Source organism: Citrobacter sp. Marseille-Q5395, from assembly GCF_947057495.1.
In the GTDB taxonomy this organism is placed as follows: domain Bacteria; phylum Pseudomonadota; class Gammaproteobacteria; order Enterobacterales; family Enterobacteriaceae; genus Citrobacter; species Citrobacter murliniae.
Map to the genome: position 1 here is coordinate 1 of NZ_CAMSEL010000016.1, position 115,343 is coordinate 115,343.

At 52.9% G+C, this 115,343-nt stretch carries 103 protein-coding genes and 2 pseudogenes (1 of these 105 running past the window's edge); 50 read left to right on the forward strand and 55 right to left on the reverse strand.

The features are described 5' to 3' along the window. Positions 1-163: 163 nt before the first annotated feature. Positions 164-607 carry an acetyltransferase gene (locus OH663_RS17530; protein WP_048222517.1) on the reverse strand — a complete coding sequence of 148 codons (444 nt, stop codon included), beginning with the start codon at positions 605-607 and terminating at the stop codon, positions 164-166. 157 nt (positions 608-764) lie between these two features. Here OH663_RS17530 and metA point away from each other — a divergent pair, with 157 nt between their 5' ends. The 4 genes from metA (at position 765) to aceK (ending at position 6,741) form a co-directional block, all read left to right on the forward strand. Next, positions 765-1,694: a homoserine O-acetyltransferase MetA gene (metA, locus tag OH663_RS17535; RefSeq protein ID WP_045438413.1), complete on the forward strand. Its 930-nt coding sequence runs from the start codon at positions 765-767 to the stop codon at positions 1,692-1,694. A gap of 268 nt (positions 1,695-1,962) precedes the next feature. After that, positions 1,963-3,564, forward strand: a complete 1,602-nt coding sequence (aceB, locus tag OH663_RS17540; RefSeq protein ID WP_200013357.1) for a malate synthase A — start codon at positions 1,963-1,965, stop codon at positions 3,562-3,564. A 31-nt stretch (positions 3,565-3,595) separates the two neighbouring features. Beyond that, positions 3,596-4,900, forward strand: a complete 1,305-nt coding sequence (aceA, locus tag OH663_RS17545) for an isocitrate lyase (RefSeq protein ID WP_045438418.1) — start codon at positions 3,596-3,598, stop codon at positions 4,898-4,900. A gap of 107 nt (positions 4,901-5,007) precedes the next feature. After that, a complete protein-coding gene (gene aceK, locus OH663_RS17550; protein WP_045438421.1) occupies positions 5,008-6,741 on the forward strand; it encodes a bifunctional isocitrate dehydrogenase kinase/phosphatase in 1,734 nt (577 codons plus the stop codon). A 103-nt stretch (positions 6,742-6,844) separates the two neighbouring features. On the opposite strand, the gene iclR is transcribed toward aceK, so the two are convergent. Then, a complete protein-coding gene (gene iclR / locus OH663_RS17555; protein WP_048222507.1) occupies positions 6,845-7,669 on the reverse strand; it encodes a glyoxylate bypass operon transcriptional repressor IclR in 825 nt (274 codons plus the stop codon). A 195-nt stretch (positions 7,670-7,864) separates the two neighbouring features. On the opposite strand from iclR, the gene metH reads away from it, so the two are divergent. Both metH and OH663_RS17565 read left to right on the forward strand, forming a co-directional pair. Continuing rightward, a complete protein-coding gene (gene metH / locus OH663_RS17560) occupies positions 7,865-11,548 on the forward strand; it encodes a methionine synthase (RefSeq protein ID WP_200013358.1) in 3,684 nt (1,227 codons plus the stop codon). Positions 11,549-11,699: 151 nt separating this feature from the next. Next, complete coding sequence (locus OH663_RS17565) at positions 11,700-13,331, forward strand: Na/Pi cotransporter family protein (RefSeq protein ID WP_045438428.1); 1,632 nt, start codon at positions 11,700-11,702, stop codon at positions 13,329-13,331. A gap of 67 nt (positions 13,332-13,398) precedes the next feature. Here the strand turns inward: OH663_RS17565 and pepE are convergent, their stop codons facing one another. After that, positions 13,399-14,088 (reverse strand): dipeptidase PepE, encoded by a 690-nt coding sequence (pepE, locus tag OH663_RS17570; protein ID WP_200013360.1) that lies wholly within the window; start codon positions 14,086-14,088, stop codon positions 13,399-13,401. Between the two features lie 292 nt (positions 14,089-14,380). On the opposite strand from pepE, the gene leuE reads away from it, so the two are divergent. Further along, on the forward strand, positions 14,381-15,025 hold the full coding sequence (gene leuE / locus OH663_RS17575) for a leucine efflux protein LeuE (RefSeq protein ID WP_200013359.1): 645 nt from the start codon (positions 14,381-14,383) through the stop codon (positions 15,023-15,025). A gap of 105 nt (positions 15,026-15,130) precedes the next feature. Here leuE and OH663_RS17580 read toward each other — a convergent pair whose 3' ends face one another. After that, entirely contained in the window at positions 15,131-15,292 is a 162-nt protein-coding gene (locus OH663_RS17580; RefSeq protein ID WP_048222496.1) for a phage protein, read from the reverse strand. 141 nt (positions 15,293-15,433) lie between these two features. Between OH663_RS17580 and OH663_RS17585 the strand changes: the two genes are divergently transcribed. After that, positions 15,434-15,799 (forward strand): hypothetical protein, encoded by a 366-nt coding sequence (locus tag OH663_RS17585; protein WP_045438437.1) that lies wholly within the window; start codon positions 15,434-15,436, stop codon positions 15,797-15,799. A 50-nt stretch (positions 15,800-15,849) separates the two neighbouring features. Here OH663_RS17585 and OH663_RS17590 read toward each other — a convergent pair whose 3' ends face one another. The 8 genes from OH663_RS17590 to OH663_RS17625 all read right to left on the reverse strand — a co-directional run bounded on the left by OH663_RS17590 (position 15,850) and on the right by OH663_RS17625 (position 22,524). Next, positions 15,850-16,662, reverse strand: a complete 813-nt coding sequence (locus tag OH663_RS17590; protein WP_200012945.1) for a shikimate 5-dehydrogenase — start codon at positions 16,660-16,662, stop codon at positions 15,850-15,852. 1 nt (position 16,663) lies between these two features. Next, positions 16,664-17,884, reverse strand: coding sequence for an L-sorbose 1-phosphate reductase (gene sorE / locus OH663_RS17595; protein WP_045438442.1), 1,221 nt, complete (start codon positions 17,882-17,884; stop codon positions 16,664-16,666). 74 nt (positions 17,885-17,958) lie between these two features. Continuing rightward, positions 17,959-18,783 carry a PTS system mannose/fructose/sorbose family transporter subunit IID gene (locus OH663_RS17600; protein WP_045438444.1) on the reverse strand — a complete coding sequence of 275 codons (825 nt, stop codon included), beginning with the start codon at positions 18,781-18,783 and terminating at the stop codon, positions 17,959-17,961. A gap of 11 nt (positions 18,784-18,794) precedes the next feature. Then, positions 18,795-19,592: a PTS mannose/fructose/sorbose transporter subunit IIC gene (locus tag OH663_RS17605; RefSeq protein ID WP_045438446.1), complete on the reverse strand. Its 798-nt coding sequence runs from the start codon at positions 19,590-19,592 to the stop codon at positions 18,795-18,797. Positions 19,593-19,782: 190 nt separating this feature from the next. Further along, the gene (locus OH663_RS17610; RefSeq protein ID WP_048222486.1) at positions 19,783-20,277 is read right to left on the reverse strand and encodes a PTS sugar transporter subunit IIB; all 495 of its coding nucleotides are present in this window, start codon (positions 20,275-20,277) and stop codon (positions 19,783-19,785) included. Beyond that, positions 20,277-20,684, reverse strand: coding sequence for a mannose/fructose/sorbose PTS transporter subunit IIA (locus OH663_RS17615; protein WP_045438451.1), 408 nt, complete (start codon positions 20,682-20,684; stop codon positions 20,277-20,279). Before OH663_RS17615 ends, OH663_RS17610 begins: the two co-directional genes overlap by 1 nt. 9 nt (positions 20,685-20,693) lie before the next feature. After that, the gene (locus tag OH663_RS17620) at positions 20,694-21,500 is read right to left on the reverse strand and encodes an SDR family oxidoreductase (protein ID WP_200012938.1); all 807 of its coding nucleotides are present in this window, start codon (positions 21,498-21,500) and stop codon (positions 20,694-20,696) included. A gap of 70 nt (positions 21,501-21,570) precedes the next feature. Next, entirely contained in the window at positions 21,571-22,524 is a 954-nt protein-coding gene (locus tag OH663_RS17625) for a sugar-binding transcriptional regulator (RefSeq protein WP_048222483.1), read from the reverse strand. Between the two features lie 343 nt (positions 22,525-22,867). On the opposite strand from OH663_RS17625, the gene rluF reads away from it, so the two are divergent. Beyond that, positions 22,868-23,743, forward strand: coding sequence for a 23S rRNA pseudouridine(2604) synthase RluF (gene rluF / locus OH663_RS17630; protein WP_200012936.1), 876 nt, complete (start codon positions 22,868-22,870; stop codon positions 23,741-23,743). Here the strand turns inward: rluF and OH663_RS17635 are convergent. The 3 genes from OH663_RS17635 to rtcR all read right to left on the reverse strand — a co-directional run bounded on the left by OH663_RS17635 (position 23,740) and on the right by rtcR (position 26,798). Further along, positions 23,740-24,012 carry a YjbD family protein gene (locus OH663_RS17635; RefSeq protein WP_045438461.1) on the reverse strand — a complete coding sequence of 91 codons (273 nt, stop codon included), beginning with the start codon at positions 24,010-24,012 and terminating at the stop codon, positions 23,740-23,742. The genes rluF and OH663_RS17635 overlap by 4 nt on opposite strands. A 97-nt stretch (positions 24,013-24,109) precedes the next feature. After that, a complete protein-coding gene (gene panS, locus OH663_RS17640; protein WP_200012934.1) occupies positions 24,110-25,051 on the reverse strand; it encodes a ketopantoate/pantoate/pantothenate transporter PanS in 942 nt (313 codons plus the stop codon). A gap of 166 nt (positions 25,052-25,217) precedes the next feature. Beyond that, positions 25,218-26,798 carry an RNA repair transcriptional activator RtcR gene (rtcR, locus tag OH663_RS17645; protein WP_200012933.1) on the reverse strand — a complete coding sequence of 527 codons (1,581 nt, stop codon included), beginning with the start codon at positions 26,796-26,798 and terminating at the stop codon, positions 25,218-25,220. A 451-nt stretch (positions 26,799-27,249) separates the two neighbouring features. On the opposite strand from rtcR, the gene OH663_RS17650 reads away from it, so the two are divergent. Beyond that, on the forward strand, positions 27,250-28,386 hold the full coding sequence (locus tag OH663_RS17650; protein ID WP_045438464.1) for a slipin family protein: 1,137 nt from the start codon (positions 27,250-27,252) through the stop codon (positions 28,384-28,386). A 105-nt stretch (positions 28,387-28,491) separates the two neighbouring features. On the opposite strand, the gene lysC is transcribed toward OH663_RS17650, so the two are convergent. Beyond that, complete coding sequence (gene lysC, locus OH663_RS17655; protein WP_200012932.1) at positions 28,492-29,841, reverse strand: lysine-sensitive aspartokinase 3; 1,350 nt, start codon at positions 29,839-29,841, stop codon at positions 28,492-28,494. A 310-nt stretch (positions 29,842-30,151) separates the two neighbouring features. Between lysC and pgi the strand changes: the two genes are divergently transcribed. From pgi to psiE, 6 genes are all read left to right on the forward strand, one after another. Beyond that, the gene (gene pgi, locus OH663_RS17660) at positions 30,152-31,798 is read left to right on the forward strand and encodes a glucose-6-phosphate isomerase (RefSeq protein ID WP_045438468.1); all 1,647 of its coding nucleotides are present in this window, start codon (positions 30,152-30,154) and stop codon (positions 31,796-31,798) included. Between the two features lie 373 nt (positions 31,799-32,171). Further along, the gene (yjbE, locus tag OH663_RS17665) at positions 32,172-32,414 is read left to right on the forward strand and encodes an exopolysaccharide production protein YjbE (RefSeq protein WP_045438470.1); all 243 of its coding nucleotides are present in this window, start codon (positions 32,172-32,174) and stop codon (positions 32,412-32,414) included. A 122-nt stretch (positions 32,415-32,536) separates the two neighbouring features. Further along, positions 32,537-33,175 carry a YjbF family lipoprotein gene (locus OH663_RS17670; RefSeq protein WP_200012931.1) on the forward strand — a complete coding sequence of 213 codons (639 nt, stop codon included), beginning with the start codon at positions 32,537-32,539 and terminating at the stop codon, positions 33,173-33,175. Continuing rightward, a complete protein-coding gene (locus OH663_RS17675; RefSeq protein WP_048222463.1) occupies positions 33,172-33,909 on the forward strand; it encodes a capsule biosynthesis GfcC family protein in 738 nt (245 codons plus the stop codon). Before OH663_RS17670 ends, OH663_RS17675 begins: the two co-directional genes overlap by 4 nt. Beyond that, a complete protein-coding gene (locus OH663_RS17680; RefSeq protein WP_200012950.1) occupies positions 33,909-36,005 on the forward strand; it encodes a YjbH domain-containing protein in 2,097 nt (698 codons plus the stop codon). Before OH663_RS17675 ends, OH663_RS17680 begins: the two co-directional genes overlap by 1 nt. A 159-nt stretch (positions 36,006-36,164) precedes the next feature. Continuing rightward, a complete protein-coding gene (gene psiE, locus OH663_RS17685; protein WP_003031674.1) occupies positions 36,165-36,575 on the forward strand; it encodes a phosphate-starvation-inducible protein PsiE in 411 nt (136 codons plus the stop codon). A 111-nt stretch (positions 36,576-36,686) separates the two neighbouring features. On the opposite strand, the gene malG is transcribed toward psiE, so the two are convergent. The 3 genes from malG to malE form a co-directional block, all read right to left on the reverse strand. Further along, positions 36,687-37,577, reverse strand: coding sequence for a maltose ABC transporter permease MalG (gene malG / locus OH663_RS17690; protein ID WP_045438481.1), 891 nt, complete (start codon positions 37,575-37,577; stop codon positions 36,687-36,689). Between the two features lie 14 nt (positions 37,578-37,591). Further along, on the reverse strand, positions 37,592-39,136 hold the full coding sequence (malF, locus tag OH663_RS17695) for a maltose ABC transporter permease MalF (protein WP_200012930.1): 1,545 nt from the start codon (positions 39,134-39,136) through the stop codon (positions 37,592-37,594). Positions 39,137-39,265: 129 nt separating this feature from the next. Next, positions 39,266-40,456 (reverse strand): maltose/maltodextrin ABC transporter substrate-binding protein MalE, encoded by a 1,191-nt coding sequence (gene malE / locus OH663_RS17700; RefSeq protein WP_045438487.1) that lies wholly within the window; start codon positions 40,454-40,456, stop codon positions 39,266-39,268. A gap of 360 nt (positions 40,457-40,816) precedes the next feature. On the opposite strand from malE, the gene malK reads away from it, so the two are divergent. From malK to ubiA, 5 genes are all read left to right on the forward strand, one after another. Then, positions 40,817-41,926, forward strand: coding sequence for a maltose/maltodextrin ABC transporter ATP-binding protein MalK (gene malK / locus OH663_RS17705; protein WP_045438493.1), 1,110 nt, complete (start codon positions 40,817-40,819; stop codon positions 41,924-41,926). A gap of 176 nt (positions 41,927-42,102) precedes the next feature. Further along, positions 42,103-43,461, forward strand: coding sequence for a maltoporin (locus OH663_RS17710; protein ID WP_045438497.1), 1,359 nt, complete (start codon positions 42,103-42,105; stop codon positions 43,459-43,461). Between the two features lie 113 nt (positions 43,462-43,574). Continuing rightward, positions 43,575-44,525: a maltose operon protein MalM gene (gene malM / locus OH663_RS17715; protein WP_200012929.1), complete on the forward strand. Its 951-nt coding sequence runs from the start codon at positions 43,575-43,577 to the stop codon at positions 44,523-44,525. Between the two features lie 180 nt (positions 44,526-44,705). Next, positions 44,706-45,203, forward strand: coding sequence for a chorismate lyase (gene ubiC, locus OH663_RS17720; protein ID WP_045438508.1), 498 nt, complete (start codon positions 44,706-44,708; stop codon positions 45,201-45,203). A gap of 12 nt (positions 45,204-45,215) precedes the next feature. Continuing rightward, positions 45,216-46,088 (forward strand): 4-hydroxybenzoate octaprenyltransferase, encoded by an 873-nt coding sequence (gene ubiA, locus OH663_RS17725; RefSeq protein ID WP_045438512.1) that lies wholly within the window; start codon positions 45,216-45,218, stop codon positions 46,086-46,088. A gap of 57 nt (positions 46,089-46,145) precedes the next feature. Here ubiA and plsB read toward each other — a convergent pair whose 3' ends face one another. Then, positions 46,146-48,566, reverse strand: a complete 2,421-nt coding sequence (gene plsB / locus OH663_RS17730; protein ID WP_045438517.1) for a glycerol-3-phosphate 1-O-acyltransferase PlsB — start codon at positions 48,564-48,566, stop codon at positions 46,146-46,148. Between the two features lie 171 nt (positions 48,567-48,737). Here plsB and OH663_RS17735 point away from each other — a divergent pair, with 171 nt between their 5' ends. The 4 genes from OH663_RS17735 (at position 48,738) to OH663_RS17750 (ending at position 51,609) form a co-directional block, all read left to right on the forward strand. Beyond that, on the forward strand, positions 48,738-49,106 hold the full coding sequence (locus OH663_RS17735) for a diacylglycerol kinase (protein ID WP_045438520.1): 369 nt from the start codon (positions 48,738-48,740) through the stop codon (positions 49,104-49,106). A 109-nt stretch (positions 49,107-49,215) separates the two neighbouring features. Beyond that, entirely contained in the window at positions 49,216-49,824 is a 609-nt protein-coding gene (lexA, locus tag OH663_RS17740; protein WP_045438524.1) for a transcriptional repressor LexA, read from the forward strand. A gap of 119 nt (positions 49,825-49,943) precedes the next feature. After that, entirely contained in the window at positions 49,944-51,263 is a 1,320-nt protein-coding gene (gene dinF, locus OH663_RS17745; RefSeq protein ID WP_200012928.1) for an MATE family efflux transporter DinF, read from the forward strand. Between the two features lie 136 nt (positions 51,264-51,399). Further along, positions 51,400-51,609, forward strand: a complete 210-nt coding sequence (locus OH663_RS17750) for a CsbD family protein (RefSeq protein ID WP_045438529.1) — start codon at positions 51,400-51,402, stop codon at positions 51,607-51,609. Between the two features lie 40 nt (positions 51,610-51,649). Here the strand turns inward: OH663_RS17750 and zur are convergent, their stop codons facing one another. Beyond that, on the reverse strand, positions 51,650-52,168 hold the full coding sequence (gene zur / locus OH663_RS17755; RefSeq protein ID WP_045438532.1) for a zinc uptake transcriptional repressor Zur: 519 nt from the start codon (positions 52,166-52,168) through the stop codon (positions 51,650-51,652). 114 nt (positions 52,169-52,282) lie between these two features. Between zur and OH663_RS17760 the strand changes: the two genes are divergently transcribed. From OH663_RS17760 to pspG, 3 genes are all read left to right on the forward strand, one after another. After that, a complete protein-coding gene (locus OH663_RS17760; protein WP_045438534.1) occupies positions 52,283-52,771 on the forward strand; it encodes a cupin domain-containing protein in 489 nt (162 codons plus the stop codon). A gap of 105 nt (positions 52,772-52,876) precedes the next feature. Next, positions 52,877-53,875, forward strand: coding sequence for a tRNA dihydrouridine(20/20a) synthase DusA (dusA, locus tag OH663_RS17765; protein WP_200012927.1), 999 nt, complete (start codon positions 52,877-52,879; stop codon positions 53,873-53,875). Positions 53,876-54,007: 132 nt separating this feature from the next. Next, positions 54,008-54,250, forward strand: a complete 243-nt coding sequence (gene pspG, locus OH663_RS17770; protein WP_045438538.1) for an envelope stress response protein PspG — start codon at positions 54,008-54,010, stop codon at positions 54,248-54,250. Between the two features lie 284 nt (positions 54,251-54,534). Here pspG and OH663_RS17775 read toward each other — a convergent pair whose 3' ends face one another. After that, positions 54,535-55,518 (reverse strand): quinone oxidoreductase, encoded by a 984-nt coding sequence (locus OH663_RS17775; protein ID WP_045438543.1) that lies wholly within the window; start codon positions 55,516-55,518, stop codon positions 54,535-54,537. Between the two features lie 81 nt (positions 55,519-55,599). Here OH663_RS17775 and dnaB point away from each other — a divergent pair, with 81 nt between their 5' ends. The 5 genes from dnaB to OH663_RS17800 all read left to right on the forward strand — a co-directional run bounded on the left by dnaB (position 55,600) and on the right by OH663_RS17800 (position 61,009). Next, positions 55,600-57,015, forward strand: a complete 1,416-nt coding sequence (dnaB, locus tag OH663_RS17780; protein ID WP_045438554.1) for a replicative DNA helicase — start codon at positions 55,600-55,602, stop codon at positions 57,013-57,015. Between the two features lie 151 nt (positions 57,016-57,166). Further along, positions 57,167-58,246: an alanine racemase gene (gene alr, locus OH663_RS17785; RefSeq protein ID WP_048222443.1), complete on the forward strand. Its 1,080-nt coding sequence runs from the start codon at positions 57,167-57,169 to the stop codon at positions 58,244-58,246. Positions 58,247-58,377: 131 nt separating this feature from the next. After that, on the forward strand, positions 58,378-59,571 hold the full coding sequence (gene tyrB / locus OH663_RS17790; protein ID WP_200012926.1) for an aromatic amino acid transaminase: 1,194 nt from the start codon (positions 58,378-58,380) through the stop codon (positions 59,569-59,571). Between the two features lie 246 nt (positions 59,572-59,817). Then, the gene (gene aphA / locus OH663_RS17795; RefSeq protein ID WP_048222439.1) at positions 59,818-60,531 is read left to right on the forward strand and encodes an acid phosphatase AphA; all 714 of its coding nucleotides are present in this window, start codon (positions 59,818-59,820) and stop codon (positions 60,529-60,531) included. A 127-nt stretch (positions 60,532-60,658) separates the two neighbouring features. Next, complete coding sequence (locus tag OH663_RS17800) at positions 60,659-61,009, forward strand: MmcQ/YjbR family DNA-binding protein (protein WP_045438566.1); 351 nt, start codon at positions 60,659-60,661, stop codon at positions 61,007-61,009. Between the two features lie 42 nt (positions 61,010-61,051). On the opposite strand, the gene uvrA is transcribed toward OH663_RS17800, so the two are convergent. Then, the gene (gene uvrA, locus OH663_RS17805) at positions 61,052-63,874 is read right to left on the reverse strand and encodes an excinuclease ABC subunit UvrA (protein WP_045438569.1); all 2,823 of its coding nucleotides are present in this window, start codon (positions 63,872-63,874) and stop codon (positions 61,052-61,054) included. A 251-nt stretch (positions 63,875-64,125) separates the two neighbouring features. Here uvrA and ssb1 point away from each other — a divergent pair, with 251 nt between their 5' ends. Further along, entirely contained in the window at positions 64,126-64,659 is a 534-nt protein-coding gene (gene ssb1 / locus OH663_RS17810) for a single-stranded DNA-binding protein SSB1 (protein WP_045438572.1), read from the forward strand. A gap of 96 nt (positions 64,660-64,755) precedes the next feature. Here the strand turns inward: ssb1 and fecE are convergent, their stop codons facing one another. The 8 genes from fecE to OH663_RS17850 all read right to left on the reverse strand — a co-directional run bounded on the left by fecE (position 64,756) and on the right by OH663_RS17850 (position 72,915). Further along, positions 64,756-65,523 (reverse strand): Fe(3+) dicitrate ABC transporter ATP-binding protein FecE, encoded by a 768-nt coding sequence (gene fecE / locus OH663_RS17815; RefSeq protein WP_200012925.1) that lies wholly within the window; start codon positions 65,521-65,523, stop codon positions 64,756-64,758. Beyond that, positions 65,524-66,480, reverse strand: coding sequence for a Fe(3+) dicitrate ABC transporter permease subunit FecD (gene fecD, locus OH663_RS17820; protein WP_048222434.1), 957 nt, complete (start codon positions 66,478-66,480; stop codon positions 65,524-65,526). After that, positions 66,477-67,475, reverse strand: a complete 999-nt coding sequence (gene fecC / locus OH663_RS17825) for an iron-dicitrate ABC transporter permease FecC (protein WP_200012924.1) — start codon at positions 67,473-67,475, stop codon at positions 66,477-66,479. The genes fecD and fecC overlap by 4 nt, the downstream gene beginning before the upstream one ends. After that, on the reverse strand, positions 67,472-68,374 hold the full coding sequence (locus OH663_RS17830) for a Fe(3+) dicitrate ABC transporter substrate-binding protein FecB (RefSeq protein WP_200012949.1): 903 nt from the start codon (positions 68,372-68,374) through the stop codon (positions 67,472-67,474). Before OH663_RS17830 ends, fecC begins: the two co-directional genes overlap by 4 nt. A gap of 225 nt (positions 68,375-68,599) precedes the next feature. Further along, positions 68,600-70,915 (reverse strand): TonB-dependent Fe(3+) dicitrate receptor FecA, encoded by a 2,316-nt coding sequence (gene fecA, locus OH663_RS17835; RefSeq protein WP_045438582.1) that lies wholly within the window; start codon positions 70,913-70,915, stop codon positions 68,600-68,602. Between the two features lie 94 nt (positions 70,916-71,009). Beyond that, positions 71,010-71,966: a ferric citrate uptake sigma factor regulator FecR gene (gene fecR / locus OH663_RS17840; RefSeq protein ID WP_200012923.1), complete on the reverse strand. Its 957-nt coding sequence runs from the start codon at positions 71,964-71,966 to the stop codon at positions 71,010-71,012. Further along, on the reverse strand, positions 71,963-72,481 hold the full coding sequence (gene fecI, locus OH663_RS17845; protein WP_200012915.1) for a ferric citrate uptake sigma factor FecI: 519 nt from the start codon (positions 72,479-72,481) through the stop codon (positions 71,963-71,965). The genes fecR and fecI overlap by 4 nt, the downstream gene beginning before the upstream one ends. Positions 72,482-72,633: 152 nt before the next feature. Continuing rightward, positions 72,634-72,915 carry a YjcB family protein gene (locus OH663_RS17850; RefSeq protein WP_045438590.1) on the reverse strand — a complete coding sequence of 94 codons (282 nt, stop codon included), beginning with the start codon at positions 72,913-72,915 and terminating at the stop codon, positions 72,634-72,636. 549 nt (positions 72,916-73,464) lie between these two features. Here OH663_RS17850 and OH663_RS17855 point away from each other — a divergent pair. Continuing rightward, entirely contained in the window at positions 73,465-75,051 is a 1,587-nt protein-coding gene (locus OH663_RS17855; protein WP_048222417.1) for an EAL domain-containing protein, read from the forward strand. A gap of 2 nt (positions 75,052-75,053) precedes the next feature. Here OH663_RS17855 and soxS read toward each other — a convergent pair whose 3' ends face one another. Beyond that, positions 75,054-75,377 (reverse strand): superoxide response transcriptional regulator SoxS, encoded by a 324-nt coding sequence (gene soxS / locus OH663_RS17860; protein WP_045438598.1) that lies wholly within the window; start codon positions 75,375-75,377, stop codon positions 75,054-75,056. Between the two features lie 86 nt (positions 75,378-75,463). On the opposite strand from soxS, the gene soxR reads away from it, so the two are divergent. The 3 genes from soxR (at position 75,464) to OH663_RS17875 (ending at position 79,705) form a co-directional block, all read left to right on the forward strand. Then, on the forward strand, positions 75,464-75,922 hold the full coding sequence (gene soxR / locus OH663_RS17865) for a redox-sensitive transcriptional activator SoxR (protein ID WP_045438603.1): 459 nt from the start codon (positions 75,464-75,466) through the stop codon (positions 75,920-75,922). 628 nt (positions 75,923-76,550) lie between these two features. After that, complete coding sequence (gene ghxP / locus OH663_RS17870; RefSeq protein WP_048222415.1) at positions 76,551-77,900, forward strand: guanine/hypoxanthine transporter GhxP; 1,350 nt, start codon at positions 76,551-76,553, stop codon at positions 77,898-77,900. A 158-nt stretch (positions 77,901-78,058) separates the two neighbouring features. Next, positions 78,059-79,705 carry a Na+/H+ antiporter gene (locus OH663_RS17875; RefSeq protein WP_045438610.1) on the forward strand — a complete coding sequence of 549 codons (1,647 nt, stop codon included), beginning with the start codon at positions 78,059-78,061 and terminating at the stop codon, positions 79,703-79,705. A gap of 91 nt (positions 79,706-79,796) precedes the next feature. Here the strand turns inward: OH663_RS17875 and OH663_RS17880 are convergent, their stop codons facing one another. After that, entirely contained in the window at positions 79,797-80,687 is an 891-nt protein-coding gene (locus tag OH663_RS17880) for a LysR family transcriptional regulator (RefSeq protein WP_045438614.1), read from the reverse strand. A gap of 101 nt (positions 80,688-80,788) precedes the next feature. Here OH663_RS17880 and OH663_RS17885 point away from each other — a divergent pair, with 101 nt between their 5' ends. Both OH663_RS17885 and OH663_RS17890 read left to right on the forward strand, forming a co-directional pair. Next, positions 80,789-81,199 (forward strand): CidA/LrgA family protein, encoded by a 411-nt coding sequence (locus OH663_RS17885; protein ID WP_045438618.1) that lies wholly within the window; start codon positions 80,789-80,791, stop codon positions 81,197-81,199. Next, on the forward strand, positions 81,192-81,881 hold the full coding sequence (locus tag OH663_RS17890) for an LrgB family protein (protein ID WP_045438622.1): 690 nt from the start codon (positions 81,192-81,194) through the stop codon (positions 81,879-81,881). Before OH663_RS17885 ends, OH663_RS17890 begins: the two co-directional genes overlap by 8 nt. 52 nt (positions 81,882-81,933) lie before the next feature. Here the strand turns inward: OH663_RS17890 and actP are convergent, their stop codons facing one another. The 3 genes from actP to acs form a co-directional block, all read right to left on the reverse strand. Then, entirely contained in the window at positions 81,934-83,583 is a 1,650-nt protein-coding gene (gene actP / locus OH663_RS17895) for a cation/acetate symporter ActP (protein WP_045438625.1), read from the reverse strand. After that, a complete protein-coding gene (locus OH663_RS17900; protein ID WP_045438627.1) occupies positions 83,580-83,894 on the reverse strand; it encodes a DUF485 domain-containing protein in 315 nt (104 codons plus the stop codon). Before OH663_RS17900 ends, actP begins: the two co-directional genes overlap by 4 nt. Positions 83,895-84,135: 241 nt before the next feature. Next, a complete protein-coding gene (acs, locus tag OH663_RS17905) occupies positions 84,136-86,094 on the reverse strand; it encodes an acetate--CoA ligase (RefSeq protein WP_200012913.1) in 1,959 nt (652 codons plus the stop codon). 433 nt (positions 86,095-86,527) lie between these two features. Here acs and nrfA point away from each other — a divergent pair. The 7 genes and pseudogenes from nrfA to gltP all read left to right on the forward strand — a co-directional run bounded on the left by nrfA (position 86,528) and on the right by gltP (position 94,955). After that, positions 86,528-87,964, forward strand: a pseudogene (nrfA, locus tag OH663_RS17910) (ammonia-forming nitrite reductase cytochrome c552 subunit). Between the two features lie 44 nt (positions 87,965-88,008). Further along, positions 88,009-88,575: a cytochrome c nitrite reductase pentaheme subunit gene (nrfB, locus tag OH663_RS17915; protein WP_045438645.1), complete on the forward strand. Its 567-nt coding sequence runs from the start codon at positions 88,009-88,011 to the stop codon at positions 88,573-88,575. Beyond that, positions 88,572-89,243 carry a cytochrome c nitrite reductase Fe-S protein gene (gene nrfC, locus OH663_RS17920; RefSeq protein WP_200012911.1) on the forward strand — a complete coding sequence of 224 codons (672 nt, stop codon included), beginning with the start codon at positions 88,572-88,574 and terminating at the stop codon, positions 89,241-89,243. The genes nrfB and nrfC overlap by 4 nt, the downstream gene beginning before the upstream one ends. Next, positions 89,240-90,196 (forward strand): cytochrome c nitrite reductase subunit NrfD, encoded by a 957-nt coding sequence (gene nrfD, locus OH663_RS17925; protein WP_045438653.1) that lies wholly within the window; start codon positions 89,240-89,242, stop codon positions 90,194-90,196. Before nrfC ends, nrfD begins: the two co-directional genes overlap by 4 nt. A gap of 13 nt (positions 90,197-90,209) precedes the next feature. Next, positions 90,210-92,573, forward strand: coding sequence for a heme lyase NrfEFG subunit NrfF (gene nrfF / locus OH663_RS17930; RefSeq protein ID WP_200012948.1), 2,364 nt, complete (start codon positions 90,210-90,212; stop codon positions 92,571-92,573). 176 nt (positions 92,574-92,749) lie between these two features. Beyond that, the gene (nrfG, locus tag OH663_RS17935; RefSeq protein WP_231593098.1) at positions 92,750-93,301 is read left to right on the forward strand and encodes a heme lyase NrfEFG subunit NrfG; all 552 of its coding nucleotides are present in this window, start codon (positions 92,750-92,752) and stop codon (positions 93,299-93,301) included. Between the two features lie 343 nt (positions 93,302-93,644). After that, positions 93,645-94,955: a glutamate/aspartate:proton symporter GltP gene (gltP, locus tag OH663_RS17940; protein WP_045438658.1), complete on the forward strand. Its 1,311-nt coding sequence runs from the start codon at positions 93,645-93,647 to the stop codon at positions 94,953-94,955. 103 nt (positions 94,956-95,058) lie between these two features. Here gltP and yjcO read toward each other — a convergent pair whose 3' ends face one another. Beyond that, positions 95,059-95,742 carry a Sel1 family TPR-like repeat protein YjcO gene (yjcO, locus tag OH663_RS17945; protein WP_048222406.1) on the reverse strand — a complete coding sequence of 228 codons (684 nt, stop codon included), beginning with the start codon at positions 95,740-95,742 and terminating at the stop codon, positions 95,059-95,061. A 91-nt stretch (positions 95,743-95,833) separates the two neighbouring features. Then, entirely contained in the window at positions 95,834-97,981 is a 2,148-nt protein-coding gene (gene fdhF, locus OH663_RS17950; protein WP_081918179.1) for a formate dehydrogenase subunit alpha, read from the reverse strand. A 288-nt stretch (positions 97,982-98,269) separates the two neighbouring features. On the opposite strand from fdhF, the gene OH663_RS17955 reads away from it, so the two are divergent. Further along, positions 98,270-99,001, forward strand: a complete 732-nt coding sequence (locus tag OH663_RS17955; protein ID WP_048222403.1) for a response regulator — start codon at positions 98,270-98,272, stop codon at positions 98,999-99,001. 52 nt (positions 99,002-99,053) lie between these two features. Here the strand turns inward: OH663_RS17955 and OH663_RS17960 are convergent, their stop codons facing one another. The 6 genes from OH663_RS17960 to OH663_RS17985 form a co-directional block, all read right to left on the reverse strand. Further along, complete coding sequence (locus OH663_RS17960) at positions 99,054-100,058, reverse strand: carbohydrate kinase family protein (protein WP_200012947.1); 1,005 nt, start codon at positions 100,056-100,058, stop codon at positions 99,054-99,056. Further along, positions 100,055-100,915 (reverse strand): ketose 1,6-bisphosphate aldolase, encoded by an 861-nt coding sequence (locus OH663_RS17965; protein ID WP_200012907.1) that lies wholly within the window; start codon positions 100,913-100,915, stop codon positions 100,055-100,057. Before OH663_RS17965 ends, OH663_RS17960 begins: the two co-directional genes overlap by 4 nt. A gap of 14 nt (positions 100,916-100,929) precedes the next feature. After that, complete coding sequence (locus tag OH663_RS17970) at positions 100,930-101,613, reverse strand: D-lyxose/D-mannose isomerase (protein WP_045438687.1); 684 nt, start codon at positions 101,611-101,613, stop codon at positions 100,930-100,932. 69 nt (positions 101,614-101,682) lie between these two features. Further along, positions 101,683-102,624: an ABC transporter substrate-binding protein gene (locus OH663_RS17975; protein WP_045438690.1), complete on the reverse strand. Its 942-nt coding sequence runs from the start codon at positions 102,622-102,624 to the stop codon at positions 101,683-101,685. A gap of 73 nt (positions 102,625-102,697) precedes the next feature. After that, on the reverse strand, positions 102,698-103,693 hold the full coding sequence (locus tag OH663_RS17980) for an ABC transporter permease subunit (protein WP_045438694.1): 996 nt from the start codon (positions 103,691-103,693) through the stop codon (positions 102,698-102,700). Beyond that, positions 103,686-105,209, reverse strand: coding sequence for a sugar ABC transporter ATP-binding protein (locus OH663_RS17985; protein ID WP_045438697.1), 1,524 nt, complete (start codon positions 105,207-105,209; stop codon positions 103,686-103,688). The genes OH663_RS17980 and OH663_RS17985 overlap by 8 nt, the downstream gene beginning before the upstream one ends. A gap of 114 nt (positions 105,210-105,323) precedes the next feature. Here OH663_RS17985 and OH663_RS17990 point away from each other — a divergent pair, with 114 nt between their 5' ends. Further along, positions 105,324-107,588 (forward strand): hybrid sensor histidine kinase/response regulator, encoded by a 2,265-nt coding sequence (locus tag OH663_RS17990; protein WP_200012905.1) that lies wholly within the window; start codon positions 105,324-105,326, stop codon positions 107,586-107,588. 69 nt (positions 107,589-107,657) lie between these two features. Beyond that, positions 107,658-107,987 carry a DDRRRQL repeat protein YjdP gene (yjdP, locus tag OH663_RS17995; RefSeq protein WP_048222388.1) on the forward strand — a complete coding sequence of 110 codons (330 nt, stop codon included), beginning with the start codon at positions 107,658-107,660 and terminating at the stop codon, positions 107,985-107,987. 31 nt (positions 107,988-108,018) lie between these two features. On the opposite strand, the pseudogene cbrB reads toward yjdP, so the two are convergent. From cbrB to phnG, 11 genes and pseudogenes are all read right to left on the reverse strand, one after another. Then, positions 108,019-108,222, reverse strand: a pseudogene (gene cbrB / locus OH663_RS26115) (inner membrane protein CbrB); the annotation flags it as partial. 69 nt (positions 108,223-108,291) lie between these two features. After that, on the reverse strand, positions 108,292-109,050 hold the full coding sequence (phnP, locus tag OH663_RS18000; RefSeq protein WP_200012903.1) for a phosphonate metabolism protein PhnP: 759 nt from the start codon (positions 109,048-109,050) through the stop codon (positions 108,292-108,294). 8 nt (positions 109,051-109,058) lie between these two features. Next, positions 109,059-109,493: an aminoalkylphosphonate N-acetyltransferase gene (phnO, locus tag OH663_RS18005; RefSeq protein WP_200012901.1), complete on the reverse strand. Its 435-nt coding sequence runs from the start codon at positions 109,491-109,493 to the stop codon at positions 109,059-109,061. Then, the gene (phnN, locus tag OH663_RS18010; protein WP_200012895.1) at positions 109,480-110,034 is read right to left on the reverse strand and encodes a ribose 1,5-bisphosphokinase; all 555 of its coding nucleotides are present in this window, start codon (positions 110,032-110,034) and stop codon (positions 109,480-109,482) included. The genes phnO and phnN overlap by 14 nt, the downstream gene beginning before the upstream one ends. A gap of 2 nt (positions 110,035-110,036) precedes the next feature. Continuing rightward, complete coding sequence (gene phnM, locus OH663_RS18015; protein ID WP_200012894.1) at positions 110,037-111,173, reverse strand: alpha-D-ribose 1-methylphosphonate 5-triphosphate diphosphatase; 1,137 nt, start codon at positions 111,171-111,173, stop codon at positions 110,037-110,039. Further along, positions 111,170-111,850 carry a phosphonate C-P lyase system protein PhnL gene (gene phnL / locus OH663_RS18020; protein WP_045438722.1) on the reverse strand — a complete coding sequence of 227 codons (681 nt, stop codon included), beginning with the start codon at positions 111,848-111,850 and terminating at the stop codon, positions 111,170-111,172. The genes phnM and phnL overlap by 4 nt, the downstream gene beginning before the upstream one ends. A gap of 9 nt (positions 111,851-111,859) precedes the next feature. Further along, positions 111,860-112,618: a phosphonate C-P lyase system protein PhnK gene (phnK, locus tag OH663_RS18025; RefSeq protein WP_200012893.1), complete on the reverse strand. Its 759-nt coding sequence runs from the start codon at positions 112,616-112,618 to the stop codon at positions 111,860-111,862. Continuing rightward, on the reverse strand, positions 112,615-113,406 hold the full coding sequence (phnJ, locus tag OH663_RS18030) for an alpha-D-ribose 1-methylphosphonate 5-phosphate C-P-lyase PhnJ (RefSeq protein WP_231593097.1): 792 nt from the start codon (positions 113,404-113,406) through the stop codon (positions 112,615-112,617). The genes phnK and phnJ overlap by 4 nt, the downstream gene beginning before the upstream one ends. Positions 113,407-113,452: 46 nt before the next feature. Beyond that, positions 113,453-114,520 (reverse strand): carbon-phosphorus lyase complex subunit, encoded by a 1,068-nt coding sequence (locus OH663_RS18035; RefSeq protein ID WP_200012892.1) that lies wholly within the window; start codon positions 114,518-114,520, stop codon positions 113,453-113,455. Continuing rightward, positions 114,520-115,104, reverse strand: coding sequence for a phosphonate C-P lyase system protein PhnH (gene phnH, locus OH663_RS18040; RefSeq protein WP_200012890.1), 585 nt, complete (start codon positions 115,102-115,104; stop codon positions 114,520-114,522). Before phnH ends, OH663_RS18035 begins: the two co-directional genes overlap by 1 nt. Beyond that, a protein-coding gene (gene phnG, locus OH663_RS18045; RefSeq protein WP_045438737.1) for a phosphonate C-P lyase system protein PhnG crosses the window boundary here: on the reverse strand, positions 115,101-115,343 show its 3' portion. 210 nt of this gene lie beyond the right edge of the window; only the last 243 of its 453 coding nucleotides appear in the window; its start codon lies off the right edge, out of view; the stop codon is at positions 115,101-115,103. Before phnG ends, phnH begins: the two co-directional genes overlap by 4 nt.

Below are 115,343 nucleotides of genomic sequence, written 5' to 3' on the forward strand. Positions count from 1 at the left end.
GAAACGCCGTAGCGCCGATGGTAGTGTGGGGTCTCCCCATGCGAGAGTAGGGAACTGCCAGGCATCAAACCAGTGAAGAAGCCCATCCTGCCGGATGGGCTTTTTTGCGTCTGCGGACTGCAGGAAACACTGTCGTCCGGCAATACAAACCGTACTGAATCCCTTATTCTCCGGTATACGCGAGATGCAATAACGGATACGGCTTTCCAAGGTCATCAACCTCTGAACGTCCCGTCACCTTAAATCCCATCTTCTTATAGAATCCAACGGCTTGTTCATTTTGCTCATTAACGTTGGTCGTTAACCTGGGGGCCAGCATCAGTGCATGCTCAACCAGCCATTTCCCCACACCACATCCGCGAACATCAGGATCGACGAATAAGGCATCCATATGTTCATCTGTGAGCAGCATAAAGGCGATGGGTTCATCCTGTTCCGTTACCGCAACCCATAGTGGAGCTTCTGGCAAAAACGAACGGACCAGTTCTTCCAGCTCAATACGGTAATCAGATGAGAGAAAATGGTGAGTGGCATCGACTGAACGACACCAGATAGAAACTAACTTATCGCTTTCGTCCGTGCGTGAACGACGAATGGTCAGAGCCATAGCATTCTCCTTTTATCTTTACTGCACTATTCTACAGCAAGGGGATGTGAAACTTTCTCACCTTGGGCATACAGACTCGACATTCGTATGATTCCTGGGTATCTTCAGCTATCTGGATGTCTAAACGTTTAAGCGTATGTAGTGAGGTTATCAGGTTATGCCAATTCGCGTGCTGGACGAGCTACCCGCCGTCAATTTCTTGCGTGAGGAAAATGTCTTTGTCATGACGACATCTCGCGCTTCCGGTCAGGAAATTCGTCCACTAAAGGTACTTATCCTCAACCTGATGCCGAAGAAGATTGAAACGGAAAACCAGTTTCTGCGTTTACTGTCGAACTCACCGCTACAGGTGGATGTTCAACTATTACGCATTGATGCACGTGAGTCACGTAACACTCCTACCGAGCATCTAAATAACTTTTACTGTAATTTCGAGGATATCTGCGACCAGAACTTCGACGGACTGATCGTGACCGGCGCGCCGCTGGGTCTGGTTGAATTTAACGATGTGGCTTACTGGCCGCAGATAAAACAGGTTCTGGAATGGGCAAAAGACCACGTCACGTCGACACTGTTTGTCTGTTGGGCGGTACAGGCTGCACTTAATATTTTGTATGGCATTCCCAAACAAACCCGCACGGACAAACTCTCGGGCGTCTATGAACACCATATTCTGCATCCTCATGCCTTGCTGACGCGTGGTTTTGATGACGCATTTCTGGCACCGCATTCACGCTATGCTGATTTTCCAGCAGCACTTATCAGGGATTACACCGATCTTGAGATCTTTGCGGAGACGGAAGAGGGTGATGCCTATCTGTTTGCCAGCAAAGATAAGCGTATTGCATTCGTGACGGGCCATCCAGAATATGATGCCCATACTCTGGCCAGTGAATATTTTCGTGACGTCGAAGCGGGTTTAACTCCGGATGTTCCATACAACTATTTCCCGAAAGACGACCCGCAAAACAAACCGCGGGCAACCTGGCGCAGCCATGGTAATTTGCTGTTTACCAACTGGCTCAACTATTACGTCTACCAGATAACGCCATACGATCTGCGTCACATGAATCCAACGCTGGATTAATCTTCTGTAGCCAGCGATCCTTAAGCGTTTCAGCATATTGAATCAGGCACCTTCGGGTGCCTTTTTTATTTCCGAAACGCACCTCATCATGTAATTAATTTTTATTTTTAATGTTATCAATAAGTTAATTGATAATTAAATTAAAAATGGAAATTGTTTTTGATTTTGAAATTTAATTGAGTAGTCTTAGTTGTGCTGAACGAAAACCGCACAACGATCCTTCGTTCGCATTGGGGATGGTTTTGGATCAATGACGAGGAACTACGCAATGAATCAACAGGCAACAACAACCAATGAGCTGGTGTTTACCAGACCGCATGGCGAGCAAGAACAGCAAGTTCTGACTGAAGAAGCGGTGGAGTTTCTGACTGAACTGGTGACACGATTTACACCAAAACGGAATAAGCTTCTCGCTGCACGTATTCAACAGCAGCAGGATATTGATGACGGTAAGTTGCCTGATTTTATTTCGGAAACAGCTTCCATTCGTGAAGGTAACTGGAAAATTCGTGGTATTCCTGATGACTTGCAGGATCGTCGTGTAGAGATCACCGGGCCTGTTGAACGCAAGATGGTGATCAACGCGCTGAATGCGAACGTCAAAGTCTTCATGGCTGATTTTGAGGATTCACTGGCCCCCGAATGGAGCAAAGTCATCGACGGGCAAATTAACCTGCGTGATGCGGTAAACGGTACCATCAGCTACACCAATGAAGCCGGTAAGATTTACCAGTTGAAACCCAATCCGGCGTTATTGATTTGCCGTGTGCGTGGCCTGCACTTGCCGGAAAAACATGTGACCTGGCGCGAAGAAGCGATTCCCGGCAGCCTGTTCGACTTTGCTCTCTATTTCTTCCACAACTATAAAGCGTTGCTGGCAAAAGGCAGCGGTCCCTATTTCTATCTGCCGAAGACTCAGTCCTGGCAAGAAGCTGCCTGGTGGAGTGAAGTCTTCAGCTATGCCGAAGACAGATTTAACCTGCCGCGCGGAACTATCAAAGCTACGTTGCTGATTGAAACGCTGCCAGCTGTCTTCCAGATGGATGAGATCCTGCACGCACTGCGTGACCATATTGTGGGCCTGAACTGCGGCCGCTGGGATTACATTTTCAGCTATATCAAAACGCTGAAAAATCACCCGGATCGTGTTCTGCCGGATCGTCAGGTCGTGACGATGGATAAACCTTTCCTCAGCGCGTACTCGCGTCTGCTGATTAAAACCTGTCACAAACGCGGCGCATTTGCGATGGGCGGTATGGCGGCATTCATCCCCAGCAAAGACGCCGAACGTAACAACCAGGTACTGAACAAAGTTAAAGCGGATAAAGCGCTGGAAGCCAATAACGGTCATGACGGGACCTGGGTTGCTCACCCGGGGCTTGCAGATACCGCAATGGCGATTTTCAACGATGTGCTGGGGGAAAACAAAAACCAGTTATTCGTGACCCGTGATGAAGATGCGCCGATCACCGCAGAACAGCTTCTCGCTCCATGTGAGGGTGAGCGCACTGAAGAAGGGATGCGCGCCAATATCCGCGTTGCTGTGCAGTACATCGAAGCATGGATCTCCGGCAATGGCTGTGTGCCGATTTATGGTCTGATGGAAGACGCGGCGACCGCCGAAATCTCCCGAACCTCTATCTGGCAGTGGATCCACCATGAAAAAACGCTGAGCAACGGCAAACCTGTCACTAAATCCCTGTTCCGTCAGATGCTGGCAGAAGAAATGCTGGTTATTCAGGACGAACTGGGCGAACACCGCTACAGCAGCGGGCGTTTTGACGATGCCGCGCGCCTGATGGAGCAAATCACCACTTCTGACGAACTGATCGACTTCCTGACCCTGCCGGGTTACCGCCTGCTGGCTTAACTCACCACATCATAATATGGAGCATCTGCACATGAAAACCCGTACTCAACAAATCGAAGAATTACAAAAAGAATGGACACAACCGCGCTGGGAAGGCATTACCCGCCCATATAGCGCGGAGGAAGTGGTGAAATTACGTGGCTCAGTCAACCCGGAATGTACGCTGGCGCAGCTTGGAGCGGCGAAAATGTGGCGTCTGTTGCACGGCGAATCGAAGAAAGGCTACATCAACAGTCTCGGTGCGCTGACCGGTGGTCAGGCGCTGCAGCAAGCGAAAGCCGGTATTGAAGCGGTCTATCTTTCTGGCTGGCAGGTCGCGGCAGATGCTAACCTGGCTTCCAGCATGTACCCGGATCAATCGCTGTACCCGGCGAACTCGGTGCCGGCAGTGGTGGATCGGATCAACAACACCTTCCGCCGCGCGGATCAGATCCAGTGGTCTACCGGTATTGAACCGAACGATCCGCGCTATGTGGACTACTTCCTGCCGATCGTCGCTGATGCTGAAGCCGGTTTTGGCGGCGTACTCAACGCTTTCGAACTGATGAAATCGATGATTGAGGCTGGTGCAGCGGCTGTTCACTTCGAAGATCAGCTCGCCTCCGTGAAAAAATGTGGTCATATGGGCGGCAAAGTGCTGGTACCGACTCAGGAAGCTATCCAGAAACTGGTGGCGGCACGTCTGGCGGCTGACGTGATGGGCGTACCGACGCTGGTTATTGCCCGTACCGATGCTGACGCGGCAGATTTGATCACCTCTGACTGCGATCCATACGACAGCGAGTTCATTACCGGCGAGCGTACCAGTGAAGGGTTCTACCGTACCCATGCGGGCATTGAACAGGCAATCAGTCGCGGTCTGGCCTATGCACCGTATGCTGATCTGGTGTGGTGTGAAACTTCCACCCCGGATCTCGAGCTGGCTCGCCGCTTTGCCGATGCGATCCACGCTAAATATCCGGGTAAACTGTTGGCCTACAACTGTTCACCATCGTTTAACTGGCAGAAGAACCTGGACGACAAAACCATTGCCAGCTTCCAGCAGCAGCTGTCGGACATGGGCTATAAATATCAGTTCATTACTCTGGCGGGTATCCACAGCATGTGGTTCAACATGTTCGATCTTGCACATTCCTATGCGCAGGGCGAAGGCATGCGCCACTACGTCGAGAAAGTCCAGCAGCCAGAATTTGCGGCGGCGAAAGACGGTTACACTTTCGTATCCCATCAGCAAGAAGTGGGTACCGGTTACTTCGACAAAGTGACGACCATTATTCAGGGCGGCGCGTCATCCGTTACTGCGCTGACGGGGTCGACGGAAGAATCACAGTTCTGATTGTCCTGATGCCCGGTGGCACTGTGCTTACCGGGCCTACGGATCTTCGTAGGCCGGATAAGTGAATGCGCTATCCGGCAATCTCCGGTTCTGGATGAGGGCAAAAGATGTCGCGTGGCCTGGAATTACTGATTGCTCAAACCATCCTGCAAGGCTTTGATGCGCAGTATGGCCGATTTCTGGAAGTGACGTCCGGTGCGCAGCAGCGTTTTGAACAGGCCGACTGGCATGCGGTTCAGCAGGCGATGAAAAGCCGTATCCACCTCTACGATCATCATGTGGGCCTGGTGGTGGAACAGTTACGCTGTATTACCGACGGCAAAAGTACCAATGCGGAGTTTTTACTTCGCGTCAAAGAGCATTACACCCGGCTATTGCCGGACTATCCGCGCTTCGAGATTGCGGAGAGCTTTTTTAACTCTGTTTACTGTCGGTTATTTGACCATCGTTCGCTGACTCCCGAGCGTCTGTTTATTTTTAGCTCCCAGCCAGAACGCCGCTTTCGAACCATCCCACGTCCGCTGGCGAAAGACTTTTTCCCTGATTCAGGATGGGAATCGATGCTCGCGAGGGTACTCAGCGATCTGCCTCTGCGTCTGCCGTGGCAGAACAAAATTCGTGATATCCATTACATCATCGGACACCTGACGGAAACTTTTGGTGCGGATGTGTTGCAGCGCTGCCATTTGCAGGTGGCGAATGAACTTTTTTACCGCAATAAAGCCGCCTGGCTGGTTGGGAAACTCATAACGCCTTCCGGTACTTTGCCATTTTTACTGCCGATACACCGCACCGACGAAGGTGAGTTATTTGTTGATACCTGTCTGACAACTGCTGCGGAAGCCAGTATCGTGTTTGGCTTTGCCCGCTCTTATTTTATGGTTTATGCCCCGTTGCCTGCGGCGTTAGTGGAGTGGCTGCGCGAGATCCTGCCCGGTAAAACCACCGCCGAGTTGTATATGGCGATTGGCTGTCAGAAGCATGCGAAAACAGAAAGCTATCGCGAATATCTGCTCTATCTTGCCGGGAGCGACGAGCAGTTTATTGAGGCGCCGGGAATACGCGGCATGGTCATGCTGGTTTTTACGCTGCCGGGATTCGATCGGGTATTCAAAATTATTAAAGATAAATTTGCGCCGCAGAAAGAGATGTCTGCTGCCCATGTCCGTGCCTGTTATCAACTGGTGAAAGAGCACGATCGTGTCGGACGCATGGCGGACACCCAGGAGTTCGAGAACTTTGTATTGGATAAGCGGCAAATCGCCCCGGCGCTGATGGCACTGCTGCTACAGGAAGTCCCTGAAAAGATAACCGATCTTGGCGAGCAGATCGTTATTCGACATCTGTATATCGAACGCCGGATGGTACCGTTGAATATCTGGCTGGAGCAGGTGGAAGGGCAGCAACTGCGGGATGCAATTGAAGAGTATGGCAACGCTATTCGTCAGTTAGCCGCTGCCAATATTTTCCCTGGTGACATGTTATTTAAAAATTTTGGTGTCACCCGCCACGGGCGTGTGGTGTTCTACGACTATGATGAAATTTGTTACATGACGGAAGTGAATTTTCGCCATATCCCACCGCCGCGTTACCCGGAGGATGAGCTGGCAAGTGAGCCATGGTACAGCGTTTCTCCAGGTGACGTTTTCCCGGAGGAGTTCCGTCACTGGCTGTGTGCCGATCCGCGTATTGGACCGTTGTTTGAAGAGATGCACGCTGATCTGTTTCGTGCCGACTACTGGCGGGCGTTGCAGACCCGAATTCGGGAAGGACATGTGGAAGATGTCTACGCTTACCGCCGCAAGCAACGATTTAGTGTGCGTTACAATCAGCAGGACTAGCGTAATTTTGCGTTAATTGCCTGACGTCGCTGTGCCTATCAGGCTCCGGCGATCTCCGGTTTGTAGGCCGGGTAAGGCGTAGCCGTTACCCGACAAAAATGCCTTAACGAATCCCGCCGTATGCCAGCGTTACCTCTTTCGCCGCTTTAATCGCCATCGCGCCAAACTCAGTAACGCGATCGTCGGTGATACGGGAAATCGGTCCGGAGATAGAGATGGCGGCAAATGGCTCACGATGCTCATCGTAAATGCACGATGCCACGCAGCGCAGGCCAAGTGCATGCTCCTCGTCATCAAACGAATAGCCACGTTTACGCGTCTGGGCGAGGTCTTCTTTCAGATGTACTGGCGAGACTAGTGTGGCGTGAGTATAAGCATGCAGGCCTTTACGGTGCAGCAGACCAGTAACCTGTTCTTCGCTTAATTGTGCCAGGAATGCTTTTCCCGCGCCGGAAGCGTGCATTGGCAGCTTGCCGCCAATGGGGGCAGACATACGCATCAGCTGTGTGCACTGCACCTGGTCGATAATAATGGCCTGATGGTCGCTCTGATCCAGCACCGCCAGGTTCACTGTTTCGCCGGAGTCTTCCATCAGCTTACGCAGAATCGGATGGACAATCGCCAGCAGGTTGCGGCTTTGCAAAAAGCTGCTGCCGACGATAAACGCATGTGCGCCCACGGCCCAGTGTCCCAGCTCGCCAACCTGGCGGACAAAACCCTGTTGCTGCATCGTGGTCAGCAAACGGTGCGTGGTGGAATTGGGCAGACCAGCTTGTTGCGCCAGTTCGGTCAGCGCTACGCTGCCGTTGGACTCAGCAATCCACTCCAGTAATTTCAGGCCTCGGGTCAGAGACTGAACCTGCCCGGTTGCAGGCGTAGTAGTGGCGGCAGGTTTTCTACCGCGTTTCGCGGGGACAGTGGCAACCATGGCAGACTCCTTTTCTGTATCGTGGAAATCATTTTCGTTTTATTCAATTATAATGCAAGAATTCCTGTACTGATCGGATGAGTGAAGCTGAACATGTCTCATGTTGGCTGTTGTTTGCTTTTCCGTCATTAATCTTTGTGCGAGTATGGTTCGTTGAGCTTTTTTCGGTCTGGTTGAGCGTTGTCGGGAGTCAGTGTGAGTAGCAAAGTTGAACAATTACGTCAGCAGTTAAAAGAACGTATTCTGGTGCTGGACGGCGGTATGGGCACCATGATCCAGAGTTATCGTCTGAGTGAAGAGGATTTCCGCGGCGAGCGCTTTGCCGACTGGCCGAGCGATCTGAAAGGCAACAATGACCTGTTGGTGCTCAGTAAGCCGGAGGTGATAACCGCGATCCATAACGCCTACTTTGAAGCGGGCGCAGATATCATCGAAACCAACACCTTCAACTCCACGACCATCGCCATGGCGGATTACCAGATGGAATCCCTGTCGGCGGAAATCAACTTTGAAGCGGCAAAACTGGCACGTGCCTGTGCGGACGAATGGACGGCACGCACGCCGAACAAACCGCGCTATGTCGCGGGTGTCCTCGGCCCGACTAACCGCACCGCGTCTATCTCACCGGATGTTAACGATCCCGCCTACCGTAATATCACCTTTGACGGACTGGTGGCGGCTTACCGTGAATCTACCAAAGCGCTGGTGGAAGGTGGTAGCGATCTGATCCTGATTGAAACCGTTTTTGACACGCTTAACGCGAAAGCGGCCATATTTGCAGTGAAAACAGAGTTTGAAGCACTGGGCGTTGAGTTGCCGATCATGATCTCCGGCACCATCACTGACGCCTCAGGACGTACGCTTTCTGGTCAGACGACTGAAGCATTTTATAATTCACTGCGCCACGCCGACGCGCTCACCTTCGGCCTTAACTGTGCTTTAGGTCCGGATGAGTTGCGCCAGTATGTGCAGGAACTGTCACGTATTGCTGAATGCTACGTAACCGCGCACCCGAATGCTGGTCTGCCGAACGCCTTCGGTGAGTACGATCTTGACGCTGATACCATGGCGAAGCAAATCCGCGAATGGGCACAAGCGGGTTTCCTGAACGTGGTTGGTGGTTGCTGCGGCACCACGCCGGAACACATCGCAGCAATGAGCCGCGCGGTTGATGGCCTGGCCCCGCGCCAGTTGCCGGAAATCCCGGTTGCCTGCCGTTTAGCCGGGCTTGAACCTCTGAATATTGGCGACGACAGTCTGTTCGTCAACGTTGGTGAGCGTACCAACGTCACCGGCTCGGCCAAATTTAAGCGCCTGATCAAAGAAGAAAAATACAGCGAAGCGCTGGACGTTGCCCGCCAGCAGGTGGAAAGTGGCGCGCAAATTATCGATATCAACATGGATGAAGGGATGCTCGACGCCGAAGCGGCGATGGTGCGTTTCCTCAACCTGATCGCCGGTGAGCCGGACATCGCCCGCGTGCCGATTATGATTGACTCCTCGAAATGGGATGTCATCGAAAAAGGTCTGAAGTGCATTCAGGGTAAAGGCATCGTTAACTCTATTTCGATGAAAGAGGGTGTAGAAACCTTTATCCATCACGCGAAGTTGCTGCGACGTTACGGTGCGGCGGTGGTGGTTATGGCCTTTGATGAACAGGGTCAGGCCGATACCCGTGCCCGTAAAATTGAGATTTGTCGCCGGGCGTACAAAATTCTTACCGAAGAGGTAGGCTTCCCGCCGGAAGACATTATCTTCGACCCAAACATCTTTGCGGTTGCGACCGGTATTGACGAACATAATAACTACGCGCAGGACTTTATCGGCGCGTGTGAAGATATCAAACGCGAACTGCCGCATGCGCTAATCTCTGGCGGCGTCTCTAACGTCTCGTTCTCGTTCCGTGGCAACGATCCAGTGCGCGAAGCCATTCACGCGGTGTTCCTGTACTACGCCATTCGTAACGGTATGGACATGGGGATCGTCAATGCCGGACAACTGGCGATCTATGACGACCTGCCGGCCGAGTTACGCGATGCGGTGGAAGATGTGATCCTCAACCGCCGCGATGACGGCACCGAGCGTCTGCTGGATCTGGCCGAAAAATACCGTGGCAGCAAAACCGATGATACCGCCAACGCCCAGCAGGCGGAGTGGCGTAGTTGGGATGTGAAAAAACGTCTCGAATATTCGCTGGTGAAAGGCATTACTGAGTTTATCGAACTGGACACCGAAGAGGCTCGCCAGCAGGCAGCACGCCCGATTGAGGTCATCGAAGGGCCGCTGATGGACGGTATGAACGTCGTTGGTGACCTGTTCGGTGAGGGTAAAATGTTCCTGCCGCAGGTGGTGAAATCTGCCCGAGTGATGAAACAGGCGGTGGCATACCTCGAACCCTACATTGAAGCCAGCAAAGAAAAAGGCTCCAGCAACGGCAAGATGGTTATCGCTACCGTGAAGGGCGATGTGCACGATATTGGCAAGAACATTGTCGGCGTGGTGTTGCAATGCAACAACTACGAAATCGTCGACCTTGGCGTGATGGTGCCAGCGGAGAAAATCCTCAGAACCGCGCGTGAAGTGAATGCCGATCTGATTGGCCTCTCCGGGCTGATTACCCCGTCGCTGGACGAAATGGTCAATGTGGCGAAAGAGATGGAACGTCAGGGCTTTACTATCCCGCTGCTGATTGGTGGTGCAACGACGTCAAAAGCGCACACAGCGGTGAAGATCGAGCAAAACTACAGTGGGCCAACGGTCTATGTACAGAACGCCTCTCGCACCGTTGGCGTGGTTGCCGCTTTGCTGTCCGATACACAGCGCGATGATTTTGTCGCCCGTACGCGTAAAGAGTATGAAACGGTGCGTATCCAGCATGCGCGTAAGAAACCGCGTACTCCGCCAGTGACACTGGCTGCCGCGCGTGAGAACGATCTGGCGTTCGACTGGGCAAGCTACACACCGCCGGTGGCTCATCGTCTCGGTGTGCAGAGCGTTGAAGCCAGCATCGAAACGCTGCGTAATTACATCGACTGGACGCCGTTTTTTATGACCTGGTCGCTAGCCGGGAAATATCCACGCATTCTGGAAGATGAAGTGGTGGGTGAAGAGGCGAAACGTCTGTTTAAAGACGCCAACGATATGCTGGATAAACTCAGCGCCGAGAAAACGTTGAATCCGCGCGGTGTGGTTGGCCTGTTCCCGGCTAACCGTGTCGGCGATGACATTGAGATCTATCGTGATGAAACGCGCACACATGTGCTGAATGTGAGTCATCATCTGCGTCAGCAAACGGAAAAAGTCGGCTTTGCCAACTACTGCCTGTCTGACTTTGTGGCACCCAAACTGAGCGGCAAGGCGGATTACATCGGTGCCTTTGCGGTCACTGGTGGTCTGGAAGAGGACGCGCTGGCTGAAGCTTTCGAGGCGCAGCACGATGACTACAACAAGATCATGGTGAAAGCGATTGCCGACCGTCTGGCAGAAGCCTTTGCAGAATATCTGCATGAGCGTGTCCGTAAAGTTTACTGGGGCTACGCGGCGAACGAGAATCTCAGCAATGACGAACTGATCCGTGAGAACTATCAGGGTATTCGTCCGGCACCAGGTTATCCGGCGTGTCCGGAACATACCGAGAAAGCCACTATCTGGGAGCTATTGGATGTGGAAACGCATACCGGTATGAAACTCACGGAGTCTTTCGCCATGTGGCCTGGCGCATCGGTCTCCGGCTGGTATTTCAGTCATCCGGACAGTAAGTACTACGCGGTGGCACAAATTCAGCGCGACCAGGTTGAAGATTACGCCTTCCGTAAAGGGATGAGTGTGGCGGAAGTCGAGCGTTGGTTAGCGCCTAATCTGGGCTATGACGCCGACTGATTCACAAAACTGTCATCTTTCTTTACAACAAACAGGGCACTCAATGAGTGCCCTGTCTCTTTATTACATTTAAACCCTTATACTGAAGGGAACTTGTGCGCATTGTAGGCATGAGTTCAGGAACATATAAATATAAGGAGAACCTGATTCCGTGTTAACTCTGCTACACCTGCTTTCTGCTGTCGCTATGCTGGTTTGGGGCACTCACATTGTGCGTACTGGTGTGATGCGTGTCTTTGGTGCCCGTTTACGCACTGTGCTTAGCCGAAGTGTTGAAAAGAAGCCGCTCGCCTTTTGCGCGGGGATTGGCGTCACTGCACTGGTGCAAAGCAGTAACGCGACCACTATGCTGGTGACGTCGTTTGTCGCCCAGGATCTGGTGGCGCTCACGCCTGCGCTGGTCATTGTGCTTGGTGCCGATGTGGGGACCGCGCTGATGGCGCGTATCCTGACTTTTGATCTCTCCTGGCTGTCGCCACTGCTGATTTTTATTGGTGTGATCTTCTTTCTGGGGCGTAAGCAGTCCCGCGTCGGACAGTTGGGGCGCGTAGGCATCGGGCTGGGGCTGATCTTACTGGCGCTGGAGCTGATTGTGCAGGCGGTGACACCGATCACTCAGGCAAATGGAGTGCAGGTTATTTTCGCCTCGCTAACCGGCGATATCATGCTTGATGCGCTGATTGGCGCAATGTTCGCGATTATCAGCTACTCCAGCCTGGCGGCGGTTCTGCTGACGGCAACGTTGACCGCAGCGGGTATTATCTCGTTCCCGGTCGCCTTGTGTCTGGTGATTGGCGCGAACCTGGGCTCCGGTTTACTGGCGATGCTGAACAATAGCGCAGCCAATGCAGCAGCACGCCGTGTGGCGCTTGGCAGTCTGCTGTTTAAGCTGGTGGGCAGCCTGATTATTCTGCCGTTCGTTCATCCGCTGGCCAATCTGATGGATGAACTGCCACTGCCGAAATCTGAATTAGTGATCTATTTTCACGTCTTCTACAACCTGGTGCGCTGCGTAGCGATGGTACCGTTTGCCGAGCCGATGGCGCGCTTTTGCAAACGTATTATCCGTGATGAACCCGAATTAGATGCCCATCTGAAACCCAAGCATCTGGATGTCAGCGCGCTGGATACGCCGACGCTGGCGTTGGCCAATGCTGCCCGTGAAGCCCTGCGTATTGGTGATGCAATGGAGCAGATGATGGAGGGTCTGAAAAAGGTAATGCACGGCGAGCCGCGCGAAGAAAAAGAGCTGCGCAAGATGGCCGACGACATCAACGTGTTGTACACGGCGATCAAACTCTATCTGGCGCGGATGCCAAAAGATGAGCTGGCGGAAGAGGAGTCCCGACGCTGGGCGGAGATTATCGAAATGTCGCTCAACCTGGAACAGGCTTCCGATATTGTTGAACGAATGGGCAGTGAAATTGCCGATAAGTCGCTGGCCGCGCGTCGGGCATTTTCTCTGGAAGGGTTGAAAGAACTGGATGCGCTCTACGATCAGTTACTAAGCAACCTGCAACTGGCTATGTCAGTGTTCTTCTCCGGTGATGTGACCAGTGCCCGTCGTCTGCGTCGCAGCAAACACCGTTTTCGCATTCTTAACCGTCGTTACTCGCATGCGCACGTCGATCGACTGCATCAGCAGAACGTCCAGAGTATCGAGACCAGTTCACTGCATCTTGCATTACTTGGCGACATGCAGCGTCTGAACTCATTGTTCTGTTCTGTTGCCTACAGCGTGCTGGAACAGCCGGATGAAGACGATGAGCGGGATGATCATTAACTGACGGTGATACCTGATGACGCTGCGCTTCCAGCCTACCGGACTGCGTAGCGCCATCAGGCGCTAATTAAAAGCAGTGACCTGCTTCAAGGGCTACCGCTTCTTCACCCGCTTTGAATACGTAAGTGGTGTTCGGGCCGCCAAGAATGGCTTTATCGTTACTTACTTTGATCCAGTTCCCCTCCGGCAAACCAATCACTGTCAGTTCCGGTGCGACAACCAGCAGCTCGCGAATACGCTGTTCACGCGTTTCGCCTTTGTGGCCTTCCGGCAGCGCGTTGGTGAAGTGCGGGTTGATTTGTAGTGGGAACAGACCCAGGGCGTCAAAACCTTTTGGATCGACAATTGGCATGTCATTCGTGGTACGGATAGTCTGGCAGGCGAGGTTCGCACCCGCACTCCAGCCGATGTACAGCGCGCCGCGTTTGACCACGTCAACAATTGGTGCCAGCAAGCCACGCTCACGGCTCTCTTTCAGCAACTGGAAAGTGTTACCTCCGCCGACAATCACCACTTCAGCGTTCTCAATGGCTGCGACCGGATCGGCAACGGTATGAATGCCTGTGACATCGACGCCCATTGGCGCAAAGATGGCTGCCGTTTTCGCTGTATAGTCGTCCCAGGTTTGCGTGACACCAGCAAACGGAATAAACACCGCAGAGCGGCGACCGTTCAACTGCTCAGCGATCAGTGGCAGCGCGTGTTCCATCCAGCCTTTGCCTGGTAGTGTCGAGTTACTCAATAAAAGCAGTTCCATCATTTCTCCAGATAATCAGTAAATTACAAACCACAGTAATGCTACCACCGTCAGTGTAACACCTTACTGATATGGCTCACGATGTTGGAGATGAGGTTGTGGAAAGCGCCTCGCAATAATGCGTAATTTTTCAGGATGCTGCGATTGATACGAGAAACGATAACGGTGGAGAGGGGAGGCAGCTGTGTGCCAGGAGCAGACATTGGCTGAATTGAAAGTAGCCATGATGTGTTTTCATTATGGCCGGTTACGTTAGAATAGCCTCGTTGAAAACGATAGAGTTGGAGTAATAATGTTTGCTGATTTTGGTATCGTGAATTTCTGGACGTATCTGCTTGGTGCGACACTGATAGTCCTTGCTCCTGGCCCTGAAACCATGTTCGTGATAAAAACAAGCATTACGAGCGGTATCAAACGAGGCTTTGCTGCAATATTTTCCATTCTCATGAGTGACGTACTTCTGGTTCTGCTGGCATGGTGTGGGCTGGCCGCGGTCATAAGCTCAACTCCAGCCTTGTTTAACGCCATCAAATACGCAGGTGCTGCCTATCTTTTCTATCTCGGTGTCCAGACGATACGCTCTATTTTTAAGCCAGCTGTCGAAATGACTCAGGAAAAGAAATCTTCAGCGGATGCTAAAGGGATCATCGGGCGCGGAATGCTGGTTACATTACTGAATCCAAAGACGCTGCTGTTCTATATCTCTTTCTTCGCCCAGTTCATCAATGTTCAGGCTGAACATTCCTGGATGGCATTTATCATTCTTGCTGCGGTAATGTTCGCGATTACTCTAGTTTATTTCGGCTTTCTCGTTTTCTGCGGCTCTTATCTGCTAAGCCGTCTGAAAGGCAACCGTAGATTATCAACCATTGGGAACGCACTGGTAGGTATGTTCTTCATTGGATTTGCAGCACGACTCGCAAGTGCAACTTCCTAACTAGACAGCTAAACCGCCTCACAGCGGTTTTTTTACGCTCTTACGCTGGATGTGACGACCGCTTTTCGCTCTCAGCGGACTTTCAGCCAACCGACATAAATCCCCTTAAACCTCAATCCCTTTTTGCTTCAGTTCTTTCCTGATAATACGTTTAATCCAGGCAGCAAGCGATTCATCGCCGTCCTGTTTTTGTGCTTCTTCCATTGCTTTTCGCAGTTCTGGATCCAGACGGAATTGAAACGGGGGATTGCCTCTTCTTTCATTCATGTGTGTTGACACCTTAATTACACAAGAGTGGTGTGAGCATGTGTGATGACACATTACTCTCACACATTAAAAATGACAACGCCCCGAAAGTGCAGCAACACGATCAGGGCGTTTAACCACAACATTATACGAGGTAATGCTATGGCTGATGCTAATCGTACCACTAACGCCCGTTCGGCGTCTTTTTCTCTCCTGCCTGAAGCTGATCTATTCCACTTTCCACTCGCTGAGGCCTTTCGCCATCTCGACTGTAGTCAACTCTCCACTGAAGAAAACCTGGCACTGTCATTTGGCTGCGAAGAGATGCTGGCCGGTCTGTATCACACGCTGAATGTTATGGGTGAAAGCCTGCTGACAATGGCGGGTGAAAAACAGGAACGTATGTCCAATGAGAGCGTTTGCCAGTTGGGGCACAGCCTGATGAACATCAGCCAATTGATTCCTGCACTGGCTGAGTTAGAAGCGAAAGCGGATCAGCAACTGTTCGCTATGCCTCGAATTGCGTAGTGGCAAAGACAAATAAGAGCGCCCATCCCCGGCGCTCTACTCCTGCTCTCTTACCCCGCTCGCGCAAATTCAGCAGCTTCGGCAATCAGTGCGTCGTCCGGGCGCATGCCGGTGTACATGGCGAACTGCTCCACGGCCTGTAAGGCAATCACTTCTGCACCGCTGATAGTCTTTTTACCCAACTGCTGCGCCAGTTTTATCACCGGCGTTTCTGGTGGCAGGGCGACGACATCAAACACCACGTGGGCGTTAGCGACCATCACTTTGCTGTACGCCAGTTCATCGCTTTCTTTACCTCCGGCCATACCGACGGGGGTGACGTTGACCAGAATGTCACAGGCAATCCCTTCCGGCTGTGGCTGCCATTGAAAACCGTACTGTCTTGCAAGCACCGGGCCGCTTTTCCGGTTGCGGGCAGCAACGATCACATCGTGAAAACCGGCATCGCGAAACGCGGCGATGACCGCCTTGCCCATCCCACCGCTGCCGCGAATCATGACGCGAGCGCCGTTATCAAGCTGGTGGCTGGCAATCAGGCTTTTTACTGCAATATAGTCGGTGTTAAAACCCGTTAGCGTACCGTTGTCGTTGACGATAGTGTTCACGGAATCAATAGCTTGCGCAGAGGGATCGATGACATCCAGAAACGGCATGCAGCTCTCTTTAAACGGCATCGATATCGCGCAGCCGCGAATACCTAACGCTCGCACGCCTTTCACCGCAGCCTCGATATCCTGAGTGCTGAAGGCTTTGTAGATAAAGTTTAACCCCAACTTTTCATACAGATAGTTGTGAAATCGCGTGCCGAAGTTGCCGGGCCGACCGGCAAGCGACATACACAGCTGGGTGTTGCGATTAATCATGTTAAATCTCCCTGGCGTGCGCCAATACGTATTGCTCGGCTTCCTGTGACCAGATCCCATGATGGCGTTCCAGGATATCGCGCAAAGCCGGATCGTCTATCTGCGTCAGCGCGGTTAATGGCAACGCTTTGCCGGTGTACACCAGTTTTTTTCCGCCGCCTACAGCCGGAAGCTCCAGCGTTGTTTCACCTGCCGCATTCAGCCCGAGAATGTGCGTCACCACTTTTGCAGCCTGTACTTTTTTCTCTTCAATCAGTTTTACTGCCGCGCGCATATCGTCAGTATTACCGCCAGACGTCCCGACGTAATGGGTGAAAGCGTAGTGGACATCGTAGAAGTTAATCGGCGCGGTGAACTGCTTATCCTGCGGACCGGCAAAGAAGTTCATACAGCCATCGGCTGCCAGCAGGGAAGAGGCCAGCGTGACCAGTTGCTCGTTCGGCACAAACACAAAGATGTCGTCAAATCCGTGACCGCCGCTCAGCGCCATCAGCGTGTCATAAGACGCTTCCTGGGCGTGAAGATAGTGGATCTGTGTTTGTGGCTCCGACGGATAGTGTTTGCGGGCGTAGCTTAGTTTGTCTTTGTTGGTATCGGTTACCACCAGCAGTGCCGGATTAACCGGGCCGTGCAACGCATAATCAATCGCCAGCAGCCCCATTGGACCGGTGCCGCCGAGGATTAGCGTGCGCCCCTGCGGACGAATGCCCATCTTGTGGTTATAGGTGCCTTCCTGCAGGTGATAGTTGGCGTTGAATGCGCCAATCACGCAGGACAGTGGTTCAACCAGGGAGCCTTCAAAATAGGTCTCTCCTTCGTAGGCGAGCAGGCAGTCCTGCTCCATTACTTCATTGGGAATGACAACGCGCGTCGCCTCACCGCCAACCCAGGGAAAGGAGTAGCCGGGGCAGTCCGGGCGATCCGGGAGTTGCAGGTTAGCCTGAATCACATAGCGCTGGCCGGGTTGAAACTTATGCTGCCATTTTTTCCCCACGGCGAGAATATCGCCGCAAAACTCGTGGCCGATGATGATCGGGTTGATGGCCACATCGTCCGGTACTTTTTTGTGGTTCTCGCCCTGATTCGCTTCTTTCCAGGAAGAGAGGCACAGGCTGTCGGTGACGACCGAAGCCAGAATTTCATCGTCCTGCATTTCCGGAAGATCGAAAGTTTCCAGGCGCAGATCGCGTTTGCCATAAAGGCGTAAAGCTGTCGTTAACATATATACCACCTCTTTCCCTGTATCTTCTGGGAATAGTTATTTGAAGGTGCCCCGGTAGAGACCGGGGCGAATAATCAGGACAGGAAGCCCAGCGCATGACCGATAATCCCCAAACCAAACAGGGCAAAGATCAGCCATACCGGATTAATTTTCTTGTTAAGCAGCCGTACCATCAGCAGTGTCAGCGCCAGCGCCAGCAGGCCAGGGCAAAGCTGATCGAGAATGTTTTGTACGGTCATGGTGACAGTGGTGCCGTCTGCGCCAGGCGTTTGCGATACCACCAGCGGTACGTTGATGCTGGTCCATTTGGTGACCAGAACCCCCATCACAAACAGGCCGAGAATCGATGCGCCTTCGGTTAGTTTTTGCAGCAGATTGCCGCCCATATCGCTGACGATGTTGACTCCTTTACGAAAGCCAAGCTGTAAGCCGTACCACTTCATCGCCAGACGCACCGCGTTGAAAATAAAGAAGAACAATAACGGACCGAGAATGTTGCCGGAGAGCGCTAAAGATGCACCGAGCGCGGCGGTAATCGGCCGTAACGTGCCCCAGACCAGCGGGTCGCCGACGCCGGCAAGCGGACCCATCAGGCCGACTTTGATGCCATTGATCGCACCATCGTCAATTTCCGCACCGTTGGCGCGTGCTTCTTCCATTGCGGCGGTGACGCCGATCACCGGTCCGCACACCGCCGGAGTGGTGTTGAAGAACACCAGATGACGCTTAAGCGCCGCGACCTGATCCTCCTTCAGTGGATACAGGCGTTTAATGGCGGGGATCATGTCGTAGCAAAAACCCAGCCCATGAATACGTTCAAAGTTGAATGATGCCTGTTGCAGGTTGGAGCGAACAAACATGCTAAACAGGTCCGATTTGGTCAGTTTTTTCTGTTCCATGATGGGCTCCGTTAGTCGTCAAGTTGGTCAAGGGCGGTAGATGTGGTGGCTTGCGCCTGCGGTTCGGCTTTACGCCATTGCGGGTTCAACTGGATATAAACCAGCGCGATAATTACGCCCACACCGCCAAAGGCCAGCAGGCTCAGGTCGAGATAGCCCCCGGCGATAAAGCCGAGGAAGAAGAACGGCATCAAATACTTCACGCCCATCATTCGCAGCACCATGGCGTAACCGACCACCACGATAAAGCCACCAGCAATCTGCAGGCCGCGAGTGACGAATTCCGGGATAGCATTCAGCATATTGCTGACCATGTCGGCGCTAACAAACAGCGAAACAATCAACGCCGGAATAGCGACGCGTAGCGCCTGCACACCCAGCGCGGAGACGTGAAGGATATCGATGGTACGAAAGCGCGCGTCTTCCGCTGCTTTATCTGCCGCGTGCTGGAACACCACGGTGATAGTACGGGCAAAGACGGTGAGCACCTGGCCTGCGGCAGCTACGGGAAGCGCAATCGCGATACCGGTTGCGATGCTCTGCTGGCCGACGATCACCAGAATGGCGGAAATAATACTGGCGAGTGCCGAATCGGGGGACTGCGCTGCACCAACGTTCATCCAGCCGAGCGCGATCAGCTCCAGCGTGCCGCCGAGCATAATCCCGGTTTTTAAATCACCAAGAATTAAGCCAATAACGGTACAGGCGATGAGCGGGCGGTGGGTCTGGAATTCATCCAGCACGCTGCCCATTCCGGCAATACAGGAAAATAGAAATATGGCGATAATTTGTAGGGTACTTATTTCCATAATATGGCACCTTCAGAGTGTGATCATCCCTGCCTGTTACAGCCTTAATACACAGGCGCTTTTATACATGGCATCCTTCAGGCTGCCTCGGCGTTGGCTACGTTCGTTCACCCGAATCACTTGCCAGAGTGAGCTCATCGGGATTCACTCATTTTCAGCCTTGATGCAACTTGAATGATTTTGTGTATATTTATTCAGCGAAAGATTGTTCTTTTATTTTTTCGAGAATACTAATCGATGGGTCGGAAGCCACGACGCGTAAATCCAGAGTGACGCCTAATTGATCCAACTCACGGAACGCATTAATATCATCGTCATCTAGCGAGACCGCTTTGGTTAATTGTTTTTTACCCGGTCGCCAGGCCATTCCACCAATATTTAAGGTGGCGATTTGCACGCCTTGTTTTACCATTGCCAAGGCATCCTGTGGGCGGGTAAATAAATAAAATACGGTTTCGTCTTTATATTGCGGATTGTGATATACCGCGACCGCCTTTTCGATATTGACTACGTTAACTTTCATCCCTGGCGGGGCAGCCTGGCGCAATAATGTCCGGCGTACTTCATCGTTATAGACGTCATCGTTACAGATAATAATCCGTTGGGCATTCGCCACCTTCGACCAGACGGTGGTGACCTGACCGTGGATCAGGCGGTCATCAATACGAGCAAGGGTAATGTTCATCAGAAATCCTCATCGATCGTTTCCAGTGGCTTCCAGACGACGCAAGTTTGTAGCGCAATGCTCGTCAGGTGTTCACACAGTTCATCCACGTTCATACTGCTCTGGTTGTCCACCAGTTCCAGCGCCAACGGCAGTGACAACCCACTAATGACCCGTATTGCCGGGTTACGCATCGCCAGTGTGGCGGCGGCATTCCAGGGGCTGCCACACTGTAAATCGACGGCTATCAGCCACTCATCGCTAGTGTGGGCGCTCACTAACTTTTCCAGTTTTACCACGATGTCACTGGCGTTTTCACCGGGGACAAATTCCACCGCTTCCACGTTGGCATCGCCGTAGACCATCTGCACCGATTCCAGCATGGCGCAGGCCAGTTTGCCGTGGGCGCAGAAGATTGCATTGACCATAAAATCTCCTTAGCCGCGCGTTTTTCCGCCCGCAATGTTAGTGGTTACTCCGGTAATATAGCTGGCGCGTTCTGACAGAAGATAACAAACAAAATCAGCAACTTCGCTCAGGCGTCCCGAACGGCCAATAGGAATTGAGTTTTTGGTATAGCCCTCGCGCAACTGCTCGACGGTGATGTTGCGGGTCCAGGCCAGCGCTTCTTCATACTCGGGGGTGCGCAGTCCAGTTTTTTCCAGAATGCCAGGTGCAATTCCGACTACACGAATACCGTGTTTGCCCAATTCCTTTGACCAGGAACGGGTAAAGCTATTCAGTGCGGCTTTGGTGGCGGCATAGCAACTTTGACCCTCTGAGCCTTCCAGTCCGCTTTCGGAAGAGACATTCACAATTACGCCGTCATGCTGTTTCACCATCTGGCGTGCCACTGCTTGCGACATTAAGAACACACCTTTCTGGTTGATGTTGACCATTTTTTCAAAAGCAGCTTCGTTGAGTTCATATTGTCCGGCGGGTGCTTTTTCATCGACAAGCAGGCGTGGGAAATTAACCCCTGCATTATTCACCAGTCCGTCAATACGTCCGTAGCGTTGAATAATTTCAGCAACAGTATGATTAACTTCTTTGGCGCTGGAAATATCCGTTGGCCAGAAGTGATATCCGCTATGGCTTTCATATTTACCTTCTCCGCCATGAATATCTGCCATTTGCACATTAGCGCCTTGTGCTAATAATTCTTCGACAATGGCCAGGCCAATTCCGGATGCGCCACCGGTAACAATAATAACTTTATCTTGCAGATTTAACCACGTTTGCATAATAGACTCCCAATTTCAGATAAGGTGATCCCTCATAAAATTAATTACGTCAGGATCAATTTGAATATATTTATTTCAACAATAATTCAGCAGTATGGCTGTTAGTGACTAAACCGTTAATATAATTTCCGCGTAAAGCACCGAGAATACCGCTCAGTTTTTCTTCCCCCATGGCGATGCCGATGGAGTAACGCGCCTGCTTTAATTTATTGGTTTCGATGGAGAGCGTCTTTTCACTCATATTGGTCTCTACCGTCACACCGTTGATATCATAAAAGCGTGAACAAATGTCCCCGGCAACCTGACGGGCATGCAGGTCATCACTCTCTTCGCTGCCGTAAAATGCATGCCAGTTAGCACCATCTCGTATCGCCGGGGAACCAATTCCCACCAGCGCGACATCCAGATTATCCCAGTAGGCGGAAATCGATTTAAAATGTTGTGACTGCATAATCCCGTTACGGATCAGCGGATTTTCCAGAAGCGCCGGGAAATCTGCCAGGTGCGATTCGCCCTTGAGCTTTGCCGCTGCGCTGTAAGTCAGCGTGTTGACGTGGTAGCGACTTTCAAGTTTGCCGGACGGCCCGCCGATGATAGGCACGCAGATAAGCTGACGTGACTGGCTGGCGGGGGATAATCCTTCAACCAGTCCCCTTACCGCGCGCCCCCATGAGAAACCGATAATATCGCCAGGTTCCAGCAAGCGTTCCAGTAACTGCGCGCCGTGCACGCCCATCATCTTGAGCTGTTCATCTTCCTGTTCGCTATCGCAGGAGACCACGACCGCTTCTTTCAGGCCAAATTTCTGTTTTAGCTGCTGTTCCAGCCACAGGTTCTCGTTGTAGTCGTAATTAATGGCGATGGTGACGATGCCTTGCTCGCGACCACGCTTTAGCAACCGGCTAATCGTGGTGCGATAGATTCCCAGCTCCCGGGCGATTTGCGCTTGTGTCATATCCTGTTCGTAATAAAGCTGCGCTATTTTTACGATCAGGCGGATATCATCGCTGTTTTCCGTCGCCATCTTTGGGCTCCTGCACATTTGTGCAAATCACGAAATTGACTTCTTGATCTGATATAACCCCATCCGTTCCACATCTCAAAGCTATTTTCACTTATTTCATCGCCATGAACTGGCTGATTATGTTGCACATTTGATGTGCTGATAGCGCGTTGCTGGCACAAATGTGCTTGTTGCTGTAATGCGTTGATTCTGTTTATTTTCGCCCAACAAAATTGCAGGCGCGGATTGCTGACACTTTTGTGTAGAAAGGTGTGATTGATCACATATAGCGCTTGGGCATTCGAACACGATTATTTTTTATCGCCCGCAAGGTAGGGTATATTTCTCTGCCAAAGGAGAACTTATGCTGCCCGACTCATCCATCCGATTAAATAAATACATCAGTGAAAGCGGAATCTGCTCGCGTCGCGAGGCGGATCGCTTTATCGAACAAGGGAATGTCTTCATTAATGGCAAACGCGCCACCATTGGCGATCAGGTGATGCCTGGCGACGTCGTCAAAGTGAATGGTCGGTTGATTGAGCCGCGTGAAGCGGAAGATCTGGTTTTTATCGCGCTGAATAAGCCGGTGGGGATCGTGAGCACTACCGAAGACAGCGAACGCGACAACATTGTTGATTTTGTGAACCACAGTAAGCGCGTGTTCCCGATTGGCCGCCTGGATAAAGACTCTCAGGGGCTGATTTTTCTGACCAACCATGGCGACCTGGTCAATAAGATCCTGCGTGCCGGTAACGATCACGAAAAAGAGTATCTGGTGACGGTTGATAAGCCGGTCACGGACGAGTTCATTCGTGGAATGGGGGCTGGTGTGCCTATTCTTGGCACTGTCACCAAAAAATGTAAGGTCCGGAAAGAGGCGCCGTTTGTTTTTCGCATCACGCTTGTTCAGGGGCTAAATCGCCAGATCCGTCGTATGTGCGAACACTTTGGCTATGAAGTCACGAAGCTTGAACGTACGCGTATCATGAACGTCGGTCTGTCCGGCTTACCGCTGGGGGAATGGCGTGATCTGACGGATAATGAGCTGATCGAACTGTTCAAATTGATTGAAAACTCTTCTTCAGAAGCGAAACCGAAGGCGAAAGCGAAGCCAAAAACGGCAGGTATTAAGCGCCCGGTCGTGAAGATCGAAAAATCCGCTGAGAAAGAGAAAGCGCGCCCGGCTGCAAACGGTAAACGTTTTACCTCGCCGGGGCGTAAGAAGAAAGGACGTTAACGTCTGCCGCGCGTTGGCGTATTCGCTGACCAGGAAAACGATGCTTCCGCATCTGGTTTATAAGCCTGCTTTTTCTTCAACTGGCGGGCTTTTTTTGCCTCTGCTTCGCGCTGAACCATCAGCTTATCGATGTATTCCTTCTTAATACTGTTGGTCTCTGCGTTGGTCAGCAGGCGGCCATGTGCAATGCGGGCGCGGTCAAGCAGCGTTTTCAGCTCACGCTGTTCGCGCTCGGTCATCTCTTTTTGGGTAATGCGGGGGAGTGCCATACGGTTGCCCTCAGTTAGCCTGTTAGCTGAGTGTACGGTAATCTCGGGCTGTCTGATAGCATATAGGCCGGGTAAGCTTGCGCCTCCCGGCACTTTTTTAGTTTTCCTTCACCGCCTGATGGTGTTTCTCATCAATTGGTTTACCGGACCAGTAGCCTGCCAGCAGTGAGCCGGAAAGGTTATGCCAGACAGAGAACAGTGCGCCTGGAAGCGCGGCCAGCGGGCCGAAGTAGATTTTTCCCAGCGCGGCAGCAAGTCCTGAGTTCTGCATTCCCACCTCGATCGCCAGCGTGCGGCAGGTGGATTCATCGAAGCCAAATAGTTTTCCGCCCCAGTAACCACCGAGCAGACCGATAGTGTTGTGCAAAACCACGGCGATAATCACCACAAAGCCGACGGATGCGATGTGTGACGCGGAACCCGCCACGACTGCGCTGATGATCGCCAGAATGCACACCATTGAGAAAGCAGGTAGATACGGCTCCACGGCTTTGACTACCCGTGGGAACAGATGGTGAATGACCAGACCCAGAGCGATTGGGATTACGACAATTTGTAGAATGCTGAGCAGCATTCCCATCACATCCACCTGAATATGCGCATCGACATACAGTCGTGTCAGCAGCGGGGTGGCGACAACGCCTACCAGCGTTGAAACAGATGAAATAGTGACAGACAGCGCCACGTCACCCTTTGCCAGGTAGATCATTACATTGGATGCAGTGCCGCTGGCGACACTACCGACCAGTACCATGCCAGCGGACAGTTCCGGTGGCATATGGAAAGCCAGTGCCAGAATCCAGGCCGCGAGCGGCATCACCAGATAGTGCAGGAAAATACCTGCGGCGACCGGTGCAGGACGTGAGAGTACGCGCTTAAAGTCATCAACTTTAAGATGTACGCCCATCCCGAGCATAATCAGCATTAACAGCGTGGTGACCCATGGGCCAACAGGGGTAAAGGTGGATGGCGTGTAATACGCGATAACAGAGAGTAGCAGCGCCCATAACGGGAACAGCCGGGTGAGAGTGGCGAGCATGTTGTTTTCCTTGCACTTTACTCGTCATATTTCAGGCAACAGCGATGTCGCTGTCACCAGAATTATTAAGAGTCGGTTGTGTTTGCTTGTTATAAACAGGCCGGGATCGAGCCCGACCATAGCTATTGTTTATCGCGTGCAGGAATTTTATTCAAACAAATTATGTTCATGTTCCGCTGCGGACACTCTCCCAGTTCAACCCAAAACGGGCCAGATATTTTCGCAGGCGGTCTGCATCGTTAGGATTGGTTTTCTTCTGGCGGGATACGGCAAACAGCTCGCGTCCAGCTTCGGACAATGATGCGCTGCGGCGGCAAACGTCGAGGACCGTTTCTAACTGACGCTTATCAAACAGGTCGATCTCCATATTGATTTCAGGCTGCGAGGTCGTTAGCTGCCAGCTCTCCTGTAACAGCACAATCTCTTCTTCGACAAGAGATAACGTGATGCGCCCCTGTTCGGCCAGTGTCGCCATTCGGGCAACGGATGAACTCAGTTCGCGAAAATTGCTGCGCCATTCCGCCTGTGATGAACAGGCAAACGCCAGATAACGTTCTCGTGCCTCTTTGTCGAAACGGATCTGCATCTGTTTCTTATCGGAAAAACGCTGTAGTTCATACTCTACATTCGGTGCAATATCTTCCCGTCGCTGTGCCAGACCCGGCAGGGCAAAGCGCCACATATTAATACGCGCATAGAGATCCTCGCGGAAACGTCCCTCGGCTACCCATTGCTGCATATCACGATGTGTCCCCGCAATCAGCTGGAAATCACTGTAAACCTCTTTATCCGAGCCAAACGGGAAAAAGGTTTTTTCTTCAATGGCTTTTAACAGCATGGCCTGCTCATCCAGCCCCAGTTCGGCTATTTCATCAAGAAACAACACGCCGCCATCGGCTTCCCGTAATAGCCCTGTACGTGGAGTGAGTGCGCCCGTAAATGCCCCTTTTACATGACCAAACAGCGTGGACATCGCGTTGTCGCCGCGCAGGGTGGCGCAGTTTACCGCCACCAGTTTGCCTGCCACCAGATGGCGCGACTGCCGTAACTGAAAAATACGTTTTGCCAGGAAGGATTTACCCGCGCCGGTAGGACCCGTGAGCAAAATTGGATCGGTAGATCGCAACGCAACGCGCTCAATGCGGTCAATCAGTTTATTAAACGTAGCGTTGCGCGTATCTATCCCTGCTTTCAGAAAGGAGACGGACTGCTGTTGCTCGCGCAGGAAACGGCTGGTCAGCGTGGCATAACGGCTTAAATCCAGATCGATAACCGAGCAGACGCCGGCGGTGACAGCGTCTTCTGATGAGCCTTTGGGGGCTGGACTGGTTTGCAGCAGGCTGGCGGGCAGGTAGCGGGCTTCCGTCAGCAGGAACCAGCAGATCTGCGCCACATGTGTCCCGGTAGTGATGTGTACCAGATACTCTTCGTTTTCAGTATCAAAGGGGTAATGGGTCGCGAAGTCGAGAAATGCGGCATAGACCTCCTCAAAATCCCACGGATCGTTAATCGTCACTACATGTGCGCGCACCTCGGTGTGCGGGGAAAGTTGCGTAACGTCTTTGATTAGCCTTTGCGCCACGCTCTCATCGCGCGGCTGGTGGAGCAGTTCCAGTCTGTCGATGGGAAAATCAGTCTGCAGACAGAGGCCCACTGTGGGTCGCCATCTCTTAAAGCGGCTCGCCCGCTTGCCGCGATCGTCCAGCACCGTTCCAAGAACACCAATCACCACCCGACGTTTTTTCATGGTTTATCCATATAGATAAGTTTAGATATTAAAAGATAAGAAATATCGATGAGCGCGGCAACCACCTGTATGAAGATTGAAAATTAAAATCATATAAATCAATAAAATAAAAAATAATCATGGCAATTTATCTTTCTGGCATGCTTCTGGCAATAACCCCTTCGTCAATAACGCTGAAAGCGCAGGGGGTTAAACCCCGCCGGCACGTCAGGAACGGCTGATGCTGTTTTCCGGGAGTGTTCCGTCAGTCGATGACTCAAAACGGGTTCGATTCCCAATTTCATCCTCCAAATGAAAACTGGTTGTTAATCATATAAATAAAAACGGGTTTCGCGTAGTAAGCGGACCCAAAACAGGCTGCCGGTAACGATGCCGTGTGGCAGGCAAAAGGGAATTCCCCTGTCGCTTCGCCTCTGCACCCGCGCCTGGTTCACTCATTAAGGAATAAAAAATGGCTAAGAAAATCACAATTAAAAAAGGTCAGTTAGGTCTTTTATCCCGTAAGGGGGATTACTATCAGGTGCTGGAAACAGGCGAACACCGTTTGCCGTGGCTTAACCCACCGGAAGTGCTGATCGTTAACATGGATGGTAGTGAAGTGCCCGAAGCGTTGGCGGAGTATCTGCGCCGCTTCCAGTCATCATGGGTTGATCAGTATTGCCTTGCGGCTGATTTAACCGATACCGAAGCGGCAGCGCTGTATGCCAACGGTATTCTGCAAGAAATTTTGCCGCCCTCGACACGCCGTTTGTACTGGCGGGCTGACGACGCGCTGCAGCTGGTACGCATGGATACGCGTCAGGTTCTGGTGCCAACAGAGGTTATGAATGCGGTGTTACAACCGCGACGCAATGGTGCGGTAAAGGGACGCGAAGCGATCTTAACGGTACAGATTCCGGCGTGGCACGTTGGTGTGCTGAAAATTGACGGTGAAACGCAGGCATTGTTATCGCCAGGTCTGACCGCGTACTGGAAAGTGAATCATCTGGTTGAAGCCGAAGTGGTTGATACCCGCTTGCAGGTACTGGAAGTTGGCGGGCAGGAGATCCTGACCAAAGATAAGGTCAACCTGCGTCTGAATATGGCCGCTAACTGGCGCTATAGCGACGTATTACAGGCTTTTGGTCAGCTCACCAAACCGGTGGATCATCTCTATCGCGAACTGCAGTTTGCGCTGCGTGAAGCGGTGGGTACTCGAACTCTGGATGAACTGCTGGAAGATAAGCAGATTATCGACGAAATCGTGAGTACGCAGGTGAAGAGCCGTATGACGCCGTTTGGTATCGAGGTCGCTTCGTTGGGCGTAAAAGATATTGTGCTGCCGGGAGATATGAAGGCCATATTGTCCCAACTGGTTGAAGCTGAGAAATCGGCGCAGGCTAACGTGATTCGTCGTCGGGAAGAGACTGCTGCGACGCGTTCGCTGTTGAATACGGCGAAAGTTATGGAAAACAACCCGGTTGCATTGCGTTTAAAAGAGCTGGAAACCCTCGAAAGAGTGGCTGAGCGTATCGATAAAATCTCGGTATTCGGTGGACTGGACCAGGTTCTGCACGGTCTGGTGAATATAAAAGGACAGGAACTATAAACGTTAACGGAGTGTACAGCCCGATGATGTTTACACCTGTCGGGCCGTGCACCCATACCGTAAGCCGGATAAGACGATTCACCGCCATCCGGTCTACGGACGTTGTCACTCAAACAGATTATGGTGCAGCTTCTGTACAACCTGCTCAGCTTCAGTACCGGGAACGAGGAAGCACAGGTTATGGCTGGATGCACCATAGCAAATCATGCGAATGTTGAACGGCTCCAGCACGCCAAACACCTCTTTACCCACGCCACAGGCTTTAGACAGGTCGTTACCAATCAGCGCCACCAGCGCGAGACCTTCTTCTACTTCTACCCGGCACAGTGCAGACAGTTCCATGAGCAGAGTCTGTGTCAGCAACGTATCTCCGGTGGAAGTGGAACCTGTGGTGTCCAGGGTTAGCGCCACGCTGACTTCTGAGGTGGTAATCAAATCCACCGAGATATTATGACGTGCCAGAATGCCGAACACTTCCGCTAAAAATCCACGAGAGTGCAGCATATTCAGGCTATGCAGCGTGAGCAGCGTTTGCTTACGACGCAGCGCCAGTGCGCGAAATAGCGGTGGATTCTGGGTTTTATTACACACCAGCGTGCCGCCCGCTTTTGGATCTTTGCTGGAGCCAACAAACACCGGAATATCGCTACGTACGGCGGGTAACAGGGTCGCCGGATGCAACACTTTCGCGCCGAAGGTTGCCATCTCAGCAGCCTCTTCAAAGGCGATTTCATCAATACGTTTAGCGGCTGGAACTACGCGTGGATCGGTTGTGTAGATGCCGGGAACATCGGTCCAGATATCAACGCGCGTTGCGTGCAACGCTTCTGCCAGCAAGGCTGCCGTATAGTCGCTGCCGCCACGTCCCAGCGTGGTGGTGCGGCCTTTGCTTTCGCTACCGATAAAACCCTGGGTAATAACCAGACCTTCATCCAGACGCGGGGCCAGCTGTAGCGTCGCCAGTTCAGCCAGCGCCGCAACATCCGGCTCTGCGCGGCCAAAACGATCGTTGGTTCGCATCACTTTGCGCACATCAAACCACTGCGCCTGCACGTTACGCTCACGCAGGATCTCGACAAACAGCAGGGTAGACATCAGTTCACCGTGGCTGACCAGTTCGTCAGTCAGTGCGGTTGAGGTGGCCAGTGAAGCGGCTTCTGCCAGCGTGGTGATGTTTTCCAGCAGGCGTTCTATCTCTTCGCGGATCACGTTCGGATAGCGCAGGCGTTCCAGGATATCGAACTGAATTTGACGAATGGAATCGAGCTTCTCGAAGCGTTCGGTTGGCTCCAGTCCTTCTGCCAGTGCGACCAGCAGATTGGTAATGCCTGCCGAAGCGGAAAGTACCACTAAACGGACGTTAGCATCGGAAAGTACCACATCCGCGCTGCGATTCATGGCGTCAAAATCCGCCACGCTGGTACCGCCAAACTTGGAGACAACTAGATTTGTCATAACGACCTCGTGTCAGGGAATGAAAAAAGCGACCATGGCACAAAGGCAGAACGGAAACCGGTGCAGGCGCAAATGCAAATACCGTATTTATAAATAAAATGTGTAGCCTGTACTGTCAACGCTGGGATTATGCGGATTTTTCATGCTGCGTTAGCGATGAGTAACAGCGCTTATAACAGCTATACTTTTGCTGCTTTTCATCCTCGATTCATACAGGCCAGTGCAATGGCATTAAAACAATCACACTTTTCTGTGACTGGCGTTACAATCGATCTCAGTCACAATTCTCAAAATCAGAAGAGTATTGCTAATGAAAAACATCAATCCAACGCAGACCTCAGCCTGGCAGGCACTACAAAAACACTTTGAAGAGATGAAAGACGTTACAATCGCGGACCTGTTCGCGAAAGATAGCGATCGCTTCACTAAATTTTCCGCGACGTTTGACGATCTGATGCTGGTGGATTTCTCCAAAAACCGCATCACTGAAGAGACGTTGGCCAAACTGCAGGATCTGGCGAAAGAGACCGATCTCGCAGGTGCTATCAAATCCATGTTCTCCGGTGAAAAGATCAACCGCACCGAGGACCGTGCGGTGCTGCACGTAGCGCTGCGCAACCGTAGCAATACGCCAATCATTGTTGACGGCAAAGATGTGATGCCGGAAGTGAACGCGGTGCTGGAGAAGATGAAATCCTTTTCTGAAGCGATTATCTCCGGCAGTTGGAAAGGCTACACTGGTAAGGCAATCACTGATGTGGTGAACATTGGTATCGGCGGCTCTGACCTTGGCCCGTTCATGGTGACCGAAGCGCTGCGTCCGTACAAAAATCACCTGAATATGCACTTTGTGTCTAACGTTGACGGCACGCATATTGCCGAAGTGCTGAAGAAAGTGAACCCGGAAACCACGCTGTTCCTGGTCGCGTCTAAAACCTTCACTACTCAGGAAACCATGACCAACGCCCACAGCGCGCGCGACTGGTTCCTGGCGACCGCAGGCGACAACAAGCACGTTGCCAAACACTTCGCGGCACTGTCCACCAACGGCAAAGCGGTTGGCGAGTTCGGTATTGATACCGCCAACATGTTCGAGTTCTGGGACTGGGTCGGTGGACGCTATTCCCTGTGGTCAGCAATCGGCCTGTCTATCATCCTGTCCGTGGGCTACGACAATTTCGTTGAGCTGCTGTCCGGTGCGCACGCAATGGATAAGCATTTCTCCACCACGCCTGCAGAGAAAAACCTGCCGGTGCTGTTGGCGCTGATCGGTATCTGGTACAACAATTTCTTTGGTGCTGAAACCGAAGCGATCCTTCCGTATGACCAGTATATGCACCGTTTCGCGGCCTACTTCCAGCAGGGAAATATGGAATCCAACGGTAAATACGTTGACCGTAACGGCAACGCGGTGGATTACCAGACTGGCCCAATCATCTGGGGTGAGCCGGGCACTAACGGTCAGCACGCGTTCTATCAGTTGATTCATCAGGGCACCAAAATGGTTCCTTGTGACTTTATCGCTCCGGCGATTACCCACAACCCGCTGTCGGATCACCATCCGAAGCTGCTGTCCAACTTCTTCGCTCAGACTGAAGCGCTGGCGTTTGGTAAATCTCGCGAAGTGGTTGAGCAGGAATATCGTGACCAGGGTAAAGATCCGGCTCAGCTCGAGCACGTTGTGCCGTTTAAAGTGTTTGAAGGCAACCGTCCGACTAACTCCATTCTGCTGCGTGAAATTACCCCGTTCAGTCTGGGTGCGCTGATTGCACTGTATGAGCATAAAATCTTTACTCAGGGCGCAATCCTCAACATCTTCACCTTCGACCAGTGGGGCGTGGAGCTGGGCAAACAACTGGCAAACCGCATTCTGCCAGAGCTGAACGATGATAAAGAAATCAACAGCCACGACTGCTCGACTAACGGTTTGATTAACCGTTATAAGTCCTGGCGTTAATCTGCGTCTTCCTTTGAACCGCAGCAATAATGAAATTAAAAAGCCGATATTATTATCGGCTTTTTTTATAAGATAATTCCCTTTCTCTTGAACCTTATGTGAAAATTTAATTGAGCTTAATCCTAAAATAATTTTATTACTTTAATTTTTGCTCGATTATTTTCAGAGTTTACGGATATTGTATTTTTATATAATTATTTTAACCAACTGATTTATATTTGTTTTCATATTAAAAGTTATTATTAGTACGTTCTTTTTTCTAATTATCCTAAATTCCCGCGTGCCGTAATTCGCATACTTCGGTTGTGTATACTCGATCTCGCCCGAAATTCTTTTGGGTAAATCTCCATTCATACAATGAAGGGAATTTGTGATGAAAAAAGTTCTGTATGGCCTTTTGGCTATATCTGCGCTTGCGGCGACTTCTGTCCATGCCGCCCCCGTCCAGGTGGGGGAGGCTGCAGGGTCAGCTGCCGCGTCGGTTTCGGCAGGAAGTTCCTCCGCAACCAGCGTGAGCACCGTAAGTTCTGCGGTGGGGGTCGCCCTGGCGGCAACCGGTGGTGGAGATGGCTCTAATACCGGAACCACAACCACCACGACCACCAGTACCCAGTAATCGCGGTACGTTTAACCATAACCACACTTCGGTGTGGTTATTTTGGATTGCCGTAAGCCTGCGGGACTTATCGGCCTGCCGGGTAAGCATAGCGCCACCCGGCAATAATGCGGAGAAGCGTCGTGAAGCGACCAGCGCTCATATTGGTTTGCCTGTTACTGCAGGCGTGTTCTGCCTCAACTGAGGGGCTGGGACATTCGCTGTGGAATAGCGTGTTCGGTACACCTGGCGTACAGATGACGGACGATGATATCCAAAACATGCCCTATGCCAGCCAGTATATGCAGCTCAATGACGGCCCTCAGCTGTTTGTGGTGCTCGCTTTCGCAGAAAACGACCAGCAGAAATGGGTGACGCAGGATCAGGCCGTTCTCGTGACACAGCACGGACGTCTGGTGAAAACATGGCTCGGCGGAGACAACCTGATCGAGGTGAATAATCTGGCGGCAGACCCGCTTATCAAGCCAAACCAGATCGTCGACGGTGTCACCTGGAGCCGTACGATGGGCTGGACCGAGCATAAGCAGGTGCGCTACGCCACCGCCCGCTCGGTCTTCAAATGGGATGGCACTGACAGTATCAGGGTTGCCAGCGATGAAACCTCGGTTCGCGTGCTGGATGAAGAGGTGACGACCGATCAGGCCCGTTGGCATAACCGCTACTGGATCGATAGCGACGGGCTGATTCGTCAGTCGAAACAGTACCTGGGCGCAAATTACTTCCCGGTGAAAACCACGCTGATTAAGGCGGCAAAATCATGATGAAACGGACTATTACAGCGCTCCTCGTCAGCCTGAGCGTGTCATCTGTTTTTGCAGCAGGCACTGTCAAAGTGATGACGACAGGCAACACGGAGGCGAAAACGCTGGCCGATGTGGAGCACCTGATCGATCTGGTGGGACAACCGAAACTGGCAAATAGCTGGTGGCCAGCGGCGATCATCAGCGAAGAACAGGCGACCATTACAGCGCAGCGCCAACAACAGGTGCTGTTAGGACGTTTAGCGGCGCTGAGTTCAGAGGAAAGTGGTGACGCCGCTGCCGCCATCAACACGTTACATCAGCAAGTGCAGGTGCTGAAGGTTACCGGCAGACAGCGGATTAATCTCGATCCGGACGTTGTGCGGGTAAGTGACGGCGGTAACCCGCCATTACAGGGCAACTACACGCTTTGGGTCGGGCCAGAGCCAACAGAAATTACGTTGTTTGGGCTGGTAAGTCGCCCGGGGAAGCAACCGTTTGTGGCCGGGCGTGATGTTGCCAGCTATCTCGATGGGCAAAGTTTGCTCAGTGGTGCCGATCGCAGTTATGCGTGGGTGGTCTATCCCGACGGACGTACACAGAAAGCGCCAGTCGCTTACTGGAACAAACGCCACGTAGAGCTGATGCCCGGCAGCACCCTTTTTGTCGGACTCGCCGATGCCGTCTGGAGTACAGCCCCGGATGAAATCAATGCCGACATCCTTCGCACTCTGACCCAGCGGATACCCGAATGATGAGAAAAACTTATCTGCTCAGCTTATTGGCGCTGGGTGTAAGCGTGGCGTGCCACGGTGAAACTTTCCCGGCGCCTGTTGGCCCTTCTCAGTCAGACTTTGGCGGCGTGGGGCTGCTGCAAACCCCGACCGCACGGATGGCGCGTGAAGGGGAAATGAGCCTCAACTATCGTGATAACGATCAGTACCGCTACTACTCCGCGTCTGTGCAGCTTTTTCCCTGGCTGGAAACCACGCTGCGCTACACCGATGTGCGTACTAAAAAATACAGCAGTGTTGAGTCGTTTTCTGGCGATCAAACATACAAGGATAAGGCTTTCGACCTCAAATTACGGCTGTGGGAAGAGAGTTACTGGATGCCGCAGGTGGCGGTTGGTGCGCGGGATATCGGCGGGACTGGCCTGTTTGATGCGGAATACATTGTGGCGAATAAGGCCTGGGGGCCTTTTGATTTCTCGCTCGGCCTTGGCTGGGGATATCTGGGAACCAGCGGCAATGTGAGTAATCCGCTGTGTTCGTACAGCGATAAATTCTGTTATCGCGATAACAGCTATAAACAGGCCGGATCTATCGATGGCAGCCAGATGTTCCACGGTCCGGCATCGTTGTTTGGCGGCGTGGAATACCAGACACCCTGGCAGCCATTGCGTCTGAAGCTGGAGTATGAAGGGAACAATTACCAGCAGGATTTTGCGGGTAAGCTGGAGCAGAAGAGTAAGTTTAACGTCGGTGCCATTTACCGCGTCACCGATTGGGCCGACGTTAACCTCAGCTACGAACGCGGCAATACCTTTATGTTTGGGGTCACGTTGCGTACCAACTTCAACGATCTGCGGCCCAGCTATAACGACAATGCCCGACCGAAATATCAGCCGCAGCCGCAGGATGCCATCCTGCAACATTCGGTAGTGGCGAATCAGTTAACGTTGCTGAAATACAACGCCGGGCTGGCGGATCCGAAGATTCAGGTGAAGGGCGAGACACTTTACGTCACCGGCGAACAGGTGAAGTACCGTGACTCTCGTGAAGGGATCGAACGAGCGAATCGGATCGTGATGAACGATCTTCCGGAAGGGATCCGCACGATCCGCGTAACAGAAAATCGCCTGAATTTACCGCAGGTGACGACCGAAACGGATGTATCAAGCCTGAAGAACCATCTGCAAGGGGAACCGTTGGGACATGAAACTTCGCTGGTGCAAAACCGCGTCGAACCCGTTGTTCCACAAACTGTCGAGCAGGGCTGGTATATCGATAAGTCACGCTTCGATTTTCATATCGATCCGGTGCTTAATCAGTCGGTTGGCGGCCCGGAAAACTTCTATATGTATCAGTTGGGTGTTATGGGAACGGCGGATCTGTGGGTCACGGATCACCTGCTCACTACCGGCAGTCTGTTTGCCAATCTTGCCAATAACTACGACAAGTTTAATTACACTAATCCGCCGCAGGATTCGCATTTGCCGCGGGTTCGTACCCACGTACGTGACTATGTGCAGAACGACGTGTATGTGAATAATCTCCAGGCTAACTACTTCCAGTCTCTTGGTCATGGGTTTTACGGACAGGTTTACGGCGGCTATCTGGAGACCATGTACGGCGGCGCGGGGGCTGAAGTGCTGTACCGCCCGCTGGATGGTAATTGGGCGTTTGGTATTGACGCCAACTACGTGAAACAACGTGACTGGCGCAGTGCGCAGGAGATGATGAAATTCACCGACTACAGCGTGAAGACCGGGCATCTGACGGCCTACTGGAATCCTTCGTTCGCCCAGGATGTGCTGGTGAAAGCCAGTGTCGGGCAGTATCTGGCTGGAGATAAAGGTGGGACGCTGGAGATTGCTAAACGCTTCGACAGCGGTGTCGTGGTGGGCGGCTATGCGACCATCACCGATGCATCACCAGATGAGTACGGGGAAGGGGATTTTACCAAAGGCGTGTATGTTTCTGTGCCGCTGGATCTCTTCTCCACCGGCCCAACCCGCAGTCGTGCGGCGATCGGCTGGACACCGTTGACGCGTGACGGAGGCCAGCAGCTTGGACGTAAGTTTGGTCTGTACGATATGACCAGCGACAGGAGTGAGAAATTTCGCTGATGTGAGCGTTGTTTGCCCGGTGGCGCTACGCGCATCGGGCAAGAAGCAGGCCAGATAAGGTGCTTACGATCCCTGAATAAAAGAATAAACAAAAAATATAGATCTCTGTCACATTTTTGCGTTATACAGGAACTTCGCCACAGAGTAAGAGGTGCTGTTATGACGTCACTATCTCGTCCACGTGTTGAGTTTATCTCCACGATTTTACAGACCGTCCTGAATCTAGGACTGCTCAGTCTGGGCCTGATTCTGGTCGTATTTCTTGGGAAAGAGACGCTGCATCTGGCAGACGTTCTGTTCGCGCCGGAACAAACCAGCAAGTATGAGCTGGTGGAAGGGCTGGTGGTGTATTTTCTCTACTTTGAATTTATCGCACTGATTGTGAAGTACTTTCAGTCAGGTTTTCACTTTCCACTACGCTACTTTGTCTATATCGGGATCACTGCGATTGTGCGCCTGATCATTGTCGATCATAAAGCGCCAATGGATGTATTGATCTATTCTGCGGCGATCTTGTTGTTGGTGATTACGCTGTGGCTGTGTAATTCCAAGCGGCTGAAGCGAGAGTAAAAAAATGGCGCTCCGTAGAGCGCCGAAAAACAGTCACAGGTTGGGATAACATAAGTTGAGGGTTGCAGTGGCATTGCACTGCCCGTTGCCGGGCAGGTACTTCGATGAAACTTAGCCTTTCACACCACCCGCCGTCAGACCGTTGACCAGCCAGCGCTGTGCCAGCAGGAAAACCAGGGTGATCGGAATGGCGGAAAGAACGGCGGCGGCGGCAAAGTCGCCCCACAAATAGTTCTGTGGATTGAGGTACTGCTGCATACCTACCGCCAGGGTGTAGCTGTTCACATCACGCAGTAGCAGTGAAGCGACCGGAACTTCAGTAATTGCGGCGATAAACGACAGAATAAACACCACCGCCAGAATCGGTACCGAAAGTGGTAATAGCACCAGACGGAACGCCTGCCATGGTGTTGCGCCATCCAGCGCCGCCGCTTCTTCCAGCGAACCATCAATCGTTTCAAAGTAGCCTTTAATCGTCCATACATGCAGGGCGATACCGCCGAGGTAAGCGAAGATCACGCCACCGTGAGTGTTCAGACCGATAAAAGGAATGTACTGTCCGAGGCGGTCAAACAAGGCATACAACGCCACCAGTGACAGAACCGCCGGGAACATCTGGAAAATTAGCATCCCTTTCAGCAACGTGGCTTTACCCGGAAAGCGCATACGGGCAAAGGCGTAGGCGCAGGTAGTGGAGAGTGCCACGATGCCGATGGCGGTAATTCCGGCGATTTTCACTGAGTTCCACAGCCACAACAGAACCGGGAAGGGAGGCGGTGTGACACGGCCGTCAGCATGTTCAACGCTGAAACCCAATGCCAGCCGCCAGTGTTCCCAGGATATATTTTCCGGGATCAGGCTCCCGGTAGCAAAGTTACCTTCGCGCAATGAAATCGCGATAACCATCAGCAGCGGGAACATAATTGCCGCGATGAAAATCAGCAAGCCTAAGTGCGTCGCGAAGAGGCGCATTTTTTGAGATTTGGGTTGGACCATAGCCATGTTCAATGCCCTCCTTAGTCAAACTTCATTCGTGTGGCTTTCAGGTTCACTATCGCCAGTACACCTACCAGCAGGAAAATCAGCGTCGCAATCGCTGCTGCCAGACCGAAGTCCTGACCGCCGCCGCCTTCAAAGGCGATACGATAGGTGTAACTTACGAGCAGGTCGGTATAGCCTGCTGGCGTGGTGGTACCAAGACGGTCCGGGCCACCGTTAGTCAACAGTTGGATCAGCACGAAGTTGTTAAAGTTAAAGGCAAAACTGGCGATCATCAGCGGCGTCAGCGGCTTAATCAGCAGCGGCAACGTAATCTTAAAGAAGTTCTGGAACGGGCCCGCGCCATCCATCGCAGAAGCCTCATACAGATCGTCAGGAATCGCCTTCAGCAGACCCATGCACAGGATCATCATGTACGGATAGCCCAGCCAGGTGTTGACGATAATAATCATCGAACGCGCGGTGGTTGGGTCACTGAACCAGGCCGGTTTGATGCCAAACAGTGCGCTTAGCATCATGTTGATTTCACCGAAGCTCTGGTTGAACAGCCCTTTGAAAATCAGAATCGAGATAAACGACGGTACGGCATAAGGCAGAATCAACAGTACGCGGTAAATCGCTTTACCTTTTAGTGATTCCCATTGCACCAGGCAAGCCAGAACCATACCCACGGCAACGGTCAGGATCACGGTCAGGACCGAGAAAACGACTGTCCAGACAAAGATAGCGAAGAACGGTTTCTGGATCCCTTCATCGGTAAATACGCGGGTGAAGTTCTCCCAGCCGATGGTGACGGTATAGCCGGGACTGAGTTTTTCAGTGCCCCAGTTCCCGTCAGCCGTGACCGACTGGTAATAACCGATATCGTTGTTTGCACGGTATGTTACGCCGCTCTGGTTGTTGGTGAGCGTCCCGTCATCCGCCAGGGAGTAGAGTGGCTGCGTGCCAGAGAACTGACGCAGCGAGCTCATAATCACTTTGCTTTCATCGGGCAGTATAGCCGTCAGTTGAGTCAGCGCCTGGCGATTTTGCGTGATGATGCGCAGCGTCGCGCGTTCACCTGTTGGCAGCGTATCGGTTTCTTTCAGTTGCAGTTTTTGCTCGCCGCCAAATTTAAAGGCATCGGAGACATAGTTCTTACCCGTCTCTCCATCGGTGAGGGCCAGTTGCCACTCCGTGCCCGCTGGATACAGACCAAAGTTGTAGGTTTTACCCGCCTGATAAGAACGGTCCATCAGGACTTGCTGGGCGCGTTCAAAGGTCAGTTGGTTGGTACTGCTGTAGTTGGTAAAGGCAATGGCAATGGTGCAAATGAGCGGAAACAGAACAAACAGCCCCATGCCAGCAACACCAGGATAAACATAGCGCCAGGCATAAGTTTTACGGTTAGCAAAAATATACAGACCAGCAGAGCTTAAAATCAGCGTCATGATGGCAAAAAGGTACTCCCCCTGGGCGTACATCAAAACAACAAGGTAACCCACCAGCAGACCAAGCAGACCTATCACTGACCATTTCAGCGTGTCGCTTTGCCACCAGTATTTCTTTTTAATGACATCCATGGGGATCTTCCTCAACAACGGTGAAACTTCCTCGCCGGAGATGTGCCGGATAGCGGCATAAATGCCTTATCAGGCCTACAATCCTCCGTAGGCCTGATAAGCGAAGCGCCATCAGGTACATCGACAGCACTACTTGGTGATACGACCTTGCGCGTCTTTCAGTGCTGCATCGACAGTCTGACGGCCACTAGCGGCGTTGATTACAGCGGTACGAACGGCATACCAGAATGCAGACATCTGCGGAATGTTCGGCATGATTTCGCCTTTCTGGGCGTTATCCATGGTGGCAGCAATACGCGGATCTTTCGCTAATTGCTCCTGGAAGGATTTCAGCGCAACGGCGCCCAGCGGTTTGTCCTTGTTCACTTCATCCAGACCCTGATCGGTCAGCAAGTAGTTTTCGAGGAACTCTTTTGCCAGTTCTTTGTTCGGACTGGCGGCGTTAATACCAGCACTGAGTACACCAACAAATGGTTTAGAGGCTTTGCCTTTGAAGGTTGGCAGCAGCGTTACGCCGTAGTTAATTTTGCTCTTGTCGATGTTCGACCATGCCCACGGACCGTTAATCGTCATTGCCGTTTCACCTTTGTTAAAGGCCGCTTCGGCGATGGAGTAGTCGGTATCCGCGTTCATGTGTTTGTTCTTGATGAGGTCAACCAGGAAGGTCAGACCCGCTTTCGCGCCAGCGCTGTCTACGCCAACGTCTTTGACGTCGTATTTGCCGTTTTCAAATTTGAATGCGTAACCGCCGTCGGCAGCAATCAGCGGCCAGGTGAAGTACGGCTCTTGCAGGTTGAACATCAGGGCGGATTTACCTTTCGCCTTCAGCTCTTTATCCAGCGCAGGGATCTCTTCCCAGGTTTTCGGCGCTTGAGGAACGAGGTCTTTGTTGTAAATCAGAGACAGCGCTTCAACGGCGATTGGGTAGGCGATCAGTTTGCCGTTATAACGCACTGCATCCCAGGTGAACGGATAGAGCTTGTCCTGGAACGCTTTGTCTGGGGTGATCTCAGCCAGCAGACCAGATTGTGCGTAGCCACCAAAGCGGTCATGCGCCCAGAAGATAATGTCCGGGCCGTCGCCGGTCGCTGCAACCTGCGGGAATTTTTCTTCCAGTTTGTCCGGATGCTCAATAGTGACTTTGATGCCGGTGTCTTTCTCGAATTTTTTACCCACTTCAGCGAGGCCGTTATAGCCTTTATCGCCGTTGATCCAGATAACCAGCTTACCTTCTTCAATCTTGGCGAGAGCCGAGGCGGAAAACATCATCGTCGTCAGTGCGGACAATGCGAGGATGCGTGCGCCAGTTTTGATTTTCATAGTTCCCATCCTGTTTGGTGATTTTTCAGAGGTGGCTTAACGGTTACTAGTTTCTTTATACGACAACCTCTTTCCATCCTCCTTACCCCTACGCCCCACCCATTCTTTATGTGATCTGTGTTGCATAAATGTGAGTAATGCGTGCTGGCGCACATAAAAACCCACTGATTTTTGCAGGCGCCATCACGAAATTCCTCCACGGAGTACAGCCAGGGTCTCAGACACTGCTCTCTCATCCTCCCGCCTCCTCCCCCATAAAAAAGCTGGGGGGTGGAGGATTCCCGCCATTAATGAATAACGCATAGTCAGTCCATCATGAATGTTGCTGTCGATGACAGGTTGTAACGAAGGGAGAAGGGCATGGCGAGCGTACAGTTGCGAAATGTAACGAAAGCCTGGGGTGACGTGGTGGTATCGAAAGATATCAATCTCGACATTCACGAAGGGGAGTTCGTGGTGTTTGTCGGACCGTCAGGCTGCGGTAAGTCGACTTTGCTGCGTATGATCGCCGGGCTTGAGACTATCACCAGTGGAGATCTGTATATCGGGGAAACCCGGATGAACGATATCCCGCCCGCCGAACGCGGTGTGGGAATGGTCTTCCAGTCCTATGCGCTCTATCCCCATTTATCCGTCGCAGAAAACATGTCGTTTGGTCTCAAGCTGGCGGGTGCCAAAAAAGAGGTAATGAATCAGCGCGTTAATCAGGTGGCTGAAGTTCTGCAACTGGCACACCTGCTGGAGCGTAAACCAAAAGCGCTTTCTGGTGGACAGCGTCAGCGTGTGGCGATTGGTCGTACGCTGGTGGCAGAGCCGCGCGTATTCCTGCTTGATGAACCGCTTTCCAACCTTGATGCCGCGCTGCGCGTGCAGATGCGTATAGAAATCTCCCGCCTGCATAAACGTCTTGGCCGCACGATGATTTACGTCACCCACGACCAGGTCGAAGCGATGACCCTGGCAGACAAAATTGTGGTGCTGGATGCTGGTCGCGTTGCTCAGGTGGGTAAACCACTGGAGCTGTATCACTACCCGGCTGACCGCTTTGTCGCGGGCTTTATTGGCTCGCCGAAGATGAACTTTCTGCCGGTGAAAGTCACGGGGACGGCAATCGATCAGGTCCAGGTAGAGTTGCCTAACCGCCAGCAAATCTGGCTACCGGTCGATAGCGCACACGTTCAGGTTGGCGCCAACATGTCTTTAGGTATTCGCCCGGAACATCTGCTGCCCAGCGAAATTGCTGATGTCACTCTCGAGGGTGAAGTACAGGTCGTCGAGCAGCTTGGTCACGAAACACAAATTCATATCCAGATCCCCGCCATCCGTCAAAACCTGGTTTACCGCCAGAACGACGTGGTGTTGGTAGAAGAGGGTGCCACATTCGCTATCGGTCTGCCGCCAGAGCGTTGCCATCTGTTCCGTGAGGATGGCACTGCATGTCGTCGGTTGCACCAAGAGCCGGGCGTTTAAGGTCCCCATAAAAAAAACGAAACGCAAAACCATTCGAGGCTGTATCGAGGCTGCAAGTGAATGAGTCCCGGGAGCGTACAAAAAGTACGTGACCGGGGTGAAAGAACGCAGCCAACAAAGAGGCAGCCCGAAGGGGACGCGTTTAAAGAAAAGCAATGATCTCAGGAGATAGAACGATGATTACTCTGCGCAAACTCCCTCTGGCGGTTGCTGTAGCAGCAGGCATTATGTCTGTTCAGGCAATGGCTGTAGATTTTCATGGTTATGCTCGTTCCGGTATCGGCTGGACGGGTAGTGGCGGCGAACAACAATGTTTCCAGGCTACTGGTGCTCAAAGTAAATACCGTCTCGGTAACGAATGTGAAACCTATGCGGAACTGAAACTGGGCCAGGAAGTATGGAAAGAAGGTGATAAGAGCTTCTATTTCGACACTAACGTCGCCTACTCCGTAGCACAGCAGAATGACTGGGAAGGAACAGATCCGGCATTCCGTGAAGCAAACGTGCAGGGTAAAAACCTGATTGAATGGCTGCCAGGTTCTACGATCTGGGCCGGTAAGCGCTTCTATCAGCGTCATGATGTTCACATGATCGACTTCTACTACTGGGATATCTCGGGTCCTGGTGCCGGTATTGAAAACATCGATCTGGGCTTCGGTAAACTGGCTCTGGCAGCAACCCGTTCTCAGGAAGCGGGCGGCTCTTACGCGTTCAGCAGCCAGAATATTTATGATCGTACCAAAGATACCGCCAACGACGTGTTCGACGTGCGTTTAGCGCAGATGGCCATTAACCCGGACGGTATGCTGGAACTGGGCGTTGACTATGGTCGCGCAAATACAACAGATGACTACAGCCTGGCAGACGGTGCATCAAAAGATGGCTGGATGTTCACCGCTGAACATACCCAGAGCATGTTGAAAGGCTATAACAAGTTTGTCGTTCAGTATGCGACAGACTCCATGACCACTCAGGGTAAAGGCCTAAACCAGGGCTCTTACGGTTCTTCTACCACTACTATTGAAGACCCTGTTACTGGCGTTAAGACAAACTTCGCTAACAACGTCGTCAATAACAACGGTAGCCTGGTGCGCGTCCTGGATCACGGTGCGATTTCCCTGGGCGACAAGTGGGACCTGATGTACGTCGGTATGTACCAGAATCTCGATATGGATAACGACCTGGGTACCGAATGGTACACCGTCGGTATTCGTCCGATGTACAAATGGACGCCAATCATGAGCACCCTGATGGAAGTCGGTTACGACAACGTCAAATCCCAACAGACCGGCGATCGTAACAGCCAGTACAAAATCACCCTGGCGCAACAGTGGCAGGCAGGCGACAGCATCTGGTCTCGTCCGGCAATCCGCGTCTTCGCAACCTACGCAAAATGGGATGAAGAGTGGGGCTACGTCAAAAATGGTAACGACGTAACCAAATTCGCTGCGGCGACTAATTCCGGTATCAGCACCACCAGCCGTGGCGACAGCGACGAGTGGTCCTTCGGTGCCCAGATGGAAATCTGGTGGTAATCCAGCATTAATCTGACGTCATGACCGAAAGAGGGGCGTAAGCCCCTCTTGATTACGGTTTAGCGCGCTATTGCCTGGCCACCGCTGAACCCATGCTATCTGAGGTGATAACAATGAAAATGAAGAAAAGTCTCGTTGCCCTTTGTTTATCTGCAGGTTTATTTGCAAGTGCTCCTGGCATCAGCCTGGCCGATGTGAATTTTGTGCCGCAAAATACCACCGCTGCGCCTGCTATCCCCACTGCTGCACTGCAACAGTTAACCTGGACACCAGTTGATCAATCGAATACGCAGTCTACTCAGCTCTCTACTGGCGGTCAGCGTCTGGACGTTGCCGGGATTACCGGCCCGGTCGCTGCCTATAGCGTCCCGGCAAATATTGGTGAATTGACCCTGACGCTGTCCAGTGAAGTGAACAAACAAACCAGTGTATTTGCACCAAACGTATTGATTCTTGATCAGAACATGACGCCATCTGCGTTCTTCCCCAGCAGCTATTTCACCTATCAGGAGCCCGGCGTGATGAGTGCCGATCGTCTGGAAGGGGTCATGCGTCTGACGCCTGCGCTGGGCCAGCAGAAGCTCTATGTGCTGGTATTTACAACAGAAAAAGATCTCCAGCAGACCACAACTCTGCTTGACCCGGCAAAAGCCTATGCCAAGGGCGTGGGTAATGCTGTACCGGATATTCCGGACCCAATCGCCCGTCATACCACCGATGGCTTGCTGAAACTGAAAGTCAAAACCAGCTCTTCTTCCAGCGTATTGGTCGGGCCGCTGTTTGGCTCCTCCGGTCCGGGGCCGGTGACGGTTGGGAATACTGCCGCGCCAGCAGCGGCTTATGCAGCTCCAGCTCCGGCTGCTGTGGCGACCGCCGCTCCAGCGCCTGCGAAGAAAAGTGAACCGATGTTGAATGACACGGAAAGCTACTTTAATAAAGCGATTAAAGATGCGGTAGCGAAAGGTGATGTTGATAAAGCGCTGAAGCTGCTTGATGAAGCTGAACGTTTGGGGTCCACATCTGCCCGTTCCACCTTTATCAGTAGTGTAAAAGGCAAGGGGTAACCATCTCCCCACATTGCTGATTTTGCAACAACTGGTGCGTCTCCTGGCGCACCTTTTTTTATCGTGCAATGCGATTTGTTACACTAATGTTGATTAGCCGATCACTTAATCACGTTTGCTCACCCTGTAATGCCTTTTCTGCGATACAATGCCATCACGTTATAAATCGGAGAGTAAGGCATGCCACACCCTGCGTTAACGCAACTGCGTGCGCTGCGTTATTTTGATGCGATCCCCGCGCTTGACCCTCAACTGCTTGACTGGTTGTTACTGGAAGACTCCATGACCAAACGCTTTGAGCAGGAGGGAAAACAGGTCACCGTAACGTTGATACGAGAAGGATTTGTTGGGCAAAATGAGGTGGCTGAAGAACTGACGCTGCTGCCGAGCGAATCCCGTTATTGGTTGCGTGAAATTCTGTTATGTGCGGATGGTGAACCCTGGCTTGCCGGGCGCACCGTGGTGCCTGAATCAACTCTGTGTGGTCCTGAGCTGGCCTTACAAAATCTGGGGAAAACCCCGCTCGGGCGCTACCTGTTTACATCATCGACATTGACCCGAGATTTTATTGAGATAGGTCGCGATGCAGCGCTGTGGGGGCGTCGTTCCCGCCTGCGGCTGAGCGGTAAGCCGCTGATGCTTACCGAGCTTTTTTTACCTGCATCGCCGTTGTACTGAGAGGAAGAAAAAATGGAGTGGAGTCTGACGCAGAATAAGCTACTGGCGTTTCACCGCTTGATGCGTACGGATAAGCCAATCGGCGCCTTACTGCTGCTCTGGCCGACCCTGTGGGCGCTGTGGGTGGCGACCCCTGGGGTACCGCAATTATGGATCCTGGCGGTTTTTGTCGCTGGCGTTTGGTTAATGCGCGCCGCCGGATGCGTGGTGAATGATTATGCTGACCGCAAATTTGACGGGCATGTCAAACGCACCGCGAACCGGCCGCTGCCAAGTGGTGCGGTGACAGAGAAAGAAGCCCGAACGTTGTTTGTGGTACTGGTGTTGCTTGCGTTCCTGCTGGTACTGACGCTAAACACGATGACAATTTTGTTGTCTGTCGCTGCGTTAGCACTGGCGTGGGTATATCCCTTCATGAAGCGCTATACGCATTTGCCACAGGTGGTTCTGGGCGCTGCATTTGGCTGGTCTATCCCAATGGCGTTCGCTGCCGTGAGCGAATCTGTTCCGCTGAGTTGCTGGCTGATGTTCCTTGCCAATATTCTCTGGGCGGTAGCGTATGATACACAGTACGCGATGGTTGACCGGGATGATGACCTGAAGATTGGTATTAAATCGACCGCGATCCTGTTCGGCCAAAACGATAAGCTGATTATTGGTATTCTGCAGGTTGGCGTACTGGTATTGATGGCGTTGATTGGCTGGCTGAACGGGCTGGGTCTGGGCTATTACTGGTCTCTGCTGGTGGCGGGCGCGCTGTTTGTGTATCAGCAGAAATTGATCGTCAATCGCGAACGGGATGCCTGTTTTAAAGCGTTTATGAATAACAACTATGTCGGTCTGGTGCTGTTTTTGGGGCTGGCAATGAGTTACTGGCACCTTTGATTTTAGGTGAGGCGACAAAAGAAAAACCGGTCATTTTTTCGACCGGTTTTTTTATGCTTACTCGCCCTGCGTTGCGCTCTCGATGGTCAGACGTACATCGGACGTGACCAGTTCGGCCAGCATCTGATAGATCTTCATCGTTTCTTCCGGCTCGGCATCACCGGTATCGCTGATGTATCCCTCGTCACGCAGAGTCAGCACCAGAGAGCTGAACACCGCCTTATCGAAGAATTCAGGGGCGTTAATACCGTGCAGTACGGAAAGACGCTGAGCCACGGTACGGCTCTCTTTCTCCAGTGTGCTGCGGTTGATGGATGGGTTTGCACTCAGCAGCCAGAAGGTAATGGCATAGCGTTGCAGGGTTTCACGAGCACCTGCCGCCAGCAACTGTAGCGTGCGGGAGTGTGCCGGATTGATATGCAGCTCATCGTTCTGCATGGTGATTAAACCCTGACGCTGCATTTCGCTGGCCAGTGCGTCGATCACTCCTGCAAGCTCGTCACGTTCCCAGCGCAGGAACAGCTCAGCTTTCAGCATCGGGTACAGTGCTTCAATATGCTGCTGTAGTGCCGCACGTGAAATACGACGATGCTGAGTCACAATCGCCGCCATCAATGAAGGCAGAACCAGCATGTGCGCAATGTTGTTGCGGTAGTAAGTCATCAGTACTGCCTGCTCGCGCGGCAGAATGATGATGTCGCCGATGGTATCTTTCTCGACCTCAAACTTGTTCATCTGCAAAGCGTGGTCGATCAGTTCACTGGCGCTTTGCGCGGGAACCGTCGAATCCGCAGCATACGGCACGTTGCGCAGCAAGCTCAGGTAGCAATCAAGTTGTTCGGTTAACTGCTCACGGGTCAGAGATCGCTGGCGGGATGCCAGTAGCGCGGTACAACACAGGTTCATGGCGTTGGCCGCGCCTGCGTTGTTAATACGAACCATCAGATCGGCGGCGATGTTATTCACTGTCGGCGTCAGCCAGGCCGGGCGAATAGACTCGATAGGATCGATAGATTCGCGCCATTCCGGAACATGTTGGTTCAGGTAAGTCATCAATGGCATCGGTTCGCCAAAGTTAACGTAGCCCTGGCCCAGGTTACGCAGCTTGCTTAAGCCGCGCAGCATTTGTGGCAGGCTCTCTTTCTCTTTCGTCGCACCACGCAGCTCTTTTGCGTATGTTCCCACTTCCATCACATGCTCGTAGCCAATGTAGATAGGCACCAGCGTGATCGGACGCGTACCGCCGCGCAGCATCGCCTGAATGGTCATGGACAGTGTGCCGGTTTTCGGGTCGAGCAGACGGCCTGTACGTGAGCGCCCACCTTCGACAAAGTACTCAACCGAGTAGCCACGGCTGAACAGTTCGCCCAGATATTCGCGGAATACGGTGGAGTAAAGTTTATTGCCCTTAAAGGTGCGGCGAATAAAGAATGCACCCAGACGGCGGAAGATCGGGCCTGCCGGCCAGAAGTTCAGGTTGATTCCAGCGGCAATGTGTGGAGGAACCAGGCCCTGGTGATACAGAACGTACGACAGCAGCATGTAGTCCATATGGCTGCGATGACATGGCACATAGACGATTTCATGTCCGTCGTGCGCCAACTGGCGCACACGTTCTGCATTATGAACGTTAATCCCCTGGTACAGCCGGTTCCATGTGAACCCCAGAATACGGTCCGTCAGGCGGATCATCTCATAGGAGAAGTTTGCGGCAATTTCTTCCATCAGCGCGATGGCATTTTGCTGCGCTTTTTCGTGGGAGATTTTTTTACTGCGTGCTTCATCTTCTACCGCGCGGGCGATAGCTTTTGAGGCCAACAGCTTATTAAACAGATCCTGGCGGGCAGGAAGACGCGGACCAACTGCAGCTAAACGTTGGCGGGCAAAGTGCATACGCGCCACGCGCGCCAGTTTCTGTGCAATGGTTTTATCTGTGCCGTGTTCGTCAGCCATGCGACGCAGGGACACCGACGGAGAGAAGCGAACAAAACTGTCGCGACCCAGCCACGAAACGGCAAAGAATTTCTGTACGCCATTCAGCATGCGCAGAGGCGGATTCACTTCGCCTTTTTCGCGTCCGGGAGCGCGGCCAAACATCACCGATACCGGCACCATCTGCACATCCAGGTCAGGATTGCTGCGATGAAGGTCGAGATAGTTATGGAACAGCTTGATAGACTCTTCTTTAGGCGTGTAATAAGTGAAGACACGCGGGCCGCCGTGAATAAACACGTAGCGCGGCAGGAGAGTCCCGTCGATTTCCAACGGCTCCAGGGGGTCGGGGAGATCGTGAACCAGGCATTGAGCGCGCAGCGTTAGCAAGTCCGCTTTTGAGTTGTACGGCAAGACGTACATAATGGGACGCGAAGTGTCGAGCCCCAATTCCGGAGCAGGATCCGCCGGAATAGACTTGCTTTTTACCAGCACACTTAATGGTAAATTCAGTAATTTGTAGTAAATTCTTGGCCAGCCGGACATAAACGATGTAAAGCCTCTGGTTAATAATGCAAATGCGCTGCAAGGATATCAGAAAGTTTAGTGAATTTCTGGTGTATCCCGTCATACTTCGCGCTGCTTTGCATCAGCCCTGAAGTAAATAGGGTAACGGTACAATGACATTGACGCTAATAATGTAAAAAGGTTCTTTTGATGGCTAATAATACCACTGGGTTCACTCGAATTATCAAGGCAGCAGGCTATTCGTGGAAAGGTTTTCGTGCCGCATGGATTAATGAAGCGGCGTTTCGCCAGGAAAGTGTTGCCGTACTGCTGGGCGTCGCGATTGCTTGCTGGCTGGATGTTGATGCGATTACCCGTGTGCTGCTGATTGGCTCGGTGATGCTGGTGATGATTGTTGAAATTCTTAATAGCGCTATTGAGGCGGTGGTCGACCGTATCGGCTCTGAGTATCACGAACTCTCTGGCCGGGCGAAAGATATGGGATCGGCGGCGGTACTACTTTCTATTTTTGTTGCCTTGATCACCTGGGGCATCCTGTTGTGGTCGCATTTTCGATAAGCATTCCACAACTTCATAAATCTCCTGTTTTTTGTGCAGTTTGCGGTTCCAAAATCGCCTTTAGCTGTATATACTCACAGCATAACTGTATATACACCCAGGGGGCGGAATGAAAGCGTTAACGGCCAGGCAGCAAGAGGTGTTTGATCTCATTCGGGATCACATCAGCCAGACAGGTATGCCACCGACGCGTGCGGAGATCGCGCAGCGTTTGGGGTTCCGTTCCCCAAACGCAGCTGAAGAACACCTTAAAGCGCTGGCACGTAAAGGTGTGCTGGAAATTGTTTCTGGCGCATCGCGTGGAATTCGTCTGTTGCAGGAAGAAGAAGAGGGATTACCACTTGTCGGCCGTGTTGCGGCGGGTGAGCCTCTTCTGGCACAGCAGCATATTGAAGGCCATTATCAGGTTGATCCTTCACTGTTTAAACCCAGTGCCGATTTTTTACTGCGCGTCAGCGGAATGTCGATGAAAGATATCGGGATTATGGACGGTGATTTACTGGCCGTACATAAAACTCAGGACGTGCGTAATGGCCAGGTGGTTGTTGCACGCATTGACGATGAAGTTACGGTTAAGCGCCTGAAAAAACAGGGCAACAAGGTCGAACTTCTGCCAGAAAACAGCGAATTCAAGCCTATCGTAGTTGACCTGCGCGAGCAAAACTTCACTATTGAAGGGCTGGCGGTCGGCGTCATTCGTAACGGTGAGTGGCTGTAATTAAGTAGGCCGGATAAGGCGTTTACGCCGTCATCCGGCATCACTCTGGTCCGGTAGTGCCACGCTTACCGGGTACGAAAAACAATATTATCCGTTTAACTCCTTCTCAGGCTTTCTGCATGCCTTTCTTTACCTCTTCCGACAAAGCACTTTGGCTCCTTGCCCTACCGATGATCTTCTCCAACATCACTGTCCCCCTGCTGGGGCTGGTGGACACCGCAGTGATTGGTCATCTGGAGAGTCCGGTCTATCTTGGCGGCGTAGCCGTTGGCGCAACGGCGACCAGTTTTCTCTTTATGCTGTTGCTCTTTTTACGCATGAGCACCACTGGGCTGACGGCCCAGGCATTTGGCGCGAAAGATCCGCAGGCACTGGCTCGCGCGCTGGTGCAACCGCTGATCCTGGCGCTGGGAGCAGGGGCTGCGATTGCCCTGTTCAGGACGCCAATTATCGATCTGGCGCTGCATATAGTTGGTGGCAGTGAGGCGGTACTGGAGCAAGCCCGGCGCTTCCTTGAAATTCGTTGGCTCAGCGCGCCAGCCTCTCTGGCAAACCTGGTGCTGCTGGGCTGGTTGCTGGGCGTCCAGTATGCCCGTGCGCCGGTTATCCTGCTCATTGTTGGTAATATTCTCAACATTGTGCTCGATTTATGGCTGGTGATGGGCTTGCATATGAACGTGCAAGGCGCTGCACTGGCAACTGTGATTGCCGAATATGCCACATTGCTGATTGGTCTTCTGATGGTGCGCAAGGTTCTCCATTTGCGTGGTGTCTCGCTTGCGATGCTGAAGCTTGCATGGCGCGGCAATTTTCGCCGTCTGCTGGCGCTTAACCGCGACATTATGCTGCGTTCGTTGTTGCTACAACTCTGTTTTGGCGCCATTACGGTACTGGGCGCGCGCCTTGGTGGTGACATCATTGCGGTAAATGCCGTCCTGATGACTCTGCTGACGTTTACAGCTTATGCGCTGGACGGGTTTGCCTACGCCGTCGAAGCTCATTCTGGTCAGGCTTATGGCGCGCGCGATGGCGGTCAGTTACTGGATGTCTGGAGGGCGGCATGTAGGCAGTCGGGTATTGTGGCAATTCTGTTTTCCCTGATATACGCCCTGTTCGGTGAACAGATTATTGCGCTGCTAACCTCTCTGCCCCAGATTCAGCTACTGGCCGATCGTTATCTTATCTGGCAGGTGATTTTGCCGCTGGTGGGCGTCTGGTGTTACCTGCTGGACGGCATGTTTATTGGTGCGACGCGAGCGGCAGAAATGCGTAACAGTATGGCCGTCGCTGCCGCGGGATTTGCATTAACGTTATTTGCTTTACCACTGTTGGGAAACCACGGTTTATGGCTGGCGTTAACCGTTTTCCTCGCGCTGCGCGGGCTCTCACTGGCCTTCATCTGGCGGCGTCACTGGCGTAATGGTACCTGGTTCGCCTGACCCAGATGGTTAAAAATTCTGAATAGTTAATAATTCCTGGAATCACTGACTACACTTAATCTCACGTCCAGCGAAAACATAACATGTCTGGATATAGCACTCTCGCTATTCACAACCTAACGATGAGGACTTGATGATGAATAAAGACGAAGTCGGCGGTAACTGGAAGCAGTTCAAAGGTAAAGTGAAAGAGCAATGGGGCAAACTGACCGATGATGATATGACGGTCATTGAAGGTAAACGCGACCAACTGGTGGGTAAAGTCCAGGAACGTTACGGTTACGCGAAAGATCAGGCGGAGAAAGAAGTTAAAGATTGGGAAAAACGCAACGATTACCGCTGGTAATTAATCCCTCCCTCCTGAGAGTACAAGGATGTACGCTCTTTTATCGCCCAACTTTCTTCTTCACCTGAATCGTATGATCATGCTGACAGTCGCCTGGATGGCGGCACGATTCAACTTCCACACATGCCGGACAGAGGCCGTGGGCTTCAATCACGTTATGACGTAGTGCAAAGCCCATCCTGGCGGCCAATGTATGCATGATGTCTTCCACGCCTTCAGCACACTCTTCTTTAACCACACCACAGCGGTCACAAATGAACATTGCTGAGCTGTGGGTCGGCTGATCGAACAGATGACAAAGCACGTAGCTGTTGGTGGATTCCACCTTGTGCACGAAACCTTGTTCAAGCAGAAAATCGAGAGCGCGATAAACGGTAGGCGGTTTGGCCTGTGGTTCGGTTTCCCGTAACAGATCAAGCAGATCATAAGCGCTAATCGCGCCTTGTTGCAGGCTCATCAGGCGCAGCACTTCGAGGCGTTGTGGTGTCAGCCGCACGTTACGTTGCGCACAGAGTTTTTCAGCCTGGGCCAATAACTCCTGCGTGGTGGTTTTTTCCATTTGACGCCTCGATTTGCATGGAAGGTTAATCCCTTACTTTATCATATTCTGCTCAAAACACCGAGATCCCCACCGTGTGCTATACCTGACGCATCGCAATACTGGAAAATAAAAATGAAAAGACCTGATTGTATTCGCCACTGGCGTGAAGTAGAGGGAGCTGATGACTCCACTTATCCTGGCAGCAATGAATTTTTTTCTATTGGCGCACCGCTTGCCCGCAAGCTGGGATTAGGGCGGCTCGGTATTCATCATGAACGACTGCCACCAGGACGACGTACTTCATATCCTCATGCAGAAAGTGATGAAGAAGAATTTATCTATGTGCTGGAAGGTTACCCTGAGGCCTGGATTAATGGCTATTTATGGAAACTGGAGCCCGGCGACAGCGTGGGCTTTCCAGCAGGAACCGGCGTGTGTCACACCTTTATCAATAACACCAGTGAAGAGGTGCGTCTGTTAGTGGTGGGTGAAGCAAACAAAAAGTTTAATCGTATCTATTACCCCCTCAATCCGGTCTATGCTGCAACGCGCGAGGATCGCTGGGTTGATCATCCCCCGCAATTTTTTGGCCCGCATGACGGGAAACCGGGACGGAAATAGCCTTGTCTCGGCAGGGGCGTGAGTTCCCGCGACGATGTGGCTCACTATCGTAACGGTCTATGCTATAGTAGCGCCCCTTTTTAACCGGATGCTTAATTATTCGCCATGCTGCCTGAATCTCAGCCTACTGCTTTTCCTGCTCATCGTTTTTCTATCGCGCCGATGCTCGACTGGACGGACAGACACTGCCGCTACTTTTTGCGCTTACTGTCCAGCCAAACGTTGCTCTATACGGAGATGGTGACCACCGGGGCAATTATTCATGGGAAAGGCGACTATCTGGCGTATAGCGAAGAGGAGCATCCGGTCGCGCTCCAGTTAGGGGGGAGCGACCCGGCAGCGCTGGCGCAATGCGCGAAGCTGGCTGAAGAACGTGGCTACAACGAAATTAACCTCAATGTGGGTTGCCCTTCCGATCGTGTCCAGAATGGCATGTTCGGTGCCTGTTTGATGGGGAACGCACAGCTGGTTGCCGATTGCGTCAAAGCGATGCGTGATGTGGTGTCAATTCCGGTAACGGTCAAAACTCGTATCGGCATTGATGACCAGGATAGCTACGAATTCCTGTGTGATTTCATCAATACGGTCTCCGGTAAAGGCGAGTGTGAGATGTTTATCATCCACGCGCGTAAGGCCTGGCTTTCCGGGCTAAGCCCGAAAGAAAACCGTGAGATCCCACCGTTGGATTATGAACGTGTCTATCAGTTGAAGCGTGACTTTCCACACCTGACCATGTCGATCAACGGTGGTATTAAATCGCTGCTTGATGCAAAAACGCATCTTCAACATATGGATGGTGTGATGGTAGGGCGTGAAGCCTATCAAAATCCTGGTATGCTGGCCTCTGTGGACCGCGAAATTTTTGCTGCAACTACCACCGATGCCGATCCTGTTGCCGTAGTGCGCGCAATGTATCCGTATATTGAGCGTGAACTGAGCAAGGGAACCTATCTTGGTCATGTTACCCGCCATATGCTCGGCTTGTTTCAGGGGATCCCTGGGGCACGTCAGTGGCGCCGTTACCTGAGTGAAAATGCGCATAAAGCAGGTGCTGATATTAACATCCTGGAACATGCGTTAAAGCTGGTGGCCGACAAGCGTTAATTTCTCGCCAAAAGTTAGTCAATTTCACCATGCCCTGCACTATGTCGCGGGGCGTTTTCTTTATAAATCAATAAAATAATTTTGGCATGCTTTTTGTAAGACTCTGGAGAGTTTTCATTTCGGGAGAGCACCATGCTGGAACTACTTTTTGTCGTTGGTTTTTTTATCATGCTGATGGTCACCGGTGTATCACTGCTGGGTGTGCTGGCTGCATTGATGGTGGCTACCGCAGTGATGTTTTTGGGTGGCTTGTTTGCGTTAATGATTAAATTGTTGCCCTGGTTGTTACTGGCCATTGCTGTGGTATGGGTTATCAAGGCGATAAAAGCGCCAAAAGTCCCACAGTATCAGCGCAATAACCGTCGGTTTTACTAAGGTATTGAGTGGTTCGTCACAACATGCAACTTTGCCTTTAGAACCAAATAGGAATTGATAATCAAATCTGTCACTATTACGCCGTTAACGAATTCATCGAGCTGTACCCTACATACAGCCGAACTAAAAAAAGAAAGGGCTTCCTGCGGGAAGCCCAATTTCTTTGTATTCCCGCCATCATTCAAACCGCTGGTGTGCTGGCTGTTTTCACTGACCCCGGACACAAGCTTCAGTAACGTATCGGTTTTTTTCCTGCTACTGAAATGAATTAGGAACGGTAGAAATTAAGGGATCAGAAGACTTGAACCCTGCGTCGCCCGGCTTTCCAGGACTTCATGCGCGCGTTGCGCATCTTTCAGGGCATACTTCTGACTCTCTGCCACATCAACCTTGATAACCCCGCTGGCAATCAGCGAAAAAAGCTCATTGCTGGCTTCGGCTAACTCATTGTGGTTGGTGATGTAACCCTGAAGAGAAGGGCGCGTCACATATAACGAGCCTTTCTGATTCAGAATACCTAAGTTTACGCCAGTCACTGGTCCGGAAGCGTTACCGAAACTTACCATCAGTCCCCGGCGCTGCAGACAATCCAGCGAAGCTTCCCAGGTATCTTTCCCTACCGAATCGTAAACCACCCGAACTTTTTTACCGCCAGTTATCTCTTTAACGCGCTCGACAATGCTTTCTTCACGGTAGTTAATCACCTGCCATGCTCCGGCCTGCAAGGCAATTTGCGCTTTTTGCGCGTTGCCGACGGTACCAATCAGTTTTGCACCCAATGCTTTTGCCCACTGACAGGCAATCAGACCGACCCCCCCTGCCGCAGCATGGAACAAAAACGGTTCGCCAGGCTGGATTTCATAGGTTTTGCGTAACAGATAAAAAACGGTAAGCCCTTTCAGGAAGGAGGCGGCAGCCTGCTCAAACGAAATGGCATTGGGCAGAATGGCGACTTTATCAGCTGGAACGTTATGCACTGAACTGTAAGCGCCGAGTACGGACTGAGCATAGACGACCCGATCGCCGGTTTTAATGTGCTTCACACCGCTGCCGACTTTGCTGACTACGCCAGCAGCCTCGGTGCCCAGACCACTGGGTAATGATGGCGGCGGATAAAGCCCGCTACGGATGTAAGTATCAATATAATTGATGCCAATCGCTTTGTTTTCGACCTGGATTTCATGTTCCGCCGGGTCAACGGGCGCAAACTCCACAGCCTTCAGAACATCAGGCCCGCCGTGCTTATGAAATTCAATACGTGTTGCCATGTATCCTCCAGAACGTATCGTAAGGGTCTACTTATATGGTAATCTTTCGACCCATTCTTTATCTCGGTAACTCCATTCACTATGGCAGGAAATAAACCCTTCAACAAACAACAGACTGATGCTCGTGACCGCGATCCGCAGGTTGCGGGACTGAAAGTGCCGCCGCACTCGATTGAAGCGGAACAGTCGGTGTTGGGCGGTTTAATGCTGGATAACGAACGCTGGGACGATGTGGCCGAGCGCGTGGTTGCGGAGGATTTTTACACCCGACCACATCGGCATATCTTCACAGAAATGCACCGCCTGCAGGAGATGGGAAAACCCATCGATCTGATTACACTGGCAGAGTCGCTGGAAGTTCAGGGACAACTGGACAGCGTCGGCGGTTTTGCTTACCTGGCTGAGTTATCTAAAAATACGCCAAGTGCGGCGAACATTAGCGCGTATGCCGATATTGTCCGCGAACGTGCCGTTGTTCGCGATATGATTTCTGTCGCCCATGAAATAGCCGACGCGGGTTTCGATCCGCAGGGGCGCTCCAGTGAAGACCTGCTCGATCTGGCGGAATCTCGCGTCTTTAAAATCGCTGAAAGCCGCGCCAATAAAGACGAAGGTCCGAAAAACATCGCCGATGTGCTGGATGCGACCGTCGCGCGTATAGAACAGTTGTTCCAGCAACCGCATGATGGCGTCACCGGGGTGAATACCGGTTATGACGATCTCAATAAAAAGACTGCAGGTTTGCAGCCGTCAGATCTGATCATCGTCGCGGCGCGTCCATCGATGGGTAAAACAACATTTGCGATGAACCTCGTCGAAAACGCAGCGATGTTACAGGATAAGCCCGTACTCATCTTTTCTCTTGAGATGCCCTCTGAGCAGATTATGATGCGTTCCCTGGCCTCGCTTTCGCGCGTGGATCAGACCAAAATTCGTACTGGTCAACTGGATGATGAAGACTGGGCGCGAATTTCCGGAACAATGGGTATTTTGCTGGAGAAACGAAACATCTATATTGATGATTCCTCCGGTCTGACGCCGACGGAAGTGCGTTCGCGCGCGCGCCGTATCGCTCGTGAGCACGGCGGTATCGGGCTTATCATGATCGACTACCTTCAGCTTATGCGCGTGCCGTCGCTTTCCGACAACCGTACGCTGGAAATTGCTGAAATTTCTCGCTCACTGAAAGCGTTAGCAAAAGAACTACATGTGCCGGTGGTGGCACTGTCGCAGCTTAACCGTTCTCTGGAACAACGCGCCGACAAACGCCCGGTCAACTCGGATTTGCGTGAATCAGGCTCCATCGAGCAGGACGCCGACTTAATCATGTTTATCTATCGTGATGAGGTTTATCACGAGAACAGCGATCTGAAAGGGATCGCAGAAATTATTATTGGTAAGCAGCGTAACGGTCCTATCGGCACGGTACGTCTGACGTTTAACGGCCAGTGGTCACGCTTTGATAACTATGCCGGACCACAATACGATGATGAGTAAATAATTTGGCCATTTTGTTTGCGATTTAAGGATTGGGGAGTGCTAGTCATCCCCACGTACTTTAGTACGCTCTGGTGGCTGAGCGTTTGCCGCACCCAAACTCGCTGCACCAATAACACCAAATTCCAGACACATAATTCAAGGAACACAAATGCAAGCGGCAACTGTAGTCATTAACCGCCGCGCTCTGCGACACAACCTGCAACGTCTGCGTGAACTGGCGCCTGCCAGCAAACTGGTTGCGGTCGTGAAAGCGAACGCTTACGGACACGGTCTGTTAGAGACCGCGCGAACGCTCCCCGATGCGGACGCTTTTGGTGTCGCTCGTCTTGAAGAAGCCCTGCGGCTGCGCGCGGGAGGGATCACGCAACCCATCCTGCTGCTGGAGGGGTTTTTCGATGCAGCCGATCTGCCGACTATCTCCGCACAGCGTCTGCATACCGCCGTGCACAACCAGGAACAACTTGATGCCCTGGAAGCGGCAGAACTGGCTGAACCGGTCACCGTATGGATGAAGCTCGACACCGGAATGCACCGTCTGGGCGTACGCCCTGAGCAGGCCGAGGCCTTTTATCAGCGTTTAACTCAGTGTGAAAACGTGCGTCAGCCGGTCAATATTGTTAGCCACTTTGCTCGTGCAGATGAACCCGAGTGTGGTGCAACCGAAAAACAGCTCGATATATTTAATAGCTTCTGTGAAGGCAAGCCGGGCCAGCGTTCTATCGCCGCTTCTGGCGGCATCCTGTTGTGGCCACAGTCGCACTTCGACTGGGCGCGTCCGGGGTTAATTCTGTATGGCGTATCACCGCTGGAAAATCACTCCACAGGTGCAGATTTCGGCTGCAAGCCGGTGATGTCACTCACCTCTAGCCTGATTGCGGTACGCGAACATAAAGCAGGAGAACCTGTTGGTTACGGCGGAACGTGGCTCAGTGAGCGCGACACGCGTCTGGGCGTCGTGGCGATGGGGTATGGAGACGGTTATCCGCGTGCGGCTCCCTCTGGTACGCCAGTACTGGTTAATGGCCGGGAAGTGCCGATAGTCGGGCGCGTTGCCATGGATATGATTTGCGTTGATTTAGGCCCTGATGCGCAGGATAAAGCTGGCGACCCGGTGATCCTGTGGGGTGATGGCCTGCCGGTTGAGCGTATTGCTGAAATGACAAAAGTAAGTGCTTACGAACTTATCACGCGCCTGACGTCAAGAGTAGCTATGAAGTACGTGGACTAAATTTGGTTATAAGCCGGATAAGGCGGTTCCGCCGCCATCCGGCAATATTCCCCTCAACATCCTCTCGATCTTCTCTCACTTCCGGTTTATTGTGTCTTTATTCCCTGCCTGTAAACCTGGAGAACCATCGCGTGTTCCAAAAAGTTGACGCCTACGCTGGCGACCCGATTTTATCGCTCATGGAGCGTTTCCAAGAAGATTCACGTAGCGACAAAGTGAACCTCAGTATCGGCCTGTATTACAACGAAGACGGGATTATTCCTGAGCTTAAAGCCGTAGTTGAAGCGGAAGCGCGGCTTAATGCTAAGCCACATGGTGCTTCCCTGTACCTGCCAATGGAAGGGTTGAATAGCTATCGCCATACTATCGGAAAACTGCTGTTTGGCGCAGAACACCCGATTCTCCAGCAACAGCGTGTAGCGACGATTCAGACGATGGGGGGATCGGGCGCGCTAAAAGTGGGCGCTGATTTCCTGAAACGCTATTTTCCTGATTCTGGCGTGTGGGTCAGCGATCCGACGTGGGAAAACCATATCGCAATTTTTGAAGGCGCCGGGTTCGAAGTCAGTACTTACCCTTGGTATGACAATACAACCAATGGTGTGCGTTTCAACGATCTGCTAGCAACGCTCAATACCTTACCGGTGCGCAGCATTGTGCTGCTGCATCCGTGCTGTCATAACCCAACCGGTGCAGATCTGACTCATGCTCAGTGGGATACGGTCATCGAGATACTGAAAGCACGCGACCTGATCCCGTTTCTGGATATTGCCTATCAAGGTTTTGGCGCCGGAATGGATGATGATGCCTATGCGATCCGCGCTATTGCCAGTGCCGGATTGCCTGCTCTGGTCGGCAATTCGTTCTCAAAAATTTTCTCACTGTATGGCGAGCGTGTCGGCGGGCTTTCCGTTGTCTGTGAAGATGCTGAGACGGCAAGTCGCGTACTGGGACAGTTAAAAGCCACCGTTCGTCGTAACTATTCCAGTCCGCCGAACTTTGGTGCTCAGGTTGTTGCTGCCGTACTGGGGGATGATGAGCTCAGAGCCAGTTGGCTGGCTGAAGTAGAGGGTATGCGTACCCGTATCCAGGCGATGCGTCAGGAACTGGTCAACGTTCTTAATACTGAGATCCCTGGTCGCGATTTTGATTATCTGCTGCAACAGCGCGGTATGTTCAGCTATACCGGACTGAGCGCAGCCCAGGTTGATCGTCTGCGTGATGAGTTTGGTGTTTACCTGATTGCCAGCGGTCGTATGTGTGTGGCCGGTCTGAACCACAGTAACGTTCAGCGCGTGGCGAAGGCGTTTGCTGCGGTAATGTAATATTTTTTTCCCGAAACACGTAGGTCAGATAATGGCAACACCATCAGGTTTTGTGTGCCAGATGGTAGCGTAAATACCTTATCTGGCCTACGTGACATGCCTCTATTCATATGTGATCGTTCTCTTTTTCTGTAACAAAACCAGATAAAGCCCTTCCTTTCCCCCCCCTCAGGGGGTAAGGTCAGATAGCTTTTTGACCAGTTGTTAATAAAAAAATCATAACTAACTGACTAATTAGGGAAAAATATGCGCAAGATTTCTTTGGCACTGAGTGCCGTTTGTTTATTGTTCACGTTAAACCATTCCGCCCAGGCTTTAGTTTCTTCTCCCTCTCAGCTTAATCCAGGCACTAACGTTGCAAAACTTGCTGAGCAGGCTCCTATTCATTGGGTTTCTGTCGCACAAATTGAAAATAGTCTGACTGGTCGTCCGCCGATGGCTGTCGGATTTGATATTGATGATACGGTTCTCTTTTCCAGCCCGGGATTCTGGCGTGGCAAAAAAACGTACTCCCCGGACAGCGAGGATTACCTGAAGAATCCGGCCTTCTGGGAGAAAATGAATAATGGCTGGGATGAGTTCAGTATCCCGAAAGAAGTGGCGCGACAGCTTATTGATATGCACGTGCGTCGCGGCGACAGCATCTTTTTTGTGACCGGGCGTAGCCAGACCAAAACCGAAACGGTTTCTAAAACGCTGTCCGACAACTTCCATATTCCACCCGCCAATATGAATCCGGTTATCTTCGCGGGTGACAAACCCGGACAGAACACCAAAACGCAGTGGTTGCAGGATAAAAACATCCGTATGTATTACGGCGATTCCGACAATGACATCACTGCGGCCCGTGAGGTCGGTATTCGCGGTATTCGCATTTTACGTGCTTCTAACTCCACCTATAAACCGTTGCCACAGGCTGGAGGGTTTGGTGAAGAGGTGATCGTGAACTCCGAGTACTAAGGCGTCGCTTTTTCGATTGCTGTTTTTTTAAACAAATTTGCGTTACTGGCTTTTACCTTTCGCTGACTTGCTGCACACTGAGTAAAAGATGTTCTCATCAGGCGATATGCTGGTAAGGGGAATAAAAATGACGAATTCGGAGTTGCTGCAATACTGCATGGCAAAAACAGGTGCGGAGCAGAGCGTCCACAGTGACTGGAAAGCCACACAAATTAAAGTCGAAGATGTGCTTTTTGCCATGGTAAAAGAGGTGGAAGGTCGCCCGGCGGTGTCTCTGAAAACCAGCCCTGAACTGGCAGAGTTATTACGTCAGCAGCATAGTGACGTAAGGCCAAGCAGACATCTGAATAAAGCGCACTGGAGCACGGTATATCTGGATGGCTCGTTACCGGATTCTCAGATTTACTATCTGGTCGATGCCTCCTGGCAACAGGCCGTAAACACGCTGCCGGAAGATAAGCGCAAACTGCTGGCGTAAATTTGCCGCTCCCTGATGATTCAGGAAGCGGCATTCGCGCAATTACAGCATGGGTTTGAGGAATCGGGCCGTGTGCGAAGCTTCACACTCGGCAACCGTTTCTGGCGTACCGGAGACGAGGATTTCGCCGCCGCCGCTCCCGCCTTCCGGTCCGAGGTCCACAATCCAGTCCGCGGTTTTAATCACGTCCAGGTTATGCTCAATGACTACGATGGTGTTGCCCTGATCTCTGAGCTGGTGCAGTACGTCCAGTAACTGCTGAATATCTGCAAAATGCAGACCTGTGGTCGGCTCATCCAGAATATACAACGTCTGGCCGGTTCCGCGTTTTGACAGCTCGCGTGCCAGTTTCACGCGCTGCGCCTCACCACCGGAGAGCGTTGTCGCGGACTGACCCAGACGAATGTAGGTCAAACCAACGTCCATCAATGTTTGCAGCTTACGCGCCAGCGCCGGAACGGCATCAAAGAACTCGCGGGCTTCTTCGATAGTCATATCCAGCACTTCGTGGATGGTCTTGCCCTTGTACTTAATCTCCAGCGTTTCACGGTTATAGCGCTTGCCTTTGCACTGGTCGCACGGCACGTAGATATCCGGCAGGAAGTGCATTTCGACTTTGATTACGCCGTCGCCCTGGCAGGCTTCGCAGCGTCCACCGCGCACGTTAAAGCTAAAGCGACCCGGCGTATAGCCGCGTGCGCGTGATTCCGGTACGCCAGCAAACAGTTCGCGCACGGGCGTAAACACGCCAGTATAGGTCGCCGGGTTAGAACGCGGCGTACGACCAATCGGGCTTTGGTCAATATCGATAACTTTGTCGAAATGTTCCAGTCCCTGAATATCGCGATACGGCGCGGGTTCCGCCAGTGTTGCGCCATTAAGCTGGGTCTGGGCAATCGGGAACAGCGTGTCGTTAATCAGCGTCGATTTACCCGAACCGGAAACGCCGGTAATACACGTGAACAGGCCAACTGGCAGCGTCAGGGTGACATCTTTCAGGTTGTTGCCGCGTGCGCCGGTTAACTTCAGCACTTTTTCTGGATCGGCCGCAACGCGCTGTTTCGGCACTTCAATCTTGCGCTTGCCACTCATGTACTGGCCGGTCAGTGACTCAGGTACTGCCATGATGTCGTCCAGCGTTCCTTCCGCGACCACCTGTCCACCGTGGACACCGGCGCCAGGACCGATATCAATAACGTGATCGGCGGCGCGAATAGCGTCTTCATCGTGTTCCACCACTATCACGGTATTACCCAGATTGCGCAGATGGATAAGCGTACCTAACAGGCGTTCGTTATCGCGCTGGTGCAGACCGATGGACGGTTCATCCAGCACGTACATTACGCCCACCAGGCCTGCGCCGATCTGGCTTGCCAGACGGATGCGCTGGGCTTCGCCACCGGAGAGCGTTTCGGCTGAACGGGACAGCGTCAGGTAGTTCAGACCGACGTTAACCAGGAACTTGAGACGGTCGCCAATCTCTTTGAGGATTTTCTCTGCGATCTTCGCCCGCTGGCCCGCGAGCTTGAGATTGTTGAAAAAGTCCATCGCATGGCCGATGCTCATGTCGGAAATGGCGGGCAGCGGTGTGTTCTCAACGAATACATGGCGTGCTTCACGACGTAAACGTGTTCCTTCACAGCTGGCACAAGGCCGGTTGCTGATGAATTTTGCGAGTTCTTCACGTACCGCACTGGATTCCGTCTCTTTATAGCGACGTTCCATATTGTGCAATACGCCTTCGAACGGATGGCGGCGTACCGATGTATCACCGCGATCGTTCATATATTTGAATTCAATGTTTTCTTTGCCGGAACCGTATAAGACCACTTTGTGAACGGCAGGATTCAGGCTGGCCCATGGCGCTTCCACATCAAACTTGTAGTGTTCCGCCAGCGACTTGAGCATCTGAAAGTAGTAGAAGTTACGGCGGTCCCATCCGCGAATAGCCCCGCCTGCCAGCGACAGTTCAGGGTTCTGAATCACCCGATCGGGATCGAAATACTGCTGTACGCCGAGACCGTCACAGGTTGGACACGCACCAGCCGGGTTGTTGAACGAGAACAGGCGCGGTTCCAGTTCGCGCATGCTGTAGCCGCAAATCGGACAGGCAAAGTTGGCGGAGAAGAGCAACTCTTCCGCTTTTGGGTTGTCCATATCGGCAACTATCGCTGTGCCGCCGGAAAGCTCCAGCGCGGTCTCAAAAGATTCCGCCAGACGCTGAGAGAGGTCGTCGCGCACTTTGAAACGATCAATCACCACTTCGATGGTGTGTTTCTTCTGCAACTCCAGCTTAGGTGGATCGGAAAGGTCGCACACCTCACCGTCAATTCGCGCACGGATATAACCCTGGCCTGCCAGGTTTTCCAGCGTTTTGGTGTGCTCACCTTTACGCTCTTTAATTACTGGTGCCAGCAGCATCAGACGCTTGCCTTCCGGCTGCGACAGGACATTATCAACCATCTGGCTAACGGTTTGTGCTGCCAGTGGGACGTCGTGGTCCGGGCAGCGCGGTTCACCGACGCGGGCAAACAGCAGGCGCAGATAGTCGTGAATTTCGGTAATGGTGCCTACCGTGGATCGCGGGTTGTGGGATGTCGATTTTTGTTCAATTGAGATGGCAGGAGACAGCCCCTCAATGTGGTCGACATCCGGTTTTTCCATCAGCGACAGAAACTGACGCGCGTACGCGGAAAGGGATTCAACGTAACGACGCTGCCCTTCGGCATATAACGTGTCGAAAGCAAGCGAGGATTTGCCTGAGCCCGAAAGCCCGGTGACGACAATCAGCTTGTCGCGCGGGATGACGAGGTTGATGTTTTTGAGATTATGGGTGCGGGCGCCCCGAACTTCGATCTTATCCATTCATCTTTCCCGGATTAAACGCTTTTTTGCCTGGCTGCATGGTGCTACCGGCGATCACAAACGGTTAATTATGACACAACCTAACCTGAATGGATATACAGTATTGGAATGCAAAACGCAGGTGTCTGTGCAACAATGTCTGGCTGAGGTTGTTTACTGGAATCGACCTCCCAACGTAGTAAAAGCGCTATTGGAAATGCTACAATCCCGCGCTTACACTTATTAAGAAACGTTTTTCAGGAGACACGATCATGGCCAGCAGAGGCGTAAACAAGGTGATTCTCGTCGGTAATCTGGGCCAGGACCCGGAAGTACGCTATATGCCGAATGGTGGCGCAGTTGCCAACATTACGCTGGCTACTTCCGAATCCTGGCGTGATAAAGCGACCGGTGAGATGAAAGAGCAGACTGAATGGCACCGCGTTGTGCTGTTTGGCAAACTGGCAGAAGTTGCCAGCGAATATCTGCGTAAAGGTTCTCAGGTCTACATCGAAGGTCAGCTGCGTACCCGCAAATGGACCGATCAGTCTGGCGTAGAAAAGTACACCACTGAAGTGGTTGTAAACGTAGGCGGCACCATGCAAATGCTGGGTGGCCGTCAGGGTGGTGGCGCTCCTGCTGGTGGTAACGCGGGTGGTGGTCAGCAGGGTGGTTGGGGTCAGCCTCAACAGCCGCAGGGTGGCAATCAGTTTAGCGGCGGTGCTCAGTCTCGTCCGCAGCAGTCAGCTCCGGCAGCACCGTCTAACGAACCGCCGATGGACTTTGACGACGACATCCCGTTCTAAGCATTCTGCTAAAAAGGCCCGTAAAGGGCCTTTTTTGTTTCGGGAAACGTAAAATGTCCGGCTCGATTGCATCCCAAATCTCTGCCCTTGAAAGTATTACACCACCACGCACATCGGCCTTCCTGATATTGGCTCCGGGTGGATCTCTGCTTCCACGCTAAACACTCTTTTTAGCATTTCCGGCTGCATTACCGCTTCTGGTGTTCCCTGCGCCGTCACGCGACCATTTGCCAGCACGACGAGGTGATCGCAATAGCGGCTCGCCTGATTCAGATCGTGCAGTACCGTTACTACCGTTTTTCCCTGCGCCTTGAGCTCGTCCATCAACCGCATTAGTTCGACCTGATGATTAATATCCAGCCAGGTCGTCGGCTCATCAAGCAACACGACAGGAGTGTCCTGCGCCAGCATCATGGCCAGAAATGCTCGCTGGCGCTGACCGCCAGACAGCTCGGTTAAACGTCTGTCTGCCAGAGCATGCATCTGCGTTTTCTCCATTGCAACGTTGACCCGGGAATGATCTCCCATAGAAAGTCGTCCCCATAAGGAAAGCCAGGGGCTGCGACCGTAACTCACCAACTCCCGGACGGTGATCCCCTCAGGAGTAAGGTGATGTTGGGGTAGCAGCGCCAGACGTTGGGCTAACTGGCGTGATGACAGGCTATCAATCGGCTGGTCGTCGAGCATCACGGTACCCGATGTTGGGATGAGCAGACGCGAAAAACAGTTCAACAGTGTTGATTTTCCGCAGCCGTTTGGTCCCAGTAGTGCGGTAATTTTCCCTGACGGCAGTGCGAGCGTAAGTCCGTCCAGAACCTGGCGAGTACCATAGTTGACGGTCAGATTTTCGGTATGTAATTTCATTTAACGCATTCTCACAAGCAGCCAGACAAAACATGGTGCGCCGATGATGGCTGTCAGTATCCCTGCCGGAAGCTCCAGCGGGGGATGGATAATTCGCGCCAGCAGATCGGCGACCAGCAACAGCAAAGCGCCAGTTAGCGCGGAAACTGGCAGCAGCCAGCGATGGCGACCGCCGGTCATTTTGCGCACCATGTGTGGCACCACCAGACCAATAAAACTGATTGGTCCACAAACGGCTACTCCGGTTGCGGCCATCGCCACCGCCAGCATTAGCCCGCAAAATTTTACGCGCGGAACGGCCACGCCAAGCGTCGCCGCGCGCGCATCGCCCAGTGCCAGCAGGTCGAGGTCGCGGCAAAAACGCAGGCTAAGGGGAAGAAATACCGCCAGCAATGGCACCGCGATTTTTACAAACGTCCAGTCGCGCCCCCACAAACTTCCGGTGAGCCACAACAAAGCACTGTTTACATCTTGCGGATGTGAAAGCATCAGGTAATCCGTCATGCTCGCCCAGCAGGCGGAAAGCGCTACGCCTGTTAACGCCAGCCGCATTGGCTGCGTGGTATCGGCCAGTATGCGTAGCAGCAACAACGCTGCAATGCCGCCGCCAAATGCCAGTAGCGGCAGAAAAATTGCTGGCAGCGAGGGCAGTAGCAGCAATCCACTCACTGCCGCAAGACTGGCCGCATGGTTGACGCCGAGAATGTCCGGTGAGGCCAGCGGGTTGCGTACAATGCCTTGTACCAGCACGCCAGAAACCGCTAACGCGGCACCAACGAATATCGCCAGAATCAGTCTTGGTAGACGGTATTCCATCAACACGTAATAGTGTGTGCTGTCGGGACGCCAGTCAGTCAGCAGTGCTCGCCAGGGAACAGGGATCATCCCCATCTGTAGCGACAGCGAGGCGAATACCAGCAGAGCCAGCGCAATCAACATCACCAGGGAGGTTCTCATCCGCGCCTCCTGACCAGCCAGACAAAACACGGTGCGCCGATGAGCGCCAGCACTGCACCGGCAGGTAAATCACCAGGAAAGGCCAGGGTGCGGGCCAAAACGTCAGCCAGCAGCATGAACGTTGCACCCAACAACATGCTCATAGGCAGAACCTTGCGCTGATCGTACCCAATCCAGAATCGTGCCAGATGTGGCATCAGCAGACCGACAAATGCCACGGGGCCCGCCACGCTGACGCAGGCACCGACTAACGCCAGTACCAGAATATTGATGGTTAATCGCAATTTCGGCAGATTTACTCCCAACGTGTGGGCGGTACTGTCCCCTATATTCAGCAAGTTAAGCTGGGTTGCCAGCAGCAGGATCGCCGGCGCTGCTATCGCCACAATCGGGAACAGATGCCAGAAATCCTGCCAGCGAACATGTGACACACCGCCAGCCAGCCAGTAAAAAATGCCCCAGGTATGATCTTCAGCCAGCAGTAGCGTGATCCGGGTGAATGCCATACAAAAGGCGGAAAGCGCGATCCCGGCGAGGATCAGCCGGTTTCGCTCCTGTGTATGACGAAAACCGCCTCCGGCGATCATGACCAGCATCCAACTTATACCACCACCACAGGTTGCGACGATGGCAAGTGGATATCCTGCCACTGGCGTGGGATTGAGGGCGCTGGTGAGCGCCATTGCCAGTGCGGCACCGCTGTTGATACTGAGCAGGGAAGGCGAGGCCAGTGGGTTATGGGTCAGGGTTTGCAGTAGAGATCCGGCTAGCGCCAGGCTTGCTCCCACCAGAATCGCGACCAGGCTTCTGGGTAAGCGGAGATTGTGGACCAGCATTTGCGGGAGCGTCAGCGTATGGCCGGGGATCAACGCGCCTAAAGCATCCATACCGGAAACAGGGATGGCTGAGTAGCAAAACAGACTCAGCCAGAAAATAGCGATAAGCGCCGCAGCGGGAATACCCCACAACAGTGCTGGATGTTTAGGGTAAGTCATTTCATGTCGTCAACTGACTGGTGCTGAAAGACCTTTACCGTATCGCTTGCAATGCGCTCGGCAGCAAAAATGCCGCGCATTCTGGCCCAGGCATTACTGTCAACGGCGACAATTTGCTGTTTTTTCACTGCATCAAGCATTTGCCACAATGAGTCCTGTTGCCAGCGTTTAACAATACTTTCCTCGCGATAGTGTGCCACCAGCAGCCATGACGGATTGATCGCCAGGAGTTGTTCAAGGCCTATCGAGGGGATGGGCGCACCTGCGATTGCTGGGGGGACGTTCAGGCCAAGAGTCGTTAATACGCCCCCGGTATAGGTCTCGCTGGAGTGCAGATTGAACTGCTGTTCGCGAGAGGTTCCAAATACCACGCTGGCCCCTTGCGGGAGAAGTTCGGCCCATTGAGCCATCTTCTGGCGATGTTGTTCCAGTCGTGCGGTCATCTGCTCTTTCTTACCGACAATATTCCCGATAATTGCGGCTGATTGCAGATTTTCTGCGTAGGTTTCGTTGCGGGATTTAAGCAACAGAACCGGGGCGATCTGCTGTAATGCACTATAGATGCCCGCGTGGCGGTGGCTGTCGGCAATAATCAGGTCTGGCTTCAGGGCGCTGATAGCCTCCAGACTTGGCTGGGCGCGCGTACCGATAGATTGCCAGGGTTTTAGATGCGCGCGAACCTCCGGAAGAATGCGGCCCGCATCACCATCATCGGCAATCCCCACCGGACTTATCTCCACCGCGGCCAGCGCATCGGCAAACGACAGTTCCAGCACCACAATCCGCTGTGGTGTTTTGTCGAGTGTAAAAGAGCCATGTTCATCCTGAACCGTGGCGGCAAAGGTGTGGCTGGCTACCAGCATCAGACCTGCAAATAGAAAACGAAAACATGCCAACATATGTACTCCCGGTGCCGGATAGCGCGGTGTTTTCTGGCCTGCATTGGTGTACCTGCAGGCCAGATAAGTGTTTATACCCGTCATTCTTCAAGCTGCTTGGGTGTTGGCTGCCCTTACTCACCCCAGTCACTTACTTGTGTAAGCTCCAGGGGCTTCGCTCTGTTGCCGCCTACAAGCAACTCGAATTATTTGGGGTATACGTCGCTCTCGGAAAAAGAACCCTTATCAGAACTTCAGCGAGCCTTGCAGGTACAGCGTGCGGGGCTGTCCGGTGTAGATACCTTTGTTGTTATCGTCATACGAGCGGGTGTAGTACTCATGGTCGAAAATGTTCTTCACACCGAATGCCAGATTCAGGTCTGCCATTTGTGGGCCGAAGTCATACGCCACGCGAGCTCCCCACAGCATATAGCCGGGGATCCGTCCGGTGCTGCCGTCTGCGCTCTCTTTCTCAGTGTTTGCATTATCTGCAAACTGGCTGGACTGGAAATCGCTGTTCAGGTTGAAGGTCCAGCTACCCGGCTTGTAATCCACACCGAGCGTGCCTTTATGTTTCGGCGAGAAAGGAACCTGGTTGCCGTAGGTATCGCCTTTTTCACGAATTTCGGCGTTTACATAGGCGTAGTTTGCATAGATGGATACGTTATCGAACGTGGGCGTCAGGCTGCCGAGATCGTAACGAGCCTGAGTTTCCAGGCCGGTATGGCGCGTTTTGCCGCGTGCGGTAACGGTGTCATTGGTTTGGTTAGAGTCGTACTGATTATTAAAGTTAATCAGGAACAACCCCATTTCCGCCGTTAACGCTCCGCCGTCGTATCGGGTTCCGAGCTCCCAGGTTCGCGCTTTTTCCGGTTCCACGTTGCCGCTTTCCACAGCCTTGCCAATTTGGCTGTACTGTACGGTGCCGAATGAGCCTTCTGTGTTGGCATAGAGATTCCAGCTGTCTGTAAGATGATAGAGAACGTTCAATGCCGGAAGCGGAGCGTTATAGCTCACTTCCTGATGTGTTTTTTTGATGTTGTTGTTCTGATACGACTCGATATGCTCAAAACGCATACCTGGCGTAATGGTCCAGTTGCCGATATCAATTCTGTCATCCAGATACCAGGCATGCGCTTCAGTACCGGAGCGGGTATCACGATCGTGTGGGCTGGATGTTGAAGGTAACTGCCCGCTCGCTGCTGCGCTGAAATAGCGCATCTCATGCGTTGATTCGTTGACGTAGCGATAACCTACACCAACTTCATGCGCGGAAGAGCCGATCATAAAACTCTGACTGTAGCGTGGTTCAATGCCGCGAACCCAGTAGTAACGTGGCGAAAGCGTGAGGTTTTTTCCCTGATCCAGAAAACCGCTACGCAGGGTTTGTGTATAAAAGCCCTGGATATTGAATTTATGTTGGCTGTCCGGCTGGAACTGGTACCCGAGGCTGGCCAGTTTTCTGCGGCCCCAGAAGCGATCATATGGACGGGTGGATTGCCAGCGGTCGGCGTCATAGTCGGCGCGAGACAGTCCACCAGGCATGTCGGCTTCACCATCGTAGTATTGCAAAAGGCTATTGAATGAGTGGACTTCGTTCGGCGAATATTTGCTTTTTAGCATGATATCGTCGATACGGGTGGCGCTGTGTTCACGCCAGTCACTACCACGGGTGCCGGAATAGAGCAGAGCGGAGCCGAAGCCGTTATCTGCCGTGCCGCCAATCATCAGATTGTGCGTTTCTTTCGGATTATTTTGTGATGAGGTTGGACTCAGTTGCCCCTCCGTCCCGGCTTCAATACCGAAGTCTTGTGGGATCGCGCGGGTGACGAAGTTCACTACGCCGCCGACACTTTGCGGTCCATAGCGCACCGCGCCGCCGCCGCGAACCACATCAATGGCATCCATATTGCCCAGAGAGACCGGTGCTAGCGAGAGTTGTGGTTGACCGTAGGGGGCAAACGGAACGGGGATGCCGTCCATAAGCACCGTTGAACGGCTTGCCAGGCGTGGGTTGAGGCCGCGAATGCCGAAGTTCATTGCCAGATCGTGGCTGCCGGTACCGTTATTTTCTGGGGCGTTGACGCCAGGAATACGGTTAAGCGCTTCGCGCATTGTCGTTGCACCGGTTTTGATAAAATCATCGCGGCGGATAACGTCACGTGCTCCGGCATGTTCAAAGACGTCGTTTTCACGGGCATCGCCCAGCCAGTCGCCGACCACAGTCAATGAGTCTTCAGTCGCAACGGGGGCGGGTTCCAGCGTCCAGGTGTTATCTCCGAGCGATTTCTCCTGCAGGCCACTGCCTTTTAATAGCGCATGCAGACCCTCGTCGAGATTAAAGTCCCCTTGCAGACCATCGCTGTGTTTGCCGCGCGTCAGCGAGGCATCAACCGACAGAATAATACCGCTGCGCGTAGCGTACTGGTTCAGCGCTTTGTCTAAATCCCCTGCGGCAATATTAAATTGTGTCGCGATTGCAGGGAGCGAAGCCAGCCCGGCGAGCGGGAGCAGGCTTAAACGAATCCACATCCCCAGAGATGCTGTGTTATGAAAGGCCATCACGTCTCCATCATATTATTTTGTATTTTCATTAATGAAGTCGAACGACCAGAGGAAAAGGGACAATAGAAATGATAATTTTTTTCGTTATCGTTTAACTGATGGGGCTGAGAGTGACCCAATAGCGGGTAACAAACTGAATTTTAACGGGGAGTGTTTTGGCTATCGCATTCAGCACTGCATCAGTATTTTCTAATGGAAAAGTTCCTGTCAGACGTAATCCGGCGATGGCAGGATCGCAGCGCAGAATGCCGGGGCGATAGCGAGAGAGGGTGGTAATAACGTCTTCCAGTGGTTTGTCGCTGAAGCTGAGCACGCCTTGCGTCCAACTCGCTGATTCGTTATTAAGCGGCTGTACATGACCAAATTGTGATGCGCTGAAAACCAGCATTTCACCCTGCTGGATCACCCGTATTTGGTGGGGCTCGCTGGCAAGACGCACTTCAACCGCATGCTGATGGACGCTAAGGTGCGTTTCATCGCTCAGTTGGGTAACAGTAAATTCTGTACCCAGTGCGGTGAGTTGCCCCTGACGCGTCTGTACACGGAAGGGGCGCTGTAGATCATCTTTCCCGGTGGTAATTGCAATTTCACCGTACCACAGGCGTACCAGGCGTTGCTGATCGTCAAATTTTACGTTTACTGCGCTGTCGGTATTCAGTGAAAGTAGAGTGCCATCTTGCAGTTTTTGTCGCTGGATTTGCCCTTTCGCGGTCCGGTAATCCGCGCGTAACCCTTCCCCTGTTTCTGAGTGCCAGAGCGACCAGCCGCTTCCTGCACAGGCGAGGATCAGCAAGCCTTTCAGTACATGGAGACGAGTCAGGCGGGTATCATTCAACGTCCGACTGGCAAGGTTTCCTGGTACGCTGTTCATCTGGCAACGCAGATTTTCAACCTGCTGCCATGCCCACTGGTGATCTCTGTCCTGTTCATACCATTGTTGCCAGCGGGCTTCCTGCTGAGGGCTGACACGTTCACCGGTCAGTACAGCGTACCAGTGAGAGGCTGAACGTAATGCCTGGCGACGGGAATCGGTAAGTGTTGTTTTCACAGGTCGTGCTCCAGACGGAACAGCAGGCAGTGCTCAGTGGCTTTAGCGACGTACTTTTTCACCGAGCTTACCGATACGCTCAGTCGCTGCGCGATATCGCTATAAGTAAGACCATCGAGTTGAGAAAGCAGGAAGGCATATCTGGCTTTGGTGCTCAGTCCGTCCAGCATCTGGTCAACAAGTTGTAACGTTTCAAGATGAGACTGCTTTTCTTCTGCAGAAGGTGCCAGCGCTTCGGGTAACTGTGCGAGCATCTCCAGATACGCTCTTTCCAGTGCATTACGGCGGAACAGGTCGATCATTACCCGCTTAGCGATGGTGCATAAAAATGATTTTGGATCGCGAATGTCGGCGAGTGACTCACCATTGATAACACGTAGAAAAGTATCCTGAGCGACATCATCGGCATCGAATGCTGATTGTAATTTTCGCGTCAGCCAGTGGGTTAACCAACCGTGATGCGCACGGTACAACGATTCAAACGAGAGAGGGGCGCACTGAGCAGGATTAGACATGGCCGATAGTTTCAACAGTTAATCATCACGGCGGCATGTTAATATGAGAATGGTTATCATTTCAATGTTGGCGGAGGAATTTGTACAAGAGAGAGAATAATTGACTGATTTTGTGGGTAATAAAAAGCCTCCATGCAGGAGGCTCATTGGGGTCAGGTCAGTACCATCGGCCAGTCAGGCGGTGTATGGCTCATTACTTCCACCATTACAGATTCGATGTTCTTCCAGATAGCAGAGACATCCACCAGAGTGATACCAAGTAATCCGGTCGCAAACCAGCAGGCAAAAACAACCCCTAAACCGCTGCTGATGACAGCCAGGCCAATATAATCTGATTTACGAAACCGAATATTGAGCATACTGGCTAAAAACATGAGCACCGCGCTGAGCAGTTGCCACCGCAGAAGAACCACGCCAGTTGTTATTGTTGCCATGAAAAATGTCCTCAGAAAATCTGATGCCCAGGACAGCGCGGGGGGATTCACAGGGGGTGTGGCTCTCTGGCTATCGACGGGCATTTACATGAATGAAACGTTGTTTCTGTTACATGATTTTTGTGAACTATATCACATATGCTCGTTTGTTCACCAGTGTTGAACGCTATTTTTGTCGGCTTATAGCCATGCTAAAGTTGTGGTTATATTGAGAGCGAGCAGATAATAAAGTATTCACAATATAAGATGCATTCATACTGCCTGTTATCTTTATCCTAAATTAATCTTTAAATTTTTTAATGTGTTTTTTTTATGCAGCCAGTATTACGCCCATAAAACATTACGACTTCTGGATAATGTTGTTCCTGAATAAGCTAAACTCTAAGTTTGGCTTACGGAAAAATAATATCATCATCAACTAATATCAGACTTTTACATAGAGAAGTCTGTTGCTAATACTGATAGATTCATGCAACTTAGCTAGCTGGTGTTTATAGCATCCTGCCTTGATGGGTACTGGCATATACGATACAGGGAAATAGGGCTGACATGACTCACAGTGCGCGACGCAAGACGCTGAGGCTCCTCGGAACGTTCATGGTGGTAATGCTCCCCGTGGTACTGGCGTTATGGTTTGCTCACTTGAGGGCAATGTCGGAAACCCGCAATCAACTCCGCTCTTTTGCTCAACTGGTGTTAAATAAAACGGAACTGGTGATCCAGCAGGCTGATTTAGCTCGCGATATGGCCCAACTGTATCAAGGGAAGATGTGTACCCCTGAACATCAGAAAAGCATGCTGAATATTATTCGCGGTCGCTTATATATCAGTGAGCTAATTTATGCGCAGGCTGATCGTTTTTTGTGCTCTACATCGTTAGTACCCCCTGCCTCGTATATTATGCCGACCGCTGACTATAAGCGTACACCGGACATCTCCATCTATTACTATCGCGATACGCCTTTTTTCTCCGGCTACAGAATGACGTATATGCAAAGGGGAAACTACGTTGTCGTTATCAATCCATTATCTTACAGCGAGGTAATGTCAGACGATCCAGGTCTGGCCTGGGGAGTATATGATACGGTTACGGATTCCTTCTTCTCTGCAAGTGAAGGGGTAAACGTTGCGCAATTATTGCCGTTGGTGCGCGGCGCAGCCTCTACGTTCCAGCAAGGTAATCGCTTCTATACCATCGTTCGTTCTGAAAAGCGGCCAATTGCGATTATTGTGTCGACGACAGGCGATCGCGTAATTCAAAATTTCTATCATGAAGCTGCGTTAACACTTCCCTTCGGGGCAATTAGCAGCATTCTGATACTGTTAATGTGGTGGCGTACGCGTCAGCAATACTACTCTCCCCGCCGCCTGTTAAAACGCGCGATCAAAAAACGTCAGCTTTGTCTGCATTACCAGCCAATCATTGATATCAAAAATGGTAAATGCGTCGGGGCCGAAGCTTTGCTGCGCTGGCCTGGCGGAAAAGGTGAAGTAATGAGTCCGACAGAATTTATTCCGCTGGCAGAAAAAGAGGGAATGATAGAGAAGATCACGGATTACGTGGTGGAAGAAGTGTTCAACGATCTGGGCTATTTTTTATCGGCGCACCCTCAGCTTTATATCTCAATAAACCTTTCCGCTTCTGATTTTCATTCATCCCGACTGATTGCCTTAATTGCCGATAAAACACGCGAGTATTCGGTGCAAGCGCAGCAGATTAAAGTTGAGGTGACTGAACGCGGATTTATTGATGTGCATAAAATGACCCCGGTCATCCAGGCATTTCGTCAGGCGGGTTATGAAGTCGCGTTTGATGATTTTGGTACGGGGTATTCCAACCTGCATAACCTGTCTTCATTGAATGTTGATATTCTGAAGATCGATAAATCTTTTATCAGTACGCTAGCCACCAATAGCACCAGCCACCTGATTGCGGAACATATCATCGAGATGGCACAAAGTTTACATCTGAAAACTATTGCAGAAGGTGTAGAAACGTCGGAGCAGATCAAGTGGCTGCTGGAGCGCGGCGTACAGTACTGTCAGGGATGGTACTTCGCGAAGGCGTTGCCGCCACAGGAATTCATGCACTGGCTCCAGCGATCGCCCGCCATACTGTCGCAAAGCGGGCAATAATCTTACAGGCGATGACGGTAGTCGCTGGGAGTACGATCAAACTCGCGGCGGAACACGCGTGAGAACGTTTGTTGCGATACATAACCCAGATCCATCGCGATATCAAAAATAGGCCGCTCGGTGTTACGCAACTCGACAGCGGCCAGCAGAAGTCGACGCTGACGGATATAGTCGCCCAGCGTCTGACGCATCACCGTGCGGAACATCCGCTGTAAATACCACTTCGAATAGCCTGATTTTTTCGCGACCACCTCAATATTCAGCGGTTGGTCGATATGTTCATCAATCCATTCAATAAGGGTCTGAATAATTTGCTGATGGGACATATAGTTGCCTCTTGCTCAGTGTTCGATTCGTCGTTTTGTCTGTGGGCGAGTATAATTCCTCAAGTTAACTTGAGGTAAAGCGATTTATGGAAAAGAAATTACCCCGCATAAAAGCTCTGCTAACGCCTGGCGAAGTCGCAAAACGTAGCGGTGTGGCGGTATCAACTTTGCATTTCTATGAAAGCAAAGGCTTAATCAGTAGCATGCGCAATAGCGGCAATCAGCGTCGATATAAACGTGATGTGCTGCGCTATGTCGCGATTATCAAGATTGCTCAGCGCATAGGTATTCCGCTGGCGACGATTGGCGACGCGTTCGGTGTCTTGCCAGAAGGGCACTCGCTTAGTGCGAAAGAGTGGAAGCAACTCTCGTCGCAATGGCGTGAGGAACTGGATCGACGCATTCATACCCTGGTGGCGTTACGAGATGAGCTGGACGGCTGCATTGGTTGTGGTTGTTTGTCGCGCAGCGATTGTCCGTTGCGTAACCCAGGCGATCAGCTTGGTGAGCAGGGGACAGGGGCGCGATTGCTGGAAGATGATTGATGTGAAATATTCGATGGGCATATCCCCTAAACAACATGAAGTATGACGGGGATAAAACTAAAGCGCCACAGAGGGCGCTTTAGTTTGGTTCCGGTCTTTGTCTTTCACTCTATCCCGCTGGTTCACGGGAGGGTTTCCCCCGACATCAACACCCCTCAGTCGAGCACATTAGGGGAGGTTCCGGCTTGTGTTGATAAGTTAATTGTAAGCCAGCTCAGGGTATTTGCCAGTGTATTGACGGTTTTTTCGCCTAAAAATTTCCCACAACTCCACCAATTTTTCTGCGTAACTTTGCGTCCAAAACAAAACGATTGTTGCGACAACTCAGCGAAATTTGTTGCCAGATTGCGCATTGACGATAACGTTTGCGCATCGACTGTCTATTTCTTGTACGTTATAAGAAGAAATGAGTAAAAACTGGCAAAGTTCAGTTGAAAACCGTCGTATGATCGCTGGATAATCGTTTGCTTTTTTTTACCACCCGTCTTTTTATGCGCGGAGCTAAACGTTTGCTTTTTTGCGACACCCCTATTGACGCAAACCTGGCACATGGAGAAAACGTTTAGCAGGCAGTGGATTGTCCATCACGCATAAGGACGAAAAAATAAACTCTCAGGGGATGTTTTCTATGTCTACGCCTTCAGCGCGTACCGGCGGTTCACTCGACGCCTGGTTTAAAATTTCACACCGTGGCAGTACCGTCCGTCAGGAAGTCGTTGCCGGATTAACGACGTTCCTGGCGATGGTCTACTCTGTTATCGTGGTTCCAGGAATGCTGGGTAAAGCCGGGTTCCCGCCTGCTGCTGTATTTGTGGCGACCTGTCTGGTGGCAGGGGTTGGTTCGATTGTGATGGGCCTGTGGGCAAACCTGCCGCTGGCTATTGGCTGCGCCATTTCGTTAACGGCATTTACTGCATTCAGCCTGGTTCTGGGACAGCATATCAGCGTGCCTGTCGCGCTGGGTGCGGTGTTCCTGATGGGTGTCCTGTTTACCATCATTTCTGCAACCGGTATTCGTAGCTGGATCCTGCGCAACCTGCCACAAGGTGTTGCGCACGGCACCGGTATTGGTATCGGCCTGTTCCTGCTGCTGATTGCGGCAAACGGTGTTGGTCTGGTCATTAAGAATCCGCTGGATGGTCTGCCGGTTGCCCTGGGTGACTTCGATACCTTCCCGGTCATTATGTCGCTGATTGGTCTGGCGGTGATTATTGGCCTTGAAAAACTGAAAGTACCAGGCGGCATTTTACTGACCATTATTGGTATTTCCGTGGTCGGCCTGATTTTCGACCCCACCGTACACTTTTCCGGTATTTTCGCTATGCCTTCTCTGAGCGATGCTGAAGGTAATTCGCTGATTGGTAGCCTGGATATTATGGGCGCACTGAACCCTGTCGTCCTGCCGAGCGTGCTGGCGCTGGTGATGACTGCAGTCTTCGATGCGACGGGTACTATCCGTGCCGTGGCCGGGCAGGCGAATCTGCTGGACAAAGACGGGCAGATTATTGATGGTGGCAAAGCGTTAACCACCGACTCCCTGAGCAGCGTGTTCTCCGGTTTGGTGGGCGCAGCACCGGCGGCGGTGTACATTGAATCCGCAGCAGGTACGGCGGCTGGCGGTAAAACTGGTCTGACGGCGATCACCGTCGGCGTTTTATTCCTGCTGATCCTGTTCCTCTCTCCGCTCTCTTATCTTGTTCCTGCTTATGCAACGGCTCCAGCACTGATGTACGTCGGTCTGTTGATGCTGAGCAATGTGGCGAAAATCGACTTCGCTGATTTTGTTGATGCGATGGCGGGTCTGGTGACAGCCGTGTTCATCGTGCTGACCTGTAACATCGTTACCGGCATTATGATTGGCTTTGCCACGCTGGTTATTGGTCGTATCGTTTCTGGTGAATGGCGCAAGCTAAACATTGGGACCGTGGTGATTGCTGTAGCGCTGGTAGTCTTCTACGCAGGCGGTTGGGCTATCTGATCCTGATACGCTGATGATCCTTAAAACGGGTGGCTTTTGCCGCCCGTTTTTATTTTCAGAACACATCTCGTTGTCTTTTGCGTTACTCTGAAGTAGATAGAATTGAGGCACGACGCTTCTCGTCACATATCATAAGAAACATCGCAAACAGGGAACGCATGGAAATCTTCTTCACCATACTTATCATGACCCTTGTGGTCTCGTTGTCGGGGGTATTAACTCGCGTATTGCCCTTTCAGGTCCCTTTACCTCTCATGCAGATCGCCATTGGCGCCTCGCTGGCATGGCCGACGTTTGGTTTGCATGTGGAGTTCGACCCCGAACTGTTTCTGGTTCTGTTCATCCCTCCTTTGCTGTTTGCCGACGGCTGGAAAACGCCAACGCGTGAGTTTCTCGAGCACGGTCGGGAGATCTTCGGCCTGGCTCTGGCGCTCGTTCTGGTCACGGTTATCGGGATTGGTTTTATGATTTACTGGCTGGTGCCGGGGATTCCGCTGATCCCCGCTTTCGCACTGGCTGCCGTGTTGTCGCCAACCGATGCCGTCGCGCTTTCCGGCATTGTCGGTGAAGGGCGTATACCGAAGAAAATCATGGGTATCCTGCAGGGTGAAGCGTTAATGAACGACGCTTCTGGCCTGGTATCGCTGAAATTTGCCGTCGCCGTGGCGATGGGTACGATGGTGTTTACCGTCGGCGGTGCGACGGTTGAGTTCTTCAAGGTAGCGATTGGCGGTATCCTGGCCGGTTTTGTTGTCAGTTGGTTGTACGGCCGCTCCCTGCGTTTTCTCAGCCGCTGGGGCGGTGATGAGCCAGCAACGCAAATCGTCCTGCTGTTCCTGCTGCCGTTTGCTTCTTACCTGATTGCTGAACACATTGGCGTATCCGGGATCCTTGCCGCGGTCGCTGCCGGGATGACGATTACCCGTTCTGGCGTAATGCGGCGCGCGCCTCTGGCGATGCGTTTACGTGCTAACAGCACCTGGGCAATGCTGGAGTTCGTCTTTAACGGCATGGTATTCCTGCTGTTAGGGCTGCAGTTGCCAGGAATCCTGGAATCGTCGCTGGTGGCGGCAGAAGCCGATCCAAACGTCGAAACCTGGATGTTGTTTACTGATATCGTCCTGATTTATGTCGCGCTGATGCTGGTGCGTTTTGGCTGGCTGTGGACGATGAAAAAATTCAGCATGCGCTTCCTGAAGAAGAAGCCGATGGAGTTTGGCTCCTGGACGACGCGTGAAATCCTGATCGCGTCCTTTGCCGGCGTGCGTGGTGCAATCACACTGGCTGGTGTGCTCTCTATTCCGTTACTGCTGCCGGATGGTAGCGGCTTCCCGGCGCGTTATGAATTAGTATTTCTTGCTGCTGGCGTCATTCTGTTCTCGCTGTTTGTTGGCGTGGTGATGTTGCCAATTCTGCTGCAACATCTCGAAGTGGCCGATCACTCTCAGCAACTGAAAGAAGAGCGCATTGCCCGTGCGGCGACGGCCGAAGTGGCGATTGTCGCCATCCAGAAAATGGAAGAGCGTTTGGCTGCGGATACCGAAGAGAATATCGATAATCAGTTGCTGACTGAGGTGAGCTCCCGCGTTATTGGTAATTTGCGTAGACGTGCCGATGGGCGAAACGATGTAGAAAGCTCCATGCAGGAAGAGAACCTGGAACGGCGCTTCCGTCTGGCGGCACTGCGTTCAGAGCGGGCGGAGCTGTACCATCTGCGTGCTACGCGTGAGATCAGCAATGAAACGTTGCAGAAGCTACTGCACGATCTGGATTTGTTGGAAGCGCTGTTAATCGAGAACCAATAAACGGTTGTGCCTGATGGCGCTACGCTTATCAGGCCTACAAACCGGCAATACCGATGTAGGCCGGATAAGGCGTTAAGCCGCATCCGGCAATTTATGACTCTTGCGTTAACCAAAACCCTTCACAACATTTCAGCCACGCCTGGGCGCTGTGCGACAGATACACGCCTTCACGCCAAATCATGCCCAACTGCCAGCGTAAATTACTTTCCAGCGGGATCCAGCGCAGCGTCTGCTTATCCAGCCGCTGGCAGATCGGCTCTGGCAAAATAGCGATCCCGACCCCGGCTTGCACCATCGCCGCCAGAAAGTCCCACTGCCCGCTACGCACCGCGATTCGCGGCTTAACGTTGTGCTGATTAAACAGTTCAAGTAGCTGACGGCTGAGAGCAAAATCTTCGTTGTAGATCAGTAACGGATGCTCAGCCAGTGCTTCGGGTGAAATGGAATCGCAGGTTGTCCACTGGCCGGATCGTGGCACAAGTACGCAGAGTGGGTGGCTGAAAAGAGGTAAAGTTGCCAGTCCGCTCTCTTCTTCGACCGGTAGCGCCGTCATTGCCACGTCCAGATCGCCATTCATCACTGCCTGCTGGACGGTTAAGCCGCCAAATTCAGATACCTTCAGTTCCACGCCGGGATAGCGCTGGCGAAACAGGCTGATTGGCCCCGCCATAAGCATGCCGACCATCGGGGGGATCCCGAGTCGCAGGATCCCTTTATTGAGATGGTTAATGTCGCTGAGTTCTGCTTCGAGTTGCCGAAATTCGGCCAGGATCGCCAGACCACGCTCAAACACCACCTGTCCGGTGTCGGTCAACAACAGCCGACGTCCGTCACGAATTAACAGCGTGCAATTAAGCTCGTCTTCAAGGTTCTTCAACATTTTGCTGATGGTGGGTTGGGTGACAAAGAGCTTCTCCGCTGCGCGGGTGAAACTCTGCTGACGTACTACCTCAACAAAATATCGCAGCGTTCTGATATCCATGATTATTCCTTAAGACTATGCCTGCAATGAGTTTAATTCATTTCAGTCCTGGGGGGAGGCTCTCTATACTGGCGCTCTCTATTTTTTAAGGACATTCCCTCATGGCTGTGGCGATAAGCCGCGTGACGCCTGCCGTTATTCACCGACTCCAGATACCCGTTCAGGTACTGTTGTACGCAGGTTTATTTGTTTTTGCCCAATATCTTGTCTCCTGGCTACACCTGCCGCTTCCTGCCAATCTGGTAGGGATGATTTTGATGTTGGCGTTGATTGTCTGCCGGGTTATCCCACTTAACTGGATACGTGCAGGCGCCCGCTGGTTACTGGCTGAAATGCTGCTGTTTTTTGTTCCGGCTGTTGTGGCTGTCGTGAACTATACGCAACTGTTGCTGGTCGATGGTTGGCGCATTTTTGCTGTTATTGCGATCAGTACGCTGATGGTACTTGGTGCAACCGCATGGGTAGTAGATAAAGTGTATCGCTATGAAATGAGCAGGTTAAACCGTGAGTAACTTCCAGTTAAGCGTGCTTTGTCTGGTGATAACGCTGGGTATCTATTTTGCCAACAAGCGTCTGTATCGCCGCTTTCGTAAATTACCGCTGATGCCGCTGGTTCTTACACCGGCCCTGTTGGTACTGATGCTGGTTTTTGGCCACATTTCCTGGCAAAACTATATTGGTGAATCTCACTGGCTGCTGTGGCTGTTAGGCCCGGCGACCATCGCTTTTGCCGTTCCGGTTTACGATAATCTCGCGGTGATTAAGCGCCACTGGATGTCTCTGACAGCAGGTGTTGTCACAGCAACGCTGGTGGCTGTGACCAGCTCCGTCTGGCTGGCACGTTTGTTCATGTTACCCGATGAGATCCAACGCAGTCTGGCAGTACGCTCTGTCACCACACCGTTTGCGCTGGCGGCGGCGGAGCCGTTAGGCGGTCAACCGGATCTGGTGGCGTTGTTCGTAGTGGTTACTGGCGTGTTCGGTATGGCGGTCGGCGATGTGCTGTTTCTGCGGCTCTCTATTCGCGAAGGTATGGCGAAAGGGGCGGGATTTGGTGCGGCGTCCCACGGTGCGGGTACGGCGCGCTCTTATGAACTTGGTCAGCAGGAGGGAGTTGTCGCCAGTCTGGTGATGATGCTCTCCGGTGTGGTGATGGTTCTGGTCGCACCGCTGGTGGCTACATTGATGTTTTGAGAGAAAATGAACTCCTCCGACCCGCAGGCCGGAGGAGGAGAGAGACTATTAGTTAGTGCGCGCGACCCTGCTCTACACCGTACCCGGTCTGGGAACGGATGAACTGAGCACGGAACTGCTCCCGCTCACGGTTACCTTCTGCTGAGTTATCCGTAGCGGAGAAGAACCAAATCCCGAGGAACGCAACGCTGATAGAGAACAGCGCCGGGTATTCATACGGGAAAATAGCTTTTTCGTGGCCGAGAATTTGCACCCAAATAGTCGGGCCAAGAATCATCAGCACTACTGCCGTCAACAGACCTAACCAGCCACCCAACATAGCGCCTCGCGTGGTCAGTTTTGACCAGTACATAGAAAGCAGAATGATTGGGAAGTTACAGCTGGCAGCGATAGCGAAGGCCAGACCCACCATGAAGGCGATGTTCTGATTTTCAAACAATACGCCGAGCACGATAGCGATCACGCCCAGTACCAGCACAGTAATTTTTGAAACACGCAGTTCGTCACGTTCGGTTGCGCCTTTGCGGAACACGTTAGCATACAGGTCGTGAGAAACTGCTGATGCGCCTGCCAGCGTCAGACCGGCAACCACCGCCAGAATGGTGGCAAATGCCACGGCTGAGATAAAGCCGAGGAACAGGTTGCCGCCTACCGCATTCGCCAGGTGCACCGCCGCCATGTTATTACCGCCAATCAGCGCGCCAGCCGCGTCTTTGTACACCGGATTAGCACCGACCAGCATGATGGCGCCAAAGCCGATGATAAAGGTCAGAATGTAGAAATAACCCATAAAACCGGTGGCATAGAACACGCTCTTACGCGCTTCTCGGGCATCGCTGACCGTGAAGAAGCGCATCAGAATATGTGGCAATCCTGCAGTACCGAACATTAACCCGAGTCCCAACGACAACGCGGAGATCGGATCTTTTACCAGCCCGCCAGGACTCATAATGGCCGACCCTTTCGGGTGTACCGCCATGGCTTCGGTGAACAGGTTGTTGAAGCTGAAGCCGACGTGTTTCATCACCATGAATGCCATAAAGCTGGCGCCGAACAACAGCAGTACGGCTTTGATGATTTGCACCCACGTAGTTGCCAGCATGCCGCCGAACAACACGTACATCATCATCAGTACGCCAACCAGCACCACGGCAATGTGATAGTTCAGACCGAACAGCAACTGGATAAGTTTACCGGCGCCTACCATCTGGGCAATCAGGTACAGCGCCACCACCACCAGTGAACCGCAGGCAGACAGAATACGAATTGGCCCTTGTTTCAGGCGATAAGAGGCGACGTCAGCAAAGGTGTAACGACCAAGGTTACGCAGACGTTCAGCAATCAGGAACAGAATGATTGGCCAGCCGACCAGGAAGCCCAGCGAGTAAATCAGACCGTCATAGCCAGAGGTAAAGACCAGCGCGGAAATCCCGAGAAACGAGGCTGCTGACATATAGTCGCCAGCAATCGCCAGTCCGTTCTGGAAGCCGGTGATATTGCCGCCAGCGGTGTAATAGTCGTTACGCGACCGTACGCGTTTAGAGGCCCAGTAGGTAATACCGAGCGTAAAGACGACGAAGATCAGGAACATAACAATCGCCTGCCAGTTGGTTGGCTGGCGTTGGACTGCACCGCTAATAGCATCCGCCGCATTTGCGGCGAAGGGCAGCGTGGCGGCAAGCGCCGTCAGGACTCTCTTCATGATGCTTTAACCTCGTGCAGAACCGCATTGTTAAGACGATCGAATTCACCGTTTGCCCGCCAGATATAGATCCCGGTCAGAATGAAGGAGATAAGGATCACGCCCACCCCAATCGGAATACCCCGGGTAACGCTGGTTCCCGCATGCAGCGGCGTTCCCAGCCAGCCAGGCGCAAAGGCAATCAGTAAAATAAAGCTGATATAAACCACCAGCATGATGATGGACAGAACAGCGGCAAACCGTTGCCTTTTTTCAACTAATTCCCTGAAACGCGCACTGTCTTCTATCCGCTGATAAATATTGTCATTCATCACAGAGCTCTCCAGAGGTCCCCCTGCGTCTTTCGCGTTACAGACTCGTTGGCCGCACTCACCCACCCCAGTCACATAGTGAACTCTGTTCTTGGGGATGTGCTCGTTTGTCGCCTTCCTGTAACGCGAAATCCTTTGGGGGAGGTTTTTATATTTCCCTCCCGGTGAAGAGAGGGTAGGGTCAGATTTGTAGGCCGGATAAGACGCTTTGGCGTCGCCATCCGGCATTTTCAGGACTTTGTTAGGATGGCATCGCGATAGCCTGCTTCTCTTCGAGCAGTTTCTCTACCACACCTGGATCGGCGAGGGTCGAGGTATCGCCCAGATTGCTGGTATCGCCCGCCGCAATTTTGCGCAGAATACGGCGCATGATTTTGCCGGAGCGGGTTTTCGGTAGTGAGTCAGTCCAGTGCAGCACATCTGGCGTTGCCAGCGGGCCAATTTCTTTACGCACCCAGTTGCGAACTTCAGCGTACAACTCAGGTGACGGCTCTTCGCCGTGGTTGAGTGTGACGTAAGCGTAGATCGCCTGGCCTTTGATGTTATGTGGAATACCGACTACCGCGGCTTCGGCGATTTTCGGATGCGACACCAGCGCCGACTCGATTTCCGCCGTACCCAGACGGTGACCGGAGACGTTCAGCACGTCATCAACGCGTCCGGTGATCCAGTAATACCCATCTTCGTCACGACGCGCGCCGTCGCCGCTGAAGTACATATTCTTGAAGGTGGAGAAGTAGGTCTGCTCGAAGCGCTCGTGATCGCCAAACAGGGTTCTCGCCTGACCCGGCCAGGAGTCGGTAATAACCAGATTGCCTTCGGTAGCACCTTCCAGCGGATTACCCTCGTTATCAACGATGGCGGGTTGCACACCAAAGAACGGGCGCGTCGCGGATCCGGCTTTCAGCTCGGTTGCACCCGGCAGTGGGGTGATCATGAAGCCACCGGTTTCGGTCTGCCACCAGGTATCGACGACCGGGCATTTTTCGTTACCAATCTTCTTCCAGTACCACTCCCACGCTTCCGGGTTGATAGGTTCGCCCACCGATCCCAGAATACGCAGCGATGAACGGTCAGTACCTTCAATCGCTTTATCACCTTCTGCCATCAGGGCGCGAATTGCGGTTGGTGCGGTATAGAGAATATTCACCTGGTGCTTGTCCACAACCTGCGACATACGTGCAGGCGTTGGCCAGTTGGGGACGCCTTCAAACATCAGTGTCGTTGCACCGCAGGCCAGCGGGCCGTACAGCAGATAGCTGTGTCCGGTAACCCAGCCCACATCAGCGGTACACCAGTAGATATCCCCCTGATGATAATCAAAGACATACTTAAAGGTCGTCGCCGCGTAAACCAGATAACCGCCAGTGGTGTGTAGCACGCCTTTCGGTTTACCGGTGGAGCCGGAGGTATACAGGATAAACAGCGGATCTTCCGCGTTCACTTCTGCCGGCTGATGCTCAGGACTCGCTTTTTCAATAAGATCGGACCACCACAGGTCACGACCTTCCTGCCAGTCTGTCTTCCCACCGGTACGTTTGAGGACCACTACATGTTCAACGGTTTTCACGTTCGGGTTTTTCAGCGCATCATCCACATTCTTTTTCAGTGGGATGCCGCGTCCGGCGCGCACACCTTCATCAGCGGTGATTACCAGGCGTGAATTTGAGTCAATGATACGTCCGGCAACGGCTTCCGGTGAGAAACCGCCGAAGATAACCGAATGCACAGCGCCAATGCGGGCGCAGGCCAGCATGGCAACCGCAGCTTCCGGAACCATTGGCATATAAATAGCCACGACGTCGCCTTTTTTAATCCCCAAATCCAGAAGGGTATTGGCAAAACGGCAGACATCGCGATGCAGTTCGCGATAAGTAATATGTTTGCTTTGGGTGGCATCATCGCCTTCCCAAATAATGGCGGTGCGATCGCCATTTTCCAGCAGATGACGGTCAAGGCAGTTCGCCGCCAGATTCAGCGTGCCGTCTTCGTACCATCTTATGGATACGTTGCCAGGTGCAAAAGAGGTGTTCTTAACCTTGCTGTACGGTTTGATCCAATCAAGAATTTTTCCCTGCTCGCCCCAAAATGTGTCGGGATCGGTAATGGACTGCTGGTATTTCGCTTCGTACTGCTCCGGGTTTATCAGGCAACGGTCCGCAATATTTGCGGGAATAGCGTGTTTGTGTATTTGGCTCATGGCTTTTGTTCTCCTTGTAGGATGTTAATAATATGTCGCACAAACGTTAAATGTAGGGGCTTTGGCGTTTTTGTTTAGTATTTGCGCGGCAGATCACGCAATAAAGGAATTGTGCAAATTAGCGGCAAACTGATTTTTGAAGGGAACTAGCAAAAATTGATTAAATCTCGTAATAACATGCAGTTATCAATAAATTGTTGAAAAGGTGATCCGTATCGAAAATAGACAAAAGAGTGAGGCTCGGAAGGGGGTGAATAACTCTAAAGTGGTATTTTACATACACTTACAATTGATTAAAAACAACATTTCTTGTGGGGTTTCTTGTTACAAATAGGGTGGAGCAATGTCATGACAGTATTCGTGTGGTTGCTGTTATGGAAAACAATAAAAGAACCGCCATTGAAAGTAATGGCGTCATCTGGATGAGACCCCTATGGCAAGGACAAAATCACGCGTACGCCGTTTCTTCAGCCTGATATTACCGTTTTTATTTATATCTGTTGTTAACGCTGAACAAACCCCTGTACCCGCAAAGACCGTCACCGTTGAAGCGAAGAATGAAACCTTCGCCCCTCAGCATCCCGATCAATATCTCTCCTGGAAAGCCACGTCGGAGCAGTCAGCTCGTGAAGATGCGCTGGCAGAAGATCCTCGACTGGTGATCCTGTGGGCGGGATATCCTTTCTCCCGCGATTACAACAAACCGCGTGGGCACGCGTACGCGGTTACCGATGTGCGTGAAACCTGACGTACCGGCGCGCCAAAAACGGCAGAAGATGGTCCGCTGCCGATGGCCTGCTGGAGCTGTAAAAGCCCGGATGTGGCACGTCTGATCCAGAAAGACGGGGAAGACGGTTACTTTCACGGCAAATGGGCGCGTGGCGGCCCTGAAATTGTTAACAACTTAGGCTGCGGCGATTGCCATAACACCGCATCGCCAGATTTCGCCAAAGGGAAGCCTGAATTGACGCTGTCTCGCCCTTACGCGGAACGCGCTATGGAAACGATTGGCAAACCGTTTGATAAAGCCGGTCGCTTTGACCAGCAGTCAATGGTTTGCGGTCAGTGCCACGTGGAGTACTACTTTGACGGTAAAAACAAAGCCGTTAAGTTCCCGTGGGATGAGGGCATGAAAGTTGAGAACATGGAGAAATACTACGACGCCATCGCGTTCTCCGACTGGACCAACTCTCTGTCTAAAACGCCAATGCTGAAAGCGCAGCACCCGGAATATGAAACCTGGAGCGTGGGCATTCATGGCAAGAACAATGTGACCTGTATTGACTGTCACATGCCGAAAGTACAGAACGCCGAAGGCAAGATCTATACCGACCATAAGATTGGTAACCCGTTCGATAACTTCCCTCAGACCTGCGCTAACTGCCACACCCAGGATAAAGCCTCACTGCAAAAAGTGGTTGCTGAGCGTAAACAAGCGATTCATGACCTGAAAATCAAAGTTGAGGATCAACTGGTTCATGCGCACTTTGAAGCAAAAGCTGCATGGGATGCGGGCGCGACGGAAGCTGAAATGAAGCCGATTCTGGAAGATATTCGCCATGCACAATGGCGCTGGGATCTGTCGATTGCTTCACACGGTATTCACATGCACGCGCCGGAAGAAGGTCTGCGTATGTTGGGTAGCGCGATGGATAAAGCCGCTGATGCACGCACCAAACTGGTACGTCTGCTGGCGACCAAAGGCATCACTCATGAAATCCCTCTGCCGGATATCTCCACCAAGGAGAAAGCCCAGCAGGCGATTGGTCTGAATATGCAGCAAATCAATGCTGAGAAGCAGGACTTCATCAAAACGGTGATTCCGCAATGGGAAGACCAGGCACGTAAAAACGGTCTGTTAAGCCAATAACCCCATTCCGCCTCGCAAGGGGCGGATAACTCAACGGAGTGAATATGAGCGTATTACGTTCGTTATTAACTGCTGGGGTGCTGGCGTCAGGCCTGTTCTGGAGCCTGTGCGGGATAACCGCCACGCCAACGCCACAGGAATCGGAGCAACGCTGGACGGTAACCCAACAGCGTAACCCGGATGCCGCCTGTCTGGATTGTCATAAGCCAGACACTGAAGGCATGCATGGTAAACATGCACAAGTCATCAACCCGAATAATAAACTGCCGGTTACCTGTACCAACTGTCACGGCCAGCCATCCCCGAATCACCGTGAAGGAGTGAAGGATGTGATGCGCTTTAATGAGCCGATGTACAACGTGGAGCAGCAGAACAGCGTCTGTATGTCCTGCCACCTACCTGAGCAGTTGCAAAAAGCGTTCTGGCCGCATGATGTCCACGTGACTAAAGTGGCCTGTGCCAGCTGTCACTCATTGCATCCGAAGCAAGACACGATGCAGACGCTAAGCGATAAAGGACGGATTAAGATTTGCGTCGATTGCCACAGCGATCAGCGTAACAATCCAAACTTTAACCCGGCGTCTATTCCCTTGCTTAAGGAGCATCCATGAGTTGCTCTCGTCGCCAGTTTATCACCGGCGTCAGCGCGCTGGTGGCTGTGAGCGGGACGGCGGGACGCGTTGTGGCGAAGACGTTGAATATCAACGGCGTCCGTTACGGCATGATACATGATGAGTCATTATGCATCGGCTGCACTGCCTGTATGGATGCCTGTCGGGAAGTCAACAACGTGCCAGAAGGCGTCTCGCGTCTGACGATTATTCGTAGTGAGCCGCTGGGGACGTTTCCCGATGTGAAGTACCGCTTCTTCCGTCACTCTTGCCAGCACTGCGATCATGCTCCCTGTGTTGACGTCTGCCCGACGGGGGCGTCGTATCGCGATGCCACCACCGGGATTGTGGATGTAAACCCGGATCTTTGCGTCGGCTGCCAGTATTGCATTGCCGCTTGTCCTTACCGTGTGCGATTTATCCACCCGGTCAATAAGACGGCGGATAAATGCGATTTCTGTCGGAAAACCAACCTGAAAGCGGGCAAACTGCCTGCCTGCGTTGAGTCGTGTCCGACGAAAGCGTTGACGTTCGGTAATCTGGACGATCCCAACAGCGACATCTCTCGTTTGTTGCACCAGAAAAACACCTACCGTTACAAGCTGGCGCTGGGCACAAAACCGAAGGTCTACCGCGTTCCCTTTAAATATGGGGAGGTGAGCCAATGACACCCGCTTCTGCTTTTCATTTTGAATCACTGGTGTGGGATTGGCCCATTGCCATCTATCTGTTTCTGATTGGCATATCCGCTGGACTGGTGACGTTGTCGGTATTGCTGCGACGGCTGCACCCGGAAGCGGGCGGTGCCGACAGTACGCTGCTGCGCACCACGCTGGTACTCGGGCCGGGAGCGATTATTCTTGGTCTGTTGATTCTGGTATTCCACCTGACGCGACCGTGGACCTTCTGGAAACTGATGTTCCACTACAGCTTCACTTCGGTGATGTCGATGGGGGTCATGCTGTTTCAGTTGTACATGGTGGTGCTGGTGTTGTGGCTGGCAAAAATCTTCGAAAAAGATGTTATTGCCCTGCAACAGCGCTTCATCCCGCGTCTGAGTATCGTGCAGAAACTGCTGGCGCTGATAACGCCGTTCCATCGTCTGCTGGAAACAGTAATGCTGGTGCTGGCGGTACTGCTCGGGGCATATACCGGGTTCCTGCTGTCGGCGCTGAAATCCTATCCATTCCTGAATAACCCGATCCTGCCGGTCCTGTTCCTGTTCTCCGGGATCTCCTCCGGGGCGGCGGTTGCGTTAATTGCCATGGCATTACGCCATCGCAGCAACCCGCACAGTACTGAGGCGCACTTTGTTCACCGTATGGAAACCCCGGTTGTCTGGCTGGAGATCTTCCTGCTGGCAGCGTTCTTTGTGGGGCTGGCATTAGGCGATGACGGCAAAATGCGTGCACTGGCAGCAGCGCTGGGTGGTGGTTTCTGGACCTGGTGGTTCTGGCTTGGCGTTGCCGGGCTTGGGCTGATACTACCGATGCTGCTGAAACCCTGGGCTAATCGTAGCTCGACGTTTCACGGCGTTCTGGCGGTGTGTGGCGCCAGTCTGACAGGAGTGCTGTTACTGCGCTTTTTTATTCTGTACGCAGGCCAGCTTACAGTTGCATAAGGTAGGGTGATTTCTGGAAATATTCCTTCCTGAAGCCGGTTTTCTGGCACTCCTGTTAAGTCTCGGGGTCAACGTGTTGACCCCGCTTGCCGCGCTGGTGGGTGTTCGCCTGCGCTGGCAGGGCGTGATGCGTCTGGCAAGCGTTGGCGTATGGACGCAATTTACACTGCTGCTGCTGGCTTTTGCCATTCTGGCTTTCTGTTTTCTGACCAGCGATTTCTCCGTTGTTTACGTTGCCCAGCATAGTTACAGCCTGCTGCCGTGGGGGTTAAAACTTGCGGCGGTATGGGGCGGTCATGAAGGATCGCTCCTGTTGTGGGTACTGTTTCTTTCCGGCTGGAGTGCGCTGTTCGCCTGGCGCTATCGGCGGGAACCGGACACGCTGTTTCCGCTGACTCTCAGCGTTCTGTCAATCATGACAGCTCTGCTCCTGCTGTTTGTGGTGGTGTGGTCTGATCCGTTTGTGCGTATCTTCCCGCCAGCGATTGAAGGGCGCGACCTTAATCCGATGCTGCAACACCCTGGACTTATCTTCCACCCGCCGCTGCTCTATCTTGGCTACGGTGGCCTGATGGTGGCGGCTGGCGTAGCGCTGGCTTCGCTGCTACGCGGGAGCTTTAGCGCGGCGACCGCCTGGGTATGCTGGCGCTGGGCGCTGCCTGGCTGGTGCGCTCTGACGTTGGGTATCATCCTCGGTTCCTGGTGGGCGTATTGCGAGCTGGGTTGGGGCGGTTGGTGGTTCTGGGACCCGGTTGAAAACGCTTCTTTATTACCCTGGCTTTCTGCCAGCGCGTTGCTGCATAGCCTGTATGTCACTTGCCAGCGGGGAATCTTCCGCCACTGGTCGCTGCTGCTGGCGATTGTGACGCTGATATTATCGCTGCTGGGTACGCTGATTGTACGTTCCGGTATTTTGGTTTCTGTCCACGCCTTCGCGCTGGATAACGTCCGCGCCGCGCCGCTGTTCGCGCTGTTTACCGTGCTAAGCCTGGCATCACTTGGTCTGTATGCCTGGCGGGCGCGGGATGTCCACCAGGCTGCGCGTTTTGGCGGCTGGTCGCGCGAGATGTCGATTCTGGCGGCGTTGCTGCTCTTTTGCGCAGTGCTGCTAATCGTGCTGATCGGTACGCTCTATCCGATGATTTATGGCCTGTTTGGTTGGGGACGACTCTCCGTTGGCGCACCTTATTTTAATCGTGCCACGCTGCCGTTCGGCCTGCTCATGCTGGTGGTGCTTGGTCTGTCGGCGGGCGGGTTCTGGAAACGCTCTGCACGCATTTCCTTGCGCCGACGGGTCTGGCCATTTGCCATTGGTTTGTTGGTGGCTGCGCTGTGCTGGTCGCTGGGTACGCTGGACGCAATGGCTGGTGGGCTGGTCGCTGCGGTAATGGTGCGACTCTGGTTTCAGCCTCTGGAGGCACTACGCCGCCAGCTTCCGGCATTGCTGGCGCACACCGGTGTGCTGGTATTTGCTGCGGGGATCATCTTCTCCAGCGGCAGTCGGCACGAGATAAGCCTTAATTTAAGCCCCGGGGAACAGGTTGAACTGGCAGGTTATACGTTTCGTTTTGATCGCCTCGATCTTGCCGCACACGGGAACTACACCACCGAAAAAGCGCGAATCGTTATCTCAGAAGATGGGCAGCACATCGGCAGCGTTGTGCCAGAGCGACGTTTTTATGCGGCACGGCGTCAACAGATGATGGAGCCGGGTATTCGCTGGGATCTGCTTCATGACTGGTATGCGGTGATGGGCGAAAAAACCGGGGAAGAGAGATATGCGATGCGCTTTTACATTCAGACCGGCGTGCGTTGGGTATGGGGCGGCGGGTTGTTGATGGTACTCGGTGCGCTGCTCAGCGGATGGCGAGGGAGGAAGCGTCCTGGATTGTTGCCTGATGATGCTGCGCTTATCGCTCCTGTCTGTGATGAATCAGAAAAGCTGAATAAGGCTTCGACGCCATCATCCGGCAAAACGATGTTACTGCTGGCAGTGCTGATTTTTCTGCCCTTTAGCGGCCATGCTCAGATTGTGGATACCTGGCGCTTTGGAAACCCGCAACAGCAGGAAAAAGCGCTATTTATTGCCAGCCAACTACGCTGCCCCCAGTGCCAGAACCAAAACTTACTGGAATCCAATGCGCCAGTGGCGGTCAGTATGCGTCATCAGGTTTACAGCATGGTGGAAGAGGGGAAAAGCGAGGAGGAAATCACCACCTGGATGACTGAGCGCTACGGCGATTTTGTGCGCTATAACCCCCCGTTGACTGGACAAACGCTGCTGCTGTGGGCATTGCCGTGCGTCCTGTTGTTGCTGGGAGGGATTATCCTGTGGCGGGTGAGAGTCAGCCAACGCAACCGCGGAGAACGTAAATGAGTCTGCATCAGGTCAGTGTAATATTACTGCGTCACAGCCAGCAGCAGGCTCAGCGGCTACTGGCACAACCCGAGGCGGAGCAGTTACAACAGGAGCTGAACCATGATCTGGCAGAACCATCGCGGCTTGTTACCTCATCACGTCGGCTTCCGCTGAAGTGGCTGAGTGTCTCGGTCATGCTGGTGGCAGCAGCCTGCGTGGGGGCTTATTTTCTGATGCCAAAATGGCAGGCGATCCGCGTGGAACAGGCGCGTCTGGCGGACCCTTTACACGCCTTTTCTGCTGAAAATGTGCAGGAAAAACAGCTACTATCCCTGCAGGAGAAAATCCGCGCTAACCCGCAGGACAGCGCGCAGTGGGCGCTGCTTGGTGAGTATTATCTCTGGCAAAATGCGTATCATAATGCGCTGCTGGCCTATGAACAGGCGCTGCGTTTACGCGGCGAAAACGCTGAAATCTACTCGGCTCTGGCGACGGTGTTGTACTATCAGGCCGGGCAGCACATGACACCAAAAACCCGTGAAATGATAGATAAAGCCCTGGCGCTGGACGCCAGTGAAGTCACCGCGTTGATGCTTCTGGCTTCCGATGCATTTATGCAGGCTGATTACGATCAGGCTATTTCGCAGTGGCAAAAAGTACTGGATTTAAACTCACCAAGGGTGAATCGTGTGCAGTTGATTGACTCTATCAATATGGCGAAGTTGTTGCAGAATCGGCAGAAATAAAATTGTTTTTTTGTGATTTGCATCGTTTTTGCTGTTTAAAAAACAGGCGAACGAACAAATGAGCAAAAAAAACTCACGCCATGACTTCTTCATTTTTGAACATATTAAAATTCTTTTATAACAAAAAGTTATTCATCGTTATCCCGATAAAATTGCATTTTTATGCATAAATTCAGCTGAAGGCTCTGTTCCTGGAGGGTTGCGCGAGATAGCACGCAAATGATAATGATAATAAGCGTTAAAAAACTCCATAAACGAACGCAACACAATTCATACCCTTTCAGTATGTACTATTACCACACACTGCATGTGGAATAGCGCTCCACCGAGGAAGTCCGTTGTTATGAAAAATTTGAAAGTCAGCCTGGCCTGGCAGATTTTGATCGCCATGGTGCTGGGCATTTTGCTAGGGAGTTACCTGCATTACCATAGTGACAGCCGAGAATGGCTGGTGTTAAACCTGCTGTCCCCGGCAGGCGATATCTTTATCCACCTGATCAAAATGATCGTAGTTCCGATTGTTATCTCAACGCTGATTGTAGGTATCGCCGGGGTCGGTGATGCAAAACAACTGGGTCGTATTGGCGCAAAAACCATTATCTATTTCGAAGTGATCACCACCGTTGCGATCATCCTCGGTATCACGCTGGCGAACGTATTCCAGCCCGGTACCGGCGTTGATATGTCGCAACTGGCGACCGTGGATATTTCGAAATATCAAAGCACAACCGCAGAAGTGCAGAGCCACGCGCATGGCCTGATGGGCACTATTTTGTCACTGGTGCCGACCAACATTGTTGCATCAATGGCAAAAGGCGAAATGCTGCCGATTATCTTCTTCTCGGTGCTGTTTGGCTTAGGGTTGTCTTCTCTGCCAGCGACCCACCGCGAACCGCTGGTTACCGTGTTTCGCTCCATCTCTGAAACCATGTTTAAAGTGACGCACATGGTGATGCGTTATGCGCCGGTCGGTGTTTTTGCGTTGATTGCCGTTACCGTTGCAAACTTCGGTTTTGCATCCCTGTGGCCGCTGGCGAAGCTGGTACTGCTGGTGCATTTCGCCATCCTGTTCTTCGCGTTGGTCGTACTGGGTATCGTGGCACGCGTGTGTGGGCTGAGCATCTGGATCCTGATTCGTATTCTGAAAGACGAGTTGATTCTGGCCTATTCCACCGCCAGTTCCGAGAGCGTGCTGCCGCGTATTATTGAGAAGATGGAAGCCTATGGCGCTCCGGCGTCGATCACCAGCTTCGTGGTGCCGACCGGTTATTCATTCAACCTTGATGGTTCGACGCTGTACCAGAGTATCGCCGCTATCTTTATCGCTCAGTTGTACGGTATTGATCTGTCATTGTGGCAGGAAATCGTGCTGGTGCTGACGTTGATGGTGACGTCGAAAGGGATCGCAGGCGTGCCGGGCGTATCTTTTGTCGTGCTGCTGGCTACGCTTGGCAGCGTGGGGATTCCACTTGAAGGCCTGGCGTTCATTGCCGGTGTCGACCGTATCCTTGATATGGCGCGTACCGCACTGAATGTGGTGGGTAACGCGCTGGCAGTACTGGTTATTGCGAAATGGGAACACAAATTTGACCGCAAAAAAGCGCTGGCCTATGAGCGTGAGGTGCTGGGGAAATTTGAGAAGACCGCCTTGTAGGGCCGGATAAGGCAACGCCGCCATCCGGCAACCTGCTCTGGGTTGCCTGATGGCGCTACGTTTATCAGGCCTACAACGACTACGTTCATCCGGCAACTCAAAACTAGCCGTTCGTTAACTTATCAAACTCCTCGCAGCCGGTATCAAATCCTTCCGTACAGCTCAGATTCAGCCAGTGCAGAGCCTTCTGTTTATTCTTCTCGATAAAGCCCTGCTCGCCGTTTAAGAACATCATCCCCGCCCAGTACTCGGAATAACCGGTACGCGAAATGGCAGAACTGCGTTTGAAATACCATGTCGCTTTCTCATCATCTGCGGGTATGCCCACACCGTTGGCATAAATCAGCCCTAGCAGCATTTGTGCATCAACAGCTGAATCGCTTTCCAGATTCTCGGATGCATTTTGTAGCAACGTAATGGCTTTGGGATAATCTGGTCGCCCCGCCTGAGTGTTCACCAGAATTCGCGCCAGCGTGATTTCCCCGGCCTTACTGCCAGCCTGAGTGGCTTTTTCGGCCAGCGTTTTGGCTTCCGGGTAATCCAGACTGACCGGATTGGTTATCTTAATTTGCGCCAGTAAGGCCCAGGCATCTGCATCACCGTTGTCGGCGGCTTTTTGCGCCCAGTATTCGGCTTTGCTCAAATCGCCGGAACTAAACCAGGTATCAGCGAGGAAGTATTGCGCACGTCGGTCTCCGGATTCGGCAGCCTGCAGAAACTGGCTACCAGGCTCTTCGGCATGGACAAAGCATGTGATTAACACCATTAAGGCGAAAAGTCGTTTCATCTTATTTTTAGATTTAGTGTAGGGAATGAACAGTATAGAGAGAATATTTGCATAAAAAAACGGCCTCCGAATGGAGGCCGTAGAGACAAGCTTAACCCATTGCGCTTTCGCGCAGGCTGGCTTTCAGCTTGGTGTACTCATCAATAACGTATTGTTCGGCAGCACGCTGATCGGCAATGCGTTCAACGTTGACGGCACAGTACTTATACTCCGGCGTTTTGGTAATCGGGCTTAAGTTCTCGGTTACCAGTTCATTACATGCCCCAATCCACCACTGGTAGGTCATGTAAATCGCACCTTTGTTCGGACGGTCACTCACTGCCGCGCGGGTGATAACTCTACCCTTGCGAGAGTTAACCCACACCAGATCTTCATCCTGAATACCCAGACGTTCAGCGTCGGCGGTGTTGATCTGGGCATAGCCCGGTTCATCCGCCAGTGCAGCCAGCGCTGCACAGTTGCCGGTCATGGAGCGGCAAGAGTAGTGGCCAACTTCACGCACCGTAGACAGTACCATTGGGTACTCTTCGGTGAGTTTATCGATTGGCGCTACCCAGTCGCAGGTGAAGAACTGCGCCAGGCCGTTCGGGGTGTCGAACTTCTCTTTGAAGAGGTAAGACGTACCCTGGTCGGCATCTGAGGTGTCGCGACACGGCCACTGGATATAACCCAGCTCGCCCATTTTCTCGTAAGTGGCACCGTAGAAATCAGGGCACAGATGACGCAACTCATCCCAGATTTCCTGGGTGTTGTTGTAGTGCATCGGATAGCCCATACGGGTAGCGATTTCACTGATAATCTGCCAGTCCGTTTTCAGGTCCCACTTCGGCTCAACGGCTTTAAAGAAGCGCTGGAAGCCACGGTCAGCTGCGGAGAAAACGCCTTCATGCTCACCCCATGACGTAGACGGTAAAATAACGTCTGCGGCAGCGGCTGTTTTGGTCATGAAGATATCCTGCACAATGACCAGTTCCAGATCCTCAAAGCCTTTGCGCACCGCGGAGAGTTCAGCATCGGTCTGTAATGGATCTTCACCCATAATGTACGCCGCGCGAACTTCGCCATGTGCCGCACGGTGCGGCAGTTCGCTGATGCGATAGCCGGTATGTGCAGGCAGGCTTTCAACGCCCCAGGCTTTGGCGAATTTCTCGCGGTTAGCCGGATCTTTCACATACTGATAGCCCGGATAGGTATCCGGCAGTGCACCCATGTCGCATGCGCCCTGAACGTTGTTCTGGCCACGGACCGGGTTAACACCCACGCTTGGCTTACCGAGGTTACCGGTCAGCATGGCGAGGCTGGTCAGTGAACGCACGGTTTCCACACCCTGATAGAACTGGGTAACACCCATGCCCCAGAGGATGGCCGCGCTTTTTGCCGATGCGTACATACGCGCAGCCTGACGAATTTCCTGAGCGCTAACGCCAGTAATATCTTCGACGGACTCCGGCGTGTAGCCTTCGACAATCTTGCTGTACTCTTCGAAGCCTTCCGTACGCGAGGCCACGAACGCCTGGTCATACAGTTTTTCTTCGATAATGACATGTCCCATGGCGTTGAGCAGCGCGATATTCGAGCCGTTTTTCAACGCGATGTGCATGTCGGCAATGCGCGCAGTTTCAATTTTGCGCGGATCGCAGACGATAATTTTCGCCCCGTTACGTTTAGCGTTAATCACGTGATTCGCCACGATAGGGTGGGAATCCGCCGGGTTGTACCCGAAGATGAACACTAAATCTGTGTTATCAATTTCATTGATAGCATTACTCATTGCGCCGTTACCGACCGATTGGTGCAGACCTGCAACCGAAGGGCCGTGTCAGACGCGAGCGCAGCAGTCAACGTTATTGGTACCAATAACGGCGCGCGCGAATTTTTGCATTACATAGTTGGTTTCGTTACCTGTGCCGCGAGATGAACCGGTCGTCTGAATGGCGTCCGGGCCATACTTCGCTTTGATGGCGCTCAGGCGATCGGCGACGTAATTAAGCGCTTCATCCCAGGATACAGATTCCAGCTTGCCGCCACGCTGGCGACGGATCATTGGGGTTTTCAGACGAGGGGTCAGGATCTGGGTATCGTTAATAAAATCCCAGCCATAGTAGCCCTTCAGACACAGGGTACCCTGGTTGGTTTTCCCCTGCGCCGCCTCAGCCCGGACGATTTTGCCGTTATCGACCACCAGGTTGATTTTGCAACCTGATGCGCAATATGGGCAAACCGTGACGACTTTTTTCATCGGTCTCGCTCCAGTTAATCAAATCGCGCATACGCGCTTGTCGCTTTAGTTATGCATCTTTTATGCCATGTTTTTATTAGGGGCATTTACTGATATTACGGGTGAATTTTGAACAAAACCCTGACGAAAAACAGGCTGTCGTCATATTTGACGTGACGAATTCCAAATGTGTGACGGCCTGGCAGTGTGACCAAGGTTATGTTTCCCGCACGTCCTTGTGCCTTATCGCTGTCACTCTGTGCAGAATCATTCACACTCATTTGAGTTGGCATAAAATGGGGAAGAATAATGAAGCCAGCCATACTGGTTGTGGATGATGACGTGGCGATCTGCGCATTGTTACAGGATGTGCTGAGTGAGCATGTCTTTGCTGTGACGGCCTGTCATACCGGGCAGGAGGCGTTGCGCTGTATTGATACCCAGCCGGATATTGCTCTGGTATTGCTGGATATGATGCTGCCCGATACCAACGGGTTGATGGTGCTGCAACAGGTGCAAAAGATGAGGCCAGGGTTGCCGGTCGTGATGTTGACCGGGCTGGGCAGTGAGTCGGATGTGGTTGTGGGACTGGAAATGGGCGCTGATGACTACATTGGCAAACCGTTCAACGCCCGCGTGCTGGTGGCGCGGGTGAAGGCGGTGCTCAGGCGTGTCGGAGTGCTCAGTGCAGAAAGCACTGGCCCGCAAACGACGGGGCTCTCCTTTAATGGCTGGCATCTTGATACCGCAGGCTGCCAGTTGCATAACCCCCAACAGTTGAAAGTGGATCTGACGCAAGGCGAGTACAGTCTGCTACTGGCGCTGGCGCAAAACGCCCGTCGGGTACTGAGCCGTGAACAGTTACTGGAGCTAACGCGTAGCGACAACGTCGAAGTCTTTGACCGTACTATCGATGTATTAATTATGCGTTTGCGGCGAAAAATAGAGAACAATCCGCATCAGCCGACGTTGATCAAAACTCTGCGCGGCCTGGGTTATGTGTTCGCCGCTGACGTGCAGCATCACGATAAAGCAGCGTAATTTTATCACCCAGGCCTACACGTTTCCCGTAGGCCTGATAAGCGTCGCGCCATCAGGCCTCAGCCATTCCGGCTTTTAACTCTTCCAGCGTTTTTGCACCGTCAATCGCGTTGGCGCACAGCAAGCTTGCCCGTGCGCAGGCGTGCGCCAGTCTGACGCTATCCGTCAGCGACCAGCGTTCGTGGCAGCCGTACAGAAAACCCGCGCAAAACGCATCCCCCGCGCCGACGCTGCCCACGATCTCCTCCTGTGCCAGATACTGTGACGGTATCCAGACGCCATCCTGATCCGGCGTTTCTCCCCAGGCGCCTTCCGGGCAGTGGATCACCACTCGCTGGCGCACGCCTGCGTCCAGGAGTTCACGCGCGGCGCTGGCGATATGGGGGATATGTAACTCACCGTTGGGCTGGCGGATCTCCAGACCGCTGAATTCTCCGGCCTCCAGCTCGTTGATGACCAGATAATCCAGATGACGCAGCGCGGGCATTACCAGTGGTTGATAGCGTGGATCACCCTTGCGAGACACCAGATCCAGCGATGTTTCAAATCCATTCTCACGCATTTGTGCCAACAATCGTGCGCTGCGCGTACCGAACTCTTCGTCTGGCATGTCCAGACTGTCGAGCAGCAGCAGATAACCCAGATGGAAAATTTTCATCGACGTATCAAGTGCGCCAAATGCGGGCAAATCCAGTAGCCTGTTCGCGCCGGGAGAGTGGAAAAAAGTACGCTGGCCGCCTGGGTCGGTCATCACCTGAGACATCGAGGTAGGGGCTGAGGTGGTGCGCTGTACGTGCTGGCGATTAACGTGATACTGCTCGAGCATCGCCATGATGTAGTCCCCGTCGCTGTCCTGGCCGATCAATCCCACCGCCTGCAGCGGCAAACCCGTGTGCATTTTCGCCAGCGTGAGCAGCACGTTTAACGGCGCACCGCCCGTTGCGCGTTCGCTACGGGTTATTTCAGCCAGCCAGCCGCGCTCCGGCCATTGCACGATCTGATGTACATGATCGACCAGCATGTTGCCCGCGGCGATAATGCCCCTGCGTTCCATCAGACCTGCCCCGCGCTGCCAAAGATGCGCATCTGTTCGGAAACGGTATCGGTGATGGCCTCTTCAATACCTAATAACAGCTCGGCAAATTCATCGTACAGCGACTGACGATTGGCCATGCGCGACTCTACTGCAGCCAGTGCCGCCTGTGACATGCCGGTATAAAAGTTGATTTTATGAATCCCCAGTTCGATCGCACGGCGGAAGTCATCATCACTGATGCCTGAACCCCCATGTAGTACCAACGGGATCGCTGCCTGCTGGCGAATGGCGTCCAGACGCGGGAAGTCGAGTTTTGGCTCGCCTTTATACTTGCCGTGCGCATTGCCAATAGCAACTGCCAGCGCGTCAATACCGGTTCTGTCGACGAAATCGCGTGCCAGCATGGGATCGGTAAATAATGATTCGTCGGCATGACCGTACAGCGCACCGCCTTCATCACCGCCCACCGCACCCAGTTCCGCTTCCACCGAAACGCCGACGGCGTGACACATCTTCACCACTTCGCGGGTCTGACGGATGTTTTCTTCGTAATCCAGCGTTGAACCATCGAACATTACTGAACTGAATCCTAATCGCAGTGCCCGGACGACTGACTCAAAGTGCAGACCGTGGTCAAGGTTAAGCACCACCGGGATATCATGCCGTGCGGCTTCAAATTTCACCGCTTCGACCAGCGAATCCAGCGAGACATATTTAAAGTGGACTTCGGCAATGTTGATAATAAACGGTGAACGTTCCTGTTTGGCTGCGGCAAACAGCGCGCGCAGAAAGTGTGAATCGAGGACGTTAAAAGCCCCTAAGGCATAGCGGTGCTCGCGAGCATGGGCGAGGCCATCGGCAAGAGAAATCAACGGCATAATACGCTCCTTGGTTAACGGAACAGGCGATACTCGTTACACAGCACCAACTGCGCCGGTTCATCTTCTTCAATGTCGTTATAACGGGCGATCGGCAGCAGAAAGTGATTGTCATGGTCGTCGTCATTAACAGAAGACACTTCGCCAACCAGTACGTCGCCGAAACCTTCCTCAGCCCAAAAGCTGTGATACAGACCGGGTGTCAGGCAGATGCTTTCCCCTGGAGTCAGGCGTAACTGGCTGCCAGCGGAGTGGATTTGCCGACAACCGTCAATGACCACGCTGACGTTGCTCGCTTCTGTTTGCTCGCGAATATCGGCGTTCCACAGTTCAACAATCAAATTGCCGCCGCCGCGATTGATAATGTCTTCGCGCTTGCGCCAGTGAAAGTGCATTGGGGTGACCTGTGCATCACGGACATGCATGATTTTTTCGGCGTAGCATTTCTCATAAGGCATGCCTTTCGGCGAGCCATTACGTAGGGTGAACAGCGTTAATCCCAGTGCGGCGAAGTTGTTGCCACCGAATGCAGTGACATCCCAGCCGAGTTTGAGGTCAAAGACTTCGCTCCATGCGGAGGCATCGAGTTTGCGCCATTGGGTTGGCGGAAAGCTGGCAAAAGGCGGGAGATGCACATCGTGCAGGGAAAAAAACTGGCGTGTGTGGCCGAGAATTTCGTTTATTGCGGAGCGTTTCATGGGCAGCATTCTCCTTATAACGCCGGACAGGGCATTGATGCCGCCATCCGGCAGTGTCGTGGTGGGGGGTTATTTCACCGTCCAACCCTTATAGCTACCGACGTTGTTTTTATCGATCATCGTCACCGGGATCAGCACAGGCTCTTTCGGCGCGGGTTTCCCCTGTAATATGTCATAGCCGATTTCTACCGCCTTGGCAGCCATCACTTGCGGATCTTGTGCCGGGGTCGCCACAAACAGTGAATTCTCACGCTTCAGTGCTTCTTCTCCGTCCGGAGATCCGTCAACACCAACAATAAAGAATTCACTGCGTTGCGCCTGTTTTGCTGCCAGATCGGCGCCGATCGCCGTGGGATCGTTAATCGCGAATACGCCGTCGATCTTCGGATTGGCCGCCAGCAATGCAGTCATGATCTCCAGTCCACCTTCACGGCTGCCTTTGGCGTTCTGGTTATGTGAAAGCACCTTGATGTCCGGGTGGCGTTTGAATTCGGTCTGGCAGCCTTCCACGCGGTTCTGTACTGCGGAAACCGGAGGCCCGTTGATGATCACGACGTTGCCTTTGCCTTTCAGGCGATCGGTGATGTACTTACAGGCCATTTCACCTGCCTGGGTGTTATCGGAGGTGATGGTCGCATCTGCACCTTCAGCCGCCACGTCAACAGCGACCACGACGATCCCCGCATCTTTTGCCCGCTTGACCGCCGGTCCGATGCCTTTGGAATCGGCAGCGTTAAGAATAATCATGTCAACTTTGGCGGCAATAAAGTTGTCGATCTGAGACACCTGCTGCCCCAGATCGTAGCCGCTGGAAACCAGCGTTACTTTGACACCATCACCCGCCAGTTTGCGTGCTTCCAGCTCCGCACCTTTGGTTATCTGTACGAAGAACGGGTTGGCAAGATCGCCCACCGTTACGCCGATTGATTTCAGTTCTTTTGCCTGCACATAAGGCGTAGCAGCAAGCAGTGCGCCAGCACAGAGCGCAGTCACTAATGGCTTCAAACGCATACTCGTTTCCTCACGTAGGGTATTGTTGTTATAAGCCGGATAAGGCAATTGCGCCGCCATCCGGCAAGTTGGCTTATGCACTTTGATGGTGTCGGGTACGGTATTTGTCGATTAGCACCGCTATGATGATCACCGCCCCTTTGATCACCAGTTGCCAGAAATAGGAAACGCCCATCAGCGTCATTCCGTTATTGAGCGTCGCGATAATAAGCGCCCCAACCAGCGTGCCGGTGATGGTGCCAATTCCGCCGACAAAACTGGTGCCGCCGAGGATCACCGCCGCGATGGCGTCCAGCTCATAGCCCATGCCTAAGTTGCCGTTGGCGCTGTACAGTCGTGAGGCGCTCATCACCCCGCCAAGACCCGAAAGCAGACCGCTCATGCCGTAGACGAACAGCAGCACCAGCCACACTTTGATGCCGGTTAACCGTGCCGCCTGCATGTTGCCGCCGACTGCGTAGATATGAACGCCCAGTGTGGTGCGGCGCAGAATAAACCAACACACGACAATCACCGCCAGGGCAATGACCACCAGCCACGGAATCGGCCCGAGATAGTTGTTGCCGATCCACTCAAAGCTAATGTTGGAGTTAATTACTGTCGTCCCGTCTGCCAGCAGATAGGCCGCACCGCGTAGTGCCGTGTAGGTCCCAAGCGTAACGATAAACGGTGGCAATCCGGCAAAGGCGACCAGCGCGCCGTTAAACAACCCCAGAACCAGACCGAGCATCAGCGCAGCCGGAATCGACAGCATGGACAGTTCAGGAATAAGAGAAACGACCATCGCCGCGACTGCGGTAGTACCAAGAATGGAGCCCACGGAGAGATCGATCCCGCCGGTCAGAATGATGAAGGTCATTCCGGCAGCCAGTACGATGTTAATCGATGCCTGACGGGTAATATTGAGCAGGTTGCTCTCAGTAAAAAAGTTTGGGGCGATAAAACCAAATACCGCCACAATCAGGATCAAAATGGGTAAAATGCCGACCGTTTGCATCAGATCGCTCATCAGCATTTTTTTTGCGGAGGCCGATTTTGCCACCTGCTGGGGAGTGGTTGGATTAGTCATGGTGCACCGCCTGATGATGGGAGTCGTTCACGCCGGTCGCCAGCGTCATAATGTTTTCCTGAGTAATGCTTTGTCCGTTCAGCTCTCCGGCAATACTGCCTTCGCGCATCACATACACCCGATCGCTCATGCCGACGACTTCCGGCAGTTCGCTGGAGATCATCAGGATCGCCACGCCTTTGCGCGCCATATCGTTCATGATCCGGTAGATCTCGCTTTTTGCTCCGACGTCCACACCACGGGTCGGTTCATCAAGGATCAAAATGCGTGGGCCAATCGCTACCCAGCGTGAGATCAGTAATTTTTGCTGGTTACCGCCAGACAGACCGCCTGCGCGAACCTGAGCATGTGGGACGCGGATATTGAGCAACTGGATGGCGTCATCAGAAATGGTCTGTGCCTTTTTGCGGTTGAGCATGCCCCAGTTTGCATCACGTTCCAGGGTTGCCATGGTGATGTTCTCTGCCGCCGCCAGCTCTAAAAACAGCCCCTGTTCTTTGCGATTTTCGGTAAGAAAACCGATACCGTGGTCAATGGCTTCGCGCGGGGAGTGGATCACCACCGGCTCACCGTCCACTTCAATCATGCCGCTGATCGCTTTACGTACGCCAAATATGAGTTGCGCCAGTTCGGAACGCCCGGCTCCGACCAGCCCAGCCAGGCCAACGATCTCCCCGGAACGCACCAGTAAACTGCATGGCTGGACTTTGTTGCCATCAGTCAGGTGATGGACATTCAGACGCGCTTTGCCTAATGGGATATCGCGTTCTTTGTTGAACAGATCGCTTAAAGGGCGGCCCACCATCATACGTACCAGTTCGGAGGCGTTGAGCTTGTCGCGGGTCAAACTGCCGACGTACTGCCCGTCGCGTAATACGCTGACGCGATCCGACAGTTCGTAGACTTCTGCCATACGGTGGCTGATGTAGATAATCGCCATGCCTTCATCACGCAGACGCATGATCAGCTCAAACAGGCGGTGGGTTTCACGGGAGGAGAGTGCGGCGGTGGGTTCATCCATTACCAGGATGCGGCTGTTACGGTGCAGAGCGCGGGCGATTTCCACCTGCTGCTGTTCGGCGATAGTGAGTGTCATCACGCGATCGCTGGCCTTAAACTGCGCGCCAAGCCGGTCGATGACCTTTTGCGCCTGCATCACCATCTCTTTACGCTGGACCAGACCACCACGCGACAGCTCGCTGCCGAGGAAGATATTTTCCGCTACTGTAAGATTCGGTGCGAGCTGCATCTCCTGATAAATCAACGTAATGCCTGCACTAAGCGCATCCTTTGGCCCACGAATATGAAAAGGCTGACCGTCAATCAGGATCTCACCACTGGTGGCGGTATAGGCGCCAGCAAGGATCTTCATCAGGGTGCTTTTTCCCGCGCCGTTTTCGCCCATCAGCGCGTGGATCTCACCGGTCCAGACCGTCAAATCGACCCCTTTCAGCGCATAAAATTTGCCAAATGCTTTGGCAATATTGCGCATTTCCAGAACCGGTGTCTTGCTCATAACGGATCTCCTGCGGGGTGGCCGATATCAGCAGTCCATCACAGGAATGTAAATGCAAAATGTCAGAAGTCGTTCATATTTGTCATATTGCGATTTTTCTTCATGGAGCGTGATATGCCGCAACCCGGACGTCACTTTTTCGCCAGTGCGCGTGGGCGACTGCTGTTCTTTAACCTGCTGGTGGTCGCGGTCACGCTGATGGTGAGTGGCGTTGCGGTGCTGGGTTTTCAGCATGCCAGTCAGATTCAGGAACAGGTGCAACAGCAAACCGTAGACGATATGACCGGTAGCATGAATCTGGCGCGCGATACAGCAAACGTGGCAACGGCGGCGGTGCGGCTCTCGCAAGTGGTGGGGGCGCTGGAATACAAAGGTGAAGCGGAGCGGTTACAGGAGACCCAGCGGGCGCTAAAACATTCGCTGGAACAACTGGCCAGCGCACCGCTGGCACAGCAGGAACCGGAGTTGGTTGGACGAATTATTCAACGCAGCAATGAGTTGCAAAGCAGTGTGGAAGGCATGTTACAGCGCGGTCAGTTACGACATCTGGAACGTAACGCATTGCTCAGTTCGCTGTACCAGAATCAAAGTTACTTACGCCATCTGCAAAAACTCACCGATGGGCAGGATGACGTGCTGCTGGGGCAAATGGATCGCTTGATCGTCGCCGCTATCGAAACGCCAACGCCGCGATCGGTGATCAAACAGCTGGACGATGTAATGCCTGCGTTGCCACTGCACAATGCCAGCCTGTTGATTAACCGTATTCTCAACGACTTCAATCAGGAGCTACATAAGCTTGAACCGCTTTCGTCAGCGCTGGAACAGAGCGATCTGGCGATCAACTGGTATATGTTTCATATCAAAGCGCTGGTAGCGATCCTCAACAGTGATATCAACCAGTATGTCTCACAGGTGGCGATTATCTCTGAACAGCGGGTGGCACAGAGCCATCATGAATTGCAGTCCGGCGTGCTGTTTATCATGATCTTTGCGCTGCTGGCGGTGGTGATCACCGGTTTTGCCGGCTGGTATATCTACCGTAATCTTGGCTCCAACCTGACGGCTATCTCGCGTGCGATGACCCGGCTGGCGCATGGTGAATCAGACGTTAGTGTTCCTGCCCTGCAACGTCGCGATGAGCTGGGAGAGCTGGCGCGTGCTTTTAGCGTTTTTGCGCGTAACACGGCTTCGCTTGAGCACACCACCCGGTTGCTGAAAGAAAAAACCACGCAGATGGAAATCGACCGCACCGAACGTCAGGAGCTGGAAGAAGCGCTGCTGCACAGCCAAAAGCTGAAGGCGGTGGGGCAGTTGACGGGTGGATTAGCGCATGATTTCAATAACCTGCTGGCGGTGATTATTGGCAGTCTGGATTTGGTCAATCCGGATTCTCCCGATGCGCCGCGTATCAACCGGGCGCTCAAAGCGGCCGAGCGCGGGGCGCTGCTGACCCAGCGACTATTAGCCTTTTCGCGTAAACAATCTTTGCATCCGCATGCGGTAGAGCTGAAAACGTTGCTGGAGAATCTGGGTGAGTTGATGCGCCACTCGTTACCCGCCACGCTGACGCTGGAGATTGAAGCCCAGACGCCCGCCTGGCCGGCGTGGATTGACGTCAGCCAACTGGAAAATGCCATCATTAATCTGGTCATGAATGCCCGTGATGCGATGGAAGGGCAGGCGGGCACGATTAAAATTCGCAGCTGGAATCAGCGGGTGACGCGCAGCGATGGACGCAGGCAGGACATGGTGATGCTGGAGGTTGCCGACCAGGGTAGCGGCATGTCGCAGGAGATCAAAGCACAGGTCTTTGAACCGTTTTTCACTACCAAACAGACCGGCAGCGGCAGCGGGCTGGGGTTGTCGATGGTATACGGATTTGTGCGCCAGTCCGGCGGTCGCGTCGAGATTGAAAGCGCGCCAGGGCAGGGAACTACCGTCAGGTTACAGCTTCCTCGCGCGATTGTGCCGGTACAGATTCAGGCAGAACCGATAACGGAACACGCCACAACCCGCGGCGAAAAACTGGTTCTGGTACTCGAAGATGAGGCCGACGTGCGCCAGACGTTGTGCGAGCAGCTACACCTGCTGGGCTATCTGACGCTGGAGGCGTCCAACGGCGAACAGGCGATGCATATGCTGGCGTCGTCATCTGAGATTGATATTCTTATCAGTGACTTAATGTTACCTGGTGGCTTAAGCGGGGTGGATGTGGTTAACCACGCGCTGAAGCATTATCCGCAGTTGACCATCCTGCTGATCAGCGGCCAGGATTTACGCCCGGCGCACAACCCAGCGCTACCGGAAGTAGCGTTATTGCGTAAACCTTTTACCCGTAGCGAACTGGCGCAGGTGCTACGCCACCCACGGAATTGAGAATCCTCCGCTACTTGTGTGACAGTGCTTTGATTACCGTGGAGCGAGTTTCTCTTCAGGGCTGGTTTTATGAAACGCTCCACGACACTCTTTTTATTCAGTCTACTGATGCTGACCACCATTTCGGCACAGGCGGATATTATCGATGACGCCATCGGCAATATTCAACGTGCCGTCAGCGATGCCTATAAACCTGAAAATAATCGGGATTACGACGATTCCCGTGATGAAAGCTGGCAGCGCCAGATGAGCGACGATCGTCGCAGGCAGTATGATAACCGCCGTCGCCAGTTTGAAGACCGTCGTCGTCAGTTAGACGACCGCCAGCGTCAGCTCGATCAGGAACGGCGTCAGCTTGAAGATGAAGAGCGCAGAATGGAAGAGGACTACGATCGTTAACGCCCCATTCACCTTTTTTCGCGACGATGATTCCCGTCAGTAGCGCGGGAATCGCACCGATTATCCATGTCAGCGTAATAAACAGCGAAAACATGTGCAGAATGTCGGCCAGCAGGCGCATGGCTGAATCAGACGTTATGCACATCAGACCGATAAGGGTTAACAGCATGCCGATAAACGGCCCCAGCAGCGTGAACCAACTGGCGTGGTGGATGATACGTCGTGTTCGGGTCATGCGATTCCCTTCAAATTGAACAATGTGCAGGGAGCATAGGCCTGGAGTGTGAAGCGCGCGTGAAGTGGGCTAATCCAGCACAATTTCCATCCCGTCATATCCGGCCTCCATCCCTTTTGGTAATGGATTTTCCATCATCCATGCGTCGAACTGGTGGCTGATGTGAGTCAGGATCACCCTCGGGCAGCGAATCAGCTCATTGAGTGCCATTACGGTGTTGAGATCGCAATGATTACGCGGCGGTTCGGTGCGCGGGGCATGGCTACAATCGATGACGATTGCCTGAGGTTGATTGTTGATCAGGAATTTCAGCGTCTTGTCAGGTAGTCCGGCGGTGTCGGAGAGCCACGCCAGGCGACTGTGCGCGGTTTCCAGCAGATAACCAAACGTCAGTTTTGAGTGGTTAAGCGGCAATGGAGTAACCTGTAAGCCCTGGAGATCAAAGACCACAAACGGTTCGACCGTATGGCTAAAATCGAGAATGCCGGGATGCTTAAACAGATCGTCACAGCCCTGTTTATCCGGCGGTCCGTACACCGGGATGGTCTTGCCTACACCCCAGCGCAGCGGAAACAGCCCCTGAACATGATCCATATGGTAGTGGGTTAGCAAAAATTGCCGGAAACTGCCTGCGGGCCAGTCATCCATCAGGTGTGGGATCCCCGCGTCCAGCAGCGTCACCGAATCATTGAACCTGACCACCCCGCTACAGGGGCGACGACGGTATTGTGTCTGTATACGTGCCCGTTGGCAGGCTGCACAGTCGCAGCCAAAAACCGGTACTAACTGGGCACCGCCCGTTCCCGTCAGCGTGATGGTCAGACTCATAGCTCTCCCTATAACGGCTTGGTGAAGCGGTAATGGCTTTGTACATAGCCTTCACGCAGGTAAAAACGGTGTGCGTCGTGGCGTTGAACACTGGTGGAAAGCTCGGTCATTTCTGCGCCAGCCTCACGTGCTGTCGCTTCAGCCCAGGCCAGCAGTTGACTGCCTACTTTTAGCCCTCGCGCCTGTGGCATTACAACTAATTCCTGAATTTCACCGATCCAGTTGGCGTGGTGCAGGTGAAACTGTAAGTGCAGACCAATCATCCCGACGACTTGTCCGTCCAATAGCGCCAGTTGGTAGCGCATATTGTGGTCCTGCAGATTTGCGGCATACCCGGCGCTAAATGCCTGGTGGTCAAATTTGCCCTGCTTTAGTTCGCAAATAAGCGCGTAAACCGCATCAACATCGTACAGCGTGGCGCGGCGTAATTCACAGACAGACATGTTTCTTCTCCTTGCGTCCCATCAGTGTGAGCAATGTATCGACTGACTGTAGCAAACTTCCATCGTTATTGAGGACATGGCAGTCAAACGGCGTGTAGCGTGCTGCGCGTTCGAGGCGGGCGGCGATTTCCATTGCGCTCTCCCGCCCGCGCATCTGCAGGCGCTGGCGCAAAATCTCAGGAGAAACTTGTAAGCAAATGGGCAAAAGCGAGGTGCCATAGCGCGTTTGCGCCTGTGCCAGATGGGCGCGCGATCCGTTGACGACGACATCGAAACCGGCGTGCAGCCAGAGGTCGATCTCCACGCCCACGCCGTAGTATAGGCCGTTGGCATGCCAGCTCAGCGCCAGCAGATTCTGCCCGGCGCGGGTAAAAAACTCTTGTTCACTGAGGGCGATATGATTTTCATTCCCGGCGTTAGCGACTCGGGTAATGTAGCGGTGCGCCACCAGTAACTGCGTATGTTCCTGCTGGCGGAGTGCCGCCAGCAAACTGTCCTTACCTGAGCCGGATGGCCCCATCAACCAGATCAGTTTTCCCATAGTCAGAACACCCTTTTCCCCTGACGCCAGACGTGATCGATATGGATGTGATCGCCCTTACGGTGTGCCAGCACCAGATCCGCACGCTTACCTTCAGCAATAACGCCACGATCGTTGAGATTCAGCGCTTGTGCCGGGTTGCGGGTGACCAGCCGGATTGCCTGCGATAGCGTAAAGCGGTTGGCTTCGTCATCGGCAACACGAAAGGCAGCATCGAGCAGGCTGGCGGGGTAGTAATCAGAAGAGAGGATATCCAGCAGGCCTAATTCTGCCAGCTTATGTGCCGCCACGTTGCCAGAGTGGGAACCACCGCGCACGATGTTTGGCGCTCCCATCAGCACATTCATACCATGCTGGCGTGAGGCTTCTGCGGCCTCAAACGTGGTGGGAAATTCGGCAATAACGCTGCCAAGCTGATGCGATTCCAGCACATGTTCATGCGTCGCGTCATCGTGGCTTGCCAGCGCAATCTGACGTTCGCGGCACATCTGCGCAATGGCTGAGCGGTTGGGCTGCGACCAGCGTGCCGCCAGTGCCACTTGTTCCTCTTCATAAAGGGCCATCTGCGCATCGGTGAGTGAATATTTGCCCTGATAATACTCGCGGTACTTCTCGCGGTTGGCAAATTGACGCTGACCCGGCGAGTGGTCCATCAGCGAAACCAGAGTTACCGGTTCGCGACCGACCAGCTTTTCAAACAGCGGCAGGGTGGTGTGATGCGGCAACTCACAGCGCAAATGCAGGCGGTGTTCAGCGCGATTGACCCCGCGTTTTTGTGTCTCTTCTACCGCGTTAATCATCTTCTCCAGGTTTTCCAGACGGTCGCCGCCGTCACGCACATCGCCAATGGCGACGGCATCCAGCACGGTCGTGATACCACTGGCGACCATCAGCGCGTCGTGGCTGCTCATTGCCGAATGGGCGGGCCAGTCCACCTTCGGACGGGGGGTGAAGAATTTATCCAGATTATCGGTATGCAGTTCGATCAGCCCCGGCAACAGCCAGCCGCCTTCACCGTCCAGCGCTTGCGGAAGACGGCTCTGGCCTTCGGCAACAGCGCGGATAACCCCGTCCTGTATTTCCAGCGATCCTTGCAGCACTTCATTTTCCAGCACCAGCTTTACATTGTTGATAATCATGCTGTTGTTCCCATCAGGTGCAGGCGATCCGCTACGCGGTCGCGCACGGTTTGATCGTGAAAAATGCCGACAATTGCCGCGCCGCGGGCTTTCGCTTCTTCAATCAGTGCGACGACGGCGGCGCTGTTTTTGGCATCCAGTGAGGCAGTGGGCTCATCGAGCAGCAGAATGGGGTAATCGACGATAAACCCGCGGGCAATGTTGACGCGCTGCTGTTCACCGCCGGAAAACGTCGACGGTGCAAGATGCCACAGCCGCTCCGGGACATTCAGGCGAGTGAGCAGATTCGCCGCTTTGGCAGCGCATTCCTCGCGAGAAACCCCCAGATCAAGCAGAGGCTGCATTACGACATCCAGCGCGGAAATCCTTGGGATCACACGCAGAAACTGGCTCACCCAGCCGATGGTTGCGCGACGGACTTCCAGTACTTTGCGTGCCGGAGCCTGCACCAGATCCACCCATTCATCACTGTGGCGAATGTGGATGTGCCCTTCATCCGGCAGATAGTTGGCGTATAGCGAGCGCAGCAGCGTTGATTTTCCGCTACCGGAATGGCCGTGAAGTACCACGCATTCCCCGTTTTTAACTTCCAGAGTGGCGTTTTGCAGCACCGGCAGACGTACACCGTTTTGCTGGTGGAGTACAAAAGTCTTACTGACATTTTCAACGCGAATCATGTTGGCCTCTTAATTCTGCAATACGGACGACACCAGCAGTTGGGTATAGGGGTGATGTGGATCATCGAGCACGCGGTCAGTTAATCCACTTTCCACCACCTGACCTTGCTTCATCACCAGCAAACGGTCTGCCAGCAGACGCGCCACGCCTAAATCATGGGTGACAATCACCACCGCCAGATCCAGTTCCACCACCAGGCCGCGTAGCAGGTCCAGCAGTTTGGCCTGTACCGAGACGTCCAGCCCGCCGGTGGGTTCATCCATAAACACCAGTTTGGGATGGGTGACGAGGTTACGGGCGATCTGTAAACGTTGCTGCATGCCGCCGGAAAAGGTGGTCGGCAGGTCGTCAATACGTGAGGCGGGGATTTCGACCTCCTCCAGCCAGCGCATCGCGGTGGCTCGGATGTCACCATAATGGCGCGCGCCGGTAGCCATCAGGCGTTCGCCGATATTGCCACCCGCCGAAACCTGGCGGCGCAGACCGTCCATCGGATGCTGATGCACCACGCCCCATTCGGTACGCAGCAGGCGCCGGCGGTCGGCTTCACTCATGCCGTACAGCGAATGGTTCTGATACAAAATCTCACCGCCCTGCGGCGTCAGACGTGAGGAGATCGATTTCAGCAGCGTAGTTTTGCCGGAGCCGGACTCGCCGACGATGCCCAGCACTTCGCCAGGCCACAGGTCGAAAGAGACATCGCTGAAGCCCTTGCCCGGCGCGTAGAGGTGGGTCAGGTTGTTGACCGAAAGCAGCGGTTGCGTCATTTGCTGAGAGCCTCACTCTGTTGGCGGCAGTAATCGGTGTCGGAGCAGACAAACATCCGTTTGCCGGTGTCATCGAGCACCACTTCGTCGAGATAACTGTGGGTTGAACCGCAGATGGCGCAGGGCTCATCCCAGCTCTGCACCGTGAACGGGTGATCGTCAAAATCGAGGCTTTCCACCCTGGTATAGGGCGGAACGGCGTAGATCCGTTTTTCACGGCCTGCGCCAAACAGTTGCAGGGCTGGCATCATATCCATCTTCGGGTTGTCGAATTTTGGAATGGGTGATGGGTCCATCACGTAGCGCCCGTTAACCTTCACCGGATAGGCATAAGTGGTGGCGATATGGCCGAAGCGGGCGATATCTTCATACAGCTTCACCTGCATCACGCCGTACTCTTCCAGCGCGTGCATGGTGCGGGTTTCCGTTTCGCGAGGTTCGATAAAGCGCAGCGGCTCCGGGATTGGTACCTGAAAGATCAGGATCTGATCTTCAGTTAGGGGTGTTTCCGGGATCCGATGACGAGTCTGGATCAGCGTGGCGTCTTCTGTTCGCTCAGTGGTATTTACCCCAGTAATGCGTTTGAAGAAGTTGCGGATCGACACGGCGTTGGTAGTGTCATCTGCACCCTGGTCAATCACCTTCAGCACATCCGGCTCGCCAATCACGCTGGCAGTCAGTTGAATACCACCAGTTCCCCAGCCGTAGGGCATCGGCATTTCACGGCCGCCGAACGGCACCTGATAGCCGGGAATGGCGACCGCTTTCAAAATGGCGCGGCGGATCATGCGTTTGGTCTGCTCATCAAGATAAGCAAAGTTGTAACCGGAGAGGTTAGTGGTCACGAGAGGCCTCCTGTTGCAGACGTTTGAGCAGTTCCAGCTCGGCCTGGAAATCGACGTAATGGGGGAGCTTGAGGTGCGAAACAAAACCCGCCGCCTCGACGTTATCCGCATGCGCCAGCACGAACTCTTCGTCCTGCGCGGGTCCCGTGACCGTTTCATCGTATTCGGGTGCCTGTAGGGCTCTGTCCACCAGTGCCATTGCCATCGCTTTACGTTCACTCATGCCGAACACCAGCCCGTAACCGCGGGTAAAATGGGGCGCTTCGTTCTCTGGCGCGACAAAACCGTTGACCATTTCGCATTCGGTCATCAACAGTTCGCCGACATTGACCGCAAATCCCAGCTCTTCCGGTACAGTTTCCAGTTCCACATAGCCGCTGCGGATCTCTGCCGCAAACGGATGGTTACGCCCGTAACCGCGTTGAGTGGAGTAGGCGAGTGCCAGCAGATAACCTTCATCACCACGCATTAGCTGTTGCAGGCGTGAGGCGCGTGAGCAGGGGTAAACTGGCGGTGTGCGGGTGATGTCATCGGGCGTTGCCCCGTTATCTTCTTCACGCTTTGCCAGTCCCTGGTTTGCCAGCAGAGAGAAGACGTGTGGGGAGGCCTCCTGTGCGCTATCAGCGGTTCGCAGTGGCGGCGTTTCGCCATTGGCCAGTAGGGTAAAATCCAGCAGGCGGTGGGTGTAGTCGTAAGTAGGGCCTAACAGCTGTCCACCGGGAATGTCCTTGTAGACGGCGGAGATACGGCGTTCCAGGCGCATCTCTGCACTGTTTAGCGGCTCGCTCACCGCCAGCTTTGTCAGCGTTGTGCGGTAGGCGCGCAGCAGAAAGATGGCTTCGACGTTATCACCACTGGCTTGTTTCAGTGCCAGCGCGGCCAGTTCACGGTCAGCAATCCCGCCTTCAGTCATCACGCGATCGACCGCCAGGTTCATCTGCTGTTCGATTTGCGTCACGCTCAGTTCGGCAATGTCATCATCGCCCCGGCGTCGGTTTTCTTGCAGTGCGTGGGCGTTGGCTATCGCCTTTTCACCCCCTTTGACGGCGACGTACATCAGCACACCTCCACATGGGTGGTTCGCGGAATAGCCAGCAACCGCTCGCCGCAGGTCAGGATCAGATCGACTCCCAACGGGAACGGGTGCGGGCGTTCGGTGAGTTCATGAATAATGCAGTCAGGCAGTTGTGGCGCAATCATCCGTTCTTCTGCAATGCCCGCACCCGTCAGGCGCAGCATTCGGCCACCGCTTAAACCTGCGACCTGCACAATCAGGGTGGCACTGGTCTCTGGCGCAACGGCGGAGCCGGAGGAGAGTGCGTTCAGTTGTTCGCTGCTGATGCGTTCGTCGGCAACGGCAAATGCCGCCAGTTGTGGCTGATCCACCAGCGACGCGTTAGTGTGAAAACGCAGGTTCTGGCTGGCAATGTCATTATTCATGGAAGGTGCCAGCCAGACCGGTGTGTCGCCATCGACCAGTGTCAGTAACACGCTGGTGGTCGCGAGATTCAGCGGCTGCCAGCCGTGTTTCAGTTGATGCAAGGCGACAATCACCCCCGGTTCGCTCATTGCTTTCAGCAGACGACGAAAGCTTTGTTGCGCGTCCTGGACGGGTAGGTTAAAGGCTGTTTGTAAGGTCATGCGTTATCTCCGCGTACCAGCGTGAAGAAGTCGACCCGGCTGGCGTTAACTTCGGCACGGCGAGCGCTAATCAGTGCATCGCGTTCCGCTTCCAGCGGGGTAATAAGGGTTTCCATTAGGCTCTGGAAATGCGTCTGTTCCTGGAGCAGCGCGTCAATGACGGCGCACTGCTCAGCATGGTGTTTATTACGTCCGAGCAGGTAGCTGTAGCCCAGCGTGCCGCTTTTAAGGCGTACTAC

Excerpts from the sequence above, each read along its gene's own strand:
- OH663_RS17530 (WP_048222517.1), bottom strand. The coding sequence starts at position 607 with ATGGCTCTGACCATTCGTCGTTCACGCACGGACGAAAGCGATAAGTTA.
- metA (WP_045438413.1), top strand. The coding sequence starts at position 765 with ATGCCAATTCGCGTGCTGGACGAGCTACCCGCCGTCAATTTCTTGCGT.
- aceB (WP_200013357.1), top strand. The coding sequence starts at position 1,963 with ATGAATCAACAGGCAACAACAACCAATGAGCTGGTGTTTACCAGACCG.
- aceA (WP_045438418.1), top strand. The coding sequence starts at position 3,596 with ATGAAAACCCGTACTCAACAAATCGAAGAATTACAAAAAGAATGGACA.
- aceK (WP_045438421.1), top strand. The coding sequence starts at position 5,008 with ATGTCGCGTGGCCTGGAATTACTGATTGCTCAAACCATCCTGCAAGGC.
- iclR (WP_048222507.1), bottom strand. The coding sequence starts at position 7,669 with ATGGTTGCCACTGTCCCCGCGAAACGCGGTAGAAAACCTGCCGCCACT.
- pepE (WP_200013360.1), bottom strand. The coding sequence starts at position 14,088 with ATGGAACTGCTTTTATTGAGTAACTCGACACTACCAGGCAAAGGCTGG.
- leuE (WP_200013359.1), top strand. The coding sequence starts at position 14,381 with ATGTTTGCTGATTTTGGTATCGTGAATTTCTGGACGTATCTGCTTGGT.
- OH663_RS17580 (WP_048222496.1), bottom strand. The coding sequence starts at position 15,292 with ATGAATGAAAGAAGAGGCAATCCCCCGTTTCAATTCCGTCTGGATCCA.
- OH663_RS17585 (WP_045438437.1), top strand. The coding sequence starts at position 15,434 with ATGGCTGATGCTAATCGTACCACTAACGCCCGTTCGGCGTCTTTTTCT.
- OH663_RS17590 (WP_200012945.1), bottom strand. The coding sequence starts at position 16,662 with ATGATTAATCGCAACACCCAGCTGTGTATGTCGCTTGCCGGTCGGCCC.
- sorE (WP_045438442.1), bottom strand. The coding sequence starts at position 17,884 with ATGTTAACGACAGCTTTACGCCTTTATGGCAAACGCGATCTGCGCCTG.
- OH663_RS17600 (WP_045438444.1), bottom strand. The coding sequence starts at position 18,783 with ATGGAACAGAAAAAACTGACCAAATCGGACCTGTTTAGCATGTTTGTT.
- OH663_RS17605 (WP_045438446.1), bottom strand. The coding sequence starts at position 19,592 with ATGGAAATAAGTACCCTACAAATTATCGCCATATTTCTATTTTCCTGT.
- OH663_RS17610 (WP_048222486.1), bottom strand. The coding sequence starts at position 20,277 with ATGAACATTACCCTTGCTCGTATTGATGACCGCCTGATCCACGGTCAG.
- OH663_RS17615 (WP_045438451.1), bottom strand. The coding sequence starts at position 20,684 with ATGGTCAATGCAATCTTCTGCGCCCACGGCAAACTGGCCTGCGCCATG.
- OH663_RS17620 (WP_200012938.1), bottom strand. The coding sequence starts at position 21,500 with ATGCAAACGTGGTTAAATCTGCAAGATAAAGTTATTATTGTTACCGGT.
- OH663_RS17625 (WP_048222483.1), bottom strand. The coding sequence starts at position 22,524 with ATGGCGACGGAAAACAGCGATGATATCCGCCTGATCGTAAAAATAGCG.
- rluF (WP_200012936.1), top strand. The coding sequence starts at position 22,868 with ATGCTGCCCGACTCATCCATCCGATTAAATAAATACATCAGTGAAAGC.
- OH663_RS17635 (WP_045438461.1), bottom strand. The coding sequence starts at position 24,012 with ATGGCACTCCCCCGCATTACCCAAAAAGAGATGACCGAGCGCGAACAG.
- panS (WP_200012934.1), bottom strand. The coding sequence starts at position 25,051 with ATGCTCGCCACTCTCACCCGGCTGTTCCCGTTATGGGCGCTGCTACTC.
- rtcR (WP_200012933.1), bottom strand. The coding sequence starts at position 26,798 with ATGAAAAAACGTCGGGTGGTGATTGGTGTTCTTGGAACGGTGCTGGAC.
- OH663_RS17650 (WP_045438464.1), top strand. The coding sequence starts at position 27,250 with ATGGCTAAGAAAATCACAATTAAAAAAGGTCAGTTAGGTCTTTTATCC.
- lysC (WP_200012932.1), bottom strand. The coding sequence starts at position 29,841 with ATGACAAATCTAGTTGTCTCCAAGTTTGGCGGTACCAGCGTGGCGGAT.
- pgi (WP_045438468.1), top strand. The coding sequence starts at position 30,152 with ATGAAAAACATCAATCCAACGCAGACCTCAGCCTGGCAGGCACTACAA.
- yjbE (WP_045438470.1), top strand. The coding sequence starts at position 32,172 with ATGAAAAAAGTTCTGTATGGCCTTTTGGCTATATCTGCGCTTGCGGCG.
- OH663_RS17675 (WP_048222463.1), top strand. The coding sequence starts at position 33,172 with ATGATGAAACGGACTATTACAGCGCTCCTCGTCAGCCTGAGCGTGTCA.
- OH663_RS17680 (WP_200012950.1), top strand. The coding sequence starts at position 33,909 with ATGAGAAAAACTTATCTGCTCAGCTTATTGGCGCTGGGTGTAAGCGTG.
- psiE (WP_003031674.1), top strand. The coding sequence starts at position 36,165 with ATGACGTCACTATCTCGTCCACGTGTTGAGTTTATCTCCACGATTTTA.
- malG (WP_045438481.1), bottom strand. The coding sequence starts at position 37,577 with ATGGCTATGGTCCAACCCAAATCTCAAAAAATGCGCCTCTTCGCGACG.
- malF (WP_200012930.1), bottom strand. The coding sequence starts at position 39,136 with ATGGATGTCATTAAAAAGAAATACTGGTGGCAAAGCGACACGCTGAAA.
- malE (WP_045438487.1), bottom strand. The coding sequence starts at position 40,456 with ATGAAAATCAAAACTGGCGCACGCATCCTCGCATTGTCCGCACTGACG.
- malK (WP_045438493.1), top strand. The coding sequence starts at position 40,817 with ATGGCGAGCGTACAGTTGCGAAATGTAACGAAAGCCTGGGGTGACGTG.
- OH663_RS17710 (WP_045438497.1), top strand. The coding sequence starts at position 42,103 with ATGATTACTCTGCGCAAACTCCCTCTGGCGGTTGCTGTAGCAGCAGGC.
- malM (WP_200012929.1), top strand. The coding sequence starts at position 43,575 with ATGAAAATGAAGAAAAGTCTCGTTGCCCTTTGTTTATCTGCAGGTTTA.
- ubiC (WP_045438508.1), top strand. The coding sequence starts at position 44,706 with ATGCCACACCCTGCGTTAACGCAACTGCGTGCGCTGCGTTATTTTGAT.
- ubiA (WP_045438512.1), top strand. The coding sequence starts at position 45,216 with ATGGAGTGGAGTCTGACGCAGAATAAGCTACTGGCGTTTCACCGCTTG.
- plsB (WP_045438517.1), bottom strand. The coding sequence starts at position 48,566 with ATGTCCGGCTGGCCAAGAATTTACTACAAATTACTGAATTTACCATTA.
- OH663_RS17735 (WP_045438520.1), top strand. The coding sequence starts at position 48,738 with ATGGCTAATAATACCACTGGGTTCACTCGAATTATCAAGGCAGCAGGC.
- lexA (WP_045438524.1), top strand. The coding sequence starts at position 49,216 with ATGAAAGCGTTAACGGCCAGGCAGCAAGAGGTGTTTGATCTCATTCGG.
- dinF (WP_200012928.1), top strand. The coding sequence starts at position 49,944 with ATGCCTTTCTTTACCTCTTCCGACAAAGCACTTTGGCTCCTTGCCCTA.
- OH663_RS17750 (WP_045438529.1), top strand. The coding sequence starts at position 51,400 with ATGAATAAAGACGAAGTCGGCGGTAACTGGAAGCAGTTCAAAGGTAAA.
- zur (WP_045438532.1), bottom strand. The coding sequence starts at position 52,168 with ATGGAAAAAACCACCACGCAGGAGTTATTGGCCCAGGCTGAAAAACTC.
- OH663_RS17760 (WP_045438534.1), top strand. The coding sequence starts at position 52,283 with ATGAAAAGACCTGATTGTATTCGCCACTGGCGTGAAGTAGAGGGAGCT.
- dusA (WP_200012927.1), top strand. The coding sequence starts at position 52,877 with ATGCTGCCTGAATCTCAGCCTACTGCTTTTCCTGCTCATCGTTTTTCT.
- pspG (WP_045438538.1), top strand. The coding sequence starts at position 54,008 with ATGCTGGAACTACTTTTTGTCGTTGGTTTTTTTATCATGCTGATGGTC.
- OH663_RS17775 (WP_045438543.1), bottom strand. The coding sequence starts at position 55,518 with ATGGCAACACGTATTGAATTTCATAAGCACGGCGGGCCTGATGTTCTG.
- dnaB (WP_045438554.1), top strand. The coding sequence starts at position 55,600 with ATGGCAGGAAATAAACCCTTCAACAAACAACAGACTGATGCTCGTGAC.
- alr (WP_048222443.1), top strand. The coding sequence starts at position 57,167 with ATGCAAGCGGCAACTGTAGTCATTAACCGCCGCGCTCTGCGACACAAC.
- aphA (WP_048222439.1), top strand. The coding sequence starts at position 59,818 with ATGCGCAAGATTTCTTTGGCACTGAGTGCCGTTTGTTTATTGTTCACG.
- OH663_RS17800 (WP_045438566.1), top strand. The coding sequence starts at position 60,659 with ATGACGAATTCGGAGTTGCTGCAATACTGCATGGCAAAAACAGGTGCG.
- uvrA (WP_045438569.1), bottom strand. The coding sequence starts at position 63,874 with ATGGATAAGATCGAAGTTCGGGGCGCCCGCACCCATAATCTCAAAAAC.
- ssb1 (WP_045438572.1), top strand. The coding sequence starts at position 64,126 with ATGGCCAGCAGAGGCGTAAACAAGGTGATTCTCGTCGGTAATCTGGGC.
- fecE (WP_200012925.1), bottom strand. The coding sequence starts at position 65,523 with ATGAAATTACATACCGAAAATCTGACCGTCAACTATGGTACTCGCCAG.
- fecD (WP_048222434.1), bottom strand. The coding sequence starts at position 66,480 with ATGAGAACCTCCCTGGTGATGTTGATTGCGCTGGCTCTGCTGGTATTC.
- fecC (WP_200012924.1), bottom strand. The coding sequence starts at position 67,475 with ATGACTTACCCTAAACATCCAGCACTGTTGTGGGGTATTCCCGCTGCG.
- OH663_RS17830 (WP_200012949.1), bottom strand. The coding sequence starts at position 68,374 with ATGTTGGCATGTTTTCGTTTTCTATTTGCAGGTCTGATGCTGGTAGCC.
- fecA (WP_045438582.1), bottom strand. The coding sequence starts at position 70,915 with ATGGCCTTTCATAACACAGCATCTCTGGGGATGTGGATTCGTTTAAGC.
- fecI (WP_200012915.1), bottom strand. The coding sequence starts at position 72,481 with ATGTCTAATCCTGCTCAGTGCGCCCCTCTCTCGTTTGAATCGTTGTAC.
- OH663_RS17850 (WP_045438590.1), bottom strand. The coding sequence starts at position 72,915 with ATGGCAACAATAACAACTGGCGTGGTTCTTCTGCGGTGGCAACTGCTC.
- OH663_RS17855 (WP_048222417.1), top strand. The coding sequence starts at position 73,465 with ATGACTCACAGTGCGCGACGCAAGACGCTGAGGCTCCTCGGAACGTTC.
- soxS (WP_045438598.1), bottom strand. The coding sequence starts at position 75,377 with ATGTCCCATCAGCAAATTATTCAGACCCTTATTGAATGGATTGATGAA.
- soxR (WP_045438603.1), top strand. The coding sequence starts at position 75,464 with ATGGAAAAGAAATTACCCCGCATAAAAGCTCTGCTAACGCCTGGCGAA.
- ghxP (WP_048222415.1), top strand. The coding sequence starts at position 76,551 with ATGTCTACGCCTTCAGCGCGTACCGGCGGTTCACTCGACGCCTGGTTT.
- OH663_RS17875 (WP_045438610.1), top strand. The coding sequence starts at position 78,059 with ATGGAAATCTTCTTCACCATACTTATCATGACCCTTGTGGTCTCGTTG.
- OH663_RS17880 (WP_045438614.1), bottom strand. The coding sequence starts at position 80,687 with ATGGATATCAGAACGCTGCGATATTTTGTTGAGGTAGTACGTCAGCAG.
- OH663_RS17885 (WP_045438618.1), top strand. The coding sequence starts at position 80,789 with ATGGCTGTGGCGATAAGCCGCGTGACGCCTGCCGTTATTCACCGACTC.
- actP (WP_045438625.1), bottom strand. The coding sequence starts at position 83,583 with ATGAAGAGAGTCCTGACGGCGCTTGCCGCCACGCTGCCCTTCGCCGCA.
- OH663_RS17900 (WP_045438627.1), bottom strand. The coding sequence starts at position 83,894 with ATGAATGACAATATTTATCAGCGGATAGAAGACAGTGCGCGTTTCAGG.
- acs (WP_200012913.1), bottom strand. The coding sequence starts at position 86,094 with ATGAGCCAAATACACAAACACGCTATTCCCGCAAATATTGCGGACCGT.
- nrfB (WP_045438645.1), top strand. The coding sequence starts at position 88,009 with ATGAGCGTATTACGTTCGTTATTAACTGCTGGGGTGCTGGCGTCAGGC.
- nrfC (WP_200012911.1), top strand. The coding sequence starts at position 88,572 with ATGAGTTGCTCTCGTCGCCAGTTTATCACCGGCGTCAGCGCGCTGGTG.
- nrfD (WP_045438653.1), top strand. The coding sequence starts at position 89,240 with ATGACACCCGCTTCTGCTTTTCATTTTGAATCACTGGTGTGGGATTGG.
- nrfG (WP_231593098.1), top strand. The coding sequence starts at position 92,750 with ATGCTGGTGGCAGCAGCCTGCGTGGGGGCTTATTTTCTGATGCCAAAA.
- gltP (WP_045438658.1), top strand. The coding sequence starts at position 93,645 with ATGAAAAATTTGAAAGTCAGCCTGGCCTGGCAGATTTTGATCGCCATG.
- yjcO (WP_048222406.1), bottom strand. The coding sequence starts at position 95,742 with ATGAAACGACTTTTCGCCTTAATGGTGTTAATCACATGCTTTGTCCAT.
- OH663_RS17955 (WP_048222403.1), top strand. The coding sequence starts at position 98,270 with ATGAAGCCAGCCATACTGGTTGTGGATGATGACGTGGCGATCTGCGCA.
- OH663_RS17965 (WP_200012907.1), bottom strand. The coding sequence starts at position 100,915 with ATGCCGTTGATTTCTCTTGCCGATGGCCTCGCCCATGCTCGCGAGCAC.
- OH663_RS17970 (WP_045438687.1), bottom strand. The coding sequence starts at position 101,613 with ATGAAACGCTCCGCAATAAACGAAATTCTCGGCCACACACGCCAGTTT.
- OH663_RS17975 (WP_045438690.1), bottom strand. The coding sequence starts at position 102,624 with ATGCGTTTGAAGCCATTAGTGACTGCGCTCTGTGCTGGCGCACTGCTT.
- OH663_RS17980 (WP_045438694.1), bottom strand. The coding sequence starts at position 103,693 with ATGACTAATCCAACCACTCCCCAGCAGGTGGCAAAATCGGCCTCCGCA.
- OH663_RS17985 (WP_045438697.1), bottom strand. The coding sequence starts at position 105,209 with ATGAGCAAGACACCGGTTCTGGAAATGCGCAATATTGCCAAAGCATTT.
- OH663_RS17990 (WP_200012905.1), top strand. The coding sequence starts at position 105,324 with ATGCCGCAACCCGGACGTCACTTTTTCGCCAGTGCGCGTGGGCGACTG.
- yjdP (WP_048222388.1), top strand. The coding sequence starts at position 107,658 with ATGAAACGCTCCACGACACTCTTTTTATTCAGTCTACTGATGCTGACC.
- phnP (WP_200012903.1), bottom strand. The coding sequence starts at position 109,050 with ATGAGTCTGACCATCACGCTGACGGGAACGGGCGGTGCCCAGTTAGTA.
- phnO (WP_200012901.1), bottom strand. The coding sequence starts at position 109,493 with ATGTCTGTCTGTGAATTACGCCGCGCCACGCTGTACGATGTTGATGCG.
- phnN (WP_200012895.1), bottom strand. The coding sequence starts at position 110,034 with ATGGGAAAACTGATCTGGTTGATGGGGCCATCCGGCTCAGGTAAGGAC.
- phnM (WP_200012894.1), bottom strand. The coding sequence starts at position 111,173 with ATGATTATCAACAATGTAAAGCTGGTGCTGGAAAATGAAGTGCTGCAA.
- phnL (WP_045438722.1), bottom strand. The coding sequence starts at position 111,850 with ATGATTCGCGTTGAAAATGTCAGTAAGACTTTTGTACTCCACCAGCAA.
- phnK (WP_200012893.1), bottom strand. The coding sequence starts at position 112,618 with ATGACGCAACCGCTGCTTTCGGTCAACAACCTGACCCACCTCTACGCG.
- phnJ (WP_231593097.1), bottom strand. The coding sequence starts at position 113,406 with ATGATCCGCCGCGCCATTTTGAAAGCGGTCGCCATTCCCGGCTATCAG.
- OH663_RS18035 (WP_200012892.1), bottom strand. The coding sequence starts at position 114,520 with ATGTACGTCGCCGTCAAAGGGGGTGAAAAGGCGATAGCCAACGCCCAC.
- phnH (WP_200012890.1), bottom strand. The coding sequence starts at position 115,104 with ATGACCTTACAAACAGCCTTTAACCTACCCGTCCAGGACGCGCAACAA.